Below are 115,343 nucleotides of genomic sequence, written 5' to 3'. Positions count from 1 at the left end.
AACTGCTCGCCGCCCTGGGCCTGAGCCAGCCGGCCATGCAGAGACGCCCGCTGCATATGATCATCGCCAAGGGCCCAGGCCTGAAGCCGCTGTACGCCCACTGCCTGGGCGGCGGTACCAAGCCGCGCATCACTGTCACCACGCACCCGGCTGCCGATGGCAATTGGGTGTGGTACCTGGGCGGCGACATTGCCGAGGCCGACGGCGTGGCACGCGCGCCCGAAGAGCAGATCGCCACCGCCCAGAAAGAGCTGGCGCACCTGCTGCCCTGGATCGATATGAGCCAGACCCGCTGGGCCACGCTGCGGGTCGACCGCGCAGAGCCCCTGCAATCGGGCCTGAGCCGGCCTGACAACGCCTTCGTCGCCGAAGAGGGCCGCCTGCTGGTGGGCTGGCCGACCAAGCTGGCGCTTGCGCCGGATTTCGCCGATCGCGTGCTCAACAGCCTCGAACGCGACGGCATCCGCCCAAGCGCATCGGAGCCTTTGCCCGACCTGCCAAAACCCGCCATCGGCGTACCAGCCTGGGAGCAACTGTTGCCATGAGCCTGCCGACCCTGCACGACCTGCACCGCCCCTTGGGCAGCACCGGCCTGCTGGTGTCGCCGCTCGGCCTCGGCACCGTCAAGCTGGGCCGCGACCAGGGCGTGAAATACCCCAGCGGCTTCACCATTCCGGATGACGACGAAGCACGGATGTTGTTGCGCCAGGCCCGCCAGCTGGGCATCAACCTGATCGATACCGCACCCGCCTACGGGCGCAGTGAAGAACGCCTGGGGCCACTGCTGCGCGGCCAGCGTCAGGACTGGGTGATTGTCACCAAGGTCGGCGAGGAGTTCGAAGCAGGCCTGTCCCGCCATGATTTCAGCGCTGCCCATACACGGATGTCGATCGAGCGCAGCTTGAAACGACTTGAAACGGATTTTATCGATCTGGTGCTGGTGCACTCCGATGGCAACGACCTGCACATCCTCAACGACTGTGAGGTGTACCAGACCCTCGCGCAGCTGAAACAAGAGGGCAAGATTCGCGGTTTCGGCTTCTCCGGCAAAACCGTCGAAGGTGGCGTGAAGGCTCTGGAACAAGGTGATTGCGCGATGGTCACCTACAATCTGAACGAACAGGCGGAAAAAGCCGTCATTGAGTATGCGGCGGCCCATGGCAAGGGCATTCTGGTCAAAAAGGCGCTGGCCAGCGGCCACGTCTGCCTGGAACCGGGAATGGATCCAATACACGCCAGTTTCATGCTGTTGTTTGCGCAAACGGGCGTCGCCAGTGCTATTGTCGGGACCATCAATCCGCTGCACCTGGCCCATAACGTGGCGACCGCTGCCAAGGTCATTCGTCAACTCTGATGCCGCCGACGCGGCCGACCCCGTCGCAAGAAGGAGCCGACATGCCGCGAACGCTCATAAGAAAAAACCCCAGCAACTTCAAGACACTGCCGCTGCACGTCGAAGCCACCCCCGAAGGCCTGAGCTACCAGAGCGTGGGGATGCCCCTCAACTTCGCCCAGACCCTGCAACGGCGCAAGCCGGTTGACGTGCCGGATGCCGAACGCTTCGCCCTGGAACTGGCCAACCTCGGCGTATCGGTGCGCCTGACCCTGCACTGGCAAAACAAAGATTACTGGGTGTTGGTGCGCCAGCGTCGCCAGGACCGTGGCGATGTGGTGCTCAAGCTGATCTCCGGCTACGTGCCCGCCCATGAACTGAACCTGCCGCTGCACACCGCCATCCAGGAGATTGCCGAGGAGTGCCTGCTGGAGACCCCGGAAGGCTGGCTCGGCGGGCGCTTCAACGACACCTGGTTGCCGGCCCCCTACTCCGCCGCGCTGCATTACCGCGAAGCCTTGCCGTTTCGCTTGAGCCCTTTGTCAGGCGCTGCACGCCCGGTGCGCTGCGCAACCACCCAACTGATCGAGCGCCCGCGGGCCTATGTGCATGTGCCGACCGCGTCGCTGCAACTGATTTATGACTTGCGCCTGGAAGTGCCGAAGGAAGCCAAATCCCTGAGCCTGTTCCATGTGGATGAGCGACTTGAAGGCGACCAACTGGTCGCACGCCTGGACCGACAGCGCCCGGACCTGTACCTGATGCCATTGAAAGACGGCCAACCGCTCGCCGAGCTCTACACCGTCAAGAAAGACCAGCTCTACCCCGCCAGCACCCGCGGTCTGTACCTGGCGGAAAGCTTCGCCCAGCAGGAAGGTTGGCTGGTGCGCGACGAACGCATTCGCTGGAAGGATTGGCTGCGGCAGCAAGGCCTGGCGGAGCCTGAGAAAGAATCGAAATTGAAGCGCCTGACCGGTAAGGCGCGCCAGATGCTGCGCAAGATCGTGCCGAAGAAAAAAACCAGCCGCTGAGGGCTGGCTTCGATAACTGTAGGAGCGAGCTTGCTCGCGAAAAACGCAAGGGCACCGCTTTTAATCAGGATACCTGCGTTATCGTTGACGAGCTTCGCGAGCAAGCTCGCTCCTACAGGTGAACAGTCAGCCTCGGAGCAACCGCGCCAGGCCAACCGTCAACGGGGTCGGCTCAGGCAGCTTGAAGCTGGCCAGCAAACGCTGGTTATTTGCCCGCGAATGGCGAATGTCTCCCGAGCGTGCCGGGCCGTAAGTCACGGCAGGCAACGTACCAATGGCCTCTTCCAGTGCCTGCAGCACCTGCTTGAGGGTAGTCGTGCGGTTCCAGCCGACGTTGATCGCCCCCAACGGCGCGTCCGGGGCTTCGATGGCCTGCACCAGCACGTCCACCAGGTCTTCCACGTACATGAAGTCGCGGGTCTGCTCGCCATCGCCGAACACGGTAATCGGCAGGCCTTGCTGAGCCCGTTCGCTGAAGATGCTGATCACGCCGGAGTACGGCGACGACGGATCCTGACGCGGGCCGAAGATATTGAAGAAGCGGAAAATCACCGGTTCCAGGCCATGCTGGCGCCGGTAGAAGTCGAAGTAATGCTCGCCGGCCAACTTGTCCGAGGCATAGGGCGTCAACGGCGCCTTAGTGGTCTCTTCGTCAATGGAAGCGCCTTCGCCGTTGTTGCCATACACCGCCGCGCTGGAAGCGAATACCACCCGCTTCACACCGGCTTTGCGCATGGCTTCGCAGACATTCAGGGTACCGACGAAATTACTCTGGTGCGTGCTGACCGGGTCATCTACCGAAGCCTGCACCGAAGCGACCGCCGCCAGGTGCACCACCGCCGTCGCGCCGACAGCGGCATGCGCCACCATCCCGGCGTCGGCGACATCCCCCTCAAGCAGTTCGACCCGCGGGTTGTCCAGCGGCAGGTTGCTGCGCTTGCCCGTGGACAGGTTATCCAGCACACGCACCGCATAGCCCTTGGCAAGCAGCGCATCGACCAGGTGCGAGCCAATAAAGCCCGCGCCACCGGTGATCAGGACCAACGGATCAGCCTTACTCATTGTTGCGGATCTTCTCGACAATGGCGGTGGTCGAGCTGTTCTCAACCAGGCCCAGCACTTTGACCTTGCCGCCGTAGGCGCTGACGATGTCGGCCCCGACCACCTGGTCGACGGAGTAGTCGCCGCCCTTGACCAGCACGTCCGGCTTGACCTGGGCCAGCAGGTTTTCCGGGGTGGCTTCGGGGAAGCTGATCACCCAGTCCACCGCGCCCAACCCGGCCAATACCGCCATGCGTCGGTCGACGCTGTTGATCGGCCGGCCAGGGCCCTTCAGGCGGCTGACCGACGCATCATCGTTGACCGCGACGATCAGGCGATCACCTTGGGCGCGAGCCTGCTCCAGGTAGGTCACATGGCCGGCGTGGAGGATATCGAAACAGCCATTGGTAAACACAATGCTTTCGTTGTGGGCACGGGCATCGTCAATCGCCAGCAGCAATTGCTCGATGCTCAGCACGCCACGTTCCGAACCTTCGGAGCGCTGGATCGCACGGCGCAGTTCAGGCGCGCTGATCGCGGCAGTACCCAGCTTGCCGACAACAATGCCCGCCGCCAGGTTGGCCAGGGCCACGGCGTGGGGCAGCTCTTCGCCGGCCGCAATGGAGGCCGCCAGGGTGGAAATCACGGTGTCACCGGCACCGGTGACGTCAAACACTTCACGGGCACGCGCCGGCAGGTGCATCGCCGGGTGACCGGGACGCAGCAGGGTCATGCCGTGCTCGCCTCGGGTCACCAGCAAGGCGCCGAGGTCAAGGTCGGCCATGAGTGCCGCGCCTTTGCTCACCAGGTCGTGCTCATCGACGCAACCGCCGACGATGGCCTCGAACTCGCTGAGGTTCGGCGTGATCAGGCTCGCACCTCGATAAATCGAGAAGTCCTTGCCCTTGGGATCGGCCAGTACCGGAATGTTCCGCGCCTTGGCAGCCTGGATCAGTTCCTGGTGGTTCTTCAGGGCGCCTTTGCCGTAGTCGGACAACACCAGCACCTTGATACCTTCGAGCAACGCGTCGACCTGGCCACTGAGGGCCAGGGCGTCGGTGGCGAAGGGTTCTTCGAAATCGATACGCAGCAATTGCTGGTGACGGCTCATCACCCGCAACTTGACGATGGTCGGCTGATGGGCAATGCGCTGGAACAGCGCGCGCACGCCGGCGCCGCGCAGGCTGTTGGCCAGGCTGTCGGCGGCTTCGTCGTCGCCGGTCACACCGACCAGGGAGGCCGGGGCGCCGAGGGCGGCAATATTGAGGGCAACGTTGGCAGCGCCGCCTGGACGGTCTTCGATTTGCTCGACCTTGACTACCGGTACCGGCGCCTCAGGGGAAATCCGTGAGGTACCACCATGCCAGTAACGGTCGAGCATGACATCGCCGACCACCAAGACTGGGGCTTGATCGAATCGCGGCATGGACAACTTCATGGAGCAACCCACATACAAAATGAACAGGGGCGCGATATTAGCACAGGGTGAGCGCCGCCTAGTTCGAGAGCTTTATCCGCGATGCATCAGGCACTGAAACTGATCACTTTTTAAACAGTGCCGCCAGGATCTGCTCCACGGCTTCAGCCAACTCGACCTCATCGGTATTGATTTCGCAGTCGGCCGCAAGCGGCGCCTCATAGGGGCTGTCCAACCCGGTGAAGGCCTTGATGCGCCCGTCCAGTGCCGCACGGTACAAGCCCTTGGGGTCGCGCCGGGCGCATACGTCAAAGGGCGTGCTGACATAAATCTCAAAGAACTGCTCCGGCCCGAACAGCGCCCTGGCGCTCGCCCGATCGACGCTGAACGGCGAGATCGCCGACACAATGACAATCAAGCCGGCGTCCACCATCAGGCGCGCCACTTCGCCGATACGCCGGATATTTTCCTTGCGGGCCGCATCGCTCATGCCCAGGTCATTGCACAGCCCCGTGCGCAAATTGTCGCCATCGAGCACGAAGGTGTGCCGTCCCTGCTCGTTGAGTTGCACCTCCAGGGCATTGGCCAGGGTCGACTTGCCGGACCCGGACAGCCCCGTCAACCATACGCAGCAAGGCTGCTGATGCTTGAGCGCCGCCCGCGCGGCCACCGACAGCGATAAGGCAAAGGGACGGATGGCAGCGCAACCGCCGGCCAGCAACTGGCTATTCATAACCCAACACCTCGTAGTCACGTTGATAGGCACGCCTGACCAATCGGCGCGTGCGCGAGGAGCAAAAGTCCCTGACCGGCTCGTGGCGACGCCCCAGTGAAACATTCAGATGCGGCAGGGATGAGTCCACCCCGAGGCGTTCGCACAGGTGCTGGAAGTCTTGCTGCAAAGACTCCTGGCGCCCGAGGAAGTCCATGGCCATCTGGCCCATGTGGTCGACCAGGAAGTCGGTCTGGGGAGCGAAGTGCAATTGGCGTCGCAGATTGTCCGGGTGCAGCCAGCCGGCAACGAAATGGTCGAAGTCACGGTAGCTGGAAACCAGCGCCTGGGCTTGCAGGTCGCGAGGGCCCATGGCGTTGCCGCGCAAATAGGTGTAGGCCGAGTAGGCCCGCTCGAGCGGGTCACGCACGAACGCAAATTTGAAGCTGCGCTCGCAGTGCTGGGGAAATTGCTGCTCATACCAGTAATACGGCAAATGCCCCGGCCAGCGTCCCTCGAGAAGTGCCGAGCACACACTGCTGCCGGCGCATTTGGGCACATGGATAAACACACACCGGTGGCGCTCGAAAGCCGGGTTGAGCGTTGCGACCCCAGACAGGGATTTGTTCACCGCCTGACGATCCACCACCGACAAACGCCCCAGCAGAAACACCCTCTGGTGTTTGGGCAGCAGTTTCCACAGTAGATGTTGCAGCATTCCAATACCCACGCAAGAAGGTTAGCCCTCTCGTTCGTCATTCGAATCGAGAAGGCCAACATAACAAACGACAGGCAGTGGATTATTTGGCTTTGGTCAAGCCCTGTAACGGGCCGGATACAAACACCGGGGCGCATTGCACGCCCCGGCGGGTCAGGTGATGTTTGCCGTGGCCGGTTCGTCCAGCCCCATGGCGTGCAGGCGCGAGTAATAACCGCCCATGGCCAGCAGTTCGAGATGTGTCCCGCGCTCGACAATTTCACCGTGGTCCATCACCAGAATCAGGTCGGCTTTCTCGATGGTGGACAAACGGTGTGCAATCACCAGGGTGGTGCGACCTTTCATGACCTTGTCCAGTGCAGCCTGGATATGCCGCTCGGACTCGGTATCCAGGGCCGAAGTGGCCTCATCGAGGATCAGCAGCGGGGCATTTTTCAGCAGGGCCCGGGCGATCGCCAGGCGCTGACGTTGACCGCCGGAAAGCAGCACGCCGTTTTCACCGACTTCGGTGTCCAGGCCTTTTGGCAGCTCGGAGATGAAGTCCATGGCGTAGGCGTCGGCGGCGGCTTTCTCGATGTCGGCACGGGGTGCATCCGCGAGGTCGCCGTAGGCGATGTTGTTGGCCACGGTGTCGTTGAACAAGGTCACATGCTGGGTCACCTGGGCCACGTGACGACGCAGGTTACGCAGGCGGTAGTCTTCGATCTCGACCTCGTCCAGCAGGATTTCCCCGGTTTCGTGATGGTAGAAACGCGGGATCAGGCCGGCCAGGGTCGACTTGCCGCTGCCCGAGCGGCCGACCAGGGCGATCATCTGCCCAGGGGCTGCGCTGAAGCTGATGTTCTTGAGCACCTCACGCTCCGTACCCGGGTAGGTGAAGCTCAGGTTGCGCACGTCCAGGCGACCGCTGACGCGATCACGCTCCACGGTGCCGCTGTCGACTTCGGGCTCTTCATCCAGTTGTTCGAAGATGCTCTCGGCGCCGGCCACGCCTTTCTGGATCGTCGAGCTGACTTCCGACAGCTGGCGAATCGGCTTGGGCAGCAGGCCCGCCGCAGTAATGTAGGCCACCAGGTCACCCGCCGTGGCTTCACCGCGCAACAGCAGCACCAGGAACATCAACGCGGCCATGGCCGTGTAGATCACCAGTTGCAGCATCGGCGTATAGACCGCACCGGTCTTGTTCATGCGCAGCTGCTTGTCGGTATTGCCCTGGCTGGCAGCGGCAAAGCGGCGCTCCTCGTAGCTTTCGCCACCGAAGCTGCGCACCACGCGGTACCCCTGGATGGTTTCCGAAGCGACGTGCGTCACATCGCCCATTGCCACCTGGATCTTCTTGCTCTGCTTGCGGAATTTCTTGCTGGTGCTGCCGACCATGATCGCGATCAGCGGCAGGATCGCCAGCATCACGAGGGTCAGCTTCCAGTTCATCCACAGCAGGTAGCCAAACAGGAACACCACCGTCAGGCCTTCGCGGATCACCACCTTGATTGCATCGGTGGCCGCACCGGTGACCATGGTCACGTTGAAGGTGATACGGGAAATCAGGTGCCCGGAGTTGTGGGTATCGAAATAGCGGTTCGGCAACACCAGCAGCTTGTTGAACAGCTGGACCCGCAGGTCATGCACCAGCCCCAGGGAAACCTTGGCCAGGTAGTAGTTGCCCAGGAACGATCCCAGCCCCTGCCACGCGGCGATCAGGATGATCAGCAGCGGCACGGCCATCAGCAACTTCAAGTCCTTGAACAACGGGATCTTGGGCAGGAACACCACATCGGGGTTGCTCAAGCCATCGACGAAGTACTTGAGAATCCCAGCGAGCATTGGCTGGGTCGAAGCGAAGATCACGAAGCCCACGATACTCAGCAGGAACATGCCGAGGTACGGTTTCACATAGCCCAGCAGCCGGAAATAGATTTTCAGGCTGGATTCCTGGTCCGCTTTGGGCGGTGCGTCACTCATGTGTCGAGCTCACTGATTGGGTAGGACGCGAACTTTATCACACGCGTCGGGTTTGGCCCGAGCCCAGACCAAAACACTGGCCAGGGCAATCGGCAGCCAGGAGATAAACCACTCGGCCCGCGGCGTGCCGGTCAGGCTGGCGGCATCGAATTGCATGGCCAGGAACGAAAACACCCACATGCCGATGATGCCCTTGCCATAGAGCGTGTCGCGGGCCTTCCAGGCTTGCCACAGCACACCGAACCACAGGCCGCACCACAGCAGCAGGCCCGGCAGGCCCAACTCGATGCTCACGTGGGTGAACAGGTTGTGGGAGTGATCGAAAAAGAGGTTGTCGGCAAATACCTTGTAGTCCCCACCCAGCCCCAGGCCGGTCCACGGGCGCTCGCTGATCATCTGCACAGCGGCCATGAAAATCTGCGGGCGGTAAGACACGCCACGGGCCAGCATCAGGGATTGCATGGCGAAGAACACCGCCAGCGCCGCAATGACCGCGCCAATCGCAATCACCGTGCTACGGCGGTCTCGGCACCAGGCGGGCATCGCCACCACAGTCAGCAACAAGGCCAGTGCGGCACCACGACTTTGGCTCAACACCACGAAAAGTCCGAGAAAACCGATAGACAGCACCCACGCCACTTGCATCCAACGACCACGGGGCAACCAGTGCAACAGCCAAACCGCAGCCAGGCCAATCACGTAGGCGCCCAGGATCGGGTGGGCCAACTGCCCTAAACCTTCGAGGCGGGCAGTCCAGGCATTCTGCTCAACACCATAGAACCTGATGATCGCCACCAGCGACGACAAGGCAAGCCCGAAACCGCCCCACTGCATCACACGAATGACGCGTTCGGTTCGACCACACGCAAACACAGGAAAAAACAGCAGGAACACACCGATATACAGCAGGCGCTTGGCCTCGCGCGACGGGTCTTCGACATTGGTCCACGACAGACTGACCAGCCCCCAGACGGCGAGCGCAGCGACCAGCAGGCACAGCCAGCGCTGTTCGCGCCAGACTTCCTTGAGACGCTCACGCGCCGACCAGGCAAACACCATTGCCGGCAACCACAGAAACAGCGTCAAGCCTTGTTGATAGATCTTATTGGTCGGCGCGAAGGCAATAGCCAACAAAAACCAAAGTAACCCGAAAACCATCCATACCTGCGCCCAACGACTTGCTTGCATCACCCGCTCCTGAATACGTTCAACCCACCAACCCGGCATGGTTAAAACCCAAAACTTTCGGCATTATTACCGATCACTGTGCCCGCGACCCCCACAAGGCTTTCCGACGATGCAATGTTCAAGGCTTTCCCAAGCCGATTTAACCGCGATGATTGAAGGTGCCAAAATCCTGGAACAGGACAGCTATGGCCCCAAAGTCTACCTGCTGACCGACGGGAATATCCTCAAACTGTTTCGCCGCAAGCGCCTGCTGTCGTCCGCGCTGTTTCGCCCGTACTCCAAGCGTTTCATCGACAATGTGGCGCAGTTGCAACAGCGCGGCATCCCGACCATGACCGTGCTCGCGTTCTTTCAACTGACGACCCCCGGCATGACCGCCGTACTCTATCGTCCTTTGCCGGGCGAAACGCTGCGCCAGATTTCCAGCCGTGAAGGCTTTGACTGGCGCACGAACCTCGACCCGCTCGTGGCCCTTATTCGCCGCTTGCATGGCGCGGGCATCTACTTCCGCTCGTTGCACCTGGGCAATATTGTCGTGACACCGGACAATGAAATGGGCCTGATCGACGTGGCCGACATGCGCTTCCTGCGCGCGCCCTTGAACCCTGAATTGGCAAGGCGCAACCTGCAACATTTCGCGCGCTATATTGCGCGCGAGAAGCTGAACGAACGCTTTCCAATGCAAGCACTGGAGCAAGCGCTGCTAGCGGCATGAGAACAGCCGCCGGGTGGTTTCGGTGAAATCATTCCAGGCTTGCTCCGGTGCCAACGCCCGCGACTGAGCCTCGACAACCTGCGCACTGGAACTCATGAACGCACGGTTCAGGAGGTCAGCCCAGGACGCGGTGCTGTCTACGGGCGCGTACCAGCCGGCATCACCCAATTGTTCGCGGAACACCGCCAGCTCACTGGTCAATACCGGCACACCGGCCATCACCGCCTCTTGCAGGATCAACCCCAGGCCCTCTTCCGTGGACGGAATGGCAACCCAGTCAAATGCCCGATAAAGGGTCGCCGCCTCAGGAAAATGCCCCGGCAGGGACACCTTGTCGCGCAAGCCAAGCGCCTCGATACGCGCCTCAAGCCTGGGCCTCGCCGGCCCCTCGCCGATGATCACCAGGCGCGCATCCGGCTGATCGGCCGTCGCACTGGCAAAGGCCTCCAGCAAACAGCCAAACCCCTTGCCGTCTACCAGTCGACCTACCGCACCCACTGCCAGCGAGCCATCCAATGGCAGTCCCAGGTGGGAGCGCGCCTGCTCACGGGTAAGCACTGCGGCACGGAACACAGCAGGATCGAAGGCACTGCGCAGCACCGCCACAGGCCGTTGCAGGTAACGCTCAAGGGAGCTGGCGAGGGTTTGCGACACGGCCGCGAGGGTCAGTTGCGACGCTGGAAGCTGCTCGACGAGCTTGCGATCAGCTTTGCGCAAGCGCGTGACACCATGAAAAATCACCACGGCGCGCACCTGCGGCAAATGCTTTAGCACCGGTAAAAGCACGCGTGCGACACCGACGCCATCAAGCAACACAACCTGCACATCTTCAGGCAGGGCCTTCTGGAAACGCGCACGCATCCAGGGCATCAGCCACTTCCACAGGTGCCGCCCCTTGAGCCTGGCAGATGAGAGGTTCCACTCGACGGCCTCTTTGACCAAGCCATCGTTACCCTCGGCGCGGCCCTGAAGCAACCAGGTGTGCACCCGTACATCGCTGTCGGCCTGGGACAATATCTGCTGATGAACCTTCTGCACCGAAGCGAATGCAGAGCCACCAGCCCACATGATGTTGAGAATACTCATCGAAAAAACCTTATGCGGTGTGGGTGCGGCTCGTCGTACTTACTAATGGATCAACCAGCCGATACCGACCCCAAGGATCAGCATGACGGCCAGCTTGACCCGCTCTCGTCGCTTACGCCGCTCCTTGGTCAAGCGCTCTCCTGCCGTCGCCACATGCAAACCAAAACCGGTGTGCAAAACGGCATCACCTTCCAGGGTAACGGCGGCCAGGTTCAGCTGCGCGTAACGCCTGGAAAGCCCTTTCTCACCTTCAAACCCGGCATAGGGCGCGCACAACCAATATTCCTTGATACGCCGCAGGCCCGGGTTCAGCGAGAACCCCTGCCAGTCAGGCTTATCGGACAGCAAAGGATAACAAGGCACCCCACCAATCACCTCACGCGCCCCCAGATGAATATAGGGACTGTGCACCTGCAAATCGTAGACGTAATTACGCAACCAGACTTGCAGAATATCGGGACGCTGCTCCAGGACCGTCTTGGAATCCTCGACAAAACCGGGTCGATAAAACGCCCAATCATCTTCGCAATGGAATATGTACGCGGTCTTGACCGACCCGTAGGCCAAGTCGATGGATGCCAATTGCCCCAGCTTCGGGCGGTTGATCAGGAACGTGCAATGGCCGAGCCAATGCTCAGGAATCGCCAGGCGGACCGCGTCATCGCCAGAGTCTTCGGTAATGAAGACTTCGCGAATGGCCGCTGTATTGAACAGATCGAAGCTCGTGAGCGTGCGCTTCAACAAATCGAAGCGACCACAACTGGTCACGACGAGCGTTATATCGCTTTGAGCGGAGAATTGCATTCAAGCCTCAAAATATCATAAGGCCACTAAGTGCGGCCACCTGGCAGATATCAAACGCCCAGTTTCAAGCGCAACTTTTCCAGCAAACTCAACGGGGCTCGGGGACGCAGCGGCGGCTTCAGCGCTTCGACAATGCGCTGTCCGATGCGCGCAAAGCTGAACTGACTGACCGCGAGGTCTTGCCCGTTGCGCGCAATCTCGGCCGCCAGTTGAGGATTGGATCGCAATGCAGCGAGTTTTTCCTGCAACTGGGGAATGTCTTTGTAGAACACCACATTGACCATGTCCTTGAAGCCAAGGGCCTGGTTTTCCGCAGCACCCTGGTCAAACGCCAGCAGCACACAACCACAGGCCATGGCTTCGAAGTTCTTGATCATATACTCGCCCATGCCCACGTCGGCACTGACGAAAAAACGAATCCGGTTGAGGGTTGCGCAGTATTCCTCACCGGATTTGGTGCGCGTGACCACCAAAGGTTCAACGCGGGCCAACTCATCGAGCAATGCCTTGCGACCACTGTAGGCCACGCTGTTGGTGCTGCCGACAAAGGCCAGCTCAATGTCGCGCTCCAGCCCCTGGGCCTGCAACAGCGCCTGATCGTAGCCCTTGGGCACGAACACCGCATCGAAGCCTTCCGCGCGCAGGCGTTCGGTCACCATATGCCCCGAACTGATGACCCGCGCCCACGGCAATCGACGGTAGTGGGCACTGAACTTGCCCGTGTACTTGCAGGGAATGTAGTTCTGGTAGGCATCGTGTTCGAGGATCACCAGGTTCGGGATCGTACGGATAAAGCCGGCCTGGCGAATCTCCTGCTTGAACCGCAGGAAGAACACGATGCGGTCATAACGGGTCACGTCGACTTCACGCTTGAAGTAACCGCGCAGGTTGCGCTGCTCAGCACTGCTCAGCCAGCGGGTATCGCACTCGCAGTGCTCGGCAATGCCTTCGTACAGGCGATCGAGAATCGCGCGCTGTTCTTTCTGTACCAGAAACAAAACTTTCATGACCTTCCCTTTCACAAATGCCGTCACAGACGCCAGAACAACTCATGCCGTCGTACGGCCTTGCGGAAAAATTCGTTCTCACCATAAGGCGACCGCGACCGCCCCGCCAAGACCCGTTGCAGCCAGCGCCGCACACGGCGCTTGAACGGCGGGGCGGGTTGCAGGTCATGCATCATGCCCAGCGCCATGGCCTTGTCGCGCTGCCGGGCCGGCGACAGCGACAGGCTGCACGGCCACAGTTCCAGCGTGTCATCGAACAGCGGCGGCAGGGCAATACCGGCGCCCGCGTCGCCCATGGGCCAGCGGTCGTTGTCATGCAGGTGGTTGGCGTAACCGAGCACGGTGGTCGGCTGCCATTCCAGACCTTGCAAGGCTTCGATCACCGCTTGCTGCGCACAGATGTGGTCCGGATGAGGATCCAGGACCGGATGGGGCAAGACGATCACTTCAGGGCGTGCAGTCAGCAGCAACTGACGCAGATCGGCGAGCAGGTTCTGCCAGGTCGGCAGGCCATCGGCATCCGCCGGCAACGGGAAAGGGTTGAATTGACGGAACAGGCGGGTATCCGACAGGTCGGCCTCGCGCGAAGCGATCGGCTGATCAGGCGCAGCGCGCATCGCCGGCAGTTGCAGGCAGAAGTAACCCAGCTGCACACAGTGTGCCTGTGGTACGCCGGCCCAAAGCGGCACGGCAATGCTGTCCCAGGCACGCAGGCGCCCTTTGGTCCGCGCGGCCTCGACCGGATCCAGGCCCATGCGTTGATAGTGCTCGGCTTCGATTTCACCGGCGGTAAGGGTCACGATCCACGGCTTGTCGGCCTGGCTGTAAAGACCGAAGGCAGCCAATTCGGCATCGTCGGCATGAGGCGCGATAACCATGACCCGCTGCGCCGAATAATCCGGCGTGCCCCAGGCCCACAGCCGAGGAGCGCCCTGCACAGTACAAAAACGCCCGCGCAAGCGCAGCTCACCGGACATCAGGGCCGGCGCCCAGCCACTGAGGTTCAGGTAGCGAACGCCATTCACCCCGCGCTCGAAGGCCTGTCGATCAGTGCTCTCGCCGCCCAGAATCTCAATGGCCGGATCCAGGAAACGTCCCAACCAACCACTCTTGACCTTGATAGCCAATACCAGGGTCGCCTCGGCCTGCAGCGGCGAATCCACCCTTAGCCGGTCACCGTCGAAGCGAACCCCGGCCACCTCGGCATCCGTCGAAAACCGGTATTGGTAGTCTTCGTTGGGCGCATAAAACAGATGGTCGGCAAACCATGCTTCGTGGGCGACCCAGGCCAGCACACCGAGCACCAGCGGCAGCCACCACGCCACCCAGATACCGATCACCACCAGCAACAGCAAGCCGATCAGCAAACCGACCCGTTTGTTGCGCCGATGGCGCTTGAGCAATTGCTGTTTGCGGCTCATACGGTCAGCACCGGCACAGGGTTGCACCATCGGTCCTTGTACTCGCGGTCGGCACGCCCGAAGGAGAAACGCAGCGGCTTGCCCACCTCACGTGCCTGTTCCCAGGCGCCCTGGGTGTTGAGGAAGCTCAGGACACTGCCCGGGCTGAACGCACGGGTTTGCGGGTCGACGCCGCCATTGACGTACTCCACGCTGATCCACTCCGGCGACTCGACCCGGTACACCAACTGGACCGCGATGGGCGCGTCATTGAGGAAAATCACCGAGCCGATCAGCCATTCGCGCAGCAGCTCGATCACCTCGGCCATGCGTTCGGCGCCGGTGGCGACAAAGCCCCAGCGGCGCAGGAACAGATCGCAGTAGATCGCGGCCAGCTCCTCGCTGGAAAACTCGCTCACCGGCCGCACCACCCCACCGGCCTCTTCCAGCAAGCGCAGTTCGCGACGCTGGTTGTAGCGAAACTTCTTCGACAGTTCTTCCGGGGTGCGGGCCATGGCCAACTGTTCGGCCTGGGGCTTGAGGCCGCTGAAACGGCCTTCATTCAGGGCCGACAAATAGCGTGCACGGTGCCGCAAGGGCGCCTGGGCTGCAGGCGCAGCGGGCAGGATCAACTCGGCGTTACCCAGGTCGAACAGGCCTTTTTTGCCGCGCTGCTTGAGCACATCCTTGGACAAGGCCAGGTCGCGCCCCCAGGTCGCGATGCAGGCCTGAAGCTCGCCGCCCTGCTCCCAGGCCAGGTAACGCACCGGGATGTCGGCCAGCCCGGCCAGACGTTCGATCACTTGCGGGTGGGTCGCGACACTGCCGCCAAAACGTTGCCAGGCATCGCTGTAGACCGGCGCGTCGACGACGGACCAGCCACGCTCGCGCCAGCCTTGGAATCGATTGAGCATCAAGCCCCCGCGGTCAGTTCAATAACGTGCGGCAGTTGCCAGAAGGTATCGCGTACCGCCTGATCCGAGAAACGCTCGCGCAGCCGCTCCAGCATCATCTCGGCGCACTGCCGTTGCTGGTGTTGATCCATCGCTGCCAGATGCCGCAGCCCCTGGGCAAGGTGTTCGGCATCGCCGAAGGGAAACAGGATACCCACGCCTTCGACCACTTCCTTCGCGCCGCCACAGGCCGTGGCCAGCAACGGGACGCCGGCCGCCATGGCTTCCAGCAGCACCATGCCAAAGGGTTCATGGTCGGAGCTCAGAGCAAACACATCGAAAGCACGGAAATAGCGGCGCGCATCCGGCACCTGGCCGAGGAACAGCACCTTGTCGGCAATGCCCAGCTCCCGTGCGAGGGCCTTGAGGTCCTGCTCCAGGCGCCCGCTGCCGAGGATGGCCAGGCGGCTTTCGGCCGGCAAGTGCGCCAGCGCCTGGGCAAAGCCCTTGAGCAATGTGGCCTGGTCCTTGTCCGGGTGCAGGCGACCGACATTGCCGACCACCCATTCGTCCGGCGACAACCCCAACGCGTCGCGAGCCTCATGCGCAGTTACCTGGGTGGCCTGCAAGGCGTCAACGTCGATGCGGTTGTACAACGTCTGGATGCGCGCCGCCGGCCAGGTCGGCAGGCAGCGGCGCATATCGTCACGCACCGCGTCGGAAACCCCCAGCAGGCTCAGGCGCTTGCGGAAGATCCCGGCAAACAGCCTGCGACTGCGACGCTGGTAGTCACCAAAGGCGTGATGCACGCCAATCACCGGCAGCCGTGTGCCAAGCAAGGCGATGTAGATCGGCTTGAAACGGTGGGCGATACAAAAGCTGAAGTTGCGCGACGCGGCGATCTTGCGCAGTTCACGAATGGCACCCAGCTTCAGGCCACGAATGGCCTTGGAGCTGAATTCCATGAACAACACTTCATCGGACGCACAACCGGCGGCCACGTGCGGGTCGGCGACCCCGGTGAGAAACACCGTGGTCACCTTGTAGCCGGAGCCTGCGAACAAACTGGCGTACTGCCGCGCGCAGTCCAGGAACGGACCGTCATAGCCATGGCAGAACTGCAGGACGTGGCGTTCAGCCGAGCGCGTCATAAGGGTCCACGCCGTCTTTGACGACCAGGATGTCTTCCATGATCAGGTACTGCAGGTCGGAGCCGAAGAACATGTTCAGCGCGTCGGTCGGCGAGCAGATCATCGCTTCGCCACGACGGTTGAGCGAGGTGTTCAGGGACACGCCGTTGCCGGTCAGTACTTCCAGCTCTTTCATCATGTCGTAGTAGCGCGGGTTGTATTCGCGCTTGAGCACCTGGGCGCGGGAGGTGCCGTCTTCATGCACCACTTCCGGCACGCGGGTCTTCCACTCTTCCGACACTTCAAAGGTGAAGGTCATGAACGGCGCCGGGTGATCGACCTTGATCATCTGCGGAGCCACGGTGTCGAGCATCGACGGGCAGAAAGGCCTCCAGCGCTCGCGGAACTTGATCTGGTGGTTGATGCGGTCGGCCACGCCGGTCGCACTTGGGCAACCGATGATCGAACGACCGCCCAGGGCGCGCGGGCCAAACTCCATGCGGCCCTGGAACCAGGCCACCGGGTTGCCGTCGACCATGATCTTGGCAATGCGCTTGGGCATGTTCTCGATCCTGCGCCAGTTCGGCTTGCTCTCGTGCTTGGCGCAGGCGGCGATTACGTCTTCGTTGCTGTAGGACGGACCGAGGTAGACGTGCTCCATCTTCTCCACCGGTACACCACGGGCGTGGGACACGTACGCGGCGGCACCGACAGCAGTGCCGGCATCGCCGGACGCCGGCTGCACGAACAGCTCTTTCACGTCGTCACGGGCAATGATCTTCTGGTTCAGCTTGACGTTCAGCGCGCAGCCGCCGGCGAAGGCCAGCTTGCCGGTGTCCTTGAGGATATCGCCCAGGTAATGGTCGATCATCTGCAAGGCCAGCTTTTCAAACAGCGCCTGCATGCTGGCGGCGTAGTGAATGTACGGCTCGTCGGCGATGTCGCCTTCGCGCTTGGGGCCCAGCCACTCGATCAGTTTCGGCGAGAAGTAGAAACCCTTGCCCTTCTCTTTATAACGGCGCAGGCCGATGACGTTGGCGTAGTCGGTGTTGATCACCAACTCGCCGTTTTCAAACGAGGCCAGGCGCGAGAAGTCGTACTTGCTGGCATCGCCGTACGGCGCCATGCCCATGACCTTGAACTCGCCGTCGAGCATCTCGAAACCGAGGAACTCGGTGATCGCGCCGTAAAGGCCGCCGAGGGAGTCCGGATCGTAGAATTCCTTGATCTTGTGGATCTTGCCGTTCTCGCCGTAGCCGAAGAACGTGGTGGCGTACTCACCCTTGCCGTCGATGCCGAGGATCGCGGTCTTCTCCTGGAAGCCGGAGCAGTGGTAGGCGCTGGACGCGTGGGCCAGGTGGTGTTCAACCGGTTCGATCTTGATTTTCTTCGGGTCGAAGCCCAGTTGCTCCAGGCACCAGACGATCTTGTTGCGGTAGCGTTTGTAGCGACGGTTGCCCATCAGGATCGCGTCAAGGGCGCGGTCCGGGGCGTACCAGTAACGCTTGGCGTAGTGCCAGCGTGCCTCGCCGAACAGGCTGATCGGGGCGAACGGGATCGCCACCACATCAACGTCGGAAGGCTTGATGCCGGCCTGTTCCAGGCAGAACTTCGCCGACTCGTAGGGCATGCGGTTCTTTGCATGTTTGTCGCGTACGAAGCGCTCTTCTTCGGCGGCCGCGATCAGCTTGCCGTCGATATACAAGGCTGCGGAAGGATCATGGCTAAGGGCGCCGGACAGGCCAAGAATCGTCAATGCCACAGGGGTCTAGCCTCTTTTAGTCTGCATGCAGGCGGGTTGCGCCTGAAAAAAGTGTGCTTCCCGCCTGGGCAGGAAACAGCTAAAGGGCGGGATTATAGCTCAAAAGCAGTGGGAAGCTGTTAGCGGCAAGCGGCAAGAGGGGCTAGCGGAAGATCTCGATGCTGCCGTCCTTGTTCTGGCGGTAGATCGTATAGGGCAGCATCAGCGTGTCCAGCACCCCGGAGGCCGCGAATTCGATGGCGATGATCGGCAAGGCACCGGGCCCATGGTCGATCAGGCTGATGTCGCTCAGGCTTTTATCAGGCTTGGGCTCGCCATTGAGGGTGCAAAACCCGTACATCACCCCGCTGTAGATACGCGGCACGTTTTCACAGTGGCTGCGTGAATCCTTGAGGTTCTTGCTGGTCACGACATCAGGGCGGAACACGGTATTGATGCTTCCGCAACCGGCAAGCGCCAACCCGGCGACCAGACACAAGACTTCCGATGCAATCCTCACGAACCACTCCTTTTGACCCAGGCCATTGTCATTTGCCGAAACGGATCACGCTAACATCGACAAACCTGGAGCCCCAGTGCAGTAACACCGACTTGCAACGTAGGCGGATTCCTAAATGATAAAAATCGCTCGAGTCACTAAACTCGCGGCCTTTTGCGCGCTTACACACTAAGCGCCACGGATTCCGGCCGACTCATGAACCACCTCACCCGCCTCACCCTGTTATTGCCCGGCCTGTTCGCCCTGTGCAACACCGTCCAGGCAGACGACACAGCCCTGACCCTCGACCCCAGCGTCGTCACCGGCTCGCGCAGCGCCAGCCCGACCTTCGACCTGCCGTACTCGGTGGACGGCATCGGCCGCGAGCAGATCAGCGACGGCCAATTGGGCATCAACGCCTCCGAAGCGCTGGCCCGCGTGCCCGGCCTGGTGGTGCAGAACCGCCAGAACTATGCCCAGGACCTGCAGATTTCCTCTCGCGGCTTCGGCGCCCGCTCGGCCTTCGGTGTGCGTGGCATCAAGCTGATCGCCGACGGCATCCCCGCCAGCACCCCGGACGGCCAGGGCCAGGCCGCCACGTTCAACCTCGACACCGCCGAGCGTATCGAAGTGCTGCGCGGCCCGGCCGCCACCCTGTATGGCAGCAATGCCGGCGGCGTGATCCAGATGTTTTCCCGCGATGGCGAAGGCCCGCCACGCATCGGCGCCGAAACCCTGGTGGGCAGCGACGGCCTGAACAAGAACCACCTGAGCGCCGAAGGCGCGGCGAACGGGGCAGGCTTTGTACTCGACGCATCGCGCATGGACACCAACGGCTACCGCGACCATAGCAGTGCCCGTCGCGACCAGACCTTCGCCAAGCTCAACTTCCAACCGGATGACGACAGCAAGCTGGCGCTGATCTACAGCAGCCTGGAACAGAATGGTACCCAGGATCCACTGGGGCAGACCTGGGACGCCTACAAGGCCGACCCGCGTTCGGTGAGCAGCAATGCGCTGACGTACAACACGCGCAAAAGTATCGATCATCAGCAATTGGGCATGAATTATGAGCGGTACTTCGGCGATGCGACGCTGCAGGTGAATGGCTATACCGGGCGGCGGAGTGTGGTTCAGTATCTGTCGATACCCAAAGGCACTCCGGCCAACGAACGTGGCGGTGGCGTGGTGCAATTCGACCGCAAGTTCTACGGCGGCAGCGTGCGCTGGATGCAGCCCGTCGAAAGCGCACCGGGCGACTTGATGATCATCACCGGGCTGGATTTCGACCAGAGCGAAGACAGCCGCCATGGCTATCAGAACTACAGCGGCAATACCCTTGGCGTAAAAGGCCAGCTACGCCGCGATGAAATCGACACGGCGCGCAGCCTTGACCCCTACATCCAGGCCAACTGGGCGCTCGACCGCTGGACCCTGCAAGCGGGCGTACGTCACAGCACCATGCAGATGGATGTCGATGATCAATTCCTGAGTAATGGCGACGCCAGCGGCAGCAAGACCTATCGGAAAAACACCCCATCCATGAGCGTGATGTATGCGTTCACGCCCGAGTTGCACGGCTACGTCAGCGCAGGCAAAGGCTTCGAAACGCCGACCCAGGCCGAAATGGCCTACGCGCCAGGCACTGTCGAGGGCTTCAATTTCGGCCTGAAACCGTCCGAAAGCACCCAATACGAAGTGGGCTTGAAGGCCCAGGTGCACGACACCCGGATCAACGCCGCTGTGTTCCAGATCACCACCGAGGATGAACTGGTGGTCGACCAGTCCCTCGGCGGCCGCACCAGCTACCAAAACGCCGGCCGCACCCTGCGTCGCGGCTTCGAACTGGGTATCGAAAGCCAACTCAGCGAACAGTGGAGCACCAACCTCGCCTACACGCGCCTGCAAGCCACCTACGACAGCGACTTCGTCGGCGGCGCAAAACCCGTCGACAAAGGCAACTATCTCCCCGGCGTGCCGCAAACCACGCTGTTCGCCGAGATGAACTGGAAACCCCGGGACTGGGTCAGTACCGCTGTCGAAGGCCTGTACCGCAGCAAGGTCTACGTCGAAGACACCAACAGCCAACACGCCGCGCCGGGCTACAGCGTGTTCAACTGGCGCGTACGGTTCGAGCAGAAGGTCGAACACTGGACCTTCCACCAGACCCTGCGCCTGGACAACCTGCTGGACCGCCAGTACGTCGGTTCGGTGATCGTCGGCGATGGCAATGGCCGCTACTACGAGGCGGCGCCTGGGCGCTCGTGGTATGCCGGGGCGGGTGCGGCGTATCAATTCTGAACGCACCACACCTTCAATGCGGGAGGCCCCGCGCTGTCGCGCAGCAAACCGGCCCCCCCTGTGGCAAGCCGCTCACCACCGGAATGCGGTCGCCTGAAACTGTTTATGCAATAAGGGGAGTTTGCTCATGACCCCAAGCATCGGATGGAGTCCAGCTTTCGGGGTGCAACACTAGACGCGCTCCAGCATCCGCCGGCTGGCGAAACTGAAGCTCAGCACGATAAAGATCAGCACCCCGGTCGCCACCTGCTGCCAGTAGAAATTCCAGCCGATCAGCAGCAGCCCGTTGGCGATCACGTTGATAAACAGCACTCCGAGCAGCGTCCCGGGAATATTTGCCCGGCCCTGTCGGCTCAAGGTGGTGCCGATAAACACCGCGCCAATCGCATTGAGCAAAAACGCGTTACCGGACAGCGGCACATAGGCGCTGACTGTCGAGCTGAGCAACACGCCCGCTACCCCACAGGCCAGGGCGGTAGCCAGGGCCACGACGGTGACGATCCGCCGCACCGACAACCCCGAGTAATACGCCAGCAGCGGCTGGGTGCCCTGGGCCAGCAACTCGCGGCCCAGGCGTCCGCGCGCCAGGGCCAGGCCGTAGAACAGCGCCAGCCCCACTACCACCAGCAGCGGCGTCAGCCCAGTGAGCTCAGGCTTCAAGCCTTGGCTGATATAGATCGGCTGGCCGCCGTCCGAGAGCAGTTGCTGGGCGCTGGTGCCGATAAACAGGGTGCCCAGGGTGGCCAGGAACGGACTGATTCGCAGCCCGGCAATCAGGCCGGCGTTGACCAGCCCCACCAGCAGCGCCGCCGCCAGCGCGCCCGTGGCCGCCACCGCCCAGCCATGGCCGCCATTGAGCAGCACCACAAAGCTGAAACTGGCAAAGTCCAGCGCCGTGCCCACCGACAGGTCGATGCCACCGGCCGCCACCGCGTAGGTCATGCCGATGGCGACAATCGCCAGCAGCACGAAGTTGTTCAGCACCAGGCTTTGCAGGTTGCCCGCACTGAGGAAGCCCGGCGCTTGCAGCGCAAACACCACGACAATCAGGGTGAACACCAGTGGCAATGTCAGCGGCAATACTGCGCGTGCGTTCATGCCGTCGCCCCTCGGTTCACTGCACTGGAGGCTGCGACGACCAGCAGGATCAACACGCCCTGCACACCATTGACCCAGAAGCTGGAGAGGTTAAGCAGTTGAAAGCCATTGATCAGAAAACCGATCAACAGCGCCGCCAGCAAAGTCCCCGGAATGCTCGCCACCAGCCGGCGGGAAAACACCACCCCGAGAAAAGCGATCGCCACCACCGACAGCAGCATGTCGCCGGAACCGGTGGTGCTGCCGCTGAAGAACGCCGCCGAACACAGCGCAGCCACGCCGGCACATAGACCGGACAGCAGATAGCTCGACAACACATAGACGGGCACCCCAATGCCCGCCGCTTCGGCCGCCTGGGGGTATTCGCCCACCGCATGCAGGCGCAGCCCATAGGCCGAGTGCTGGATCAGCAGCGTCAGCACGCCCGCCGTCACCAGCAGCACCCAGGCCAGGGCCGGTACGCCCAACCAGGCGCCGCCACTGAGCAGGTCCAGCAGCGGCGAGTCCGTGGAGACCACCGTGTTCTCTGTCAGCACCAACTCCAGCCCGGCCAGTACATTCATGCTCGCCAGGGTCGCCAGCAACGGCGGCAAGCGCAGCACCACCACGGCCAGCCCATTCAGCAAGCCGACCGCCAAACCGCAGCCCAGGGTCAGCAGCAGCGTCAACCCGAGATCCAGGCCGGCATTATTGAGGCGGCTGAATACCGCCGCGCACAACCCCAGGTTGGCCGCCAGCGACAGGTCCAGTCCTCCGGACACCACGTTCGAGCCGCCGCCGATAATCACGCAGGTGAGCCCGAAGGCCAGTACGCCGAGGATCGCCGACTGGCTGAACACATTGGCCAGATTGCCCACCGACAGAAAATTCGGCGCAGCCACGGCAAACCCCAGCAGGATCGCCACAAACACGCCCACCGACCCACGGCGCAGCACCAGCACCCATAACCGCTGCGATAACCCAGGCGTCGCCGCTTCAAGCATGTTCCACCTCTCGAGCGCTTAAAGCCGCCGCAGCCACGGCTCCCGTTGCACAGGCCAGCAACTGATCGCTGTCCGCCTCCCCGGCACGGAATTCACCGGCGATCTCACCCCGATGCAGCACCAGGATTCGGTCACTGATCCCCAACAACTCCGGCAAATCCGACGACAACACCAACACCGCCGCCCCCTCTTCCACCAAGCGCCCGATCAAGCGGTAGATCTCCACCTTGGCGCCCACATCCACGCCCACGCAGGGCTCATCCAGCAGGTACACCGCGGAGCGGCGGCTCAGCCACTTCCCCAGGGCGACCTTCTGCTGGTTGCCACCACTGAGCTGGCTGACGGCCGATTGGGGCCCCGGCGCCTTGATTGCCAATTCGTCGATCAGCCGCAGGCTTTCCGCCTGCTCCTTGCGGCGGCTTAACACCCCCCAGCGGCTGAAGCGCCCGAGCCCCGCCAGCGTCAGGTTTTCCAGTACCGAAAGCACTGGCGAAATCCCCTGGCTGCGCCGCTCTTCCGGCACCAGCGCAAGGCCCTCGGCAATCGCCTGGCCCGGCGAACGCAGGCGCAGCAAACGCCCGTCCAGATGCACACTGCCGCTGTCGGCGCGCTCGACACCGAAGAGTGTCTTGAACAGCTCCTTGGCTCCCGAGCCAACCAGCCCGGTCAGGCCGACGATTTCTCCGCGCCGCACGTCCAGGTCGATCTGCCGATAGCGCCGCGCCAGGCTCAACCCGCGTACCTGCAACAGCGGCGCTCCCAGTGCAACCTTGGCCTTGGGGTACATCTCCTGCACCTCGCGATTGACCATCAGCCGCGCAATCTCGGCACTGGACGTATACCGGGGCTGCACCACCGCCACGTCACGGCCATTGCGCAGCACCGTGACTTCATCGCACAGACTGTCGATTTCCTGCAGGTAATGGGAGATGTACAGGATGGATAAACCCTGGTCGCGCAGGCGCTTGACGATGCGCAGCAACTGGTCGACTTCACGCTTGACCAAGGCCACGCTGGGCTCGTCGAACACCAGGATCTTCGGCTGGCGAATCAACGCCCGGGTGATTTGCAGTACCTGGCGTTCGGCGCTGTTCAGCTCGCTCACCAGCGCACCGACGGGCAATTGCAGATCAAAATATTCCGCCAGCAGTCGCTCGGCTTCACGTTGCTGCCGGCGTCGATCCACAAAGGGCCCGCGCCGCAATTCATGCCCGAAAAACAGCGCCTCGCCCACGTTAAAACTGGCGGGCAACAGGCGCTCCTGATGGATGAACTGCACGCCCAGCGCATCCACCTGACGCGGCGACAAGGCGGCGTACGACTGGCCGTCGATACTCACCTGCCCCGCGTCCGCCCTGTGGATGCCGGCCAGGATCTTGATCAAGGTCGACTTGCCCGCACCGTTCTCCCCCACCAGGCCGTGGATGCTGCCGCGTTCGACTTTAAGGCTTGCGTCATCCAGCGCCAGGGTGGCGCCAAAGCGTTTATGCAGGTGTTGCAGGTGCAATGCCGGCATCAGTCACCCCGCAGTTGCTGAACCTGGTCCAGGTTGGCTGCGGTGGTCAGCAGCGTGGCCACATGGGTTTCCTTCGGCAGGTCACGTTGCCCGGCCAGGTAGCGCGCCACGTTCTGCACAGCGGTCTTGCCGATCAACGCCGGTTGCTGCGCCACCACCGCCCCCACCGGCGAATTTGCCTGGCCGAGCAGCGCCAGCACTTCCGGCGTACCGTCGACGCCGTAAGTCTTGATCTCGGTGCGCTTGGCATCGATCAGCGCCTTGCTCGCGCCCAACTGCGGAATGTCCCACGCCGACCAGATCGCAGAGACGCTGCCCGCCGGGTATTTGTTGAGCAGCGCCGAGACTTGGGAATAAGCATCCTGCACGGTGTTGGGGATCACGTCGCGAAGCTCCGGCTGGATGATTTCCAGCTGGGGGTAATCCTTGAGCGCCAGCTTCAACTGGTCATAACGGATCGCACACACCGGCACGCCGTAGAAACCGTTGAACACCAGGATCTTGCCTTTGCCGCCGGCGTCCTTGATCAACTGATCGGCCAACGCCTTGCCGGTGGCGACGTTGTCGGAGGTGGTGTTGTTGAGGCTGTACTGGGACGGTGCATCGATGGTGAACAGCGGGATGCCGGCCTTGCTGATGCGCTTGAGCCAGGGGTCGATCACGCTGAGGGTGCCGAGGGTCTGGATCACGGCGTCGGGTTTCTGGGTGACCACGGTTTGCAGCTGGGTCACCAGGTTCTTGTCGTTACGCCCGGCATCAAGGGTGATCGGCGTGCCGCCCAGGCGCTTGATCTCATCGACCTGGGCCTGGAACGCCTTGATATCGAAATAGTGACTGGTGCCGGTCATGCTCACGGCAATGCGCTTGCCGGCCAGGGACGGCACGGCCTCATCGCCCTCGGCGGCCTGGACACTGACGACATGGCCCAGCAACAGCGCGGCGCCAAGGCAGATCAAACGGGAAAGCGAGGAAAAGCTGGAAGGCATACAGGGCTCCGCTGCGACCGGTGAAAGGGTTCACCAGGAGGCGTTGCAGAGCCCGTGCCAGGATTTTTATTACGTAAAATCAATGGGATAACGTTTCCGCATGAAGGCAGACTGTCGTTCTGGGGCAACAACTGTCTGTTAACTGTTGCTCAGGCAACAGTTCTTACTATTGAACGCGTCAGTAGACTCGCACAACCACGGCCGTCGGTTACTCAGGTGCTGCGCGTTGACACTCTAAAATCGCGGACATAGAATTTGCCGCAAATGGACTGGGGGATCCCGGTCGGCGTTATAGCCTCGGTGAGTCTCACCGGGGCTTTTCGCTTTCAGCAGTAGGGAAAATTTTCAGCCCCCAATTTTCAAAGCCCTCTCCCACCTTGCTCCGCCCTCCACTGCAATAAAACTTGCGTTTGAGCACGTCAAAGGCACGATTTTCCTGGCCCGGTCGTAAAACGCTCATGCCGATGGGGCGCGCAACAAGATCCGCAAGCTGCAACCCCGTAGAGTTGACCTGCTTCGTGGCAAACACGATGTCAAATGGTAGGCGGATACCTGGACGGTTGGCTCCATCGCACATCCGACGAAACTCCAACTCAAGCTCGTTATCCTCTTTACGACCTCGACGCTCGAAAATCACATGCGTCAGTGCGCTCTGCTGATTTTTCTCATGTAAAAACTCGTGAAGCGTCTCAAGACAGAAGCCCAAAGCCAGATGGTAGGGGTTGTGTATTGGGCCTTGCTGCTCTCTAAGCGTAGCTTTATCAATCACACAACTGATCAAGACGAAATTGCTCGACTCAATGATGCTGGTCAGCTCCTCCAGGAAAACATGCTTGTGTTGGCGAGAGACAAACATACTGGAGAACGCCCCTTTTTCCTTACGGATTTCCAGCTCATGCAAGCCAACAAGGTCATGCCCCATATGATTGAACTTGAACTTTTGAAGGGCAGGGATGACCTTTTCGCAATAGTGCCTCTTATGGAAAACACAGAAAGCTAAAACAAACATGGGGTAGTTGACATCAAGTGTCTGCATCCCGTGATCGCCACTTTCATCCACATAGACGATGAAGTCGCTGAACTCCCCTTTTGGCGGTTTCGCTGCCACAACTTCTGCAACACGCTCCGCCTCACTCTCACTTTCAAAGAGCAGAAACTGCGGAGAGGTTAGTTCTTCATCTGCCATGGGATATTTAATCCTAGGTTTTAGGTTCTTCTGGGTCGCCCCTCTACGTTCATATTGCCCTCAAGCTCTGCTACAGAGGGCCACCAGTCTGGACCCCTTTCGGCAAACGCTGATCAATCAGCTGATACAACGCACTACTCTCAGGCCAGTTCCGCATAAACCGCGCACGGTCCCTGGCATACGCCGGGGCGAAGCTGGCGGCAGAGCTGTGTTGGCGCATCGCGTCGAGGTCGATCAGCGACCAGCGATCCTTATCCCAGAACAGGTTATGGCCCTTGAAGTCGCCATGGCTGATGCGCTCGCGAATCAGCTCGGCGAACAACTGGTCCAGCGCCAGCAGTTCGTTTTCCGGCGCGTCACCGTGTTCGATATAGGGCGCGAAACGCTCGATGATGTCCGGGCCCGGCAGGTATTCGGTGACCAGGTAAGCGCGGCTGCGCAGCCAGAAAAAGCGCTTTTCCAGGACGGCCAATGGCTTGGGCGTGGCGATGCCAAGGAAGGCCAGGCGATTGCCTTCGCGCCAGGAATGCCAGGCGCGGCTCGGGCGCCAGAAGCGCTTGAGCCAATGGGCAACGCCCTTGATGTTGTAGCGCTTGATCACCAATGGCCGGCCGGCCACATCGACCTTGGCCACGCTGGCCGCACCACCGGTCTTGTACAGGTGGCCCTGGTCGAGCAACGCATCCGCCTGCGCCAGCACCGGCAGCATCGCCGGCTCTTCCTCGCGACGGATCGCGCGCAAGGCAAAGGCGCCACGCACCACACTGAACAGCGTGCAGTCGCGGCCCACTTTGTTCAACAAGTCCTTCAAACGCCAGGCGCTGACCTTGCGCACCTGTTTTTCCAGGGCTTGCAGGGGCAAGGCGTGCTCGCCGTTGCTCAGCAGGTAGTACACCAGCAGTTCTTCGGTAAACGGTTGGAGGTTTTTCGGCAACTGGGCGAAAAACACCCCGAGGTTTTCCAGCACGCGGTCGCGCGACAGGGGCTTGCCCGCCTCTTCAACACGAATGCCGGCGCCATCGATCAAGTACAGCTTGCCGTCCCGGCGCAGCAGGTTGTCCAAGTGCAGGTCGTCCTGCCACAGGCCCTTGGCATGCATCTGGCCGATCGCACCCAGGGCCTCGGCCAGCACGGCGGTTTGCTCGTCGGCCAGTGGCGGTAGCGCTTCAACGGCGTGCCAGGCATCGGCCAGGCTCTCGGCACCTTCGATAAACTCGAACAGCAGCCAGCCGCCCTCGCCGTCCTGCAAGCCATCGGCGAGCAACAGCGGGGTGGTCAGGCCTTGCTCGGCCAGCAGGCGTACGCCGCTGAGTTCACGCTGGAAATGCCGCGCGGCCTTGCCGCCCACCAATAACTTGGCCAACACCGGACGCCCGCGCCATACCGCCGCGCCCACGTAACGCTCGCCCGGCAACACCCGCAACAGGCTCAGCAGTTGCAGTTGGCCAGGGCCGGCGGCATCCGCGAGATCGACAGTGAGGGGCAGGCTTGGCGTGCGACCGGCGCTTTTCAACTCGGACAGGCGCATCAGCGGTTCTCCTTGTGGCTACGCCGCTTCGTCAGGCGTTGCAGCCAGGTGGTGACGAGGGCGCTGCCTTCGGGCTGATCGAGGTAAGCCGCCAGCAATTGACGCACCTGTGCGTCCGACCACTGCGGTGCCCGGCGCAACAACGGCTCCAGGTCCTTGACCCGGTCACGCCAGCCGAACAGCAGCGGGCGGGTTTTCTCCAGGTCGATCAACTGCGCGGCGTAGCCGTCCCCGGTGGCCTGCAGGAAAATATGCTTGGGGTAGAAACAGCCATGCACCTGGCCGACGCTGTGCAACCGGCGCGCCAGTTGACCGCAGGCCAGCAGGATCGCGCGGTGCTGGGCATCGCTGAGTTGCGCCCATTGCTCCAGCAATGAATCCAGGTCATTCCAGCCGTCCAGGGCACGGGTCAGCAGCATCGCGCGGTGCTCACCGGCGACTTTGCGCTCGCCATAGAACGCCGCCTGCAGCGCCGGGATCCCGAGCTTGCGGTAACGGCTGATGTTGCGGAACTCGCGGGAGAAACTGGGCTCGCCCAATGGCCGGTGCAAGCTGCGCGTGAGGTAGTTGCTCTGGCGCTTGAGGTAATAGCCGTGGCCGTCGAGTTCCAGGCGAAACACGCTGCTCCAGCCGCCACGGCTGGTGTTCGGCTCGTCCACCGCGTCCAGTTGCCGGGCCCACAGGGCGTCGAATGTCGCGAGGCCGTGGCGCTCCAGCAGGGCGCGATCTTCAGCCGCCAGGAAATCACTCATTCACGTCCCTCGAAAAACTTCACTACGTGGCGAATCCGCCGTTTGTCCGACTCACTCAGGTGCCGACACCCACGGTACTGCATGTAGAAGCGCAGGCGCTGAGTGGCCGACAAGTGATACTTGGCCACCTTGTCCAGGCAGGCCAGGTCCTTGGTGATGCGGTACTTGAGCCAGAAACCGCGCCAGAAATCGCCGTTGGGGCAATCGATCAGGTACAGGGTGGCCCGATCGTCGATCAGCAGGTTGCGCCACTTCAAGTCGTTATGGGTAAAGCGATGATCGTGCATGGTGCGCGTGTATTCGGCGAGCTGGCGGCTGACCGCGTTGACCCACTTGGGGTCGCGCAGGCGCGCATCTTTACGTTCGGCCAGGACAGAGAGGTCTTCGGTCCTCGGCAACTCGCGGGTGATCATCGCGCCACGATCATAGGCCAGGCCGCTGCGCTCCAGGCCCCAGGCGACCACATCGGCGGTGGGAATGCCCCACTTGGCGAAGCGCTTGAGGTTCTGCCATTCGGACTTGACCCGCGGCTTGCCCAGGTAACGCCGCAGGCCCTTGCCGGCGCCGGTGTAGCGTTTGACGTAGTAGTTGACCCCGCCACGCTCCACCCGGATCACTTCCGACAGCGGATCGCGGGTCAGCCGCTCGCCTTGCAGGGCAAATACCGCTTCGAGGCTTCCAAAATCATCCGCCAGGGCGGCGTAGGCAGGCTCCAGGTTCCAACCCGCCATCAGATCGCATCCCCATAACGTTGCTTGCGCGCGTAGAGCTTGTCGGCCTTGCGCTGCATCAGGCTCAGGGACGCCGATTGCTCGGCCAGGATCTGACGCAGCGGCTGGCGGAAGTAGCCCTTGAGGAAGCGCAATTTATCGCGCCGGGTCAGGCCGATGTCCAACGCCGAGTAATACAGCGCGGAGAGGTCCTTGTCGCGCCAGCGCAGCGGCAGATGGGCGCGCATTTGCGCCCGGTGCAGGTCGATCACCGAGAGCTTGATGTTGCGTGGGTCGATCGGCCTGGACGTGTCCAGCAGGAAATGGCACAGGTAGCAGTCGCGGTGATTCACGCCGCCCCGGTGCATGTCGCCGACCATGCGCGCCAGTTCGGCCGTGAGCGCATGGCGCAGTGCAGGTGTGGGCGGTTCGGCAACCCAGTTGACGGTCAGGTCTTCAAGGCTGATGGTCGGCGCCAGCTCTTCGGTGATGATGAACGAGTGCTGGTCCGCCGGGTTGCTGCCTTTTTCGCCGAAGGCCACGCCGGTCATGGTCGGTACGCCGATCGCCTGCAAGCGGTGAATGGCATCCCATTCCAGGCCGGCGCCGAGCACCGGCAGCTTGGCGGTGATCAAGTTCTTGAAGATTTCCGCCCAGCCGATGCCGCGGTGGATTTTGACGAAATACGGGCGGCCATCCACCTCGGTGCGCAGCGTGCGACGCGCCGCCAGTTCACGGAATACCTGGCCTTGCAGTTTTTCGACTTCGGCGAAGGCATCACGCCCGGCCCATAACGTCTTGAACGGTTCGGCAAGAATCAACTTCATCGTTTTGGCTCCGCCAGAATCACATCCGCAGCGTGCTGCGGCATGCTGTAGAGGTCGGCCGTCTCGGCGAAGGCCAACCCATTGCGGCCCCAGGCCGCGCGCTGTGCAGAATCGGTCAACATCTGCGCCAGGTACTGGTTCAACTGAGCCTGTTCAAACGGCTCGTCCAGCACCAGGCCGCTGTCGGCTTCGGCGATGTAATGGGCATAACCACACACCGCCGAGACCAGCACCGGCAACCCGGCCACCAGGGCTTCGAGCAACACGGTGCCGGTGTTTTCGTTGTACGCCGGGTGGATCAACAGGTCGGCACCCAGCAGGAAGCGCGGAATATCGCTGCGCCCCTTGAGGAACTGCACGTTATCGCCCAGCCCGAGGGTGGCGCTTTGCAGTTGGAATACCTTGGGGTCGTCCTGGCCGATGACAAACAGGCGCGTGCGTTTTTTCAGCTCAGCCGGCAATGCGGCCAGCGCTTTCAGGCTGCGGTCGACGCCCTTGGTCTTGAAGCCGGAACCGATCTGCACCAGCAGCAGGTCGTCATCGCCCAGGTTGAACTCCTTGCGGAAGCCTTCACGAATCTCGGCCGCATTCGGCGGCGCGCGGCGGTCCTGGGCAATGCCCGGTGGCAGCAGGTGGAAACGCTCCAGCGGCGTGTCGTAATGCTTGATGAACAGCGGCTGCTGCACTTCGGAAATCATCAAGACTTCGGTCTTGGCACCCTTGGCAAACACCGCGCGCTCGTACTCGGCAAAGTGGCGATAGCGGCCAAAACTGCGGTACAGCGAATGGCGCAGGTTTTGTGCCTTGTCTTCGAAGCAGCCGTCGGCAGCGTAGTACACGTCCAGGCCGGGCATCTTGTTGAAGCCGATCAGGCGGTCCACCGGGCGCTTGGCCAGGTCGGCCTGCATCCAGGCGCTGAGCTTCTCGTTGCGCCGATGGTTGAAGAACGCCTTGACCGGCGCCACCAGCACTTCGAAGCCGGGCGGAATGTCGCCCTCCCAGATCAGCGTGTAGACACGAATCTGATGGCCGCGCTGCTGGCACTCCAGGGCGATGCGCATGAAATCGCGCTGCAGGCCGCCGAAGGGGAAATATTTGTACAGAACAAAAGCCAGTTGCATCAGTGCAGCTCCTCAGCCAGTAACAACGTGCTCAGCCGGGTTGCCACACGCTCAGGGTTCAGGCGCGTGAAACACAGGGGCGACTCGCGCTTGATGTCGAACCGACGCAGGTCGTCGGCCGTCGGTTGATAGGTACATTGTTTTTGCAGGCACGGCGCACAGGCAAAGTCGCTGGCCAGGTGAATCTGGCCCTTGCCGTAGGCGCCGGTCAGGCCGGGATTGGTGGGGCCGAACAGGGAAATGGTCGGCACATCCAGCGCCGCCGCCAAATGCCCCAGCCCGGTGTCCACCGCCACGCAGGCGCGGGCGCCGGCCAATACCCGGGCCACGCCGGCCAGGTTCAGCTTGGGCAGCACTTCGGCGTTGTTCAGGCCTTGGGCCAAGCGCTCAGCCCGGGCCTTTTCGGCGGCGTTGCCCCAGGGCAACTTCACGTCCACGCCGAGGCGGCCCATGCGTTCAGCCAACTCGCGCCAGTAGGCTTCGGGCCAATGCTTGGTGTCCCAGGTGGTGCCGTGCAGCAGCAGGACGAAGGGCTTTTTCGGCGGCAGGCCGAGCAGTTTTTCGGTGCTGAGGCCGTAGTCACCCAAGCCTTTGGGCAAGTCATAGCCGAGGGCCACGGCGAACAGTTGACGCAAACGCTCCACCGCATGCTGCCCACGGGCCACGGCCAGGCGCCGCGAGTAGAAGCGCGCCGCAATCGGCTCACGGGCCGAGTGTTTATCGAAACCAGCCACCGGAGCCCGCACGTAGCGGGTCAGCCAGGCGCTTTTGAACAGGCCCTGGGCATCGATCACCAGATCGTACTTGGTCGACTGGACTTGCTGCTTGAAGCGCCGCCACTCGCCGCTCTTGAAGGTTTGCCAGAGGTTCTTGCGCCAGCGGCGGATCGCCACCGGGATCACCTTGTCCACCGCCGGATGCCAGGTGGGGATTTCAGCAAAGCCTTCTTCCACCACCCAGTCGAAGCGAATGCCGGGGATCGCCCGTGCCGCGTCGGTCAGTGCCGGCAAGGCGTGGATCACGTCGCCCAGGGATGAGGTCTTGATTACCAGTACCCGCAACTCAGTGAACCTCGACCACGTCGCCCTGCAATCGCTGCAAGGCATCGGTTACCGGCTGCGGCAGCAATTGGCGCAGGCAGTTGTAATGGCCGAAGCGGCAGGTGCGATCAAAGCACGGGCTGCACTCCAGCCCCAGGCGCACCACTTCGACCTGGTCGGCCAGCGGCGGGGTAAAGCCCGGCGAGGTGGAGCCGTACACCGCCACCAACGGGCGGTTCAGCGCAGCGGCCACATGCATCAGGCCGGAGTCGTTGGACACCACAGCGTCCGCACAGGACAGCAAGTCGATGGCCTCGGCCAGGGACGTGTCGCCACTGAGGTTGACGGCCTCTTCGCGCAGGCCCGGGATCAGGCGCTGGCGAATGTCTTCACCCACCGAGTGATCGTTTTTCGAACCGAACAACCACACCTGCCAACCTTCGCGAATCTTCATCTCGGCGACTTTGGCGTAGTGGTCCGACGGCCAGCGCTTGGACTCGCCAAACTCCGCACCAGGGCACAGGGCCAACACCGGACGATCCAGGGCCAGGCCGAACTTGGCCAGTGCCGCATCGCGGGTCACCGGGTCGATCTGCAGGCTGGGGCGCGGGTACGGCTTGGGCAGCTCGGCGCCCGGCGCATAGGCCAGGGCCATGAAGCGTTCGATCATCAGCGGGTAGCGCGCCTTGTCCAGGGTGCGCACGTCGTTGAGCAGGACGTAGCGAAACTCACCGCGCCAGCCGGTGCGCTTGGGGATACCGGCAAAATACGGCACCAGCGCCGATTTGAGCGAGTTGGGCAACAGGATCGCCTGGTCGTACTGGCCCGCCAGGGATTTGCCGATGCGGCGGCGGGTCGCCAGTTCCAGGGCTCCGTGGCCGAGCGGAAAGCTCAAGGCCTTGCGCACTTCGGGCATGCGCTCGAGGATCGGCCGGCTCCACTCGGGGGCGAGCACGTCGATCTGGCAGTCCGGGTAGCGCATACGCAGGCTCTGGAACAGTGTCTGTGCCATCACCATGTCACCGACCCAACTGGGCCCAACGATCAGAATATTCATGTAGTTTCCACAAACGATGCGGGGAGGCTTATGCCTCCCCGCCCTAATAGTGTTTCAACCCAACCCCAGCGCCTGCCAGATTCGCATCACCTGGCGCCGTTCGTCAGCGAACTGATCACCGGGTACCGTACCGGCCTCGTTCTGCAAGGCCTGGCGATGCGCGGCGGAACGGTAGGCCTTATACACCTCGCGCAGCAGATGGGCATCGGCGGCGGGCATCAAGCCCACCTGCTCGAGGCCTTCCAGAATGCGGATATTGTCGGTATAGCGCAGCAACGAAGGATGTTGCGCAGACCACGCCAAAGCCGCGTATTGCACCATAAATTCAATATCGACGATACCTCCGGCGTCCTGCTTGAGGTCGAACAGCACCGTGGCGTCGAAGGCATTGGCGCCGGTGCCGGCCGCCGTGGCCTTGGTACCCAGGTTGTCACGCATCTTGGCGCGCATCTCGCTGACCTCCTGGCGCAACTTCGCCAAGTCGCGCTCACGCCCCAGCACTTTAGCCCGTACCTGCTCGAATGCCTGGCCCACATCCTGGCTGCCCACCAGCACCCGCGCGCGGATCAGGGCCTGATGTTCCCAGGTCCATGCTTCATTTTGTTGATAGCGGTCAAACGCCCCGAGGGAACTGACCAGCAACCCGGATGCGCCGGATGGTCGCAGGCGCATGTCGACTTCATACAATTGGCCGGAGTTGGTCTGGGTGGTCAGCAGATGAATGATCCGCTGGCCCAGGCGCGTAAAGAACTGCGCGCCGTCGATCGGCTTGGCGCCGTCGGTCTCGGCCTGCGGGTCGCCATCGTGGATAAACACCAGGTCCAGGTCCGAACCATGCCCCAGTTCGATGCCGCCGACTTTCCCATAACCGACAATGATGAACCCAGGATCGCACAAGGTACCGTCCAAGCGCTGCGGCGAGCCGTGGCGCGCGACCGTCTGGCGCCAGGCCAGGGCCAGCACTTGTTCGAGGATGGCTTCGGCGAGCCAGGTCAGGTAGTCGCTGACTTTCATCAACGGCAGGCTGCCAGCGATTTCCGACGCGGCCACGCGCAGGCGGTGGGCCAGCTTGAAGTGCCGCAGGGCTTCCATCTGCTGTTCAAGGTCATCCTCGGGGATGCGCGTAAGGCGCTCGCGCAACTCAGCGGCAAGTTCCGGCGCCAGCGGTGGCTTGAACAAACGGCCTTCGTTGAGCAACTCATCCAGCAGCAGCGGGAAGCGCGTGATCTGCTCGGCGATCCATGGACTGGCGGCGCACAGGGTCAGCAGGCGGCGCAGGGCGTCGGGGTTTTCCGTCAGCAGCACCAAGTAGGCGGAACGCCGGGCGACGGCCTCCACCAGCGGCAGTACACGCTCCAGCACCAAGTCCGGGTTGGCGTGCTCGACAGCCTGGGCCAGCAAGCGCGGGATAAAGGCATCCAGGCGTTCACGCCCCAGGCGCTGCATGGCCCGCAGTTGCGGGCTGTTGCGCAGGCTGGCCAAGGCTTTAAGGGCCTTGGTGGCGTCGGTGAAGCCGCCTTCAGCCAATTGACGGCAAGCGGCCTCTTCATCCTGGGACTCTTCCCACAGCGGCAGCCATTCTCCGCCCACGACCAACTCGCTTTCCGCGCCTTCTTCTTCATCAGGATCCGCAATCACCTGGCGGAAGTGCCAGTCCACACGGCCACGCCAATGCATCAGGCGCTCATGGAAGGCCGCCCAGTCGGCAAACCCGAGCATAAAGGCAATGCGCGCCTGGTCTTCAGGGCTGTCCGGCAGCATTTGGGTCTGGCGGTCGGCAATCGCCTGGATCGCATGTTCGGTGTAACGCAGGAATTCATAGCCATTGCGCAACTCGGCGATCACCGCCGGCGGCAGGTAGCCCTGGCCTTCCAAGGTGCCGAGCACCTTGAGCAGCGGCCGTTGCTGCAGGCTGAGGTCGCGGCCGCCATGGATCAGCTGGAACGCCTGGGCGATAAATTCCACTTCGCGGATGCCACCCGAGCCCAGCTTGATATTGTCGGCCATGCCTTTGCGCCGGACTTCCTGCTGGATCAGCTGCTTCATGGTGCGCAGCGCCTCGATGGCGGAAAAGTCCAGGTAACGGCGGTACACGAACGGCCGCAGCATATCGAGCAGTTGCGCACCGGCCACCTGGTCACCGGCAACCACACGCGCCTTGATCATGGCGTAGCGCTCCCAGTCGCGACCCTGGTCCTGGTAGTACTGCTCCAGCGCATTGAAGCTGAGCACCAGGGCACCGGCCGAACCGTAGGGGCGCAGGCGCATGTCGACACGGAACACAAAGCCGTCGACGGTCATCGGGTCGAGGGCCTTGATCAATTTTTGACCAAGGCGAATAAAGAACTCCTGGTTATCCAGGGAGCGCTTCACGCCCACGGTTTCGCCGCCCTCGGGGTAGGCGAAGATCAGGTCGATATCCGACGAGAGGTTCAGCTCCACCGCGCCGAGCTTGCCCATGCCGAGGATGACCATGTGCTGCGGTTCGCCGCTGCGCCGCCCGGTCGGCGTGCCGAATTGCACACAGTGGCGCTGGTACAGCCATTGGTAGGCCTGGTCGATACTGGCGTCGGCCATGTCGGAGAGGTCACGACAGGTTTGCACCAGGTCGGCCTGGCGGGTCAGGTCGCGCCAGATAATGCGCACTTGCTGACGGGTACGCTGGCGACGCAGTACGCGGCCCAGCTCATCTTCTGTTTCGGCCTGTTGCACGGCACCGGCAATCTGCCCGCACAGCTCGCCCGGCGCAAAGCCGCGGTCCAGCTCGCCCCAGGCCACCAGTTCGAGCAACATCAAAGGGTCACGAACACTCTGTTCAATGACGAAATCACTGGCGGCGCACACCCGGGCGAAGTCGGCCCACCGTTGCGGCGTCCACGCAGAAAGGCCATGATCGTCGTCCAGCGCGGCCACGGCGTCACGAAATGACTGCTCGGCCCGCTGGGCTTTTGGCAACAGAATGGCCGGCAGTTCGGCCAGCGTTGGAAGGCTCATGGTCTATCCTTGGTCGGCGTGTAAATGGCCTGCTGCTGTGAAGGCAGGCACCGCGCTCGATGAAGGACTGTCGAACAAAGGTGATAAATAGCTGAAAATATGTAATTTTTGGCAGGCAACATTAAACTTCTACCTTTTCTTGTTCGCAAAAGATCAACAATAACGATTATGCTCACCAGCCAGACCGAGCAATCCGCTCGGTCTTGTGTAGTTTTACTACTCGTATATACATTCGAAAGGCTGAAATGGCCGACGATTTGTAGTAAAACTACAGGACGCCGAAGCAACCTTCGGCCATCCAAGAATTTATGTCGTCTGCCCACAAGGCCAGTCGCAAACTTCAGGCAACCGATTCTGGTAGCCTTTCCGCCCTGGAGCAAGCCATGCAAGACCTCGATCCCGTCGAAACCCAGGAATGGCTGGACGCCCTGGAATCGGTTCTCGACAAAGAAGGCGAAGACCGTGCTCACTACCTGATGACCCGTATGGGCGAACTCGCGACCCGCAGCGGCTCGCAACTGCCCTACGCCATCACCACGCCATACCGCAACACCATCCCCGTCACCCACGAAGCACGCATGCCTGGCGACCTGTTCATGGAACGCCGCATTCGCTCGCTGGTACGTTGGAACGCCATGGCGATGGTAATGCGCACGAACTTGAAAGATTCTGACCTGGGCGGTCACATCTCCAGCTTCGCTTCCAGCGCAACCCTGTATGACATCGGCTTCAACTACTTCTTCCAGGCCCCGACCGAAGAACACGGCGGCGACCTGATCTACTTCCAGGGCCACACCTCGCCAGGCGTCTATGCCCGTGCGTTCATGGAAGGCCGCATCAGCGAAGAGCAAATGAACAACTTCCGCCAGGAAGTCGACGGTCAGGGCCTGTCGTCCTACCCGCACCCTTGGCTGATGCCTGATTTCTGGCAGTTCCCGACGGTATCCATGGGCCTGGGCCCGATCCAGGCGATCTACCAGGCACGTTTCATGAAGTACCTGGAAGCCCGTGGCTTCATCCCGGAAGGCAAGCAGAAAGTCTGGTGCTTCCTGGGCGACGGCGAGTGCGACGAGCCGGAATCCCTGGGTGCCATCTCCCTGGCCGGCCGCGAGAAGCTGGACAACCTGATCTTCGTCATCAACTGCAACCTGCAGCGCCTCGACGGCCCGGTTCGCGGCAACGGCAAGATCATCCAGGAACTCGAAGGCGTGTTCCGCGGTGCCCAGTGGAACGTGACCAAGGTCATCTGGGGCCGTTTCTGGGACCCACTGCTGGCCAAGGACGTCGACGGTATCCTGCAACGTCGCATGGACGAAGTCATCGACGGCGAGTACCAAAACTACAAGGCCAAAGACGGCGCGTTCGTACGTGAACATTTCTTCAACACGCCTGAACTCAAGGCGATGGTTGCCGACCTGTCCGACGACGAGATCTGGAAACTCAACCGTGGCGGCCACGACCCGTACAAGGTCTATGCTGCGTACCACGAAGCGGTCAACCACAAAGAACAACCGACCGTCATCCTGGCCAAGACCATCAAGGGTTATGGCACCGGTGCCGGCGAAGCGAAAAACACTGCGCACAACACCAAGAAGGTTGATGTTGAAAGCCTGAAGCTGTTCCGCGACCGCTTCGACATCCCGGTCAAGGACGAAGAGCTGGAGAACCTGCCGTTCTTCAAGCCTGAGGCAAACAGCGCCGAAGCCCGCTACCTGAGCGAGCGTCGTACCGCACTGGGCGGTTTCGTGCCACAGCGCCGCGCCAAGAGCTTCAACATCCCGACACCTCCGCTGGATACCCTCAAGGCAATCCTGGACGGCTCGGGCGACCGTGAAATCTCCACCACCATGGCCTTCGTGCGGATCCTCGCGCAGCTGGTCAAGGACAAGGAAATCGGCTCGCGTATCGTGCCGATCATCCCGGACGAAGCCCGTACCTTCGGTATGGAAGGCATGTTCCGTCAGTTGGGCATCTACTCCTCCGTCGGCCAGCTCTACGAGCCAGTCGATAAAGACCAGGTGATGTTCTACAAGGAAGACAAGAAGGGCCAGATCCTCGAAGAAGGCATCAACGAAGCGGGCGCCATGAGCTCCTTCATCGCTGCCGGTACTTCGTACTCCAGCCACAACCAGCCGATGCTGCCGTTCTACATCTTCTACTCGATGTTCGGTTTCCAGCGTATCGGCGACCTGGCTTGGGCAGCGGGCGACAGCCGTACCCGTGGTTTCCTGATCGGCGGTACCGCCGGCCGCACCACACTGAACGGCGAAGGCCTGCAACACGAAGACGGTCACAGCCACATCCTGGCTGCCACCATCCCGAACTGCCGCACCTTTGATCCAACCTACGGCTATGAGCTGGCGGTGATCATCCAGGACGGCATGAAGAAGATGACCGAAGAGCAGCAGGACGTTTTCTACTACATCACCGTGATGAACGAGTCCTACCAGCAGCCAGCCATGCCGGCCGGCGTGGAAGAAGGCATCATCAAGGGCATGTACCTGCTCGAAGAAGACACCAAGGAAGCGGCGCACCACGTGCAGCTGATGGGCTCCGGCACCATCCTGCGTGAAGTCCGTGAAGCGGCGAAGATCCTGCGTGAAGAGTTCAACGTCGGTGCCGACGTCTGGAGCGTTACCAGCTTCAACGAACTGCGTCGCGACGGCCTGGCCGTAGAGCGCAACAACCGCCTGCACCCGGGCCAGAAGCCTGCGCAGAGCTATGTCGAAGAGTGCCTGGCCGGCCGTAAAGGTCCAGTCATTGCCTCTACCGACTACATGAAACTGTTTGCTGAACAAATTCGCCAGTGGGTCCCGTCCAAGGAATTCAAAGTCCTGGGCACTGACGGTTTCGGTCGCAGTGACAGCCGCAAGAAGCTGCGTCACTTCTTCGAAGTCGACCGTCACTTCGTGGTGTTGGCAGCCCTGGAAGCCTTGGCTGACCGCGGTGAGATCGAACCCAAGGTGGTAGCTGACGCTATCGTCAAGTTCGGGATCAACCCGGAAAAACGCAACCCACTGGACTGCTGAGGAGACTTTTTGTGAGCGAACTCATTCGCGTACCTGACATCGGCAGCGGTGAAGGTGAAGTAATCGAGCTGTTTGTAAAGGTCGGCGACACCGTCGAAGCCGACCAGAGCATCCTGACCCTGGAATCGGACAAGGCGAGCATGGAAATCCCTGCTCCCAAGGCCGGCGTGGTCAAGAGCCTGAAAGTGAAGCTGGGCGACCGCCTGAAAGAAGGCGACGAACTGCTGGAACTGGAAATCGAAGGTGCCGCTGATGCGGCCCCTGCGGCGGCTCCTGCTGCCGCTGCTGCTCCGGCACCTGCCGCGGAAAAACCTGCCGCCGCTGCCGAGGCTCCTGCAGCTCCGGCTGCCGCGCCGGCCGAAGCCACCGTCCAGGACATTCATGTTCCGGACATCGGCTCGTCGGGCAAGGCCAAGATCATCGAGCTGCTGGTCAAGGTCGGCGACACCGTCGAAGCCGACCAGTCGCTGATCACCCTGGAGTCCGACAAGGCCTCCATGGAAATCCCATCGCCGGCTGCCGGCGTGGTGGAAAGCATCGCGGTCAAGCTGGAAGACGAAGTCGGCACGGGCGACTTCATCCTCAAGCTGAAAGTACAGGGCGCTGCGCCTGCTGCTGCTCCAGCACCGGCTGCTGCTCCGGCGGCCAAGGCTGAAGCCGCTCCGGCCGCTGCCGCCCCTGCGCCTGCTGCAAAAGCCGAAGCCGCTCCGGCCCCTGCGGCTGCCGCACCGGCGCCAAGCGGTGCCAAGGTTCACGCAGGCCCGGCGGTTCGCCAACTGGCGCGTGAATTCGGCGTCGAGCTGAACGCTGTGTCGGCCACCGGCCCCCACGGTCGCGTGCTGAAGGAAGACGTGCAGGTCTACGTCAAAGCCATGATGCAGAAAGCCAAGGAAGCTCCGGCTGCCGGCACTGCTACTGGCGGCGCGGGCATTCCACCGATCCCGGTGGTGGACTTCAGCCGCTTCGGCGAGACCGAAGAAGTGCCGATGACCCGCCTGATGCAGATCGGCGCGTCGAGCCTGCACCGCAGCTGGCTGAACATCCCGCACGTGACCCAGTTCGACCAGGCCGACATCACCGACCTGGAAGCTTTCCGCGTTGCGCAGAAAGCCGTGGCCGAGAAGGCCGGCGTGAAACTGACCGTGCTGCCGCTGCTGCTCAAGGCCTGCGCGCACCTGCTCAAGGAGCTGCCGGACTTCAACAGTTCGCTGGCGCCAAGCGGCAAGGCGATCATCCGCAAGAAGTACGTGCACGTAGGCTTTGCCGTCGACACGCCGGATGGCCTGCTGGTACCGGTCATCAAGAACGTCGACCAGAAGAGCCTGCTGCAGCTTGCCGCCGAGGCTGCTGCACTGGCGGCCAAGGCCCGTGACAAGAAGCTCACCGCAGACGACATGCAAGGCGCTTGCTTCACCATCTCCAGCCTCGGTCACATTGGCGGTACAGGCTTCACGCCAATCGTCAACGCGCCGGAAGTGGCGATCCTGGGTGTTTCCAAGGCCACCATCCAGCCAGTCTGGGACGGTAAAGCATTCCAGCCCAAGCTGATGCTGCCACTGTCGCTGTCCTACGATCACCGTGTGATCAACGGCGCGGCCGCTGCACGCTTCACCCAGCGCCTGAGCCAGTTGCTGAACGACATCCGCACCATCCTGCTATAAGCCAAAGCGGCCTCCCTTTCATCGGGGAGGCCTGGTTGCACCGATTTCCGAGCGCCACGCTCGTACCTCAACCCCGTCAATTTGGCGGGGCTTTTTTTGCTTTTCTCTACAGACAGAACAGGGTTGTACACCTTCTGTCATCCTGACTGAAGAATTCCCCCGCCCGGCCGATAACCCCCTTATAGCACTTAGCCTTCATCCTCTCTTGTCAGCCCGCGCCGCATGATGCAACCTTGCCGCAGGCAACAGTAAAGAGGGCGTGAGCCCGGCGCCGTGCGCGTTATTTGAAGTGAGTTCCCCCCATGAAAAGCCAACCCGATGTCGCCCGTATGGCGGCCGAGGTAGTGACGCAGTTACCGGTGCCTTCGCGCCTCGGTATGCTGCGTTTCGAGCGGCTTAATGAGGCAAGCTGGGCCCTTCTGTACCTCGACCCTAACTGCGAGCGCCAATTCGGCCTGTCGGCGGTCGAGCTGTGTGCGCTGCTCGGCACCCCCTTCGCCAGCCTGATGGAGCCTCAGGCGCGCTACCAACTGCACGACACCATCCAACAGCAACTGAGCGACAGCCCTCACTACCTGGTGCGCTACACCCTGCACACCAACGATGGTCCCCTGAGCCTGCTGGAAATGGGTGAAGCCTACAAACAGCACAATCGCCACCTGCTGCGCGGCTACCTGATGGTGGTCGACGGCCTGTTCAACGAAATCTCCCTGCCCGCACCGACGGAGGATCTGGAAAGCCAGAACAGCCGCCTGCAGATCGCCCTGGAGCTCAACCAGCGCGCCCAGCAGGAACAACTGCAGCACCTGGAGCGGGTGCGCGCCCAGCAGGAGCTGATCCTGTTGCTGGCCCGCCAGCGCTACACCGCCAACAATTCGCTGCAGGAAGCCGCAGAGCTGATCACCCGCAGCGCCTGTGACATCTACCAGATCGACTGCGCCAGCATCTGGAACCTCGAAGGCCAGCGCCTGGTACCGATCTCGGCCTACCACCGCGATGACCAGCAGCACCACCTGCCTGAGCCCATCGACGCCAGTTGCTTTCCGGATTACCTGGAAGCCCTGCACACCAGCCGGGCAATCGACGCGACCAACGCGATGCGAGACCCGCGCACCCGGGAAATGGCCGAGAACCTGCGCGCCAAGGATATCCACGCCATGCTCGATGCGAGCATCCGCGTCGATGGCCAGGTGGTCGGTGTGCTGTGCCTGGAACAGGGTGGCAGCTCACGTGTCTGGCAGGCCGATGAAATTGCCTTTGCCGGCGAACTGGCTGACCAGTTCGCGCAAGTGATCAACAACCACAACCGCCGTACCGCCACCAGCGCCCTGCACCTGTTCCAACGTGCCGTGGAGCAAAGTGCCAATGCCTTTTTGCTGGTCAACTGCGACGGCGTGGTGGAGTACGTCAACCCAAGCTTTACCGCGATTACCCAATACAGCGCCGAAGAGGTCCACGGCCACCGCCTGGCCCAGCTGCCGGCCCTGGAAAACCTCAGCGAACTGCTGTTCGACGCACCGTCGAGCCTGGCCAAGAGCAACAGCTGGCAGGGCGAGTTCAAGAGCCGACGCAAAAACCTCGAACCCTACTGGGGCCAGCTGTCGATTTCCAAGGTGTATGGCGACAACCGTGAGCTGACCCACTACATCGGCATCTACGAAGACATCACCCAGAACAAGCTGGCCCAGCAGCGCATCGAACGCCTGGCCTACACCGATAACCTGACCAACCTGGGCAACCGTCCGGCATTCATCCGCAACCTCGATGAGCGCTTTGCCCGCGACAGCGACAGCCCGATCAGCCTGTTGCTGGTGGACATCGACAACTTCAAGCGCATCAACGACAGCCTCGGCCACCAGACCGGCGACAAGCTGCTGATCAGCCTGGCCCGCCGCCTGCGCAACAGCCTGAGTGCCGGCGGCAGCCTGGCGCGTTTTGCCAGTAACGAGTTTGCGGTGCTGCTGGACGACACTGACCTGGAAACCGGCCAGCAGGTGGCCAGCCAGTTGCTGGCGACCCTAGACAAACCGATGTTCGTCGACAACCAACTGATCAGCGTCACCGGCTCCGTGGGCCTGGCCTGTGCGCCGCTGCACGGCCGCGACCCGCAGACCCTGATGCGCAACGCCGGCCTGGCGCTGCACAAAGCCAAGGCCAACGGCAAACACCAGGTACAGGTGTTCACCGAAGCCTTGAATGCCGAGGCCAGCTACAAGCTGTTTGTGGAGAACAACCTGCGTCGTGCCCTGACCCAGAACGAGCTGGATGTGTTTTACCAGCCCAAACTGTGCCTGCGCAGCGGCCGCTTGCTGGGCATGGAAGCGCTGTTGCGCTGGAACCATCCGGAAAAGGGCATGATCCGCCCCGATCAGTTCATCAGCGTCGCCGAAGAAACCGGCTTGATCATCCCGATCGGCAAATGGATCGCGCGCCAGGCCTGCCGCATGAGCAAGCAACTGAGCGCCGCCGGCCTGGGCAATCTGCAGGTGGCGATCAACCTGTCGCCCAAGCAATTCTCCGACCCGGACCTGGTGGCCTCGATCGCCACGATCCTCAAGGAAGAACAGCTGCCGGCCAACCTGCTGGAACTGGAGCTGACCGAAGGCCTGCTGCTGGAAGCAACCGAAGACACGCGCCTGCAACTGGACCAGCTCAAGAGCTTCGGCCTGACCCTGGCCATGGACGACTTCGGCACCGGCTACTCGTCGCTGAGCTACCTGAAAAAATTCCCCATCGACATCATCAAGATCGACCGCAGCTTTATCCACGAAATCCCGGACAACCAGGACGACATGGAAATCACCTCGGCCGTGATCGCCATGGCCCACAACCTCAAGCTCAAGGTGGTGGCCGAAGGCATCGAGACCGCCGAGCAACTGGCGTTCCTGCGTCGGCACCGTTGCGACGTTGGCCAGGGCTACCTGTTCGACCGGCCGATCCCCGGTGCAGAGCTGCTCGAGAAGCTTAGACGCTATCCGCGCGGGCCAATCGCCTGACAGCGCTGTAACACTCGGGCACACTGGTTGTCTGAAATTTACCGCTAACCCAACCTGACGAGAGGACTGCTCATGGTCTTGCGCTCGGAAATTCTGGTGAACAAAAACGTGCTGCCTACTCAAGAACAAGCGTTGCCCGGTCGTGAAACCCCGATGAACCTGCCGCAGACGCACTTCGTCAACGGCAACCCGCTGCTGGGCCCATTCGTCGACGACGTCGGCTTCGCGATCTTCGGCCTGGGTTGTTTCTGGGGCGCCGAGCGCAAGTTCTGGCAGCGCGATGGCGTGGTCAGCACCGTGGTCGGCTATGCCGGTGGTTTCACGCCGAACCCGACGTATGAAGAAGTCTGCTCGGGCCTGACCGGCCACAGCGAAGTGGTGCTGGTGGTATATGACCAGGCCAAGGTGAACTACGAAGACCTGCTGAAGATGTTCTGGGAACTGCACAACCCGACCCAGGGCATGCGCCAGGGTAACGATATCGGCACCCAGTACCGCTCGGTGATCTATGCGACCACGCCTGAGCAACTGGCGGCGGCGCAGGCCAGTGCCGAGGCCTATCAGGCCGAATTGACCAAGGCCGGCCTGGGCACCATCACCACCGAAATCGAAGAGGCGCCGACGGTGTACTTCGCCGAGGCGTATCACCAGCAGTACCTTGCGAAGAATCCACAGGGCTACTGTGGGATCGGCGGCACCGGCGTGACTTGCCCGATCTGAAGATCGGAGCTGCAAGTTTCAAGCTGCAAGTGGTGTTTTCTGATCTCACTTGCAGCTTGAGGCTTGCAACTTACAACTACTCAGCTATGAGCCAATCCATCTGCCACCCACCCTGGGTCTGGCCAAGCTTCTTGGACAGCCACGGCAGCAGCTCGCGCAACTCCTCTTCCAGGCCCCACGGCGGGTTGGCAATCGCCAGGCCCGAGCCGGTCAGGGTGTTGGGCGTGTCCAGCGGATGCACCAGCAATTCCACGCGCAGCAACTTCGGCGCACCGGTGCCGGCCAGGTCCTGGTAGAAGCGACGCAGCATGCGCTGGTCCTTCACCGGGTACCAGATCGCCGCGACGGTCTGGCGCATACGGCTGACGGCTTCTTTGAGGGACGCAGCGCAGCGCTGCATTTCGTCGAGTTTTTCAAACGGCGGATCGATCAGCATCAACGCGCGCTTTTCCGGCACCGGTAACAGGGCACGCGGCACATGCCAGCCTTCGCCCAAATGAACCTTGACCCGACGATCGCCCTTCATGTTGTCCTTGAGCAACACGCCGTCTTCCGGGTGCTTTTCATTGAGCAACACGCGGTCCTGGGGGCGCGTAAGGCGGCGCGCCAGCTCCGGCGAGCCCGGGTAGTAGCGCAACTGGCCATCGGGGTTCATCTCGTGCAGCACGCGCATGTAATCGGCGGTCAACGCTGGTAGATCGTCGGCGCCCCACAAACGCGCGATACCTTCCAGGTACTCACCCGTGCGATTGGCCTGATCACCTTGCAGGTCGTAAAGACCAATCCCGGCATGGGTGTCGAGGTAAGCGAACGGCTGCTCCTTACGCGACATCAGGGCGATGAGGCGGGTCAAGGTCAGGTGTTTGAAGACATCGGCGTGGTTGCCGGCGTGAAAGGCGTGACGATAATTCATGGTTGCTCCTGCGCAGGGGGCGAAGTTTACCTTCTACGGGCGCAAAGGTGCAGGGCCGCATGCCGGGCGGTGCTTATGCCGCAAACGCAGGCAGCCCGTTGAAAAAAATCTAAATGTCGACGGCGAGGCGGATTTATTGTTGCCATCCACAACTCCAGGGAGGTCAATAACAATCATGAAAGACGCCACCATCGCACTGCACCACGGTTTCAAGTCGGACCCGACCACCAAGGCGGTCGCCGTGCCGATCTACCAGAACGTCGCCTTCGAATTCGATAACGCCCAACACGGCGCCGACCTGTTCAACCTGGACGTACCCGGCAATATCTACACGCGCATCATGAACCCCACCAACGATGTGCTGGAGCAGCGCATCGCCGCCCTTGAAGGCGGTATCGCAGCGCTGGCCGTCTCGGCCGGCAGCGCGGCGATCCACTACGCCATCCAGACCTTGACCCGTGCGGGTGACAATATCGTCACCACACCGCAACTCTACGGTGGCACCTACACGCTGTTCGCCCACCTGCTGCCGAGCTTTGGCGTGGAGGTGCGCTTCGCCCGGGACGACAGCGCCGCCGCCATCGCCGAACTGATCGACGACAACACCAAGCTGGTGTACTGCGAAAGCATCGGCAACCCGGCGGGCAATATCATCGACATCGAAGCCCTGGCCGACGTCGCCCATGCCCGCGGCGTGCCGCTGGTGGTGGACAACACCGTGGCCACGCCGATCCTGTGCAAACCGATCCAGTTCGGCGCCGACATCGTGGTGCACTCGGTGACCAAGTACGTCGGCGGCCATGGCAACTCCCTGGGCGGTGTAATTGTCGACAGCGGCACGTTCCCGTGGACGAAATACTCGGATAAATTCCCCGGCCTCAACCAGCCCGAGCCGGCCTATCACGGCGTGGTCTATACCGAAAAATTCGGCCCCGCCGCCTTCATCGCCCGTGCCCGTACCGTGCCACTGCGCAACACCGGCGCGGCGTTGGCCCCGATGAATGCCTTCCTGTTGCTGCAAGGCCTGGAAACACTGGCGTTACGCATGGAGCGCCACACCGAAAACGCCCTGAAAATCGCGCAATTCCTGCAAGGCCATGCCCAGGTGGAATGGGTCAGCTACGCCGGCCTGCCGGACCACCCGCACCACGCATTGGCGCAGAAATACATGCAGGGCAAACCGTCGGCGATCCTGTCCTTCGGCTTGAAGGGCGGCTTTGATGCCGGTGTGCGCTTCTACGACGCCCTGCAAATCTTCAAGCGCCTGGTCAACATCGGCGACGCCAAGTCCCTGGCCTGCCACCCTGCCTCCACCACTCACCGGCAGATGAACGAGCAGGAACAGGCCAAGGCCGGCGTAAAGCCGGAAATGATTCGCCTGTCCGTGGGTATCGAAGCGGTCGAAGACCTGATCGACGACCTGCAACAGGCGCTGGCCTCAACTCAACTCTGAGTCCAGGTAGCCCGCCAACGCTTCAGGGCTGATATCCGCGCTGCGTACGAAGTAGGCGACCTTGTGCCGCAAGGTCGCCGGCGTGAAGGCGGCATACAGGTCGGGGCGCTGTTCTTCCAGCCACTGCAGCAGGTTGTCGATCAGGGTCTGCGGCGACTGCGCGGCCAAGTGCGCCAATAACGCGTCAGGCACTCGCCACCAAGGGCTAGCCTTGGCCGCAGTGACCGATGGCGTCGCCACGCTCAACGGCTGGCCATTGATCAGATAGCGCTGGAACACGGGCAGTACTGCGCCGATTTCATCGCCCAGTTTCTGCACAATCGGCAGAAACTGGGCGCCATCCCAGAAGCGCAGGAATACGCTCCGCTCATCGGGAAGCACTATCTTGGTCAGGCCTTGCAGGTGAGCAACCACGACTTCCAGCGGGCTGGACGATACCGCCAGCCAACCCCAGTCCGAAGCGTCAGTGGCTGCGATCCAATCGAGGAAGGCACTGTCGGGTTCGACAATCCCTGCGTAGGGCATCACCTCATCCCACCCGGCATAGGCCGTGCCTGCCCAGAGCGCTTGAGGCAACATCCCGCCGGCCGAGACTTGCCACGCAGCCAGCGGCTTCGCGTCGCTGGCACTGCTCAGTACCACGTAAAGCCGCTCATTGGGGAGTAGAGGGAATTGTGCCAGCCAGTCATCGGGGCTCAAGGGTTGGGACATCAGGGTAAATTCCTTTTAAGGTTGAATGGAATGGGAGGGCACACTGCCCGTCACTGCAGCGTTGGCACTCTTCACAAAACGGCGCGCTCCGTTTCAGGCTGGCGACCTGTATCCGGCTCAGCGGTGCAGGTATAACCGCCAGCAACGCCGCTTTCACCCCAGGCATCAATGGCGACGCCGCCGGAGCAGGCGCGCCTCCCAGTTGAATGGGCGTGCTGCTGAAAATCCCCTCTGCCGACAGCGTGATCGACTGCCCACCGGCCTGGATTGTCACGCTTGCGCCCGCATCAATGACAACACTCTGCCCGGCGCCCATCCGGATCGTCCGCCCGGCCCGCATCTGCTGCGAACCGCCGACCACCAGATGATCGTCCTGCTTGAGTTCCGTCAAACGGTTGCCATGGGTGATGCGCTGCTCTTCGCCTTGCAGCTCATGGTGCGACTCACCGCCCACCCTGATGCGTCGCCGATGGTCGATCTGCACCTGCTGGTCATGCAGCACATGCTGGGTCCAATCCCGCTGGGCGCGCAGGTAGATCTCCTCGGCGCCCTTGCGGTCTTCGATGCGCAGTTCGTTGTAGCCACCGCCACCGGGGCTGCTCTGGCTACGGAAGATACTGCGGGTCTTGTCTGCCGGCAGGTCGAGGGGGACCGGGGTCGCCGCGTTCGGCAGGCAGCCCATCACCAGCGGCATGTCCATATCGCCATTGGCGAACCCCACCAGTACTTCCATGCCCACTCGCGGGATAAGTACCGAGCCATAGCGGTCATGGGCCCAACCGCTGGCCACCCGCAGCCAGCAGCTGGAATGATCGTCATGCGCCCCAGCGCGATCCCAGGCCAACTGCACCTTGACCCGGCCGTATTCGTCGCAGTGGATTTCACTGTCGACGGGGCCGGTCACCACTGCGTTTTGATAACCCGACAACGCCGGCCGCGCCTGCTCAGGCAAGGGTGGGCGGAAGATCACGTCCCACGGAGTCGCCACACATTCATTGCGATACCCCTGAAGAAAATCTCCACCGCCAACCTCGGTGACAGCCTCCTCCAGAACCTGGGGCTGCCTGCCTTCGTGGGTCACTTGCGTCACCAGCCACACGTCATTCCATTCGTCCCGCGGATGCCCGGTCAACTTGAAGAACCGGCCGCTGCTCAATGCAGGGTCATCGCCGCTGGCACGGGCTATTCGATAGTCGCTACGGTGCCGCTCCAGGCCACGTTGCGCGAGATATTTGCCGTGGGGGCGATCGGAAAAGTGACCGGGGTAGGCCTGCGCCTCAAACCGTGGAAGCTGTTCGCCGACCACGCCACTCTCCAGCACCAGGCTTGGCTTGAGAAAGTCGTAGTCACGCAGGTTGACCGCGGTGGTGCGGGTTTCCAACCGCAGCGCAAAGCGCTTGATGGCCGGCGTATCCGCCACCATCCCGGAGCCCGGCATGTAGGGCGTAGGCTGATCGGGCGGGGCGAAAACGGTCTGGTCATCGCCAAACACCAGCAGGTGTCCTTCGGGCGAATGCTGGAAGTGATAGTGAATCCCCTGTTCGGCACACAGGCGCTGAATGAAGGCCAGGTCGCTCTCGCCAAACTGCACGCAATACTCGCGTTCGGGATAGGCACCACTGAGGTGAAATTCGAATTGGTCCGCATGGAGCCGCTGCTCCGCCAGCACCTGCGCAATGATCTGCGGCACCGTCTTGTGCTGGAAGATCCGCTGGTGACTGCTGTGCGCGAGATAGGCCAACTGCGGCACAAGGCTGATCTGGTAACGCGTCAGCCGCCTCCCGGAATCGCCCTGCGCGACCCGATAAACCAGGCCATGGACACCACGGCCGTGAGCATCGAAGCCCAGGTATGCCGGGCGATGCAGCAGGCTTTCCAGGTCCAGGTCGGGCTGTTCGCTGACCAGTTCAAGATCAAAACGATACGGCTGGCTGATGGCTTCGCAGCCCTGGAACTCAAACACCTTGAGTTCACTTGGCACACCGTCGAGGGTCAGGGTAAAGGCACTTTGATTGGCAGGAGCGAACATCCGGTGTTTCTCTGCGAGGGGTGGGCGGGAGATTCCGCACCACTGCCTCACCCTGCCGGGCACAGTCCTAACAAATCAGTAAAACCCTACGTGTGTGCGTAGGAGTCCTACTCAGTCCAGCTCGAATCGCACGCAAAAAAAGACCCGCCATCCGTAGGACGCGGGCCTTCTTTTAATTCATCGAGCGCTCAGCGCCCGGCGAATCACTTGTTGAGGTTGTAGTCTTTTTCCGCCGCATCAAAGCGCTCGACCATACCGGCTGTCGGTGCGCCCAGCTTGCTCACGACGTAGATCGCCAGGCTGGCGAAGATGAAGCCTGGGATGATTTCGTACAGGCCCAGCAGTTCGAAGTGCTTCCACACGATCACGGTGACCGCGCCGACCAGGATCCCGGCCAGTGCGCCGTTACGGGTCATGTTCTTCCAGATCACCGAGATCAGCACCACAGGGCCGAATGCAGCACCGAAACCGGCCCAGGCGTAGCTCACCAGGCCCAGGACGCGGTTGTTCGGGTTGGCGGCCATGGCGATGGCGATCAAGGCCACCAGCAGTACCATCAGGCGGCCGACCCAGACCAGTTCAATCTGGGAAGCGCTTTTGCGCAGGAAGGTCTTGTAGAAGTCTTCGGTCAGGGCGCTGGAGCACACCAGCAACTGGCAGCTGAGGGTGCTCATGACCGCAGCCAGGATGGCCGACAGCAGTACGCCCGCGATCCATGGGTTGAACAGCAACTTGGCCAGTTCGATGAACACGCGTTCATGGTTCTCGTTGACCGGGCCCGCGACTTCCGGGTGCGCCGAGAAGTAGGCGATGCCGAAGAAGCCCACGGCCACGGTGCCGCCCAGGCACAGGATCATCCAGGTCATGGAGATGCGACGCGCGTTGGCGATCGACTTCACCGAATCCGCCGCCATGAAGCGCGCGAGGATGTGTGGCTGGCCGAAGTAACCCAGGCCCCAGCCCATCAGCGAGATGATGCCGATGAAGGTGGTGTTTTTCAGCATGTTGAAGTTGTCGGGATTCTTGGCTTCGATAGCCAGGAAGGTGGTGTCGACGCCACCGGTGGCCAGCAGCACGATGATCGGCGTGAGGATCAGCGCGAAAATCATCAGCGTGGCTTGTACGGTGTCGGTCCAGCTGACGGCCAGGAAACCACCCACGAAGGTGTAGGCAATCGTCGCCGCAGCGCCGGCCCACAGCGCGGTCTCGTAGGACATGCCGAAGGTGCTTTCGAACAGGCGGGCACCGGCCACGATGCCGGACGCGCAGTAGATGGTGAAGAACACCAGGATCACGACCGCAGAGATGATCCGCAGCAGGCCGCTTTTATCTTCGAAACGGCTGGAGAAGTAGTCCGGCAGGGTCAGGGCGTCGCCGTTGTGCTCGGTCTGTACCCGCAGGCGACCGGCCACGAACAGCCAGTTGAGGTAGGCACCGACGATCAGGCCGATGGCGATCCAGCTTTCCGACAGGCCGGACATGTAGATCGCGCCCGGCAGGCCCATCAACAACCAGCCGCTCATGTCGGAAGCACCGGCTGACAAGGCAGTCACCACGCTCCCGAGGCTGCGACCGCCGAGGATGTAATCGGAAAGGTTGTTGGTGGAGCGATAGGCCATGAAGCCGATCAGCACCATTGCTGCGATGTAGATCACGAACGTGATCAGGGTTGGATTACTAACGCTCATAGGAGTGACGCCCTGGCTTTGTTTTTATGTAGCGGCGGTCTGTCAGACGGCCACCTACTGGAAGTAGGTAAACGTAACTGCGTGCCGCGCATTTATGACTGACGTTTCCCCAGGAAAGCCGCCAGCCGATGAACCAAACCCTAAAGCCGGTTGCACCTTGGGCGCGAATGCTATTCAACAAAGCAAATAAGGTGCAACCAGTTTCTTGGGAATAAGTTGCACCCAAGTGTAAAACCCGCAAAACGCTCCTTTTTTGCTCCTTTTCGGAGCAAGAACAGCCGATCTCAGAAGCAAATGCACCAAGCCGAAGCGGATTCCGTCGCCGGCCAATTTTTTTCCGATCAAGGACGAAAAATTCATCGACAAAATGGGTTGCACCCGGTTGCACCTCTCCCTGAGCAAAGCTAATCTTGCCGCCAGCTGATGCCACTCGGTAGTGGCACCCATGAGGATAAGAAAATGGCTACGACCACCCTTGGGGTCAAACTCGACGACCCGACCCGCGAACGCCTCAAGGCGGCCGCGACCTCCATTGATCGCACGCCGCACTGGCTGATCAAGCAGGCGATTTTCAATTACCTGGAGAAACTCGAGGGTGGTGCAACCCTGACCGAACTCAACGGCTTGAGCAGCAAGGACGCTGACGACGCAGGCGAAGTCCAGAGCGACCACGCCCACCAGTGCTTCCTTGAGTTCGCCGAGAGCATCCTGCCGCAATCCGTACTGCGTGCTTCGATCACCGCCGCTTACCGCCGCCCCGAGCCGGAAGTGGTGCCGATGCTGATCGAGCAGGCCCGCCTGCCGGTGCAAATGGCCGAAGCCACCAACAAGCTCGCCGCGTCGATTGCGGAAAAACTGCGCAATCAGAAGAGTGCCGGCGGCCGTGCCGGGATTGTTCAGGGCCTGCTGCAGGAATTCTCGCTGTCGTCCCAGGAAGGCGTAGCCCTGATGTGCCTGGCCGAAGCACTGCTGCGGATCCCGGACAAAGGCACCCGCGACGCGCTGATCCGCGACAAGATCAGCACCGGTAACTGGCATCCGCACCTGGGCAACAGCCCGTCGCTGTTCGTCAACGCCGCCACCTGGGGCCTGCTGCTGACCGGCAAACTGGTCGCTACCCATAACGAAGCCGGCCTCACCTCATCCCTGAGCCGCATCATCGGCAAGAGCGGCGAGCCGATGATCCGCAAGGGCGTCGACATGGCCATGCGCCTGATGGGCGAGCAGTTCGTGACCGGCGAAACCATCGCCGAAGCCCTGGCCAACGCGAGCAAATTCGAAGCCAAGGGTTTCCGCTATTCCTACGACATGCTCGGTGAAGCCGCCCTCACCGAACACGACGCGCAGAAATACCTGGCCTCGTACGAGCAAGCCATTCACTCCATCGGCAAAGCCTCCCACGGCCGTGGGATTTATGAAGGCCCGGGCATCTCCATCAAGCTGTCGGCCCTGCACCCGCGTTACAGCCGTGCGCAGTACGAACGTGTGATGGATGAGCTGTACCCGCGCCTGCTGTCCCTGACCCTGCTGGCCAAGCAATACGATATCGGCCTGAACATCGACGCCGAAGAAGCCGACCGCCTGGAACTGTCGCTGGATCTGCTCGAGCGCCTGTGCTTCGAGCCGCAGCTGACCGGCTGGAACGGCATTGGCTTCGTGATCCAGGCCTACCAGAAGCGTTGCCCGTATGTGATCGACTACGTCATCGACCTGGCACGCCGCAGCCGCCATCGCCTGATGATCCGCCTGGTAAAAGGCGCGTACTGGGACAGCGAGATCAAGCGCGCCCAGGTCGAAGGCCTGGAAGGCTACCCGGTGTATACCCGCAAGGTGTACACCGACGTTTCCTACATTGCCTGTGCACGCAAGCTGCTGTCGGTACCGGAAGTCATCTACCCGCAGTTCGCTACGCACAACGCCCATACCTTGTCGGCGATTTACCATATCGCCGGTCAGAACTATTACCCCGGCCAGTATGAATTCCAATGCCTGCACGGCATGGGTGAACCGCTGTACGAGCAGGTAGTAGGCAAGGTTTCCGAAGGCAAGCTGAACCGTCCGTGCCGCGTGTACGCACCGGTCGGCACTCACGAAACACTGCTGGCTTACCTGGTGCGTCGCCTGCTGGAAAACGGCGCCAACACCTCGTTCGTCAACCGCATCGCCGACCAGTCCATCTCGATCCAGGAGCTGGTGGCCGATCCAGTGGCCAGCATCGAGCAGATGGCGACGCTGGAAGGCGGCTTCGGCCTGCCGCACCCGCGTATCCCGCTGCCCCGTGACCTGTACGGCAGCGACCGTGCCAACTCGGCCGGTATCGACCTGGCCAACGAACACCGCCTGGCATCGCTGTCCTGCGCCCTGCTGGCCACCGCGCACAACAACTGGAAGGCCGCGCCGATGCTCGGTTGCGCCGCCAGCGATCAAGCGGCGGCACCGGTATTGAACCCGTCCGACCTGCGTGACGTGGTCGGTCACGTGCAAGAAGCCACTGTCGAAGACGTCGACAACGCGATCCAGTGCGCCATCAGCGCCGGCCCGATCTGGCAGGCCACCCCGCCCGCCGAACGCGCCGCGATCCTGGAACGTGCCGCCGACCTGATGGAAGGCGAGATCCAGCCGCTGATGGGCCTGCTGGCCCGCGAAGCCGGCAAGACCTTCGCCAACGCCATCGCCGAAGTGCGTGAAGCCGTGGACTTCCTGCGCTACTACGCGGTACAGGCGCGCAACGACTTCACCAATGACGCCCACCGCCCACTGGGCCCGGTGGTGTGCATCAGCCCGTGGAACTTCCCGCTGGCGATTTTCAGTGGGCAAGTGGCTGCCGCACTGGCCGCCGGTAACCCGGTCCTGGCCAAGCCAGCCGAACAAACCCCGCTGGTCGCCGCACAAGCCGTGCGCATCCTGCTCGAAGCCGGTATTCCCCAAGGCGTGCTGCAATTGCTGCCGGGCCAGGGCGAAAGCGTCGGTGCGCGCCTGGTGGGTGATGATCGCGTCAAGGGCGTGATGTTCACCGGTTCCACCGAAGTCGCGCGGCTGCTGCAACGCAATGTCGCCGGACGCCTGGATGCCCAGGGCCGTCCGATCCCGCTGATCGCCGAGACCGGCGGCCAGAACGCGATGATTGTCGATTCCTCGGCGCTCACCGAGCAGGTGGTCATCGACGTGGTGTCCTCGGCCTTCGACAGCGCCGGTCAACGTTGCTCGGCCCTGCGCGTGTTGTGCCTGCAGGAAGATTCGGCAGACCGCGTGATCGAAATGCTCAAGGGCGCCATGGCTGAATGCCGCCTGGGCAACCCGGAGCGCCTGTCGGTGGACATCGGCCCGGTAATCGACGCCGAAGCCAAGGCCGGCATCGAGAAACACATCCAGGCCATGCGCGACAAAGGCCGCAATGTGTACCAGGTGGCGATTGCCGACGGTGAAGAAATCAAGCGCGGCACCTTCGTGATGCCCACCCTGATCGAGCTGGAAAGCTTCGACGAACTGCAACGGGAGATCTTCGGCCCGGTGCTGCACGTGGTGCGCTACAAGCGCAAGGAGATCGACCAGCTTATCGGCCAGATCAACGCATCCGGCTATGGCCTGACCCTGGGCGTACACACCCGTATCGACGAGACCATCGCCAAGGTGATCGACAACGTCAATGCCGGTAACGTCTACGTCAACCGCAACATTGTCGGTGCCGTGGTCGGCGTGCAGCCGTTCGGCGGCGAAGGCCTGTCGGGCACAGGCCCGAAAGCCGGTGGTCCGCTGTACCTGTACCGCTTGCTGTCGACCCGTCCTACCGATGCGATCGAGCAATCCTTCGTACGTGGCGACAAGCTGGCGGCACCGGATGTACGCCTGCGCGACGCCATGAGCCAACCGCTGACCGCCCTGAAAACCTGGGCCGACAGCAATAAGTTCAGCGAGCTGAGTGCGCTGTGCAGCCAGTTCGCCGCGCAATCCCAAAGCGGTATCACCCGTCAGTTGGCCGGCCCGACCGGCGAGCGCAACAGCTACGCCATCCTGCCCCGCGAGCACGTACTGTGCCTGGCGGACGTGGAAGGCGATCTGTTGACTCAACTGGCGGCAGTATTGGCGGTCGGCGGTTCGGCGGTGTGGCCGGAAACCGACCTGACCAAGGCCGTGTTCCCACGCCTGCCGAAGGAGATTCAGGCGAAAATCAAGCGCGTGGCCGACTGGAGCAAGGACGAGGTGGTGTTTGACGCCGTCCTGCACCACGGCGATTCCGACCAACTGCGTGGGGTGTGCCAGCAAGTGGCGCAGCGTGGCGGGGCGATTGTCGGGGTACATGGTTTGTCTCAGGGCGAAACATCCATTGCCTTGGAGCGCCTGGTGATCGAGCGTGCGTTGAGCGTTAACACCGCTGCTGCAGGCGGTAATGCCAGCCTGATGACCATCGGCTAACTGAATGTGGGAGGGGGCTTGCCCTCTCCCACATTTGATCGCATTTCAATTCCCCTTGTTCTGCCTCTTCATCACCCAGATCAATCTTGCTATCCAGTCTTTATTCGCGCACTTAGACTCAGGCCAATTCCCCCAAAGGTAAGCCGCCATGTCCGAGACGCTGCTCAGTTCCCGCAATCTGGCTTTCGAGCTGTATGAAGTCCTCGATGCCGAGGGCCTGACCCAGCGCGAGCGGTTTGCCGAGCACAATCGCGAAACGTTCGATGCCGCGATCAGCACCGCGCGCAGCATCGCCGAAAAGCACTTCGCCCCCCACAACCGTAAGAACGACGAAAACGAACCGCGCTACGAAAACGGCGCAGCCATCCTGATTCCGGAAGTCAAACCGGCGGTGGATGCGTTCCTTGAAGCCGGCTTTCTCAATGCGGCCCGTAGTTTCGAAGCCGGCGGCATGCAGTTGCCGACCCTGCTGTCCCAGGCCTGCTTCGCTCACTTCCAATCCGCCAACGCGGCCTCGACGTCTTACCCGTTCCTGACCATGGGCGCCGCCAACCTGATCGAAAGTTTCGGCACCGAGGAGCAAAAACTGCGCTTCCTGCAACCGATGATCGAAGGCCGCTTCTTCGGCACCATGGCCCTGACCGAGCCCCACGCAGGCTCGTCCCTGTCGGATATTCGTACCCGCGCCGAGCCCGCGGCTGACGGCAGCTATCGCCTCAAAGGCAACAAGATCTTCATCTCCGGCGGCGATCACCCGCTGTCGGAAAACATCGTGCATATGGTGCTGGCCAAGCTGCCGGACGCGCCCGCTGGGGTGAAGGGCATTTCGCTGTTTATCGTGCCCAAATTCCTGGTCAACGACGACGGCAGCCTCGGCGCGCGCAATGATGTGCTGCTGGCAGGGCTGTTTCATAAGATGGGCTGGCGCGGCACCACGTCCACGGCACTGAATTTCGGCGATAACGGCAACTGCGTCGGCTATCTGGTGGGTAAACCGCACCAAGGCCTGAGCTGCATGTTCCAGATGATGAACGAGGCGCGCATCGGTGTCGGCATGGGCGCGGTGATGCTCGGTTACGCCGGCTATCTCTATTCGCTGGAGTACGCCCGCGAACGCCCGCAAGGCCGCTTGCCCGACAGCAAGGACCCAGGCACCGCACCGGTCTCGATCATCCAGCACGCCGATATCAAGCGCATGCTGCTGACGCAAAAAGCCTACGTCGAAGGTGCCTTCGACTTGGGGTTGTACGCCGCGCGGCTATTCGATGACACCACCACACTGGAGACCGAGGCCGAACGCAAACAGGCCCATGAACTGCTGGACCTGCTCACCCCCATCGTCAAATCCTGGCCCTCGGAGTTCTGCCTCAAGGCCAACGAACTGGCGATCCAGATCCTCGGCGGCCACGGCTATACCCGCGAATACCCGGTAGAGCAGTACTACCGCGACAACCGCCTGAACCCGATCCACGAGGGCACCCATGGCATCCAGTCCCTGGACCTGCTGGGGCGCAAGCTGGCGCAGAACGGCGGCGCAGGCCTGAAGCAGTTGATCCGGCTGATCGCCGACACGGGCGCGCGAGCACAGGAATATCCAGGCCTGACGGCATTGAGAGAGCCGCTGGAGCACCTGGTCAGCCGCCTGCAAAGCGTGACCATCGGCCTGCTGACGGATCTCGCCCAGGGCAAGGTCAACAGCAGCCTGGCGAACTCGGCGCTGTACCTGAAGGTATTCGGGCATACGGTGATTGGCTGGCGCTGGCTGGAACAGGCGATTCGCGCCGAAGAAGGGCTGGCCAAGGGCAATGTGGCCGATGTCGCCTTCTATAAAGGCAAGCTCCAGGCCGCCCGGTACTTCCTGACTTGGGAGATTCCGGGCTGCCATCATGAACTGGCGATTCTGGAGGCACGGGATGATACGTGCCTGGGGATGCAGGATGAGTGGTTCTAGGGCTGGATCGCCTTGGAAATCACCTCGACCGTGGCGCTGACTTGCTCTTGGTAACGGTCGAGTTCCTGCTGGTGAGCCTGCTGCATTTCGATCTGCTCGGCGCACAGGTTCAGCGCCGCCAGCACCAGTAGCTTGTCACCGATCAGGGTCGGGTACTTTTTCTTGGTGGTGGCCAGGGAGGCCTTGAGCATGGTCACGGCGTGCATCAGGGTTTTATCTTCCCCGGCCGGGGCCTTGATCGAGTAATCCTCTCCGAGAATCGAAACGACCTTTATCCCTTCATTCATGCGCTGACAGGGCCTGCGCTCACGCGCTCAACCAGCGCCTGGATCCGCGCTGCGGTGGCGCCGTGCTTTTCTTCCTGCTCCATCAGGTTCAGTTGCAGGCTGTCGTTCTCATCCTTGGCGCGAGCCAGTTCGGCCTTGAGGGATTCGTTGCTGCCCAGTAGCTCCTGATTCTGCTGTACCAGGTCGCTGACCAGTTGTTCCAGTTGGCTGAGGGATGCTTCTAACATTTTGATTTCTCGGGCTTTTTCAAAGGGCGGTGACGATAAAGAAAATTCACCTCGGATGCCAGGGTTATCCCCGGCGCGCAGCCCGTTTTCATGGGCCGGGCCACGCTTTCGAGCCTTAGTGACTGCATTTCCCCCATCTGGTTCCTGAATCCGCGCATCCCCTCGTCAGATGCGACAAAAACGCACAGCCCCCTTTAGACTTTAGTCGTACGTCCGATAGAGAGGCACACCCCGTCTCATGACCGCACGGATTGCGCCTCTCCCAGGATTTCCGCATGTCGCTTCGTAATATGAATATCGCCCCGAGGGCCTTCCTCGGCTTCGCGTTTATTGGCGCGTTGATGTTGTTTCTAGGCGTGTTCGCCCTGAACCAGATGAGCAAGATCCGTGGCGCCACCGAAGACATCACCTTGTCCAGCGTGCCAAGCATCCGCGCCCTGGATGAGTTCACCCAACTGACCCTGCGCCTGCGCGTGTTGTCTTACCGCTTGCTGACCAACCGCGAGCCGGATGTGCAGCAAAAGACCCTGGAAGCCTTCGAACTGCGCAACCAGCAGATCCGCACCGCCCAGGGCGTCTACGAGAAACTGATTGAAAGCAGCGAAGAACGTAGCACCTACAACGAATATGTAAGCCTGCTGGGCCAGTACCATCAGATTGAAGAGCGCATGAAGAGCCTGTCACGGGCCAACCAGGTGGATGAGCTGCGCAGCCTGCTTAACACCGAATTGCTGAGCAACTCCGAGCAGGTCAACGCCGTGCTGACGCGCCTGCTGGACCTCAATAACAAGATGGCCCTGGCCACCAATCAGGAGGCCGAAGACCAGTACAACGCGGCCTTCAACCTGGTCGTGGGCCTGCTGGTGATCGCCACGCTGCTGACCCTGCTGTTTGCCTGGCTGCTGACCCGCAGCATCACCCTGCCGATTTCACTGGCACTGGAAGCGGCGGAAGAAGTCGCCGAAGGCAACCTGACACGGCCGATAAAAGTCGACGGCAACGATGAGGCCGGGCGCCTGCTCGCCGCCATGGCCAAGATGCAGGACAAACTGCGCGACACCCTGCAACGCATCGCGGGCTCCGCCACCCAACTGGCTTCCGCCGCCGAGGAACTGAACGCCGTCACCGACGAAAGTGCCCGTGGCCTGACCCGGCAAAACAACGAAATCGAACAAGCCGCCACCGCCGTCAACGAGATGACCAGCGCCGTTGAAGAAGTCGCACGCAATGCGGTGAGCACCTCTGAAGCCTCGCGCAACGCCACCACGTCTGCTGGCGACGGCCGCGACCTGGTGCAGGAAACCGTCAGCGCCATCGAGCGCATGAGCGGCGACGTGCAAGCAACCGCCACGCTGATCGGCGAACTGGCCAATGAGTCGCGCGATATCGGCAAAGTGCTGGACGTGATTCGCGGCCTGGCCGACCAGACCAATTTGCTGGCCCTGAACGCGGCGATTGAAGCCGCACGTGCCGGTGAAGCCGGTCGCGGGTTCGCGGTGGTCGCCGATGAAGTGCGGGCCCTGGCCCATCGTACCCAGCAGTCCACCAGCGAGATCGAGCGGATGATCGGCAGTATCCAGGCCGGCACCGAGCACGCGGTGGACTCGATGCGCAACAGCACCGAGCGGGCGGAGTCGACGCTGAACATCGCCAAAGGCGCGGGAATGTCGCTGGACACCATCAACACGGCGATTGTCGAGATCAACGAGCGCAACCTGGTGATCGCCAGCGCGGCGGAAGAACAGGCGCAGGTGGCGCGGGAAGTGGACCGCAACCTGGTGAACATTCGTGACCTGTCGGTGCAGTCGGCCACCGGCGCCAGCCAGACCAGTGCGGCGAGCAGTGAGCTGTCGCGCCTGGCGGTGGATTTGAATGGGATGGTTGGCCGCTTCCGCCTCTAACTGCCTGCACTGGCTTGAAATGTGGGAGGGGGCTTGCCCTAATGCCGGTCAGTTAAGGCTTTTTGTAGGAGCGAGCCTGCTCGCGAAAAACGCCCAGGCAACGCGTTCATTCTCGATAAGCGCGGTGACCCTGAGTTCTTCGCGAGCAAGCTCGCTCCTACAGTGAATCACTTTCGCTTAACTGAACGGCATTAGGGCTTGCCCCTCCCACATTTAGTTATGCGTGAATCAGAAAAAGCTTTTTGACAGTACCGCAATTCAACAGGTTAGAATCCCTGGCACGTAGACTGCATGGTCAGTTTGCGTCCCGTCTTGTTTGCCCATGGAGTACTGCCTTTGAATGCGACGACCATCAACAGCCTGTTCTTGATCGGCGCGTTGCTGGTGAGTGCGAGCATTCTGGTGAGTTCTCTTTCCTCGCGCCTGGGTATCCCGATCCTGGTGATCATCCTGGCCGTGGGCATGGTGGCCGGCGTCGATGGCGGCGGCATCATTTTCGACAATTACCCGACTGCCTACCTGGTGGGCAACCTCGCGCTGGCAGTGATCCTGCTCGACGGCGGTTTGCGTACACGGGTGGCGAGTTTCCGCGTGGCACTCTGGCCGGCATTGTCCCTGGCCACGGTGGGGGTGTTGATTACCACCGGCCTCACCGGCATGGCGGCGGCCTGGCTGTTTGACCTGAATATTATCCAGGGCCTGCTGATCGGTGCGATTGTCGGCTCGACCGACGCCGCAGCGGTGTTCTCGCTGCTGGGCGGCAAGGGCCTGAACGAACGGGTGACCGCCAGCCTCGAGATCGAATCCGGCAGCAACGACCCGATGGCGGTGTTCCTCACCGTCACCCTGATCGACATGCTCGCCAGCGGCCAGACCGGCCTGCACTGGAGCCTGCTGACCCACCTGGTGCGCGAGTTCGGCATCGGTGGCATCGTCGGCCTCGGCGGCGGCTGGTTGATGCTGCAAATGGTCAACCGCATCAACCTGGCCACCGGCCTGTACCCGATCCTGGTAATCGCCGGCGGCCTGTTCGTGTTCGCCCTGACCAACGCCTTCCATGGCAGCGGCTTCCTCGCCGTGTACCTGTGCGGCCTGGTGATCGGCAATCGGCCGGTGCGTAGCCGTCATGGCATTTTGCATATGCTCGACGGCATGGCCTGGCTCGCGCAGATCGGTATGTTCCTGGTGCTGGGCCTGCTGGTCACGCCCCATGATTTGCTGCCGATTGCCCTGCCGGCCCTGGGCCTGGCGCTGTGGATGATCCTGTTTGCGCGGCCGCTGTCGGTGATGGTCGGCCTGCTGCCGTTCAAAGCCTTCCATGGCCGCGAAAAGGCCTTTATCGCCTGGGTCGGCCTGCGCGGCGCGGTGCCGATCATCCTGGCGGTGTTCCCGTTGATGGCCGGCCTGCCCCATGCGCAGCTGTACTTCAACCTGGCGTTCTTTATCGTCCTGGTGTCGCTGCTGGTACAGGGCACCAGCCTGCCGTGGGTGGCCAAGCTGCTCAAAGTGACCGTGCCGCCGGACCCGGCGCCGATCTCCCGCGCAGCCCTGGAAGTGCACGTCACCAGCGAGTGGGAGCTGTTCGTCTACCGCCTCGGCGCAGAAAAATGGTGCATCGGCGCGGCCCTGCGCGAGCTGAAAATGCCCGAAGGCACGCGCATCGCGGCCCTGTTCCGTGGCCAGCAACTGCTCCATCCGTCGGGTAGTACGGTGCTGGAAGTCGGCGATCTGCTCTGTGTGATCGGCCATGAACACAACCTGCCGGCCCTGGGCAAACTGTTCAGCCAGGCACCGCAACGCGGCCTCGATTTGCGCTTCTTCGGCGACTTCGTCCTCGAAGGCGACGCCCAGCTGGGCGCGGTTTCGGCGCTGTATGGCCTCAAGCTTGAAGGGATCGACCCGGACATGCCGCTGAGCCGCTTCATCACCCAGAAAGTCGGCGGCGCGCCGGTCGTGGGCGACCAGGTGGAGTGGAACAACACCATCTGGACCGTCGCGGTCATGGACGGGAACAAGATTGGCAAAGTCGGCGTCAGATTCCCCGAAGGAAGTCGCCCGGGCCCCGGACTCTTCCTCTAAACTGCGGGGCGACAGCACGCCCCCGATTCTTCACCTTGCTCGATCGGTCTCTATGCCAACCCTGCGCACTTTTCTCGCCACTGCCCTGCTGGGCCTGATCCTTTGTGTCGGCAGCGTCTACGCCGCCGACCCACCCAGCGCCGACGCCATCCAGCAAACCCTGGACAAGCTGCCGGATCGCAAACTGCCCGACGCCGACATGAAGGCGCTGCAGTCGATCCTGCAACAGACCCTGACCTACCTGGGCAACAAGCAGGATTACGAGCAGCGCCTGGTCGACCTCAAGCGCCAGCTGGAAGACGCGCCGCGCCAGACCAGCGAGAACCAGCGCGAACTGACCCGGCTCAAGGCCACCAAGGTCATTCCGGTGGCCCAACGCTACGCCACCCTGCCGGTGCCGCAGCTCGAGCAATTGCTGGTGCAGCGCAGCACCCAGCAAGGCGACCTGCAAAAGGAACTGGCCGACGCCAACAGCCTGACCATCGCCGCCCAGACCCGTCCCGAGCGCGCCCAGACCGAAATCAGCAGCAGCCAGACGCGCATCCAGCAGATCAATGCCACCCTCAAGGCCGGCAAGGACAATGGCAAAGCCCTCAGCAGCGACCAGCGCAACCAGCTGAATGCCGAACTGGCCTCCCTGAATGCCCTGATCCCCCTGCGTCGCCAGGAACTGGCCGGCAACAGCCAACTGCAGGACCTGGGCAACAGCCAGCACGACCTGATCCAGGAAAAAACCGCGCGCCTGGAACAGGAGATCCAGGACCTGCAAACCCTGATCAACCAGAAACGCCTGGCCCAGTCCCAGCAGACCGTCACCCAACAGTCCATCGAAGCACAGAAAGCCGGCGGCAGCAGCCTGCTGGCCACGGAAAGCGCGGCCAACCTGAAGCTCTCCGACTACCTGCTCAAGAGCACCGACCGCCTCAACGACCTGACCCAGAAGAACCTGCAGACCAAGCAACAGCTGGACACCGTGACCCAGAGCGATTCGGCCCTGGACGAGCAGATCAATGTGCTCAAGGGCAGCCTGCTCCTCTCGAAGATTCTGTATAAGCAGAAACAAGCGTTGCCCCGCCTGACGGTGGACCGCGACCTGGCGGACGATATCGCCAACATTCGCCTGTACCAGTTCGAGGTCAACCAACAGCGCGAGCTGATCAGCTCCCCCAGCACCTATGTGGATAACCTGCTGGCCAACCAGCCGCCGGCCGACGTCACCCCGCAACTGCGCCGCGCCCTGCTGGAACTGGCGATCACCCGCAGCGACCTGCTGGAGCGCCTGAGCCGCGAGCTGAGCGCGCTGCTCAACGAATCCATCACCCTGCAACTGAACCAGAAACAACTGCTCAGCACCGCCACCACCCTGCGCGCGACGCTCGATGAACAGATGTTCTGGATCCCCAGCAACAAGCCGCTGGACACCGAGTGGCTGGAAACCGTGCCGGCGCACCTGAGCAAGCAAGTCACCACCCTGCCCTGGGCCTCCAGCGTCAGCGAGCTGTACGACGGCCTGACCCAGCGTCCGCTGCTGTTTTTGCCGTTGCTGCTGTTGATCGGTGCCCTGTTGTGGCGCCGCAACGCGTTGTACGCGCGCCTGAAAAGAGTTCATCTGGACATCGGCCACTTCAAACGCGACAGCCAATGGCACACGCCCCAGGCGATCCTGGTGAATATCCTGTTGGCGATGCCGGTAGCACTGGGCCTGGCGCTGTGCGGCTACGCGCTGCAGATCGACGCACGTGGGCAGAACGCCAACCTGGGTGCGGCGCTGTTGCAGATTGCCCAGGCGTGGCTGGTGTTCTACACCGCCTACCGCATCCTGGCACCGGGCGGCGTGGCTGAGCTGCACTTCCGCTGGGAAAAGCCCCAGGTCGAATTCCTACAGGGCTGGGTGCGCAAGCTCGGGCTGGTGGTGCTGGCCCTGGTGGCCGTGGTGGCGATTGCCGAGCATCAACCGGCGGCGCTGGCCGACGACGTGCTGGGCATTGGGGTGGTCCTGACCTGCTACGCCCTGATGGCCTGGCTGCTGGGACGCCTGCTGCTGCACAGCCCGACCCACGAAAAAGCCTCGCTGTTCCGCAAAGCCGTGGGCCTGCTGTTTACCGCCCTGCCTATCGCGCTGTTCATTGCCGTGTGCTTTGGCTACTACTACACCGCCCTCAAGCTCAGCGATCGGCTGATCAACACCCTGTACCTGCTGATGTTCTGGCTGGTCATCGAAGCCACCTTCGTCCGCGGCCTGGGCGTTGCCGCCCGACGCCTGGCCTATTCCCGCGCCCTGGCCAAACGCCAGGCCGCCAAGGAAGCCGGCGAAGGCGAAGCGGTGATCGAAGAGCCGACCCTGGATATCGAACAGGTCAACGAACAATCGATGCGCTTGATCCGCCTGGCGCTGCTCGGCGGCTTTATCGCGGCGCTGTACTGGGTATGGTCGGACCTGATCTCGGTATTTTCCTACCTGGACAACGTCACCCTCTACGAATACACCAGCGGCACCGGTGCCAATATCAGCATGGTGCCGATCAGCATCGGCGACCTGCTCGGCGCGCTGATCATCATCGGCATCACCTTCGCCCTGGCGCGCAACCTGCCCGGCCTGCTGGAAGTGCTGGTGCTGTCCAAGCTGGACCTGGCCCAGGGCAGTGCCTACGCCACGACCACCTTGCTGTCCTACATCATTGCCGGCGTGGGCTTTGTCTCGACCCTGTCCACCCTCGGCGTGAGCTGGGACAAGTTGCAATGGCTGGTGGCCGCGCTGTCGGTGGGCTTGGGCTTCGGCATGCAGGAGATCTTCGCCAACTTTATCTCCGGCATCATGATCCTGTTCGAGCGCCCGGTGCGGATCGGCGACACCATCACCATCGGCAACCTGTCGGGCACGGTAAGCAAGATCCGCATCCGCGCCACCACCATCACCGATTTCGACCGCAAGGACATCATCGTCCCGAACAAGACGTTCATTACCGGGCAACTGATCAACTGGTCGCTGACCGACACCATCACCCGCGTCACCCTCAAGCTGGGCGTGGACTACGGCTCCGACCTGGACCTGGTGAAGGAATTGTTGCTCAAGGCTGCCCGAGAAAACCCAAGGGTGTTGAAGGAACCGGAACCCCATGTGTACTTCCTCAACTTCGGCGAAAGTACGCTGGACCACGAACTGCGCATGCACGTGCGCGACCTCGGTGACCGCAACCCGGTGATCGACGAAGTGAACCGCTTTATCAACCGCGAGTTCAAGAACCACCACATCAACATCTCGTTCCGGCAGATGGAGGTGTACCTGAAAAACCTCCACGGCCAGGAGTACAAGCTGGTGCCGGTGGAGGACGAGAAGAGAACCATCGTCGGACCGACCGAGGCGCAAGATGTGCCGGAGCCGCCGGACGGCAAAGTGGCGGATGCACCCGAGCCACCGCCCAGCAAACTCGACTAAACGCCCTATCCCCAGCAGAATGCTCGGACATTCTGCTGGAGATGGCCGGTGAAAGCCCTCGACGAACTGACCTTCGACAACCGCTTCGCACGACTGGGCGACGCGTTCTCAACCCACGTACTGCCCGAGCCCCTCGACGAACCGCGCCTGGTGGTGGCAAGCAATGCCGCCATGGCCCTGCTCGACCTCGACCCTGCCGTGGCGCAAACGCCGGTATTCGCCGAGCTGTTCAGCGGCCATAAGCTGTGGGCCGAAGCCGAGCCGCGGGCAATGGTCTACTCCGGGCACCAGTTCGGCGGCTACACCCCGCAGCTGGGCGATGGTCGGGGATTGCTGCTGGGCGAGGTATACAACGAGGCCGGCGAGCATTGGGACCTGCACCTCAAGGGTGCCGGGATGACGCCCTACTCGCGCATGGGCGATGGCCGCGCGGTGCTGCGCTCGTCGATTCGGGAGTTCCTGGCCTCCGAAGCGCTGCATGCACTGGGTATCCCCAGCAGCCGTGCGTTGTGCGTGATTGGCTCCAGCACCCCGGTCTGGCGTGAGAAGCAGGAACGTGGGGCGATGGTGCTGCGCCTGGCGCCCAGCCATATCCGTTTTGGTCATTTCGAATATTTCTACTACACCAAGAAGCCCGAACAGCAGGCCGAGCTGGCCGAACACGTGTTGAACCTGCATTACCCCGAGTGCCGCGAACAGCCCGAGCCCTACCTGGCGATGTTCCGCGAAATCGTCGAGCGCAATGCCGAGATGATCGCCAAATGGCAGGCCTATGGTTTCTGCCACGGCGTGATGAACACCGACAACATGTCGATCCTCGGCATCACCTTCGACTTCGGGCCGTTTGCGTTTCTCGACGACTTTGACGCGCACTTCATCTGCAATCACTCGGACCATGAAGGACGTTACTCCTTCAGCAACCAGGTGCCCATCGGCCAGTGGAATCTCAGCGCGCTGGCCCAGGCGCTCACGCCATTTATCAGCGTCGATGCCTTGAAAGAAGCCCTTGGCCTGTACCTGCCGCTGTACCAGGCCCACTACCTGGACCTGATGCGCCGCCGACTGGGGCTGACCACCGCCGAAGACGACGACCAGAAGCTGGTGGAGAGGTTGTTGAAGCTGATGCAGAACAGCGGCGTGGATTACACCTTGTTCTTCCGACGCCTGGGCGACGAATCGGCAGCGCTGGCGGTGGCGAAGCTGCGCGATGACTTTGTCGACCTCACCGGGTTCGATGCCTGGGCCGAGCTGTACACGGCCCGTGTTGCGCGGGACGGGGATTATAGCGAAGAGCAGCGCCGTGAGCGGATGCACGCAGTGAACCCGCTGTACATCCTGCGCAACTACCTCGCACAGAACGCTATCGCCGCCGCCGAATCAGGCGACTACAGCGAAGTGCAGCGACTGCATGAGGTGCTTTCCAAACCGTTCGAGGAGCAGCCAGGGATGGAACGGTACGCGCAGCGGCCGCCGGATTGGGGCAAGCATTTGGAGATCAGTTGTTCGTCGTGATACGCGCCATGCCCACAGTTAGATGAACAGGTCGACCGGCACCTTGAAAAAATCCGCCAGCCAACGAATCTGTCGCACGTTCAGCTGGCGTTTTCCACTGAGGATTTCCGAGACCACCGATTGAGCACCCACACCCGGCAAATCACTCTGAGTCAGGCCATGCTCCTGCATCATTGATCGCAGTACGTCGACACCGCTCGCCTCAGGCATCGGCCAATGCTCCAGGTCATAAGCCTCGACCCAGTCACCGATGATATCGACCACGCCCATCAACGGATGGGCTTCGTCATCCCCGACGATGTCCAGTAATTCGTCGAGCGCCTCCACCAGAACATCGTAGTCAGCCTCGGTTTTGGGCTTGCGCAACAGGGGCGACACGAATTGCCAATGCTCGGCCACCTGCTCAATCAGCACACTCATTTTCAATCACTCCTTCCATTTACCCTTGTCGTATTCCCGATGGTCCAGCACATGCCGAATATAAAGCCGCTGCATTCGGTAGCGCCCCCACCTTATCCACTGCGGGAAAATCGATTTCAACGCCGCGAATTCCTCAGGATTGAGAACTTTGACTTTCCGATACCACTCATCCAAAGCACTGGCTGAATGAGGCCACTTCAACTTGGCACTTCTGATTTGTTTCGCACTGATTACACGCATGCAACATCCCTATCGCATATTGCTATGAAGGTTAAACCCGAACGCCGGCTATCGCAATTTGCTATGGCGCCGAACGGACCGATGGTGCTATTTCGAACAAGCACTTCCAGCCTAGATAGGCACGCGCCAATCGACATTTGCGAATCTGTTAGCACATGCGTCGCTACCCCCAAGCTTGATAAAGCTGATGCCTGACTCCAGATAGGGAGCATTGGCCACATCCACGGAGCCCACCATGTCCGAACCTCTCGTTATCCCCTGCCCCCATTGCAACGGCCTCAACCGCATCCCCGCAGAACGCCTGGGTGATACGCCCAAGTGCGGGCGCTGCAAGCAACCGGTTCTACTGGGCAAGCCTTTCGAGCTGAAACAAGGCGACTACGCCAGCCAGATCAAGGGCGACCTGCCGCTGCTGGTGGACGTGTGGGCCGATTGGTGTGGACCATGCAAGTCGTTTGCGCCGGTGTTTGAACAGGCGGCCGGGCAGCTGGAAGGCAAGTGCAGGCTGGCCAAGCTGGACAGCGAGGCCAATCAGCAGCTGTCGGCACAATTGGGGATTCGTTCGATCCCCAGTCTGATTCTGTTCAAGAACGGCCGCGAGGTTGCGCGCCAGAGCGGGGCGTTTCCGTTGCCGCAGCTGATGAGCTGGTTGCGAAGCCAGGGGGTGTAACCGGACCTGGAGAACAATGCTGGACAGTGTGGGAGGGGGCTTGTCCCCTCCCACAGAGGTTTTGTGTCGCCAGCAAAATCAGGCATTTTCCAGCAGGTTATGCAGCTCCACGAATTGCTGCGTGAGCTTGTGCCGTGGGTCGAGGTGGATCAGCGGCTTGTTCTCCTGGTGCGACTCGCGCATGCGCACCGAGCTGGCCAGGTACACCGGCAACACCGGCAAGCCCTCGGCAATCAACTCATCGAGTATCTGCTGCGGCAAACTCGCCCGTGCCTGGAACTGGTTGACCACGATACCTTCCACTTCGAGGCCTTCGTTGTGGTCTTCCTTCAATTCTTCGATTTCAGCCAGCAGGCCATACAGGGCCTGGCGCGAGAAGCTGTCGCAATCAAAGGGAATCAACACACGATCAGCGGCAATCAGCGCAGAAACCGCATAAAAGTTCAGGGCTGGCGGGGTATCCAGGTAGATCCGGTCGTAATCTTCGCTCAGTTCATCGAGCAGCTTTCGCAGCTTGTTGATCTTGTGCTTGGCCTCAAGCTTGGGCTGCAGGTCCGCGAGTTCGGCGGTGGCGGTGATGACGTGCAGGTTGTCGAAGGGGGTTTCGTAGATATCGACCTTGTTCTTCTTCGAAAACGGCCCGGAAGACAGGGTTTGCTTGAAAAAGTCCGCGATCCCCATGGGGATGTCGTCGCCAGTCAGCCCCGTCAGGTATTGGGTTGAATTGGCCTGTGCATCGAGGTCCACCAACAGGGTTCGATAGCCTTCGCTGGCGCTGACCGCCGCCAGGTTGCAGGCGATGCTCGACTTGCCAACACCGCCTTTTTGATTGAACACCACGCGCCGCATGGAAAAACCTCCGTGTATCAATGAATGTCCGAGTGTAGAGGGCAAAAGCGCCTGTTAGCTACCTCGTTCATCGATGCATTGCTGCATTGCATCGGGTCTGTCATATGTCGCGTACAAATGAAAAGGAAGTGTCCGACGATCCAAGTTGCCCCTCGTTGAAGGACAATCTGTAAACCTTCCCGACTTATTTGTAATCGGCCTTGCACAATTCTTTACCAAAGTTTGCTAGAACCCCGCAGCACCGGGATAATGCGCGCCACTCGGCGATTGCTCCTTGTCCCGGTATTCGGGGCCAAAAGCCGCACATGGAAGCCCGCAGGGGCGGGATAACTTCTCAGTGATCAACTTCAACATCGCCCAATGGCGCGCCTGGGCCCCCGGCCTGGAAAGCGCGGACGACTGGCACGCCTGGTGCCAGGCCCCGGTGTTGCTGCCTGCCAGCGATGCCTCGCCCGACGTGTCGTTCCTGCCGGCCATGCAGCGCCGCCGCCTGAGCCGCCTGGCGCGCATGGCGTTCAGCGTAGGCTGGCCGCTGGCCGACGGCCTGCAAGACTTGCCGCTGGTGTTTATTTCCCGGCATGGCGAAACCCCGCGCACCCTCGACATCCTCAGCGACCTGGCCAACGACCAGCCGCTGTCGCCGACCCAATTCAGCCTGTCGGTGCATAACGCGGTGATTGGCCTGTGGTCGATCCTGCGCAATGAAACCAGCGAAATGACAGCCCTCGCCGCCGCCGGCGATGGCCTGGAGCACGGCATGCTCGAAGCCGCGGCCCTGCTCAACGAAGGCGCTCCGGCGGTATTACTGGTCATCACCGAAGAACAGCCGCCCGAGGCCTACGCCAGTTGGATCGTTGACGTGCCGTTTCCCTACGCCCTCGGCCTGCTGCTGACACCAGGCGACGAGTGGCAACTGGAACTCAGCGCCGGCACTGTCCAACCCACTCAAACCCAGTGGCCCCACGCCCTGAACCTGCTGCGCGCCCTGCTTACCGAACAGGGCGCCTGCCAACATGCCTGGAAGAACCGTGTATGGAACTGGCAACGCAAGTCGTGAACGATAAGCCACGGGATGCCTACTACTGGCGCCTGTTCGCCACTGCCGCGAGCTTCTTCGTGTTCGGCGTCGGCGGGTTGTGCCTGCGCTTGCTGGTCTTTCCCCTGCTCAGCTGCCTGCCGGGCAACGTAGAAAGGCACCAGCGCCGCGCCCGCCATACCATCAGCAAGCTGTTCTGGTTCTTTATCCGCCTGATGCAGCGCGCCGGCGTGCTGACCTACAGCGTCGAAGGCGCCGAACGGCTCGGCCAGCCAGGCCAGATGATCATCGCCAACCATCCGTCGCTGATCGACGTGGTGTTCCTGATCGGCCTGATGCGCCAGACCAATTGCGTGATCAAGCAGAGCCTGTTTCAAAACCCGTTCACCCGTGGCCCGGTGCGCGACGCGGGTTACATAAGCAACGACGGCAGCGCAGACATGCTCGACGCCGCCGCCGACGCCCTGCGCCAAGGCCAGACGCTGATCATCTTTCCCGAAGGCACCCGCACCACACCCGGCGTGGCGCCCGCCTTTCATCGCGGGGCCGCCGCCATTGCCCTGCGCGGTGCGACAATCATCACCCCGGTAGTGATCAAGGTCAGCCCCACCACTCTGACCAAGGCCGAACCCTGGTATCGCATCCCTAAATGCCGTTTTCACTTCAGTTTGCGCGTGGGGGCCGATATAGAACCACAGGCGTTCGCAACACTGGGGCCCGCGCCCCAGGCCTCACGCAAGCTCAACGATTACCTGCACCACTATTTCATTAAGGAGCTCGCCGAAGATGAGCGACCAACACCGCCTTGAGCACGACATAAAGCTGTTGATCATCGAGGCCCTGGGCCTGGAAGACATCAGCGCCGACGACATCGGCAGCGACCAAACCCTGTTCGGCGAAGGCCTGGGCCTGGATTCGGTAGACGCCCTGGAATTGGGCCTGGCGATCCAGAAAACGTACGGCATCAAAATCGATGCCGACGCCAAGGACACCCGCAATCACTTCACCAACGTGGCCAGCCTTGCGGCGTTCGTCACGGCCAGACAGGCAGCTTGAGACCGGACCATGCAAACTCGTGACGATATTTTCAACACCCTGCGCGATGCCTTGGTGGAACTGTTTGAACTGCCCCCGGAGCGCGTCACCCTCGACGCCAACCTGTATCAGGACCTGGAGATCGACAGCATCGATGCCGTGGACCTGATCGACCATATCAAGCGCCAGACCGGCAAGAAGATCGCCGCCGAAGAGTTCAAGGCCGTGCGCACCGTCAACGACGTGGTTGAGGCGGTGTACCGTCTGGTCCAGCCTGCCGCATGAGCCGGCTGATCGGCCTTGGCCTGTTATTGGCGGGGCTGCTGTACCCGTTTGCGGTGTATTACGGCACCGAGCACTTTGCGCCCTGGCAATTCGGCCTGCTGCTGGGCAGCCTGTGGCTGCTGCGCGCGGTCACGGGTGCGGCACGCCCCGGCAGCCGCTGGATGGCGTTGGCGGTGATCGTGTTTTGCCTGGCCCTGGCCTGGTTCGACAACCCGCACCTGTTGCGCTGGTACCCGAGCCTGGTCAGTGCGTTCATGTTGGCGCTGTTCGGCCTGAGCCTGAAATACGGCCCGCCGATGGTGGAGCGTCTGGCGCGCATGACCGACCCGGTGCTGCCGCCGCACGCGATTGTGTATACGCGCCAGGTCACCGTGGTGTGGTGCGTGTTTTTTCTGTGTAATGGCCTGCTCGCCGCCGCCCTCACCCTATGGGCGCCGTTGAGCTGGTGGACGTTGTACAACGGCTTGATCGCCTACGGGCTGATGGGGCTGTTGTTTGCCGTGGAATGGCTGGTACGACAAAGGGTTCGAGGCCGCGTATGAATGGGTTGAATCTTGAGCATCTGTTGCTCGAGCCGCTGGAACAGCGTTTGGTGACCACCGAACCTGCAATGAATCACGCCCAGCTGTGGGAGCACTCCCTGAGCCTGGCCGCCGGGCTGCAAGCCCGTGGCATCCAGCGCCTGGCCCTGCACCTGGAAGACGCCGGCCTGCTGGCGATTGCACTGCTGGGCGCCTGGCGCGCCGGGGCCAGCGTACTGCTGCCCGCCGATCTGCAACCCCAGACCCGCCAACGCTGGGAGGCGGTTGTCGACGCCTGGCTGACTGAAGCGGCAGACCTGGACGCGCTGTATCAAGCACCGTTGAGCCCGGCTGCCCTCGACCTGGACACCTGCCAACTGAGCCTGTGCACCTCCGGCTCCAGCGGCGAACCCAAGCGCATCGACAAGACCCTGCGCCAGTTGGCCAATGAGGTCCAGGCCCTGGAAGCCCTGTGGGGCGCCGACCTGAAAGACGCCTGCATCATCGGCAGTGTCGCCACCCAGCACATCTACGGTTTGCTGTTCCGCGTGCTGTGGCCGCTGTGCGCCGGTCGCAGCTTTGTGCGCCGCCAGCTGGCGTTTCCGGAAGACATACAACGCGCCAGCCGCGAACACCCGCAATTCGCCTGGGTCGCCAGCCCGGCGCTGCTCAAACGCATGGGCGACAACCTCGATTGGCCGGCGCTGAGCCAGGTATCGCGGGTGTTCTCGTCGGGCGGCGCCCTGCCCATCGAGGCGGCCGGCAGTCTATACGAGCGCTTGCAGCAATGGCCAACCGAGATCCTCGGCAGCTCGGAAACCGGCGGCATCGCCTGGCGCCAGAGCGCGCAACCCTGGCAGCCGTTCGCCGACATACACCTGAGCCAGGACGCCGACGGAGCCCTGCGCATCGCCTCGCCGTACTTGCCCGTCGGGCACATAGAACAAACCGCTGACGCGGCGCGCATCCATGCCGATGGTCGCTTCGAGCTGCTCGGACGCCTGGACCGTATCGTCAAGCTGGAAGAAAAACGCATCTCCCTGCCCATGCTTGAGCAGGCGCTGATGACCCACCCGTGGGTCGTCGAAACGCGCCTGGGGGTGGTGCAGGAAAACCGCGCCTCCCTCGGCGCGCTGGTGGTGCTCAGTGCCGACGGCCTGCACGCCCTGCGCAACCAGGGCCGACGGACTGTCACCCAGACCCTGCGCCACCATTTGAGCCAGCATTGCGAAGCCCTGGCGCTACCACGTCGCTGGCGGCTGCTGCGCCAGCTGCCGCTGAATGCCCAGGGCAAACTGCCCCAGGGCGATGTGGCCGCGCTGCTGCTGGCGCCCCGGCCCAAGGCGCCGGAAGTGCTGGAGCAAGTCGAAGTCGATGGCGAATGGACCTTGCAACTGAGCGTGCCGCCGGACCTGGCCTATTTCAGCGGCCACTTCCCGGTCACTCCGGTATTGCCCGGCGTGGTCCAGGTGGAGTGGGCGTTCAACCTCGGCCAACAACTGCTCGATCTGCCCGCGACCTTTGCCGGCATGGAAGTGCTCAAGTTCCAGCAACTGGTGCGCCCCGGCGACCGTATCGAACTGCACCTGCGCTTTGACCAGGAACGCGGCAAGTTGTATTTCGCCTACCGCAACGGCGTCGCGGCCTGTGCCAGCGGCCGCATCCAATTGGAAGCCGCCCATGCATAAGCTTTTGTGTCGAGCGGGCTTGGTATGGCTAACGGGCATCCTGTGGCGAGCGGGCTTGCCCCGCGTTGGGCTGCGAAGCGGCCCCAAAACCTGCGCCGGAGGTCTGTCTGACACGCCTCGGTTACCTTACTGGGGCCGCTCCGCGGCCCAACGCGGGGCAAGCCCGCTCACCACAACAAGCCGGCTCACCACAACAAACCCGCTCGCCACAGGTTATTTACCAGACGCTGAGGGTTCCCATGCATAACCCCTGCGCCCTGATCCCGGTCTATAACCACGAAGCCGCCGTGCCCGCCGTGGTCCACAGCCTGTTGAACAGTGGCCTGCCGTGCCTGTTGGTGGACGATGGCAGCAGCCCGGCCTGCGCAGCGGTGCTGGCGCAACTGGCGCGGCTGGACAATGTCACCCTGCTGACCCTGCCGACCAATCAGGGCAAGGGCGGCGCGGTGATGGCCGGGTTTCGCGAAGCGGCACGCCTGGGCTTCAGCCACGCCTTGCAGGTCGACGCCGACGGCCAGCACGACCTGCGCGAAGTCGAGACGTTTATCGACGCGTCCCGCAGGCAGCCCAACGCAATCATCTGCGGCTACCCCGAATACGACGAAAGCGTGCCCAAGGGCCGTTTGTACGCGCGTTACCTGACCCATGTGTGGGTGTGGATCAACACCCTGTCGCTGCAGATCCGCGACTCGATGTGCGGCTTTCGCGTGTACCCGCTGGCACCGGTGCTAGCGCTGATGGACTCGGCCTATATCGGCACGCACATGGACTTCGACTCCGACATCCTCGTGCGCCTGGCCTGGCGCAACCAGCCGATGCGCTGGCTGCCGACCCAGGTGCATTACCCCGCCGACGGCCTGTCGCACTTCCGCCTGTTCCGCGACAACGTGCGCATCAGCGCCATGCACACCCGCCTGTTCTTCGGCATGTTGGTGCGTGCGCCGCTGATCCTGTGGCGACGGTGGCAGGCATGAGCGACAGCACCAAGCACTGGGCCGACCGCGAAGAGCGCGGCAGCTACTGGCTGATGAAATTCACCGCCCTCGCCGCCAAGGTCCTCGGCCGCCGCCTGCTGAGCCCGGTGCTGTATGGCATCGTGTTGTACTTCTTCCTGTTCGGCCGCACCGCGCGCCAGAGCGCCTGGCAATACCAGCAGCGCCTGGCCGACTGGAGCGGGCGCGATGAACTGCGCCCCAGCCAGCGCAGAGTCTTTGCCCAGTTCATGGCCTTCGCCGATGCCCTGCTCGACAAACTCGACGTGTGGAACGGCAAGCTGCGCCTGGAACAGATCGACATCAACGACCCGGCGAAACTGCGCGGGCAACTGCGTGGAGGGCGCGGGCAGATGCTGGTGGGCGCCCACCTGGGCAACCTCGAAGTGTGCCGCGCGCTGGCGGAAATCGGCGAACAGGTCACCATGAACGTGCTGGTGCACACCAAGCACGCCGAACGCTTCAACCGCCTGCTGGGCGAAGCCGGTGCCACCCACTTGCGCCTGATCCAGGTCAGCGAGCTGGACCCGGCCACCATGCTGCTGCTCAGCCAGCGCCTGGACGACGGCGAATGGCTGGCGATTGCCGGCGACCGCGTGCCCTTGCATGGCGGGCGCACGGTGCGCGTGGACTTCCTCGGCCATGACGCTGCCTTCCCCCAAGGCCCGTGGCTGCTGGCGGGCCTGCTGAAATGCCCGGTCAACCTGCTGATGTGCCTGAAACACCAGGGCCGCTATCGCCTGACCATCGAGCCTTTCGCGCAATTGATCGAATGGAAACGCAGCACCCGCGAGCAGGTCATCGCCCTGTGGACCGCGCGCTACGCCGCACGCCTGGGCCAGTTCTGCCTGGAAGCGCCCCAACAATGGTTCAACTTTTACCCTTTCTGGAAGACCGATGACGACGCATCTTGAGCCGGTAACCTTTGGCGAACGCCCCCTGCGCATCGAAGACGTGCTGGCCCTGGCCAACCGTCAGGTGCCTACCCAGCTGCAAGGCGATGCCGCGTATCGCCAGCGCATCGCCAAGGGCGCGCAGTTCCTCGACTCGCTGCTGGACAAGGAAGGCGTGATCTACGGCGTGACCACCGGCTACGGTGACTCCTGCGTGGTCGCGGTGCCGTTGCAACATGTCGAGGCCCTGCCCCGTCACCTGTACACCTTCCACGGTTGCGGCCTGGGCAAGTTGCTCGACGCCCAAGCCACCCGTGCGGTGCTGGCGGCGCGCTTGCAGTCGCTGTGCCACGGTGTCTCCGGGGTGCGCGTGGAACTGCTGGAGCGCCTGCATGCCTTCCTCGAATACGACGTACTGCCGCTGATCCCGGAAGAAGGCTCGGTGGGCGCCAGCGGTGACCTGACCCCGCTGTCCTACGTGGCCGCGACCCTGTCCGGCGAGCGCGAAGTGCTGTTCCGTGGCGAGCGTCGCCAGGCAGCCGACGTGCACCGCGAACTCGGCTGGGAGCCGCTGGTACTGCGCCCCAAGGAAGCCCTGGCACTGATGAACGGCACCGCGGTGATGACCGGCATCGCTTGCCTGGCCTTTGCCCGTGCCGACTACCTGCTGCAACTGGCCACGCGCATCACCGCGCTGAACGTGGTGGCGCTGCAAGGCAACCCGGAACACTTCGACGAGCGTCTGTTCGCTGCCAAGCCGCACCCGGGGCAGATGCAAGTCGCCGCCTGGCTGCGCAAGGACCTGGCGATCGACGCGCCGACCGCGCCGCTGCATCGCCTGCAGGATCGCTACTCGCTGCGCTGCGCGCCCCACGTCCTCGGCGTGCTGGCCGACAGCCTGAACTGGCTGCGTTCGTTTATCGAGATCGAGCTGAACAGCGCCAACGACAACCCGATCATCGACGCCGAAGAAGAACGCGTGCTGCATGGCGGGCACTTCTACGGTGGGCATATCGCCTTTGCCATGGACAGCCTCAAGACCCTGGTGGCCAACGTCGCCGACCTGCTTGACCGCCAGCTCGCCCTGCTGGTGGACGTGCGCTACAACCACGGCCTGCCGAGCAACCTGTCCGGCGCACCGGCGGACCGCGCGATGATCAACCACGGTTTCAAGGCGGTGCAGATCGGCACCAGCGCCTGGACCGCCGAAGCACTGAAAAACACCATGCCGGCCAGCGTGTTCTCGCGCTCCACCGAGTGCCACAACCAGGACAAGGTGAGCATGGGCACCATCGCCGCCCGCGATGCGATCCGCGTGCTGGAGCTGACCGAACAGGTCGCCGCCGCCACCCTGCTCGCCGCCAACCAGGGCGTGTGGCTGCGCGCCCAGGCCGACGACGCACGCCCGTTGCCACCGGCGCTGGCGGCCATGCATGTAGAGCTGGCCCAGGACTTCCCGCCGGTCATCGAAGACCGTGCCCTCGAAGGCGAACTGCGCCTGTGCCTGCAACGCATCGCCGAGCAACACTGGAGGCTGCATGCGTAGCCCTGGCGTACTGCACAGCGACACCGAAATCCTGGTGCCGTTTTTTGACGTCGACACCATGCACGTCGTCTGGCACGGGCATTACGTGAAGTACCTGGAAATCGCACGCTGCGCGCTGCTGGACAAGATCGGCCACAACTACACTGCGATGCTCGAAGCCGGCTACGCCTGGCCGGTGATCGACATGCAACTGCGCTATGTGCGCGGTGCGGTGTTCGGCCAGACGATCAACGTGCGCGCCAGCCTGGTGGAGTGGGAGAACCGCTTGAAGGTCAATTACCTGATCACCGACCTGGCCAGCGGCGAGCGCCTGACCCGCGCCAGCACTGTGCAGGTGGCGGTGGACATCGCCACTCGCGAGATGCAGCTGGCGTCCCCCAAAGTATTCACCGACGCCGTCGAAAGGGCCCTGAAATGCTGACCCCGTTCTCTGTAGGAGCGAGCTTGCTCGCGAAGATCGTCAACGATAACGCGGGTTTCCTGATCCCCCGCGGCGCTCTCGGGTTTTTCGCGAGCAAGCTCGCGCCTACAGTGTTGGTGTTGTTTGGTTTTTCGGGGGCGGCACACGCCTTCGACCTGCAACAACTCAGCGACCAACTGGCAAAGCCAACGGTCATTCACGGCAGCTTCATCCAGGAAAAACACCTGCGTGCGCTGCCGCAGCCGTTGGTCAGCAAAGGCACCTTCGTCCTGGCCAAGGACCACGGCCTGCTGTGGCTGCTGAAAACCCCGCTGCAACAGGACTACCGCATCAGCGCCCAGGGCATCGCCCGCCGTGACGCCAACGGCTGGCAACTGCTGCCGAACAAGAGCGCCGGTGCCGAACAGAACCGTCTGTTCCTCGCCGTGCTCCAGGGCGACAGCAGCGGCTTGCAGCGCGACTTCGAGCTGCAACTGCAAGGCGAAGCCCGGCAATGGAAGCTCACGCTGATCCCGCGCTCATTGCTGCTCAAGCAGGTATTCACCCAGATCAATATCGATGGCGGTGAGCTGGTGCAGAAGATCGAACTGCTGGAAACCCAGGGCGACAGCACCGTACTGCGCATGCAGGACAGCAGCGCCGGCCAGCCATTGAGCGACGCGGAGCAACACGACTTTGCCCAGTGAGCGCCTGCTGCCCCGCCTGTTCCTGATCCTGCTGGTGGCCGTGCTGGCCCTGGCCGGCTGGCAGTGGCGCCAGGGTGCACCGCTGTCGGCCAACCTGATGGAGCTGGTGCCGGGCAGTACGCCGGACGCCCTGGAACTGCAAGCCGAACAGCGCATGCAGGAGCCGCTCAACCGCGAAATGCTGGTGTTGGTGGGGCACGCCGATCGCCAGCAAGCGGTGGCCGTGGCCCAGCAATTGGGCGAGCGCTGGCAGGCCAGCGGCTTGTTCGAGAAGGTGCAATGGAACCTGCAAGCCGACCTGCCGGCGCTGCGTGAGCAGTTGCTGCGCGGACGGCTGGCGATGCTCTCGGCCAAGGACCGCGAACAGCTGATCGACCACCCCGACGCGTTCATCCAGCAACGAGTGCAGTCGCTGTTCGACCCCTTCACCGGCTTCAGCCTGGTGCCGAGCCAGGACGACTGGCTGGGCCTGACCGGGCGCATCCAGAACAGCCAGCCGCAGCACGGCTCGGTGCAACTGGACATCGGCAGCGGCGCCTTGATCGCCGATGCCGACGGCAAGAGCTGGGTGCTGCTGCGGGCACGCACCACCGGCAATGCCTTCGACATGAAACTGCCGCTGCAGGTGGCGGATCTGCTCCAGGCCAGCCGCACGCAGGCCGGCGAACACGGCGCGCAATTGCTCGCCGCCAGCGGTTTGCTTTACGCGGCGAACGGCCAGCAACAGGCCACGCGGGAAATCACCTGGGTCGGCGGTGGCGCCACCGTCGGCATCCTGCTGCTGCTGTTGCTGGCGTTCCGCCGCTGGCGAGTGCTGCTGGCGTTTGTACCGGTGCTGGTAGGCATGCTGTTTGGTGCCGTCGCTTGCGTGGCGCTGTTCGGCCATATGCATGTGATGACCCTGGTGCTCGGCTCCAGCCTGATCGGCGTCGCGGTGGATTACCCGCTGCACTACCTGTCGAAAAGCTGGAGCATGAACCCCTGGCGCAGTTGGCCGGCATTGCGCCTGACGCTGCCAGGGCTGAGCCTGAGCCTGGCCACCAGCTGCATCGGCTACCTGGCGCTGGCCTGGACGCCCTTCCCGGCCTTGACGCAAATCGCGGTGTTCTCCGCCGCGGGCCTGGTCGGCGCCTACCTGTCAGCGGTGTGCCTGCTGCCGGCACTGCTCAAGGGTGTCGAACTGCGCCCGGCACAATGGCCGCTGCGCGTCGCCGAGTGCCTGTGGCGGGTGCGGGCCGCCTTGCTCAAGCGTGTGCCCAGTCCGGTGCTGCTGGTGTGGGTGCTGCTGTTCTGCGCCGGCGGCCTTTGGCAGCTGAACAGCAAAAACGATATCCGCCAGTGGATCGGCGCGCCGCCGCAGTTGCTGCAAGAGGCACAGGCCGTGGCGCGCATTACCGGTTTCCAGCCCACCAGCCAGTTTTTCCTGATACGGGCCGACAACCAGTCGCAGTTGCTGGAGCGCAAAGCCGCCCTGGGCCAACGCCTGGACCAGTTGGTGAATATGGACAAGCTCCAGGGTTACCTGGCGCTCAACCAACTGGTCAGCCTGCCCGCCGAACAGCAGCAACTGCGCGACGCCCTGAGCACACTTCCACAACACTGGCAGCCGCTGCTGGACCTCGGCGTGCCCGCCGGCGCCCTGCAAGCCGAAGTCGCGCAACTGCAAGCGCTGCCCACCGAAGACATCGACGCTGCACTGGTGGGCCCCTTGGCCGAACCCTGGCGCACCCTGTGGCTGGGCCCGGTGGACGGCGGCGTGGCGGCCATGGTCAGCCTGCAGGGCTTGAACAACCCGGCGCTGCTGCGGGTGCAAGCCGTGGACCTGCCCGGCGTGCAGTTGGTGGATCGTCTCGGGGATTTGAACCGTGTGTTCGCCGACACGCAGATCAGCGCCGCCGAATTGAAGTTGATGTCGTGCGTGCTGATCGTGCTGTTACTGATCCTGCCGTTCGGCTTCGGCGGGGCCTTGCGCATCGTCGCCCTGCCGTTGCTGGCGGCGCTGTGCAGCCTGGCCAGCCTGGGTTGGCTGGGCCAGCCGCTGACCCTGTTCAGCCTGTTCGGGTTGCTGCTGGTCACGGCCATCAGTGTCGACTATGCGATTTTGATGCGCGAACAGATCGGCGGCCCCGCTGTCAGCCTTCTAGGGACGCTGCTGGCAGCGCTGACGACCTGGTTGTCGTTCGGCCTGCTGGCGGTGTCCAGTACCCCGGCAGTGAGTAATTTCGGCCTGTCGGTCAGCCTGGGCCTGGCATTCAGCTTTATGCTGGCGCCCTGGGCCGGCCAACGGAAACACGCCTCATGAATGTAGTTATCGCCAAAGCGGCAAGGAGCCCTCGTGCCCATAGTTGAAATGGAACGTCGCCAGGTGGTGGTGATTGGTGCCGGGCCATCCGGCGCGATTGCCGCCGCACTGCTCAAACGCAAAGGGCATGATGTATTGATCATCGAGCGCCAGCATTTCCCGCGCTTCTCGATCGGCGAAAGCCTGCTGTCACACTGCATCGATTTCATCGAAGAGGCCGGCATGCTCGACGCCGTGCAGGCGGCGGGATTCCAGGTAAAAACCGGTGCCGCGTTTGCCTGGGGCGAGCGTTACAGCGCGTTCGATTTCGGTGACACCTTCAGCAACGGCAAGCCCACTACCTTCCAGGTGCAGCGCGGCGAGTTCGACAAGTTGCTGGCCGATCAGGCAGCCCAGCAAGGCGTCGACATCCGCTACGGCGAAACCATCGTCGGCGTGGATTTCTCCGGTGAGTGCCGCTACCTGCATGTGCGCCGTGAGAACGGCAGCGAGTACCACATCAAGGCCAAGTTTGTGCTCGACGCCAGCGGCTACGGCCGCGTGCTGCCGCGCCTGCTCGACCTGGAGGCGCCGTCGAATTTCCCGCTGCGCCAGGCGGTGTTCACCCACGTTGAAGACCGCATCGAACACCCAGGCTTCGACCGCACCAAGATCCTGGTCACCACGCACCCTACGAAGCGCGATATCTGGTTCTGGACCATCCCGTTCAGCAACGGTCGCTGCTCGGTGGGCGTGGTTGCAGCCAAGGAGCATTTCGACGGTCGCGACGCTGACCTCGACGCCTGCCTGCGCGGCTTTATCGACGAAACCCCGAGCTTGTCCGGCGTGCTGGACAACGCCGTATGGGACACGCCAGCGCGCACCATCGGCGGCTACTCGGCCAACGTCAAAACCCTGCACGGCCCCGGCTTTGCGTTGCTGGGCAATGCGGCGGAATTCCTCGACCCGGTGTTCTCCTCCGGCGTGACCATCGCCATGCGCTCGGCGAGCATGGCCGCCGGCGTGCTGCATCGTCAGCTCAAAGGCGAGACAGTGGACTGGCAAACCGAGTTTGCCGAGCCGCTCAAGCGTGGTGTCGACACCTTCCGCTGCTATGTCGAAGGCTGGTATGCAGGCACCTTCCAGGATGTGATTTTCCACCCCGGCAGCTCACCGGACATTCGCCGGATGATCAGTTCGATCCTCGCCGGTTACGCGTGGGACGAACGCAACCCGTTTGTCAGCGAGCCCAAGCGGCGCTTGCGGATGTTGTCGGAAATTTGCGCGAGTGAACCGGTATGACGTCTCAATACCTGAGTAAAAACTACGTCGAAGAAACCCGCTTCGGCTTCTGGTTCCTGCGCAGCCATACCTGGCAGCACCATGTATTGCGCGTGGCAATCAACGACCTGCGTGGCCTGTTCACCGACCCGTTGCCCCAGGCGCCGGTGCTGCTGGACGCCGGTTGCGGCCAGGGCAAGTCATTCCAGTACTTGCAGCAGGTGTTTGCCCCCGCGCGCCTGATCGGTCTGGATGCCGACCCCCACAGCCTGGAACTGAGCAAGGCCGAAGCCGCGCGCCAGGGCCTGGCCATCGAATTGATCGGCAGTGACTGCGCCACCCTCGATGTGCCGGACGCCAGCGTCGACATCCTGTTCTGCCACCAGACCTTCCATCACCTGGTTGAACAGCATCGCGCACTCAAGGAGTTCTACCGGGTGCTCAAGCCGGGCGGTTACTTGCTGTTTGCCGAATCCACCGAAGCCTATATCGACACCTGGGTCATTCGCTGGCTGTTCCGCCATCCCATGCATGTGCAGAAAAGCGCCGAAGAGTACCTGCAGATGCTCCGCGAGCAGGGCTTTGAGTTCGGCCCGCAGAACGTTTCGTACCCCTACCTGTGGTGGAGCCGTTCCCGCGACTTCGGCCTGCTGGAGCGCTGGGGCCTGCGTAACCCGCCGCCGGTGGGCCAGCGTGAAGAAACCCTGGTCAACTGCGTGGCGCGCAAACCCCTGGCGAGCGCCGCACCATGATGCGCAGCCTGTTGATCGGTTGCCTGTTGCTGCTGAGCGCCTGCGCCAGCCAGGCGCCGCTGCCTGAAAAAACCCCGACCCTGGCCTTGCCGCTACAGCTGCATGTGCAGCGCCTGGCGGACGGCCAGAGCCAGGACTGGCTGCTGGTGATCCAACGCGAAGGCGGCGCAATCCGCTGGTCGATGATGGACCCCCTGGGCATTCCCCAGGCCCGGCAAAAACTGATCGATGGCCAGTGGCAGGCCGACGGCCTGCTGCCGCCCAATCCCCAGGCACGCGAGCTGTTTGCCGCACTCTTGTTTGCCTTGACCTCGGCCGATGACGTGCGCGCGCTCTACCCCGGCGCCCAGGCAATGGACCTCACACGCACCCTGCCGGGCCATTGGCAGATCGTCTACCAATCGTCAGAAGTCTTCAGTGTGAACATGAGCGGCCAGCCCTTGAGCTACCGCATCACGCCACTCGGTGCCGCCCGATGAGCGCCTACCTCAATGCCCTCGGCGTGATTTGCGCCCTCGGCCGTGGCCAGGCCGCCGTCAGTCGCAGCCTGTTTGCCGGCGACTGCTCGGGGATGCGCGCCGAAAGCGGCTGGGTACCGGAGCGCACGCTGCCGGTAGGCAGTGTGCACGGCGAGCTGGCGACCATCCCGACGCAACTCGGCCAGCAAAGCAGCCGCAATAATCAACTGCTGCTGGAGGCGGCGCTGCAGATCGAGGGCGAGATTCGCCAGGCGATCCACCGCTATGGCGCCTCGCGGGTCGGGGTCGTGCTCGGCACCAGCACCTCCGGCATCGACGAAGCCAGCCGCGGTATCGCCCAGTACCTGCGCGATCAGCACTTCCCCAGCGACTACGACTACCAGCAACAGGAACTCAGCGCCCCGGCGAATTTTCTCGCCGACTGGCTGCAACTGAGCGGCCCGGCCTATGTGATTTCCACCGCCTGCACCTCCAGCGCCCGGGCCTTGATGAGCGCACAACGCCTGCTCGACCTGGGAGTGTGCGACGCGGTGCTCTGCGGCGGCGTCGACAGCCTGTGCAAGCTGACCCTCAATGGGTTCGGCGCGTTGGAAGCCGTGTCCAACGAACGCTGCAACCCGTTTTCGGTGAACCGCAACGGCATCAATATCGGCGAAGCGGCGGTGCTGTTCCTGATGACTAAAGCGCCTGCGGCGATCGCCCTGCTGGGCAGCGGTGCGAGTTGCGATGCGCACCATATCTCCGCGCCGGAACCCACCGGCAAAGGCGCGTTGCAGGCGATGCGCAAGGCCCTGGCCAGTGCGAACGTGCAGCCCGGGCAGATCGGCTACCTGAACCTGCACGGCACCGCCACCCAACACAACGACGCCATGGAAAGCCTGGCCGTCGCCAGCCTGTTCCCCGACGGCGTGACCTGCTCGTCGACCAAACCCATGAGCGGCCACACCCTGGGCGCGGCCGGCGCGCTGGAAGCCGCGTTCTGCTGGCTGAGCCTGGCCCATGGCCGGGTGCCGCCCCATGTGTGGGACGGCCAGGCCGACCCCGCGCTGCCCGCCCTGCAATGGGCGCAGGCGGGGGACACCTTGGAAAAACGCTGCCTGATGAGCAACTCGTTTGCCTTCGGCGGCAACAATGTCAGCCTGATAATCGGAGAGGCCCCATGACCGATTGGCCACTCGCCGAACTGCTGCCCCACGCGGGCGACATGATCCTGATCGACCAGGTGCTGTCGTTCGATGAAGAGCAGATTCACACCCGCCTCACCGTCAAGCCCGGCGGCCTGTTCAACCGCCCTGACGGCAGCCTGCCGGCCTGGGTCGGCATCGAGTTGATGGCGCAGAGCGTCGCCGCCTACGCCGGCTGCCGTGCCCGTCAAAAGGGTGAAGCGGTGGAACTGGGCTTCCTGCTCGGCACACGCAAGTTCGAGTGCAACGTGGAACACTTCCCGGCCGGCGCCGAGTTGAACATCCACGGCCTGCGTTCCCTGGAAGACGACAACGGCATGGGTGTGTTCGAATGCCACCTCACCGGTAGCGGTATCCAGGCCAGTGCGCGCTTGAATGTATTTCGACCGCCCCAGGCGGCCAACTATTTAGATGAATCGAAGGACGAAACGCCATGACTGAACCCGTACTGGTCACCGGCTCCAGCCGTGGCATCGGCCGCGCCATTGCCCTGCGCCTGGCCCAGGCCGGGCATGACATCGTGCTGCATTGCCGCAACGGTCGGGCCGAAGCCTGCGCGGTACAGGTCGAGATCGAGGCCCTGGGCCGCCAGGCGCGGGTGCTGCAATTCGATGTGGCGGACCGCGCCGCGTGCAAGCAGATCCTTGAGGCCGATGTTGAGCAACACGGTGCTTATTACGGCGTGGTGCTCAACGCCGGCCTGACCCGCGACGGCGCCTTCCCGGCCTTGTCGGAAGACGATTGGGACGTGGTGATGCGCACCAACCTGGATGGCTTCTACAACGTGCTGCACCCGGTGATGATGCCGATGATTCGTCGTCGCGCAGCCGGGCGTATCGTGTGCATCACCTCGGTCTCCGGGTTGATCGGCAACCGTGGCCAGGTCAACTACAGCGCCTCCAAGGCCGGCCTGATCGGTGCGGCCAAGGCCCTCGCCATCGAACTGGGCAAGCGCAAGATCACCGTCAACTGCGTCGCCCCCGGCCTGATCGACACCGCCATGCTGGATGAAAACGTACCGGTGGAAGAACTGATGAAGATGATCCCGGCGCAACGCATGGGCACCCCGGAAGAAGTCGCCGGTGCGGTGAATTTCCTGATGTCGGCCGAAGCCGGCTATATCACGCGCCAGGTCCTGGCCGTGAATGGAGGCCTGTGCTGATGAAACGCGTCGTCGTCACCGGCATGGCCGGCGTGACCTCCCTGGGCAGCGACTGGGACACCATCGCCGCCAACTTCCGCGCCAACCGCAGCGGCATCCGACGCATGGACGAGTGGGAGCGTTTTACCGAATTGAACACGCGCCTGGCCGGGCCGGTCGACGACTTCGTCGTGCCCGCCCACTGGACGCGCAAGCAGCTGCGCAGCATGGGCCGCGTCTCGCGCCTGGCGGTGTGGGCGGCGGAGCAGGCGTTGCAGGACGCGGGCTTGCTCGGTGACGAGTCGATCAAGGATGGGCGCATGGGCGTGGCCTGTGGCTCGTCCACCGGCAGTACCGATGAGATCAAGGCCTTCGGCAATATGTTGCTGAACTCGGTGGCCGAGGGGCTCAATGCCAACTCCTACGTACGCATGATGCCCCACACCACGGCGGCGAATATCAGCATCTTCTTTGGCCTCACCGGGCGGCTGATCCCCACGTCCAGCGCGTGCACCAGCGGCAGCCAGGGCATCGGCTATGCCTATGAAGCGATCAAGTTCGGCCGCCTGCCATTGATGCTCGCCGGCGGCGCCGAGGAGCTGTGCCCCACCGAAGCCATGGTGTTCGACGCGCTGTATGCCACCAGCCTGAAGAACGACGCGCCGCAAACCAGCCCACGTCCCTACGACAGCGGCCGCGACGGCCTGGTGATCGGCGAAGGCAGCGGCATGCTGGTGCTCGAAGAGCTGGAACACGCACTGGCGCGGGGCGCGCATATCCATGCCGAGATCGTCGGCTTCGGCAGCAATGCCGACGGCCAGCACACCACGCGCCCGGAGCAGAAAACCATGCGCCGCGCCATGGAGCTGGCCCTGGAAGATGCGGGCCTGGAGCCTGCCGCCATCGGCTACGTCAACGGCCACGGCACCGCCACCGACCAGGGCGACATCGCCGAAACCCAGGCCACCAGCAGTCTGTTCGGCAACCGCATGCCCATCAGCTCACAGAAAAGCTTCCTCGGCCATACCTTGGGCGCCTGCGGTGCGCTGGAATCGTGGTTCAGCATCGAGATGATGAACCGCGACCAGTACGTGCACACCTTCAACCTGGACTCCGTCGACCCGCAATGCGGCGAGCTGGATTACCTGCAGGGTGAGTTTCGCGAGATGCACCACGACTACGTGATGAACAACAACTTTGCCTTTGGCGGCGTCAATACGTCGCTGATCTTCCGCCGCTGGTCCTGACTTTTTAATCGATTGGAGAATACGGAATGTCTTCCTTGCTACGCGCTACGCTGATCACCCTGGCCCTGCTGACCACCGCCGGCTGTACCAGTAAACCGATCCTCAACACCCAGCACGACCTGCCGGCCAACGCCCAGGTCAGTGAAGAGAAAATGAAAACGGTGATCGTCAACGCCCTGCAAAAACGCGAATGGACGGTGCAACGCCTGAGCCCGCAGCTGGTGCAGGCCGAGATCACCGTGCGCAACCAGTACTACGCGGCCATCGACATCCGCTACACCCGCAATAGCTACGCCATCACCTACCGCGACAGCCGCGAGCTGGGCTACAAGGACGGCAAGATCCATCGCAACTACAACCGTTGGGTGAGCATGCTGGACCGCGACATCATGGCCGCATTGCGCGCCAGTGGCATGAACGTGACAGAACCGGCGACGCCATGAGTTACGTAGCACGCAGAGCGGGGTAATTAGCAGCAAAACCCTGCCGACCACGGCAGGGTTCATTGATAACGGCACGTTCCTCAATAACTAATGCTTCCGCCGCCTTCCTGGCTGATTTGAATACTGTTGCCGTTATTTCCGTTGTTCCCGTTGTTCCCGTTGTTCCCGTTGTTCCCGCTATTGACATAGCGGCTATTTCCGCCGGTGTTTCCATTATTGCCATAGTTGCCATAATTACCGTAATCACCGACAGCATTACTGTTACCATTATTACCGTTATTACCTCGGTTTTCATAGTTACTCATATTACCACTATTGGCATTATTCCCATAATTGCCGTAGTTACCACTCCCGCCAATCACCCCACGATTATTATTATTGCCATTATTGCCGTGGTTCTCATAAACAGACTTCACCCCGGTGTTGTCATTGTTCCCATAATTACCGTAGTTACCCGCCCCCGAAGAGTTACCGTATCCCGCGTATGCCGCCTGACCTACCTGACCTGTCGAACTCATCTAACACCTCACACTCAGAATTGAAGTTTATTAGGATACAGCAAGCTGGCCGAACCCTTAATTGCAATGAGAAAACAATAAAACTGTCGACACTGCACAAACACAACGCGCACAGTGACAGACGGACCCTTCAATCCAGGGCGTCTCGTCATACCTCCAAAATAACGTATAAGTGAAACAGACTTGTCAAACCCCTATACGACGACCGCTATCGCTGCCTGGCAGCAGGGCAGCCAGGCGATTGCCGTTATTACCGTTGTCACCTTGATTTTCATAGCGGCTATTGCTGCCACTGTTACCATTGTTTCCATAGTTGCCAAAATTACTGCCGTTCATACTATTGCTGCCATTATTGGTGTTTATGCTTAACTGACCAATATTTATATTAACGTTATAGTTAATCGTGACGGCCTGAGGTTTGTTTCCCTGACCAGCATCTGCCTCGTTCGGGCGAATGCCTGCACCGGTATTCCCCAGGGGGTTGCTTCGCTGATTCGGGCCTGCCGTAGTTGGCCCCTGACAATGCCGCTGCGCCCCAATGCCATTCTGGCCAGGACCAGTTCCCTGGCGTGTGTTGGCCTCGTTTGGACGGGTGCCTGCACCCGGATTTCCCCGAACATTGTTCCGTTGCTCTTGGCCTGGTGTATTTTGCGACTGACGATGCTGCCCCCCAACGCCACTTCGGCATGGGCCGGTTTCTTGGCGTTGAACTGCCTCGTACGGGCGAATGCCTGCTCCCGTGTGTCCCTGCTGCCCATAGCCTATAGGGCTTTGCCCCTCACGATGCGCGGTGGCGCCAACGCGCTGCCGGCTCCCACCACCACCACCACCACCACCACCACCACCACTTTGACCTGAACGGGTTACTGGACCCCCACCCTGTATTCCAAGTCGCCACAGCAACCAGTCAAGCTCAGCGCGTTCAAAACTTGCGGCGGTGGGTCCAGCGCCTCGAGAACCTGCGATCATATGAACCTCCCCCACATCGGGTATTTCAATACGAAACCTTCGGCAGGATCAGTGGCTATTCGCACAAGAAGGGTTCCAGCTTTCCCATACGAAAACTACGAACAGCCCATCTGAAAAAACGATTTTGGAGCCCACTTCAAATCAGGGATCTGACTCACCAAACGCCGTATTTCAATGCATGCCTAGATCACAGCTTTACGCGTCAACAACTCCACAAACGCCTTCGCCATCGGCGTCTGCACGCCTTTGCGCTGCACCAGCCATACCGCCGTCACCGCCTCCTGATCCAGCAAGGTGCGATACACCACGCCATCGATCCGTATCCGTTGGTATGACGCCGGCAGCACCGACACGCCCAAGCCCGCCGCCACCAAACCGATGATGGTCATCGCCTCCCCCGCTTCCTGGGCGAAGTGCGGGCTGAACCCGGCGTCACGACACAGACTGAGCAACTGCGCATAAAGACCACTGCCGTAAGTGCGCGGGAAAAATACGAATGGCTCTTGCGCCAGTTGCGCCAGGGGCAACCCGCGCTCAGTGCCTTGCACCAATGGGTGGTCGGCATTCAGGACAGCGACCAGCGGTTCACGCATCAGCTCGATCACACTCAACGAGTCCGGCAGCGGCAACGGGCGCATCAGCCCAACCTGAATCGAGTCATCCACTAATGACTCGGCCACTTCCGTGCTGCTCATTTCCTGCAGATTCAGGTGCACGGCGGGGAAGGCCTGGCGAAACGCAAAGATCGCCTGGGGGATGCTGGCGTTGAACGGCGCCGACGAGGTGAAGCCGATCTTCAGCTCGCCCAGCTCCCCCAGCTGCGCGCGGCGGGCCACATCCGCCGCCTTGTCGACCTGGGCCAGTACCAGCCGCGCCTCGTGCAGGAACAAGCGTCCGGCCTCGCTCAGCTCGACCCGACGATTGGTACGCTCAAACAAGCGCGCGCCCACCTCCTGCTCCAGCGCCTGGATCTGCTGGCTCAACGGCGGTTGCGAGATGCCCAGCACCTGCGCGGCGCGGCCGAAGTGCAGTTCTTCGGCAACGGCAATGAAGTACCGCAGGTGACGTAATTCCATGCCAGCCTCATTAGGTCGTAAAAGCTATCAAACAGGTCGAACAATATATTGGAAAGAATCATTAGCCAGCTATATTCTTTTTTGCATTGCCAGTCCTGGCAGGCTTTTCCTCCCCGAGGTCTCCGTGAAATCTGCTGTCGCTCCATTCGCCCAAGAAGTCCCGCCCACCGCCCTGGATGAGGTGGTGGCGCAGCTCAATGACGCATACATCGAAAAAGGCACGCCGATGTTCATGCGCACGGTGCTGGCGCTGTTCTCCGGCGGCTTCGCCACGTTCGCCCTGCTGTATTGCGTACAGCCGATGATGCCGGCGCTGTCCCACGAGTTTTCGATCAATGCGGCGCAGAGCAGCCTGATCCTCTCCGTGGCCACGGCGATGCTGGCGCTGGGTTTGCTGATTACCGGGCCGATTTCCGACACCCTGGGCCGCAAGCCGGTGATGGTCGCCGCGTTGTTTTGCGCCGCGCTGGCGACCATCGCCAGCGGCTTGATGCCGTCCTGGGAAGGGATTTTGCTGATGCGTGCGCTGGTAGGCCTGTCCTTGAGCGGCCTGGCAGCCGTGGCGATGACGTACCTGAGCGAAGAGATCCACCCCCAGCACATCGGCCTGGCCATGGGCCTGTACATCGGCGGCAACGCCATCGGGGGCATGAGCGGACGCCTGATCATCGGTGTACTGATCGACTTCGTCAGCTGGCACACCGCAATGCTGATCATCGGCGCCCTGGCGCTGATTGCCGCCACGGTGTTCTGGAAGATCCTCCCCGAATCGCGCAACTTCCGCGCCAGCAGCCTCAAGCCGCGCAGCCTGGTGGATGGCTTCGTCATGCATTTCAAGGATGCCGGCCTGCCGTGGCTGTTCCTTGAAGCCTTCCTGCTGATGGGCGCGTTCGTGACGATGTTCAACTACATCGGCTATCGCCTGCTGGCCGCCCCGTATGACCTGAGCCAGGCCGTGGTGGGCCTGCTGTCGCTGGTGTACCTCTCGGGCATCTACAGCTCGGCAAAAATCGGCTCCCTGGCCGACCGCCTCGGCCGACGCCGCGTGCTCTGGGCCACCATCGTGCTGATGCTCGGCGGCATGGCCCTGACCCTGTTCACCCCACTGTGGCTGGTGGTGCCGGGCATGCTGATCTTCACCTTCGGCTTCTTTGGCGCCCACTCGGTGGCCAGCAGCTGGATCGGGCGCCGCGCGGTGAAAGCCAAGGGGCAGGCGTCGTCGCTGTATCTGTTTTGCTATTACGTAGGCTCAAGCATCGCCGGGACAGCGGGCGGATTCTTCTGGCACTTCGGCGGATGGAACGGCATCGGCGCGTTTATCGTGGCGCTGTTGATGGGTGCGTTGCTGGTGGCGTTGAAACTGGCGAAGTTGCCGCCGCTGACCGCCCCTTGAACAACCGGCGCCTTGAACAACATCCGCGCCATCACCCGCTTGCCCCGGCGCTCATGCATGACGACGGCGCCGATATGCAGGACCAGCATCAGCAGCAACCCCACACACGAGAGCACATGCACACGGGTATACAGGGCGATGCGGGCCGGGTCGTGGTCGAGGGGGGCGATGGAGAACAGGTTAACGATATTGATCGGGCGATCCATCATCAGCACGCCGGTCGCCAACACCACGGCGAGCACCAGGTACATGGCCTTGTGAACCAGCAACGCCAGGTATTCCTGCAGTGTTCGCTTGACGGAAAAGTCCAGGCCGTGGGCAAAGGAACAATAGACCCGCAAGACAAACACCGGAATATAGACAGTGGTCAGCGACACATTGAAGAACGCCACCCACGCCTTGACCGAGGCGGGCACGCTGAATACCGCCACGAAAAAACCCGACAATAACGCCCACACAATAATGACAGCCGAAACCCAATGCAGCAGTTTCTGGCTCGTTGAATACGCTGAAGCGTTCATCCTGAGATCACCTGACAATAAACGCCATGCACTGGCGAGAGGAAGAGCCGGGTAGGATTTTTACCGAGGCGAGTTACCGGAGGCTGTAGGGGAACCCCAAAGCACCCACACTACCAAGGCAGGACTTAACGAACGCTGAAACGCAGCGAATCCCCCTTCGCCAGGCAAAGGGGGATCCGATTCAGGCGGGAGTATTACGGGTGGTATTGCGCAGACAGCTCGTGCACGGCCTGCAGGAACGCACCCGCATGCTCCGGGTTCACTTCCGGAGTGATGCCATGGCCGAGGTTGAACACGTGGCCACTGCCTGTGCCGTAGCTGGCCAGGATGCGGCCGACTTCGGTGCGGATCGCTTCCGGCTTGGCGTACAGCACGGTCGGGTCCATGTTGCCTTGCAGCGCGACCTTGCCACCGACACGACGACGGGCTTCGCCGATATCGCAGGTCCAATCCAGACCCAGTGCATCCGCGCCAGCGTCGGCGATGCTTTCAAGCCACAGGCCACCGCCCTTGGTGAACAGGATGACCGGCACTTTACGGCCTTCGTGTTCACGGATCAGGCCGCTGACGATCTTGCGCATGTAGGCCAGGGAGAATTCCTGGTACGCCGCCGCGGACAGGTTGCCGCCCCAGGTATCGAAGATCTGCACGGCTTGCGCACCGGCCATGATCTGGCCGTTGAGGTAGGAGGTGACCGACCGGGCCAGCTTGTCCAGCAACAGGTGCATGGCTTGCGGGTTGTCGTAGAGCATGGCCTTGGTCTTGCGGAAGTCTTTCGACGAGCCGCCTTCGACCATATAGGTAGCCAGGGTCCATGGGCTGCCGGAGAAGCCGATCAGCGGCACGCGGCCGTTCAGCTCGCGGCGGATGGTGCTGACGGCGTCCATCACGTAGCCAAGGTCTTTGTGCGGGTCGGGGATCGGCAGGGCTTCGATATCGGCCAGGGTGCTGATGACTTTCTTGAAACGCGGGCCTTCGCCGGTCTCGAAGTACAGGCCTTGGCCCATGGCGTCAGGGATGGTGAGGATGTCGGAAAAGAGGATGGCCGCGTCCAGCTGTGGGTAGCGATCCAGTGGCTGCAGCGTGACTTCGCAGGCGAACTCCGGGTTCATGCACAGGCTCATGAAGTCACCGGCGTGGGCGCGGCTGGCGCGGTATTCCGGCAGGTAGCGACCGGCCTGACGCATCATCCACACGGGGGTGACGTCCACGGGTTGCTTGAGCAGGGCACGAAGGAAACGGTCGTTCTTGAGGGCAGTCATGTCGGCATCCGCAAAAAAAGTGCGGGCATTTTCTCAGAGCGCGACGCAAAAGGCACGGCAAGAGCGGTGCCTTTTGTCTATCGGGTCAATTTGTCGCGGTAGCTTGAACACAGCACAAAACAAATGTGGGAGAGGGCTTGCTGTGGTGAGCGGGCTTGTCCCGCGCCGGGCTGCGAAGCAGCCCCTTTGATCTGCGGTGAACCCGACGGGGGGCAAGCCCCCTCACCACAGCAAGCCCCCTCCCACATTTTGATCGCATTTAAACCTGGGATCAGGGTCAGACTTGCAGGTAGTCCAGGATCCCTTCGGCGGCATTGCGGCCTTCGAAGATCGCCGTTACCACCAGGTCAGACCCGCGCACCATATCGCCACCGGCGAAGATTTTCGGATTGCTGGTCTGGTGCTTGTACTGGCCTTGTTCCGGGGCGACAACACGGCCCTGGCTGTCGGTCTGGATCTCGAACTGCTCAAACCACGGCGCCGGGCTTGGGCGGAAACCGAAAGCGATGACCACGGCGTCGGCCGGGATGATCTCTTCGGAGCCCGGGATCGGCTCGGGGCTGCGACGGCCACGGGCGTCCGGTTCGCCGAGACGGGTCTCGACCACCTTCACGCCTTCGACGCGGTCTTCACCGACGATGGCGATCGGCTGGCGGTTGTAGAGGAATTTCACGCCTTCTTCCTTGGCGTTCTTCACCTCTTTGCGCGAGCCGGGCATGTTGGCTTCGTCACGGCGATACGCACAGGTCACCGACTTGGCGCCCTGGCGGATCGAGGTACGGTTGCAGTCCATCGCGGTGTCGCCGCCGCCGAGGACCACGACCTTCTTGCCTTTCATGTCGACGAAATCTTCCGGCGACTTTTCAAAGCCCAGGTTGCGGTTGACGTTGGCGATCAGAAAATCCAACGCGTCGTAAACGCCCGGCAGGTCCTCACCGGCAAAGCCGCCCTTCATGTAGGTGTAGGTGCCCATGCCCATGAACACGGCATCGTATTCGGCGAGCAGCTGCTCCATGGTCACGTCTTTGCCGATTTCGGTGTTCAGGCGGAACTCGATGCCCATGCCGGTGAAGACTTCGCGGCGATTGCTCAACACGGTCTTTTCCAGCTTGAACTCGGGGATGCCGAAGGTCAGCAGGCCGCCGATTTCCGGGTTCTTGTCGAACACCACCGGGGTCACGCCGCCGCGCACCAGCACGTCGGCACAGCCCAGGCCCGCCGGGCCCGCACCGATGATCGCGACACGCTTGCCGGTCGGCTTGACCTTGGACATGTCCGGACGCCAGCCCATGGCGAACGCGGTATCGGTGATGTACTTCTCCACCGAACCGATGGTCACCGCGCCGAAACCGTCGTTCAGGGTGCAGGCACCCTCGCACAGACGGTCCTGCGGGCACACCCGGCCGCAGACTTCCGGCAGGGTGTTGGTCTGGTGGGACAGCTCGGCGGCGGCGAGGATGTTGCCCTCGGCCACCAGCTTGAGCCAGTTGGGAATGAAGTTGTGCACCGGGCACTTCCATTCGCAATACGGGTTACCGCAACCCAGGCAGCGGTGGGCCTGATCGGCCGAGTGCTGGGGTTTGAAGGGCTCGTAGATTTCCACGAACTCTTTCTTGCGTTGACGCAACAGTTTCTTCTTCGGATCTTTGCGCCCGACATCGATGAACTGGAAGTCGTTATTCAGACGTTCAGCCATGTTAAAACCTCATCAAACTCTTCAGGCGCATATCACTGCGGGTTGGCACGGATGCTGGAAAGCAACGATTTCAGGTTGGCAGCCTTGGGCTTGACCAGCCAGAAACGACGCAGGTAATCATCGAGGTTTTCGGCGAGGTTACGACCCCATTCGCTGCCGGTCTCCTCGACGTACTCGTCCAGCACGTGCTGCAAGTGGTTCCGGTAGGATTCCATGGCTTCGCCGCTGATCCGCTGGATCTCGACCAACTCGTGGTTGACCTTGTCGACGAAGGTGTTGTCCTGGTCGAGCACGTAGGCGAAACCGCCGGTCATGCCCGAACCGAAGTTGTAACCGGTCTTGCCCAGTACCGCGACAAAGCCACCGGTCATGTACTCGCAGCAGTGATCGCCCGTGCCTTCCACCACGGTGTGGGCACCGGAGTTACGCACGGCGAAACGCTCACCGGCCGTACCCGCGGCGAACAGCTTGCCACCGGTGGCGCCGTACAGGCAGGTGTTGCCGATGATGGCACTGTCCTGGGTCTTGTAGACGCTGCCTTTGGGCGGAACGATGACCAGTTTGCCGCCGGTCATGCCCTTGCCTACGTAGTCGTTGGCGTCGCCTTCCAGGTACATGTGCAGGCCGCCGGCGTTCCACACGCCGAAGCTCTGGCCCGCAGTGCCCTTGAAGCGGAACGTGATGGGCGCCTTGGCCATGCCCTGGTTGCCGTGCTTGCGCGCGATTTCGCCGGAGATGCGTGCGCCGATGGAACGGTCGCAGTTGCAGATATCCATGGCGAATTCGCCACCAATGGCGTCGTTGATCGAGGAGCCGGCCATTTCGACCATTTTCTCGGCCAGCAGGCCCTTGTCGAACGGCGGGTTGCGGTCCACCTGGCAGAATTGTGGCTTGTCTGCCGGGATGTGATCGCTGCCCAACAACGGCGTCAGGTCCAGGTGCTGTTGCTTGGCGGTCTGGCCTTCGAGGATGTCCAGCAGATCGGTGCGCCCGATCAGTTCTTCCAGGGAACGCACGCCCAGCTTGGCCAGCCACTCACGGGTTTCTTCGGCGACGTAGGTGAAGAAGTTCACCACCATGTCGACGGTGCCGATGTAGTGATCCTTGCGCAGCTTTTCGTTTTGAGTGGCGACGCCTGTGGCGCAGTTGTTCAGGTGGCAGATGCGCAGGTATTTGCAGCCCAGGGCGATCATCGGCGCGGTGCCGAAGCCGAAGCTCTCGGCGCCGAGGATGGCGGCCTTGATCACGTCGAGGCCGGTTTTCAGGCCACCGTCGGTCTGCACCCGCACTTTGCCGCGCAGATCGTTGCCGCGCAGGGTCTGGTGGGTTTCCGCCAGGCCCAGTTCCCACGGTGCGCCGGCGTACTTGATCGAGGTCAGCGGCGATGCGCCGGTACCGCCGTCGTAGCCGGAGATGGTGATCAGGTCGGCATAGGCCTTGGCCACGCCGGCGGCGATGGTACCGACGCCCGCTTCTGCGACTAGTTTCACCGAGACCAGGGCCTGCGGATTGACTTGTTTCAGGTCAAAAATCAGCTGCGACAAATCTTCAATCGAGTAGATGTCGTGGTGCGGCGGTGGCGAGATCAGGGTCACGCCCGGTACCGCATAACGCAGCTTGGCGATCAGGCCATTGACCTTGCCGCCCGGCAGCTGGCCGCCCTCACCGGGCTTGGCGCCCTGGGCCACCTTGATCTGCAGCACTTCGGCATTGACCAGGTATTCCGGGGTCACACCGAAACGGCCAGTGGCAACCTGCTTGATTTTCGAGCTCTTGATCGTGCCGTAGCGCGCCGGGTCTTCACCGCCTTCACCGGAGTTGGAACGCGCGCCCAGGCGGTTCATGGCTTCGGCCAGGGCTTCGTGGGCCTCAGGCGACAAGGCGCCGAGGGAAATACCGGCAGAGTCGAAGCGCTTGAGGATCGATTGCAGCGGTTCGATTTCGCTGATAGCCAGCGGCGTATCCAGGGTCTTCACCTTGAACAGGTCGCGGATCATCGACACCGGGCGGTTATCCACCAGCGCGGTATATTCCTTGAACTTGGCGTAGTCGCCCTGCTGCACGGCGGCTTGCAGGGTGCTCACCACATCCGGGTTGTAGGCGTGGTATTCGCCACCGTGCACGAACTTGAGCAGGCCACCTTGCTGGATCGGCTTGCGCGCGCTCCAGGCTTCGGCGGCCAGGGCTTTCTGTTCGGCTTCGATGTCGACGAAACGCGCACCCTTGATGCGGCTCGGCACGCCACGGAAGCTCAGCTCGCAAACTTCTTCCGACAGGCCGATGGCTTCGAACAGCTGCGCGCCACGGTAGGAGGTGACGGTGGAGATGCCCATCTTCGACAGGATCTTCAGCAGGCCCTTGGTGATGCCCTTGCGGTAGTTCTTGAACACCTCGTAGAGGTCGCCCAGTACTTCACCGGTACGGATCAGGTCACCCAGCACTTCATAAGCGAGGAACGGGTACACCGCCGAGGCGCCGAAGCCGATCAACACCGCAAAGTGGTGCGGGTCGCGGGCGGTGGCGGTTTCCACGAGGATGTTGGAGTCGCAGCGCAGGCCTTTTTCGGTCAGGCGGTGGTGCACCGCGCCGGTGGCCAGGGACGCGTGGATCGGCAACTTGCCCGGAGCGATATGACGGTCGGTCAGCACGATCTGGGTACGCCCGGCGCGCACGGCTTCTTCGGCCTGGTCGGCGACGTTACGCACAGCGGCTTCAAGGCCGAGGCTCTCGTCGTAGTTAAGGTCGATGATCTGGCGGTCGAAACCCGGGCGCTCCAGGGTCATCAGCGAACGCCACTTGGCCGGGGAAACGACCGGCGAGCTGAGGATCACACGGGAGGCGTGCTCAGGCGACTCCTGGAAGATGTTGCGCTCGGCACCGAGGCAGACTTCCAGGGACATCACGATGGCTTCGCGCAGCGGGTCGATCGGTGGGTTGGTCACCTGGGCGAACTGCTGGCGGAAATAGTCGTACGGCGTGCGCACGCGCTGGGACAGCACGGCCATCGGCGTGTCATCGCCCATGGAGCCGACCGCCTCGTAGCCTTGCTCGCCGAGCGGGCGCAGCACCTGGTCGCGCTCTTCGAACGTGACCTGGTACATCTTCATGTACTGCTTGAGCTGGTCGATGTCGTAGAACGCCGAGCCGTGGTCGTTGTCTTCCATGGTCGCCTGGATGCGCAGGGCGTTCTTGCGCAGCCATTGCTTGTACGGGTGACGGGACTTCAAGCGGTTGTCGATGGCATCGGTGTCGAGGATCTGGCCGGTTTCGGTGTCCACGGCGAGGATCTGGCCAGGGCCTACACGGCCTTTAGCGATCACGTCTTCCGGCTTGTAGTCCCACACGCCGATTTCCGAGGCCAGGGTGATGAAACCGTTGGTGGTCGTGACCCAGCGGGCCGGGCGCAGACCGTTACGGTCGAGCAGGCACACCGCGTAGCGACCATCGGTCATGACCACGCCGGCCGGGCCGTCCCACGGCTCCATGTGCATCGAGTTGTACTCGTAGAATGCACGCAGGTCCGGGTCCATGGTCTCGACGTTCTGCCACGCAGGCGGAATGATCATGCGCACGCCACGGAACAGGTCGATGCCGCCGGTGACCATCAGTTCGAGCATGTTGTCCATGCTGGAGGAGTCGGAACCCACGCGGTTGACCAGCGGGCCGAGTTCTTCCAGGTCCATCAAATCGTTGGCGAACTTGGTGCGGCGGGCCACGGCCCAGTTGCGGTTGCCGGTGATGGTGTTGATCTCGCCGTTGTGGGCGAGGAAGCGGAATGGCTGGGCCAGCGGCCATTTCGGCAGGGTGTTGGTGGAGAAGCGCTGGTGGAACACGCAAATGGCGGTTTGCAGGCGCTCATCGCTCAGGTCTGGATAGAAGGCGGTCAAGTCCGCCGGCATCATCAGGCCTTTATAAATGATGGTCTTGTGGGAAAAACTGCAGATGTAGTGGTCGGCATCGGCGGCGTTGGCCACGGACGAGCGACGACGGGACGTGAACAGCTTGATCGCCATGTCCTGGTCGCTCAGGCCGTCGCCTGCGATGAACACTTGTTCGATCTGCGGCAGGCGCTCCAGGGCCAGGCGGCCGAGCACGCTGGTGTCGATCGGCACTTTGCGCCAGCCGACCAGTTGCAGGCCGGCGGCGAGGATCTCGCGGTTCATGTTCTCGCGAGCGGCTTCGGCTTTGACCGGGTCCTGGTTGAAAAACACCATGCCCACGGCGTACTGCTTGGGCAGGTCGACCGCGAAATGCTCTTTGGCGACCGCGCGCAGGAATTGGTCGGGCTTTTGAATCAGCAAGCCGCAACCGTCACCGGTCTTGCCGTCGGCGTTGATCCCACCGCGGTGGGTCATGCAGGTCAGGGCCTCGATGGCCGTTTGCAAAAGGGTATGACTGGGCTCGCCCTGCATATGGGCTATCAGGCCGAAACCGCAGTTATCCTTGAATTCATCGGGTTGGTACAGACCTGCTTTCATAGACACTTTCTCACCAGGCTGCCTCTTATACCGAGGCAAATTTCTTTTCAATTCAACCGGTTACCTTCCACGCCGAACGTACGCCGGCTTAGCGGGGGCAAAAGGGAGGTCATTGTACACACCGACACGAACGCTCACAAATTTAGCGACGAAATGTCGCAAATCTATGTCGCATTTATGAAAGGTTTAAAGCGATATGCTGTGCTAGTCAAAACTTTTTTAATTCTGACCGCTACGACTCAAAAGCTACTGTAACGCAGACACCACAAAGCGCGCGGCCTGGAGGGGCTGCACGCCTTGCGATCTTTTTTGAGGTGCCGGGAGGGCGGCCTGGGTAAGGCCGCCGGATCTTCAGCGAGTTGCTGCCAGTTCTTGTTGAACGCTGGCGACAGTGCGAGGCCAAGGTTTACCAGCCTGAACCTTCGCTGGCAAGGCTTTGATGGCGGAATCAGCTGCGGCACGGCTTGGGAAGCTGCCGTAGGTGATCACGTAGAGAGGCTTGCCGTTGAGCACTTTCTTGAAATAACGGTATTCGCCGCCCTGCTCTTTCACGAATGCCTGGGCGTTGGCTTCGGAGCTGGTGCCGAGGATCTGCACGACAAAGTTGCCGGTGGGCTGGCTGCTGTACCAGCTGCTGCCGGCCTTGGCGACGGTGGCTGCCGGCTTTTCGGCCGGTTTGGCAGCTGGCGCCGGAGCCGGCTTCGCCACTGGCGCCGCAGGCTTGGCAGTGGCAACGGTCGGCGCCGGGGTCGGCTTGGCGGCTGGCGCCACAGGGGTCGCTGGCGTACCTGCGGGAACGCCCGCAGGTGGCGCAGTAGTGGTCACGGTCGGCGGTGTGGCGCTGGAGCCTTCCACCGGCACACCGTCGTCGCCTTCGGAGATACCACCGGCTTCTTCGGCGAGCGGGCCACGCATCACCGGCTGGCCCACCATCGGCAGGTTGGTCGGCTGACCGGAATTGGCGAACTCGACATTCGGCGTGGGCTTGCCCAGTGGCAACTGCGCCTGTTCGGTTGGCGCACCGGCGGTGGTCGGTGCCTTGCTGCGACCCGGAATCAACCAGGCGGCGGCAACCGCAACCACGACAACGGCGGAAATTGCCAATACGTGCTTCTTAGGCATAGTGAACCCCATCTTTGGACGCTTGACCGCAGAGCGGCTGGCAATCATGGCTTCGATCATGGCATCGCGGGCGACCTGGTTGATGGTGCCAGGCCAGCCGTCGGAGCTTTCGTGAATATCAGAGATCTGCGCAGCGGAGAAAAGTTCGATGCCCTGCCCTGCGCCTTCGAGGCGTTGAGCCAGGTATTCCCGAGTTTCGTCCTCTTCGTACGGCTGCAGTTCGATAACGTGGAACAGCTCCTGATCACCGCTGATCTGCTCCAGATCGGCGATCAACGACGATTCACCGAACAGGAACACATGGGGGCGACCTTCCGGCGTGCCCGCCGCCAGCGCCAGCAGCGCTTCCAGGGCGGATTCGTCGAGCTGCTCGGCGTCATCCACCAGCAGGTAGACTTCCTGGCCGGTCAGACCCAGTTGCACCACCTGCTTGAGGATCGCATTCGGCTCGGCAGTGGCGACATCCAGCGCCTGGGCTACCTGACGCAGCACGCCCGCCGCATCACCGGCACCACGGGCCGACACCACCACGCTCTGTACGGACTGTTTGTTGGTGCTGGCCACCAGGGCCTGGCGCAGCAAGGTCTTGCCGCTGCCCAACGGGCCCGTGACGACCAGCAGCAGCTGGCTGTAGCGCGCGAGATGGTGCAGTTGCCCCAGCACCGGCTTGCGCTGGGCCGGGAAAAATTTGAAACCAGGCACCCGTGGAGCAAAAGGGTCGTGGCTTAACTGGTAATGGCCGAGGAACGCCTCGTCGGCATGCAAACTAGTCATCGGGATCTTATTAACCTTTCAGCTGAGCCAGGGCGCGGTAATCCGCTCCCAGCGTGGCCTGTAAAATCTCTTTCGGATAATCGTCGGTCACTACCGCTTCGCCCATATGGCGCAACAGCACCAGTCGCAGGCGACCGTCGATCACTTTCTTGTCTATTGCCATATGTTCGAGGAAGTCCGCCTCGGTCATCTCTTCCGGCGGGATAACCGGCAAACCGGCACGCTGGAACAGGCGGATACCGCGATCCCGCTCCTGGGCGCTGATCCAGCCCAGACGTTGCGACATCTCCAATGCCATCACTGTGCCAGCCGCTACGGCCTCTCCATGCAACCACACACCATAGCCCATGTGCGTTTCGATCGCATGGCCGAAGGTGTGGCCCAGGTTCAAGGTGGCCCGCACACCGGACTCCCGCTCGTCGGCATTCACCACCAGCGCCTTGGCGGCGCAGGAGCGGGAAATCGCCTCGGTAAGCGCCACCTGGTCGAGTGCGCGCAGGGCATCCACATGTTCTTCCAGCCAGACCAGGAAGGGTTCGTCGCAGATCAACCCGTACTTGATGACCTCCGCCAGGCCCGCCGACAGTTCCCGCGGTGGCAAGGTGTTGAGGGTTGCGGTGTCGATCAGCACGGCCTGGGGCTGGTAGAACGCGCCGACCATGTTCTTGCCCAGGGGGTGGTTGATGCCGGTCTTGCCGCCCACCGACGAGTCGACCTGGGACAACAGGGTGGTCGGCACCTGGATAAAGTCCACGCCGCGCTGGTAGCAGGCCGCTGCGAAGCCGGCCATGTCGCCGATCACACCGCCGCCCAGGGCAATCACGGTGGTTCGGCGGTCATGGCGTGCGGTCAGCAGGCCATCAAAGATCAGTTGCAGGGTTTCCCAGTTCTTGTGGGCTTCGCCATCGGGCAGAATCACGGAGATCACTGAGTACGCCGCCAGGCTGCGGCTCAGACGCTCAAGATACAGCGGCGCGACCGTTTCATTGGAGATGATCGCCACTTGCCGCCCGGCAATGTGCGGAGCCAGCAATTCGGGCTGGTCCAGCAGACCTTCGCCAATATGGATCGGGTAGCTGCGCTCGCCTAGATCGACCTTAAGTGTCTGCATGTGTCCCCGCGTTGAAGATGTATTGACGACCGGTAACGTCGAGATCTGACGTTGCCTGATGGCTCTACGCCACACCCCGCAGGGTGATAGCGCGCCGCCGAGAATAGCGCATTTCGGGCCTGGCTTTAACGGGGTGGCAGCCGTTGCAGGCGCTCAAGAATGTCGAGAACCACCATCCGAGGCGGCCGCTCATCGGTTTCCACCACCAGATCGGCGATTTCCCGATACAGCGGATCGCGCAGCGCGAGCAGGTCGCGCAAGGTTTTTTCCGGGTTCGCCGTGCGCAGCAAAGGACGATTGCGATCACGGGCGGTACGCCCCACCTGCTGCTCGACCGACGCATGCAGATAGACCACCCGACCACCGGCATGCAACGCCCGCCGATTTTCATCGCGCATCACCGCGCCGCCGCCGGTGGCCAATACCACGCCATCGCAGCCGCACAGCTCGGCAATCATCGCCTGCTCGCGGTCGCGAAAGCCCAGCTCGCCTTCCTTATCGAAGATCCATGGGATATTGGCACCCGTGCGCAATTCAATTTCCTTGTCGGAATCTTTGAATGGCAGGCGCAGCTCTTTGGCCAGCAATCGGCCGATGGTGCTTTTTCCAGCCCCCATCGGTCCTACAAGAATCAAATTTCGCACAGAATCAACGACTCACAGCAATCGCCTGGTTATTCATAATACGCGGAGTCAGGAATACCAGCAGCTCGGATTTTTTCTCCGCCAGCACATCGCGCCGGAAAAGGCGGCCAAGATACGGCACATCGCCCAAAAATGGCACTTTATCTACCACTTTGCTTTGGGTATTGGAGAAAACCCCGCCGATGACGATGGTTTCGCCATCCTTGACCAGCACCTTGGCATTCACCTCGTTTTTCTTGATCGGCGGTACGTCGTTGAGTTTGTTGAGATAGTCGGGCTCATCCTTGGTGACCTTGACCACCATGATCACATGGTCATCGGGGGTGATCTGCGGCGTGACCTCCAACGACAGGGACGCCTCCTTGAACGACACCGAGGTAGCACCTTGAGAGGTGGATTCCTGATAGGGAATTTCGGTGCCCTTTAGAATGCGCGCGGTTTCCTTGTCGGAAGTGACCACCTTGGGCTGCGAGACGATTTCGCCATTGCCGGTTTTCTCCATGGCGGTCAGTTCCAGATCCAGCAGGAGGTTATCGGTGATGAAAGCAATGCCCAGGCCTGATGTACCCGTGAGTGAACCCAGGTCGACAAATGGCGAGCCGGGCACGTTTTCCGGCGCCTGGGCACCGTCCGGCAAAGGCTTCTGGATACCCCCGGCAGCCCAATTCCCGCGAGTGAGCCGCCCACCCCAGCGCGCGCCCAGGCTTTTGTCGTAGTCGACATTGGCCTCGACAATCCGCGCTTCGATCATCACCTGGCGCACCGGCACATCCAGTTGCGCCACGATCCGCCGCAACTCTTCCAGGCGCTCGCCGGTCTGGTAGGCAATGATGTTATTGGTGCGGTCATCCACTGCCACTGAACCACGCTCATCGGTCGTGCCTTCAAAGCCGCTCACCGACTGAAACAGCTTGGCCAGGTCTGCCGCCTTGGCGTGGTTGACTTGCAGTAGCTCACGGCGCAGCGGCGCCAGGTCGGCCATCTGCTTGCGTGATTCAAGCGCCAGCAGTTCCCGTGCAGCCAACTCCTCGGCCGGCGCCACCAGCAAGACACCAGCCTTTATCCGCTTATCCAAGCCTTTGGTTTGCAGCACCAGGTCCAGCGCCTGATCCCAGGGCACGTCTTTGAGTCGCAGGGTGATAGAGCCCTGTACGTCATCGCCGACCACCAGATTGAGGCCCGCCACGTCGGCGATTTGCTGCAAGGCAGCGCGCAGCCCGATGTCCTGGAAGTTGAGGTTCAATTTTTCCCCGCCATAGGCGCCCGAAACCGCGCTGCCGGGAGGCGGTAGCTGGATCAGGTCCACACGATTGGGCACAGCAGCAGCCATCGGTGCCGTGAACGCTATCCATAGCGCCACACCGAAGGACGAGAAAGTCCTTTTCATTGTTTGATTCCGTTATGAGTTGACGTTTAGCACGAGGGTTCGCGGGCGCTCCAGCCATGCCCCCTGTTCATCGGGAAATAACTCGATCAGTTCGATATGGCCGTCATGAATCGCTGTGACTCGACCATGATCCGGCCCCAGATAGTCGCCGACTGCCAGGCGATGCACGGTTGAGGCCTGGCGCAGCAAGGCGAAGGTCTGCGCCCCACGGGACAACGTGCCGACCATCTCGAACTGATCCACTGGGTGGCCTTCCAAGGCTTCACGCGGGCGAGCGAGGTCCGGGGCAGCGACAGTCCGCCCTGGCGCGCGGTCGACTTGCAGGGCAATGGGCTGGAACGGGTCACGAATACCAGAAGCGCCGTATACAAAGGGTTGCCCTTGCATGACAGCCGCGTCCCGCTTGATGCCTTGCCGCTCATGCCAGTACGTCTTGGCCAGCAGATCAAGGTGCAGCAGCTTGCCATCCCGACGCATGGCAATATCGTGCGCCGTGGCGATTCGCGAAAGGCCGCCCAGGGCACTCACAAACGTCGCCAGGTCGTGATAGGTACCGGTGGCGCCGATGCGAACGGGCTGTTCGTGATAGAACGGCCGAGACAGCTTATCCAGCGGAGTGACGCTCTCAATCACCAAACCGTTGGCCAGCGCCATCCTGGCGATGTCCTCAAGAAAGCCGGGCATTTCGGACTCTTCGGGCATTTGCTGCAAAAGCCCGCTGACCTTCTCCTGCATAAGCTGGACCTTGCGAGCCCGCTCTTCAAGATCGGCAGCCAGGACGGCCTTTTCCGCGAGTTGCTGCTGCAAGCCCACTTCCTGCACCTCGACCTCGCGCAAGCGCTCCCGCGACGGGCTGAGGTACACAAGGTCGCCCAACAGCATCACCACGCCGGCCAGCGCACAGCCCAGCAAGATCCTGCCAGGTAAGGGCCATTTGGCAGCATTGTGAGTCAGCGCGGAAAATTCGAGCCAGGACCGGCTCATGGCTGGGCCTCGGAAGATTCTCCCTGGCGCACCATCAACTGGAATTCATTGTTGCCGCGAGTGCCTTCGGTTCGTACATGCTGCAGGCGAGTGGCGTGGGCGCCTTCGGATGCCTCCAGGCGACGCATCAGTTGGGCAATATCCTGGCTGGACTCAGCACTGCCGCTGATACTCACCGTATCGCCTTTCGCCACGACCTCATGCAAATGCACACCGTCGGGCACCGCACGGGCCAACTGATCCAGCAGCTGTGCACCGGCGGAGCGATTATCGTGCAGGTCCTGCACGACTTTCATGCGCTCCGCCAGTTGCTGGCTTTGCACCTGGAGGTCATCAATGGTCTGGATACGCGAGTCCAGGACGCCGACGTCCTTGCGCACATGATCGTTTCGCGTCACCTGCCGGTCGATTGCCTGGTCGATCACCTGGTCCGCCAGCCACACCGTCGCGAGCGCCACACAGGCAAACGCCACCAGCAGTATCAGGAAATATTTACGCCTGCGCTCCGCCAGCGCCTGGCGCCAAGGCAAAAGATTGATTCGTGTCATCCAGCGAAACTCCTCAGGGCCAACCCGCAAGCGACTCCCATCCCAGGGGCATCCACGATCCACTGGGCACCATCGACTCGATGGCCCGGTGTAAAGCTGGCGAAATCCTGACGGCAAGCGCGCGCCAATGCAAACCCTTCGACATCCACCACCCTGGGCACCAGCCCCGCCAGGCCCAACACGGCTTCACGGACCTCGACGTGCTCCTTGAGACACGCGGCCAGCAACACCTCGACCCGCGCGGGATCGTGCGTCGACGGCCCCTGAACCTGAAAGTCCAGCGCCACCTCGTCCAGCGGGTAGGGAATGTATTGCTCTGCCTCCACCTGGATCCTCAGGGCCATTTCGTCGTCGCCAAGCCCAGCCTGCATTTCAATGACCCGTGTAATGACCGAAGGACCGGAAACGGCGACCGCCGCCTGCCGGGCCGACGTGCGCAGCCGGGACAGCGCCATGTACAGCGCATGGCCTATGCCTTCCAGGTCCAGCCAGACGCCGTCGACCACCGCCTGGGCCGGCAGCACCTGTATGGCGTAGCCCTGCACGGTGTAACGGTTGGCCGAACAGCTCAGTTCTACCAGCTTGATCCCTGCCTCATTGATGTCGACGCCAAGGACGGTGTCGACTTTGCGCCTGAAAAATCCCTTTCCCATAAAACTCCCCAAAGCTTTCCCTGTCTTAACGCCTGATTGCCGCCGGAAGCCCTGCATTCGGTCGACTTGTTGAGCCGGCGCGAATGACGCCCCAAGGCGAAAAATGCTTTAATGCCCAGCGTTTTTCCCCGCTTTTTATCTGCAGCTCGGGTCGATCCATCGTTTGCCATGCATGCCCCGACGCGTAACCCATTCTTTTCTCTGGAAATCCAAAAGCCTTGATCCGTCTGCTGAAGTTTTTCGGGTACTCCATTGTCGCGATCGTCTGCGGGCTGCTGCTCGTACTCAGCGGGGCCTACCTCTACCTTAGTCCGGGTTTACCCTCCGTAGAGGCCCTCAGAAGTATCCAGTTGCAGATTCCTTTGCGGGTCTACAGCAGCGATGAAAAGCTGATCGCGGAGTTCGGCGAAATGCGCCGCACACCGATCCGTTTTGCCGACATTCCACCTAATTTCATCAGCGCATTGCTGTCGGCCGAAGACGATAATTTTGCCAACCACTATGGCGTCGACCCCAGCAGCCTGGTGCGTGCGGCCACGCAACTGGTAAAAAGCGGACACATTCAATCCGGCGGCAGCACCATCACCATGCAGGTGGCGAAGAACTTCTTCCTCACCAGCGAGCGCAGTTTTTCCCGCAAAGCCACTGAAATCCTGCTGGCATTGCAGATCGAACGTCAGCTGACCAAGGACGAGATCCTGGAGCTGTACGTCAACAAGATCTACCTGGGCAACCGTGCCTACGGGATCGAGGCTGCCTCGCAGGTCTACTACGGCAAGTCGATTCGTGACGCCAGCCTGGCGCAGATGGCGATGATTGCCGGCCTGCCCAAGGCCCCTTCGCGCTTCAACCCCCTGGCCAACCCGGCGCGCAGCAAAGAGCGCCGCGACTGGATCCTGGGGCGCATGTACAAGTTGGGCAAGATCGACCAGGCCGCCTATGAAAGTGCGGTGGCCGAGCCATTGAACGCCAGCTACCACGTGCCGACGCCGGAAGTGAATGCCCCGTATATCGCCGAGATGGCGCGTGCCGAGATGGTCGGCCGTTACGGCAGCGAGGCCTACACCGAAGGCTTCCGCGTGACCACGACGGTTCCGAGCGACTTGCAGGAGATCGCCAATGACTCCGTGCATTCCGGCCTGATCACCTACGACCAGCGCCACGGCTACCGAGGCCCTGAGTCGCGCCTGCCAGGCAAGACCCTGAGCGCCTGGACGGCCGAGCTGGGCAAACAGCGTGCGATCAGCGGCCTGGAACCGGCCATCGTCACCCAGGTGAAGAAAGATGGCGTGCAGGTGCTGACCCGCACCGGCGAAGCCCACGTGGCCTGGGACAGCATGAAATGGGCGCGCCCGTTCCTGAACACCAACAGCATGGGCCCGATGCCGAAGCAACCGTCGGATGTCGCGCAAGTGGGTGACCTGATCCGCGTGCAACGCCAGAAGGACGACAGCCTGAAATTCAGCCAGGTGCCGCTGGCCCAGGGCGCACTGGTATCGCTGGACCCGCAGAACGGTGCAATCCGCGCCCTGGTGGGTGGCTTCGCGTTCGAGCAGAGCAACTACAACCGGGCCACCCAGGCCAAGCGCCAGCCAGGCTCGAGCTTCAAGCCGTTCATCTACAGCGCCGCCCTGGATAACGGCTACACCGCCGCCAGCCTGGTCAACGATGCACCCATCGTGTTCGTCGACGAGTACCTGGACAAAGTCTGGCGCCCGAAGAACGACACCAACACCTTCCTCGGCCCTATCCGCATCCGTGAGGCGCTGTACAAGTCACGCAACCTGGTGTCGATCCGCCTGCTGCAGGCGATGGGTGTCGGCAAGACCATCGACTACATCACGCGCTTTGGCTTCAACAAGTCGGACCTGCCGCCGAACCTGTCCCTGGCCTTGGGTACCGCGACCCTCACGCCGATGGAAATCGCCACTGGCTGGAGCACCTTTGCCAACGGCGGCTACAAGATCGCGCCGTACCTGATCGACAAGATCGAAAGCCGCAACGGCGACACCCTGTTCACCGCCAACCCGCCACGCGTGCCGGGTGATGTGGTCAACGGCATCGCCGCAACGGATGGCCTGGCGGCGCCAGGCAATGGCGGTATCACCATCGAGCCGACCCCAGGAACCGCGCCAACTACCACCCCCGCTGCAACCGAACCACAGGCACCCGCCGTGGCCGAGCGCATTGTGGATGGCCGTACCACCTATATCCTCAACAGCATCCTGGAAGACGTAATCAAGAAAGGCACCGGCCGTCGCGCCCTGGCCTTGGGGCGCGCGGACATCGCGGGCAAGACCGGTACCACCAACGAATCCAAGGATGCCTGGTTCTCTGGCTATAACGCCGACTACGTGACCACCGTGTGGACCGGCTATGACCAGCCGGAAAGCCTTGGCCGCCGCGAGTTCGGCGGCACCGTCGCGCTGCCGATCTGGATGAGCTACATGGGCGCGGCCTTGAAGGACAAGCCGCTGCACACCCAACCGGAGCCGGAAGGCATCCTCAGCCTGCGGATCGACCCGGTCAGTGGCCGCGCGGCCTCGCCGAGCACGCCGAATGCGTACTTCGAACTGTTCAAGAGCGAAGACACGCCGCCATCGGTCAATGAGCTGGGCAACGGTGTCGTACCGGGCAGCCCGCTGCCGGCCGATGAGGCGGCGCCGATCGATCTGTTCTAACCTGGACCTTAAGCCCCCTCCCACATTTGATCTCCACAGGACACAAGTTAATCGCCACCCCAGCAAAAAGCCCCGACTCGCGAGAGCCGGGGCTTTTGGTTGGTGCGCTACAACGGCTTAGCCGTTGAACACATCATCCACGCTTTGCAGCGGGTAGTTTTTTGGATACGGCAGGGTGGCCACACCGGTCTCGATCGCGGCCTTGGCCACGGCATCGGAGATCAGGGTGATCAGGCGCTTATCCATTGGTTTCGGGATGATGTACTCACGACCGAATTCCAGCTTGGCGCCACCGTAGGCATCGCACACGTCCTGAGGCACAGGCAGCTTGGCCAGTTCACGCAGGGCGTTGGCGGCAGCCACTTTCATCTCTTCGTTGATGCGCTTGGCGCGAACGTCCAGGGCACCACGGAAGATGAACGGGAAGCCCAGTACGTTGTTGACCTGGTTCGGGTAATCCGAACGACCGGTGGCCATGATCACGTCGTCGCGGGTGGCGTGGGCCAGTTCCGGGGCGATTTCCGGATCAGGGTTGGAGCAGGCGAACACGATCGGGTTGGCCGCCATGGACTTCAGGCCTTCAGCGCTCAGCAGGTTCGGGCCGGACAGGCCGACGAACACGTCGGCACCGTTCAGGGCGTCAGCCAGGGTACGCTTGGAGGACGGGTGGGCAAACATCGCCTTGTACTGGTTCAGGTCGGTACGCTCGGACTGGATTACGCCCTTGCTGTCGACCATATAGATGTTTTCCAGCTTGGCGCCCATGCTGACGATCAGCTTCATGCAGGAGATGGCCGCAGCGCCGGCGCCCAGGCACACGATCTTGGCGTCAGCCAGGGTCTTGCCGGCGATTTCCAGGGCGTTGATCATGCCGGCCGCGGTGACGATCGCGGTGCCGTGCTGGTCATCGTGGAATACCGGAATGTCGCACTGCTCGATCAGGGCCTTTTCGATCTCGAAGCACTCAGGTGCCTTGATGTCTTCCAGGTTGATGCCACCGAAGGTGATGGAAATGCGCTTGACCGTGTCGATGAAAGCCTGCGGGCTCTCGGAGTCGACTTCGATATCGAAAACGTCGATGCCGGCGAAGCGCTTGAACAGCACGCCCTTACCTTCCATGACTGGCTTGGAGGCCAGTGGGCCGAGGTTACCCAGGCCGAGAATCGCGGTGCCATCGGAAATCACTGCAACCAGGTTGCCTTTGCCGGTGTACTTGTACGCCAGTTCGGGGTCGCGGGCGATTTCACGTACGGGCTCGGCCACGCCAGGGCTGTAGGCCAGCGACAGGTCGCGGGCGGTGGCGGTGGCTTTGGTGAGCTCTACACTCAGCTTTCCTGGACGAGGATGGGCATGATATTCGAGAGCGGCAGTTTTCAAATCAGACATATCGGCATTCCGCTTTTACTGTTGGTCGACGGACCGCCGAGGATACTCGTGTCGTAAAGTCCCTACAAGACTGGGCAGTCACAGGTGTCAAGGGCCCTGCACTAAGACTTTCGGCCAAGAGCCACAGGATACAAGGGCTCAACTGTTCACAATCGACTTAAAAAATGTCTACAATTTTTTCTCAAGGCGTCGATTTAAGCATGCCCGGATCGGTCAACGGCAGAAGCCAGCGCGCCTGACCTTTTTTCAGGCCGCCGCGTCGCGAGCGATCCTGTACCCAGCCCCGCGCCTCAACAGTGCGGCCTTGCAGACCATTGAGCCCGGCAGCATCGAATTGACTGACCAGAGCAGGCGAGACGCGTAATACCAGTGATCCCTGCATTTCAATCCAGATACCGCCACGATTGCGCTTTACCTGGCTGACCCGGCCACTGACCACGGCAAACCCGGAGCGCTTGAGCTGCGCCACAGACTGTACCGGCGATTGGCGCCACAGGCCCAGGCGCGCTTTACGGGCGCTGTTTTCAGCCGCCTGCTGACAGGCGACGAGATCGACATTCGGCGCCACGCCAACCTGGAACCCCAGGCCCTCGGCCAACAGCTGCGCCTCCAGGTTCTCGCCGTCGGCGCCATAGAGGTGGGCCAGGGTGCGGCCATAATGATCCTTGCGCTCACGCCCCGGCACCAGGCCGACACGACCACCGCTGGCATCCACCAACCCCTGCAAGCGTTGGCGCGCGGCGACCGCGAAAGGCTCGTCGGCGCGCCCCTTCTTGCCGGTTTCCGGGGCATTGATACCGATCATCCGCACACTGCGGCCATCCTTGAGGCGCACCGTGTCGCCATCCACCACCCGCTGCACTTCCACGCGGGCCAGGGCCGCCGGCGCTGGGCAAAATACCTCGGCCTGCACGGCCGTCACCCAAATCGCAGGCACAAAAAAGGCGCCCGCAAGGGACGCCTTTTTCAACAGCTGGCAAAAGCCCATAAGGCTTTTGAGCCTTACTCTGCTGGAGTAGCAGCAGGCTTCTTGCCGAAAGCACCAAAGCGATCTGCGAAGCGCTGTACACGGCCGCCGGTGTCCAGAGTTTTCTGCTTACCGGTGTAGAACGGGTGGCACTCGTTGCATACGTCAGTACCCAGTGGCTTGCACAGGTTCGAGCGAGTTTCGAACTTGTTGCCGCAGCTGCAGGTTACTTCGATGGTTTCGTACGCTGGATGGATATCGGCTTTCATGGTGACTTCCTCGGGCTAGCGTGCCGCCACTCGACACTATTGTCGAATACCGCACGTAATTAGGCCGCGGATTCTACCAGACCTTTTTAAACGCGCAAGCGGCGACACCCATCGCGTGTCAACATAAAAGCACCTTTCATCAGAAAACTGGCAGCTACCCCAAGCCTCCCCCGGTCTGCTAGGCTCCCGCCCCTGCGCCACCGCCTGCCTTTATAGATGAGACCTCTCGCGTGCCCGACGCCATTTTGCGCCTAGCCCTGCCCTCGCCCCTGCGCCGCCTGTTCGACTACCGGGCCCCGGCCGGTGTGCTGCGCGCGCAGTTGCAGCCGGGCATGCGCGTGCGCGTGCCGTTTGGCCGTCGGGAGATGATCGGCATCCTGGTGGAAGTCGCCGACCACAGTGAAGTGCCGGCCGAGAAGCTCAAGCCGGCCATCGCCCTGCTCGATGCCACGCCGCCGTTGCCGCCCGCGTTGTTCAAGCTGTGCCTGTGGACCGCCCAGTATTACCAGCACAGCCTCGGTGACACGCTGAGCTGGGCACTGCCGGTGCTGTTGCGCCAGGGCGAACTGGCCGAAACACGCCAGGAACGCTTCTGGTCGACGGTGCCCGGCGCACGCCTCGACGACCCGCGCATCGCCCGCGCCCCGCGCCAGCGTGAAGCCCTGGCAACCCTGGCCCAGCACCCCCATGGCGTCGCCCATCAGCTATTGAGCAAGCTGATGCTGAGCAAGGACAGCCTCGAGCTGTTGCTGGCCAAGGGTCTGGTGCAGGTGGAAATCCGCAGGCATGCCCCCGACCCGCGCCACGAACACTGGCTGGCCCAGCCCGAACTGCCGCTGAACCCTGAACAACGCGCCGCCTATGAAGCGATTCGCGCAGGTTTCGACAGCTTCCATGCGTTCCTGCTGGCGGGCGTCACCGGCAGTGGCAAGACCGAAGTCTATTTGCAGTTGATCCGCGAAACCCTGCAGGCCGGCAAACAGGCACTGGTGCTGATCCCCGAGATCAACCTGGGCCCGCAAACCCTGGCGCGCTTCGAACAGCGTTTCAACGCGCGCATCGCCCTGGTGCACTCGGCGGTCAATGACCGTGAACGCCTGGAGTCGTGGCTGGCGGCGCGGGATGGCGAAGCCGACATTATTATCGGCACCCGCTCGGCGCTGTTCACGCCGATGAAAAATCCCGGGCTGATCATCATCGACGAGGAGCACGACGGCTCCTATAAACAGCAGGAAGGCCTGCGCTACCACGCCCGCGACCTGGCGCTGGTGCGCGCGCGCCAGGAAGACATCCCGATTGTGCTGGGCTCGGCCACACCCTCCCTGGAAAGCCTGCACAATGCCTACACCGGTCGTTACGGGCTGCTGCGCCTGAACGAGCGCGCCGGCGGCGCCAAGCAACCCCGCTTCCTGCGCCTGGACGTAAAAAGCCGGCCGCTGGACAGCGGCATTTCCGGGCCGATGCAACAAGCCATCGGCCAGACCCTGGCGGCCGGCCAGCAGGTCTTGGTGTTTCTCAACCGCCGGGGCTTTGCGCCGACGCTGCTGTGCCATGACTGCGGCTGGATGTCCGAGTGCGAGCGTTGCGATGCGCGCATGACCGTGCACCAGCGCCATGGCGAACTGCGTTGCCACCATTGCGGCCATGTGGAACGTGTACCGCGCCATTGCCCGCAGTGCGGCAAGGTCGACCTGCGTCCGGTGGGCGCAGGCACCGAGCGCGCCGAGGAGCGCCTGGGCATTCTGTTCCCGGACTACCCGGTTTTGCGGGTCGACCGCGACAGCACCTCGCGCAAGGACGCGATGAACCAGCTGTTCGCCACCATCCAGAAGGGCCAGCCGTGCATCCTCGTGGGCACACAGATGCTCGCCAAAGGGCATCACTTCCCCCGGGTGACCCTGGTGTCGATCCTGGATGCCGACGGCGGCCTGTTTTCCGGCGACTTCCGCGCCAGCGAGCGCATGGCGCAGCTGATCGTGCAGGTCGCCGGGCGTGCCGGGCGCGCCGAGGAGCCGGGCAAGGTGATTATCCAGACCCACCTGGCCGACCATCCGTTGCTGATTCAACTGACCGAACAAGGCTACTTTGCCTTCGCCGAACAGGCGCTGAGCGAACGCCGCTCCGCCGGACTGCCGCCCTTTGCGCACCTCGCGCTGTTGCGCGCCGAAGCCCATAAACCAGGGCAGGCGGAGGGCTTTCTGGACGAAGCCTGCAGCGCCGCCGAACGCTTGCTCGGCGAGCTGGGGCTGAGCGGCATCGAATTGCTCGGCCCGGTACCCGCGCCCATGGAGCGTCGTGCCGGGCGTTATCGTGCCCAGCTACTCTTGCAGGCCACGTCCCGCGCACCGCTGCATCGGCTATTAAGTAGCTGGTTACTTGCGCTGGAGCAAATGCCCAGTGGCCGCCAGGTGCGATGGTCGTTGGATGTAGACCCGGTAGATTTGTATTAAGCCTGGCCATAGGTCCCGCGAAGGTTGGCAAGCCTGCCCTCGCCACGGATAATGCCCAGTTTTTCCACCTGCGCATCGAGCGCCGCCGCTTGCGGTCGAAAGAGAACACCATGAAAGACACCATTCGCCAGCTGATCCAACAAGCCCTCACCCAACTCGTCAACGAAGGTGTGTTGCCTGAAGGCCTGACGCCGGCGATCCAGGTGGAAAACACTCGCGACAAGACCCACGGCGACTTCGCCAGCAACATCGCGATGATGCTGTCCAAGCCGGCCGGCATGAAGCCGCGCGACCTGGCGGAAAAAATCATCGCCGCGCTGCCTGCCGACGAGAGCGTTACCAAGGCCGAAATCGCCGGCCCGGGCTTTATCAACTTCTTCCAGAACACCCAGGCCCTGGCTTCACGCCTGGATGCGGCACTGGCCGACGCCAGGATCGGCGTGCGCAAGGCCGGCCCGGCTCAGCGCGTGGCCATCGACCTGTCGGCGCCCAACCTGGCCAAGGAGATGCATGTCGGTCACCTGCGCTCGACCATCATCGGCGACGGCGTGGCCCGGGTCCTGGAGTTTCTCGGCGACACCG

93 protein-coding genes and 3 pseudogenes (2 of these 96 cut by a window edge) are annotated in these 115,343 nt (G+C 62.2%); 44 read left to right on the top strand and 52 right to left on the bottom strand.

All coding sequences use genetic code 11. From position 1 onward, the window contains the following. The 3 genes in view from BB029_RS22620 to BB029_RS22610 are tightly spaced (at most 41 nt apart) and all read left to right on the top strand, a layout consistent with a single transcriptional unit that may run on beyond the window. Window positions 1–545 carry the 3' portion of an FAD-binding oxidoreductase gene (locus tag BB029_RS22620; RefSeq protein ID WP_065940856.1) on the top strand. The gene continues 631 nt to the left of window position 1, outside the view, so only the last 545 of its 1,176 coding nucleotides appear in the window; its start codon lies off the left edge, out of view; its stop codon occupies window positions 543–545. Further along, the gene (locus BB029_RS22615; RefSeq protein ID WP_065940855.1) at window positions 542–1,354 is read left to right on the top strand and encodes an aldo/keto reductase; all 813 of its coding nucleotides are present in this window, start codon (window positions 542–544) and stop codon (window positions 1,352–1,354) included. The genes BB029_RS22620 and BB029_RS22615 overlap by 4 nt, the downstream gene beginning before the upstream one ends. Before the next feature lie 41 nt (window positions 1,355–1,395). Next, window positions 1,396–2,364 (top strand): metal ABC transporter ATPase, encoded by a 969-nt coding sequence (locus tag BB029_RS22610; RefSeq protein ID WP_065940854.1) that lies wholly within the window; start codon window positions 1,396–1,398, stop codon window positions 2,362–2,364. Between the two features lie 126 nt (window positions 2,365–2,490). On the opposite strand, the gene BB029_RS22605 is transcribed toward BB029_RS22610, so the two are convergent. The 6 genes from BB029_RS22605 to BB029_RS22580 form a co-directional block, all read right to left on the bottom strand. Next, a complete protein-coding gene (locus BB029_RS22605) occupies window positions 2,491–3,426 on the bottom strand; it encodes an NAD-dependent epimerase/dehydratase family protein (RefSeq protein WP_065940853.1) in 936 nt (311 codons plus the stop codon). After that, window positions 3,419–4,843, bottom strand: coding sequence for a bifunctional D-glycero-beta-D-manno-heptose-7-phosphate kinase/D-glycero-beta-D-manno-heptose 1-phosphate adenylyltransferase HldE (gene hldE, locus BB029_RS22600; protein ID WP_065940852.1), 1,425 nt, complete (start codon window positions 4,841–4,843; stop codon window positions 3,419–3,421). Before hldE ends, BB029_RS22605 begins: the two co-directional genes overlap by 8 nt. A gap of 103 nt (window positions 4,844–4,946) precedes the next feature. Then, on the bottom strand, window positions 4,947–5,555 hold the full coding sequence (cysC, locus tag BB029_RS22595; RefSeq protein ID WP_065940851.1) for an adenylyl-sulfate kinase: 609 nt from the start codon (window positions 5,553–5,555) through the stop codon (window positions 4,947–4,949). Next, entirely contained in the window at window positions 5,548–6,252 is a 705-nt protein-coding gene (locus BB029_RS22590; RefSeq protein ID WP_065940850.1) for a sulfotransferase family 2 domain-containing protein, read from the bottom strand. Before BB029_RS22590 ends, cysC begins: the two co-directional genes overlap by 8 nt. 153 nt (window positions 6,253–6,405) lie before the next feature. Beyond that, window positions 6,406–8,214, bottom strand: coding sequence for a lipid A export permease/ATP-binding protein MsbA (gene msbA / locus BB029_RS22585; protein WP_065940849.1), 1,809 nt, complete (start codon window positions 8,212–8,214; stop codon window positions 6,406–6,408). 9 nt (window positions 8,215–8,223) lie between these two features. Beyond that, window positions 8,224–9,402: an O-antigen ligase gene (locus BB029_RS22580; protein ID WP_065940848.1), complete on the bottom strand. Its 1,179-nt coding sequence runs from the start codon at window positions 9,400–9,402 to the stop codon at window positions 8,224–8,226. Window positions 9,403–9,550: 148 nt separating this feature from the next. Between BB029_RS22580 and BB029_RS22575 the strand changes: the two genes are divergently transcribed. Further along, window positions 9,551–10,117: a toluene tolerance protein gene (locus BB029_RS22575; protein ID WP_174557008.1), complete on the top strand. Its 567-nt coding sequence runs from the start codon at window positions 9,551–9,553 to the stop codon at window positions 10,115–10,117. On the opposite strand, the gene BB029_RS22570 is transcribed toward BB029_RS22575, so the two are convergent. The 8 genes from BB029_RS22570 to BB029_RS22535 all read right to left on the bottom strand — a co-directional run bounded on the left by BB029_RS22570 (window position 10,106) and on the right by BB029_RS22535 (window position 18,698). Beyond that, window positions 10,106–11,203 carry a glycosyltransferase gene (locus BB029_RS22570; protein ID WP_065940846.1) on the bottom strand — a complete coding sequence of 366 codons (1,098 nt, stop codon included), beginning with the start codon at window positions 11,201–11,203 and terminating at the stop codon, window positions 10,106–10,108. The two genes, BB029_RS22575 and BB029_RS22570, sit on opposite strands and share 12 nt — an antisense overlap. A gap of 42 nt (window positions 11,204–11,245) precedes the next feature. Beyond that, entirely contained in the window at window positions 11,246–12,007 is a 762-nt protein-coding gene (locus BB029_RS22565) for a hypothetical protein (protein WP_065940845.1), read from the bottom strand. 50 nt (window positions 12,008–12,057) lie between these two features. Continuing rightward, window positions 12,058–13,014, bottom strand: a complete 957-nt coding sequence (locus BB029_RS22560) for a glycosyltransferase (RefSeq protein WP_065940844.1) — start codon at window positions 13,012–13,014, stop codon at window positions 12,058–12,060. A 23-nt stretch (window positions 13,015–13,037) separates the two neighbouring features. Beyond that, on the bottom strand, window positions 13,038–14,435 hold the full coding sequence (locus BB029_RS22555; RefSeq protein ID WP_065940843.1) for a PIG-L deacetylase family protein: 1,398 nt from the start codon (window positions 14,433–14,435) through the stop codon (window positions 13,038–13,040). Next, the gene (locus tag BB029_RS22550; protein ID WP_065940842.1) at window positions 14,432–15,328 is read right to left on the bottom strand and encodes a GNAT family N-acetyltransferase; all 897 of its coding nucleotides are present in this window, start codon (window positions 15,326–15,328) and stop codon (window positions 14,432–14,434) included. The genes BB029_RS22555 and BB029_RS22550 overlap by 4 nt, the downstream gene beginning before the upstream one ends. After that, window positions 15,328–16,458: a glycosyltransferase gene (locus BB029_RS22545; RefSeq protein WP_065940841.1), complete on the bottom strand. Its 1,131-nt coding sequence runs from the start codon at window positions 16,456–16,458 to the stop codon at window positions 15,328–15,330. Before BB029_RS22545 ends, BB029_RS22550 begins: the two co-directional genes overlap by 1 nt. Beyond that, window positions 16,442–18,199: a carbamoyltransferase gene (locus BB029_RS22540; RefSeq protein ID WP_027604944.1), complete on the bottom strand. Its 1,758-nt coding sequence runs from the start codon at window positions 18,197–18,199 to the stop codon at window positions 16,442–16,444. Before BB029_RS22540 ends, BB029_RS22545 begins: the two co-directional genes overlap by 17 nt. Before the next feature lie 142 nt (window positions 18,200–18,341). After that, on the bottom strand, window positions 18,342–18,698 hold the full coding sequence (locus BB029_RS22535; RefSeq protein WP_065940840.1) for a YceK/YidQ family lipoprotein: 357 nt from the start codon (window positions 18,696–18,698) through the stop codon (window positions 18,342–18,344). A 195-nt stretch (window positions 18,699–18,893) separates the two neighbouring features. Between BB029_RS22535 and BB029_RS22530 the strand changes: the two genes are divergently transcribed. Continuing rightward, window positions 18,894–20,978, top strand: coding sequence for a TonB-dependent receptor (locus tag BB029_RS22530; protein ID WP_065940839.1), 2,085 nt, complete (start codon window positions 18,894–18,896; stop codon window positions 20,976–20,978). Between the two features lie 171 nt (window positions 20,979–21,149). On the opposite strand, the gene BB029_RS22525 is transcribed toward BB029_RS22530, so the two are convergent. From BB029_RS22525 to glnE, 13 genes are all read right to left on the bottom strand, one after another. Then, on the bottom strand, window positions 21,150–22,076 hold the full coding sequence (locus tag BB029_RS22525; RefSeq protein ID WP_065940838.1) for an ABC transporter permease: 927 nt from the start codon (window positions 22,074–22,076) through the stop codon (window positions 21,150–21,152). Beyond that, window positions 22,073–23,059 (bottom strand): ABC transporter permease, encoded by a 987-nt coding sequence (locus tag BB029_RS22520; protein WP_065940837.1) that lies wholly within the window; start codon window positions 23,057–23,059, stop codon window positions 22,073–22,075. Before BB029_RS22520 ends, BB029_RS22525 begins: the two co-directional genes overlap by 4 nt. Further along, window positions 23,052–24,575, bottom strand: a complete 1,524-nt coding sequence (locus tag BB029_RS22515) for a sugar ABC transporter ATP-binding protein (protein WP_065940836.1) — start codon at window positions 24,573–24,575, stop codon at window positions 23,052–23,054. Before BB029_RS22515 ends, BB029_RS22520 begins: the two co-directional genes overlap by 8 nt. Then, window positions 24,575–25,561: a sugar ABC transporter substrate-binding protein gene (locus tag BB029_RS22510; RefSeq protein WP_065940835.1), complete on the bottom strand. Its 987-nt coding sequence runs from the start codon at window positions 25,559–25,561 to the stop codon at window positions 24,575–24,577. The genes BB029_RS22515 and BB029_RS22510 overlap by 1 nt, the downstream gene beginning before the upstream one ends. A gap of 307 nt (window positions 25,562–25,868) precedes the next feature. Then, window positions 25,869–26,747: a DUF3800 domain-containing protein gene (locus tag BB029_RS22505; protein ID WP_065940834.1), complete on the bottom strand. Its 879-nt coding sequence runs from the start codon at window positions 26,745–26,747 to the stop codon at window positions 25,869–25,871. A 70-nt stretch (window positions 26,748–26,817) separates the two neighbouring features. Further along, entirely contained in the window at window positions 26,818–28,275 is a 1,458-nt protein-coding gene (locus BB029_RS22500; RefSeq protein ID WP_065940833.1) for a lipopolysaccharide kinase InaA family protein, read from the bottom strand. Beyond that, window positions 28,275–29,027 (bottom strand): lipopolysaccharide kinase InaA family protein, encoded by a 753-nt coding sequence (locus BB029_RS22495; RefSeq protein ID WP_027604951.1) that lies wholly within the window; start codon window positions 29,025–29,027, stop codon window positions 28,275–28,277. Before BB029_RS22495 ends, BB029_RS22500 begins: the two co-directional genes overlap by 1 nt. Beyond that, window positions 29,024–29,758 (bottom strand): lipopolysaccharide kinase InaA family protein, encoded by a 735-nt coding sequence (locus BB029_RS22490; protein WP_065940832.1) that lies wholly within the window; start codon window positions 29,756–29,758, stop codon window positions 29,024–29,026. Before BB029_RS22490 ends, BB029_RS22495 begins: the two co-directional genes overlap by 4 nt. After that, on the bottom strand, window positions 29,758–30,564 hold the full coding sequence (gene rfaP / locus BB029_RS22485) for a lipopolysaccharide core heptose(I) kinase RfaP (protein ID WP_065940831.1): 807 nt from the start codon (window positions 30,562–30,564) through the stop codon (window positions 29,758–29,760). The genes BB029_RS22490 and rfaP overlap by 1 nt, the downstream gene beginning before the upstream one ends. Continuing rightward, window positions 30,561–31,685 (bottom strand): glycosyltransferase family 4 protein, encoded by a 1,125-nt coding sequence (locus BB029_RS22480; protein WP_065940830.1) that lies wholly within the window; start codon window positions 31,683–31,685, stop codon window positions 30,561–30,563. Before BB029_RS22480 ends, rfaP begins: the two co-directional genes overlap by 4 nt. Continuing rightward, complete coding sequence (gene waaC / locus BB029_RS22475; RefSeq protein WP_027604955.1) at window positions 31,685–32,746, bottom strand: lipopolysaccharide heptosyltransferase I; 1,062 nt, start codon at window positions 32,744–32,746, stop codon at window positions 31,685–31,687. Before waaC ends, BB029_RS22480 begins: the two co-directional genes overlap by 1 nt. A gap of 1 nt (window position 32,747) precedes the next feature. Then, window positions 32,748–33,782 carry a lipopolysaccharide heptosyltransferase II gene (waaF, locus tag BB029_RS22470; RefSeq protein ID WP_027604956.1) on the bottom strand — a complete coding sequence of 345 codons (1,035 nt, stop codon included), beginning with the start codon at window positions 33,780–33,782 and terminating at the stop codon, window positions 32,748–32,750. 54 nt (window positions 33,783–33,836) lie between these two features. After that, window positions 33,837–36,776, bottom strand: coding sequence for a bifunctional [glutamate--ammonia ligase]-adenylyl-L-tyrosine phosphorylase/[glutamate--ammonia-ligase] adenylyltransferase (gene glnE / locus BB029_RS22465; protein WP_065940829.1), 2,940 nt, complete (start codon window positions 36,774–36,776; stop codon window positions 33,837–33,839). A gap of 383 nt (window positions 36,777–37,159) precedes the next feature. On the opposite strand from glnE, the gene aceE reads away from it, so the two are divergent. The 4 genes from aceE (at window position 37,160) to msrA (ending at window position 45,182) form a co-directional block, all read left to right on the top strand. Then, window positions 37,160–39,805, top strand: coding sequence for a pyruvate dehydrogenase (acetyl-transferring), homodimeric type (aceE, locus tag BB029_RS22460; RefSeq protein ID WP_065940828.1), 2,646 nt, complete (start codon window positions 37,160–37,162; stop codon window positions 39,803–39,805). 11 nt (window positions 39,806–39,816) lie between these two features. After that, window positions 39,817–41,466, top strand: a complete 1,650-nt coding sequence (gene aceF / locus BB029_RS22455; protein WP_065940827.1) for a dihydrolipoyllysine-residue acetyltransferase — start codon at window positions 39,817–39,819, stop codon at window positions 41,464–41,466. Between the two features lie 302 nt (window positions 41,467–41,768). Continuing rightward, window positions 41,769–44,462 carry a bifunctional diguanylate cyclase/phosphodiesterase gene (locus BB029_RS22450; protein WP_065940826.1) on the top strand — a complete coding sequence of 898 codons (2,694 nt, stop codon included), beginning with the start codon at window positions 41,769–41,771 and terminating at the stop codon, window positions 44,460–44,462. Window positions 44,463–44,534: 72 nt separating this feature from the next. Then, window positions 44,535–45,182, top strand: a complete 648-nt coding sequence (gene msrA, locus BB029_RS22445) for a peptide-methionine (S)-S-oxide reductase MsrA (RefSeq protein WP_065940825.1) — start codon at window positions 44,535–44,537, stop codon at window positions 45,180–45,182. Between the two features lie 76 nt (window positions 45,183–45,258). On the opposite strand, the gene BB029_RS22440 is transcribed toward msrA, so the two are convergent. Beyond that, window positions 45,259–46,095: a 23S rRNA (adenine(2030)-N(6))-methyltransferase RlmJ gene (locus BB029_RS22440; RefSeq protein ID WP_065940824.1), complete on the bottom strand. Its 837-nt coding sequence runs from the start codon at window positions 46,093–46,095 to the stop codon at window positions 45,259–45,261. 175 nt (window positions 46,096–46,270) lie between these two features. Between BB029_RS22440 and BB029_RS22435 the strand changes: the two genes are divergently transcribed. Further along, the gene (locus BB029_RS22435; protein ID WP_065940823.1) at window positions 46,271–47,548 is read left to right on the top strand and encodes an O-acetylhomoserine aminocarboxypropyltransferase/cysteine synthase family protein; all 1,278 of its coding nucleotides are present in this window, start codon (window positions 46,271–46,273) and stop codon (window positions 47,546–47,548) included. Here BB029_RS22435 and BB029_RS22430 read toward each other — a convergent pair. The 3 genes from BB029_RS22430 to putP form a co-directional block, all read right to left on the bottom strand. Beyond that, the gene (locus BB029_RS22430) at window positions 47,534–48,259 is read right to left on the bottom strand and encodes a DUF4123 domain-containing protein (protein WP_065940822.1); all 726 of its coding nucleotides are present in this window, start codon (window positions 48,257–48,259) and stop codon (window positions 47,534–47,536) included. The genes BB029_RS22435 and BB029_RS22430 overlap by 15 nt on opposite strands. After that, window positions 48,234–50,288 carry a type VI secretion system tip protein VgrG gene (locus BB029_RS22425; protein ID WP_065940821.1) on the bottom strand — a complete coding sequence of 685 codons (2,055 nt, stop codon included), beginning with the start codon at window positions 50,286–50,288 and terminating at the stop codon, window positions 48,234–48,236. The genes BB029_RS22430 and BB029_RS22425 overlap by 26 nt, the downstream gene beginning before the upstream one ends. Window positions 50,289–50,491: 203 nt before the next feature. After that, a complete protein-coding gene (gene putP, locus BB029_RS22420; RefSeq protein ID WP_065940820.1) occupies window positions 50,492–51,976 on the bottom strand; it encodes a sodium/proline symporter PutP in 1,485 nt (494 codons plus the stop codon). Between the two features lie 459 nt (window positions 51,977–52,435). Between putP and putA the strand changes: the two genes are divergently transcribed. Together putA and BB029_RS22410 are read left to right on the top strand one after the other, a co-directional pair. Continuing rightward, window positions 52,436–56,389 (top strand): trifunctional transcriptional regulator/proline dehydrogenase/L-glutamate gamma-semialdehyde dehydrogenase, encoded by a 3,954-nt coding sequence (putA, locus tag BB029_RS22415; protein ID WP_065940819.1) that lies wholly within the window; start codon window positions 52,436–52,438, stop codon window positions 56,387–56,389. 148 nt (window positions 56,390–56,537) lie between these two features. Then, window positions 56,538–58,340, top strand: a complete 1,803-nt coding sequence (locus BB029_RS22410; protein ID WP_065940818.1) for an acyl-CoA dehydrogenase — start codon at window positions 56,538–56,540, stop codon at window positions 58,338–58,340. On the opposite strand, the gene BB029_RS22405 is transcribed toward BB029_RS22410, so the two are convergent. Further along, on the bottom strand, window positions 58,337–58,627 hold the full coding sequence (locus BB029_RS22405; RefSeq protein ID WP_017526490.1) for a cell division protein ZapA: 291 nt from the start codon (window positions 58,625–58,627) through the stop codon (window positions 58,337–58,339). The two genes, BB029_RS22410 and BB029_RS22405, sit on opposite strands and share 4 nt — an antisense overlap. After that, window positions 58,624–58,854: a hypothetical protein gene (locus BB029_RS22400; protein WP_003187970.1), complete on the bottom strand. Its 231-nt coding sequence runs from the start codon at window positions 58,852–58,854 to the stop codon at window positions 58,624–58,626. Before BB029_RS22400 ends, BB029_RS22405 begins: the two co-directional genes overlap by 4 nt. A 275-nt stretch (window positions 58,855–59,129) precedes the next feature. Between BB029_RS22400 and BB029_RS34330 the strand changes: the two are divergent. The 5 genes and pseudogenes from BB029_RS34330 to selO form a co-directional block, all read left to right on the top strand. Further along, a pseudogene (locus BB029_RS34330) lies at window positions 59,130–59,900 on the top strand (MCP four helix bundle domain-containing protein); the annotation flags it as partial. Next, on the top strand, window positions 59,883–60,755 hold the full coding sequence (locus BB029_RS34325; protein ID WP_371914633.1) for a methyl-accepting chemotaxis protein: 873 nt from the start codon (window positions 59,883–59,885) through the stop codon (window positions 60,753–60,755). The pseudogene BB029_RS34330 and the gene BB029_RS34325, both read left to right, overlap by 18 nt. 336 nt (window positions 60,756–61,091) lie before the next feature. Beyond that, complete coding sequence (locus BB029_RS22390) at window positions 61,092–62,834, top strand: potassium/proton antiporter (protein WP_027604969.1); 1,743 nt, start codon at window positions 61,092–61,094, stop codon at window positions 62,832–62,834. A 52-nt stretch (window positions 62,835–62,886) separates the two neighbouring features. After that, entirely contained in the window at window positions 62,887–66,270 is a 3,384-nt protein-coding gene (gene mscK, locus BB029_RS22385; protein WP_065940816.1) for a mechanosensitive channel MscK, read from the top strand. Window positions 66,271–66,318: 48 nt separating this feature from the next. Continuing rightward, complete coding sequence (gene selO / locus BB029_RS22380; protein ID WP_065940815.1) at window positions 66,319–67,782, top strand: protein adenylyltransferase SelO; 1,464 nt, start codon at window positions 66,319–66,321, stop codon at window positions 67,780–67,782. A gap of 18 nt (window positions 67,783–67,800) precedes the next feature. On the opposite strand, the gene BB029_RS22375 is transcribed toward selO, so the two are convergent. Both BB029_RS22375 and BB029_RS22370 read right to left on the bottom strand, forming a co-directional pair. Then, complete coding sequence (locus BB029_RS22375) at window positions 67,801–68,202, bottom strand: type II toxin-antitoxin system HigA family antitoxin (protein WP_027604972.1); 402 nt, start codon at window positions 68,200–68,202, stop codon at window positions 67,801–67,803. 6 nt (window positions 68,203–68,208) lie between these two features. Further along, window positions 68,209–68,442: a type II toxin-antitoxin system HigB family toxin gene (locus tag BB029_RS22370; protein WP_065940814.1), complete on the bottom strand. Its 234-nt coding sequence runs from the start codon at window positions 68,440–68,442 to the stop codon at window positions 68,209–68,211. A 235-nt stretch (window positions 68,443–68,677) separates the two neighbouring features. Here BB029_RS22370 and trxC point away from each other — a divergent pair, with 235 nt between their 5' ends. Next, the gene (gene trxC / locus BB029_RS22365; RefSeq protein WP_027604974.1) at window positions 68,678–69,112 is read left to right on the top strand and encodes a thioredoxin TrxC; all 435 of its coding nucleotides are present in this window, start codon (window positions 68,678–68,680) and stop codon (window positions 69,110–69,112) included. Window positions 69,113–69,190: 78 nt separating this feature from the next. Here the strand turns inward: trxC and BB029_RS22360 are convergent, their stop codons facing one another. Next, window positions 69,191–69,961 (bottom strand): ParA family protein, encoded by a 771-nt coding sequence (locus BB029_RS22360; RefSeq protein WP_065940813.1) that lies wholly within the window; start codon window positions 69,959–69,961, stop codon window positions 69,191–69,193. Between the two features lie 337 nt (window positions 69,962–70,298). Here BB029_RS22360 and BB029_RS22355 point away from each other — a divergent pair, with 337 nt between their 5' ends. The 20 genes from BB029_RS22355 (at window position 70,299) to BB029_RS22260 (ending at window position 87,872) form a co-directional block, all read left to right on the top strand. Beyond that, on the top strand, window positions 70,299–71,018 hold the full coding sequence (locus BB029_RS22355; RefSeq protein WP_065940812.1) for a beta-ketoacyl synthase chain length factor: 720 nt from the start codon (window positions 70,299–70,301) through the stop codon (window positions 71,016–71,018). Then, on the top strand, window positions 70,994–71,806 hold the full coding sequence (locus tag BB029_RS22350) for a 1-acyl-sn-glycerol-3-phosphate acyltransferase (protein WP_065940811.1): 813 nt from the start codon (window positions 70,994–70,996) through the stop codon (window positions 71,804–71,806). The genes BB029_RS22355 and BB029_RS22350 overlap by 25 nt, the downstream gene beginning before the upstream one ends. Continuing rightward, the gene (locus tag BB029_RS22345; protein ID WP_027604978.1) at window positions 71,784–72,053 is read left to right on the top strand and encodes a phosphopantetheine-binding protein; all 270 of its coding nucleotides are present in this window, start codon (window positions 71,784–71,786) and stop codon (window positions 72,051–72,053) included. The genes BB029_RS22350 and BB029_RS22345 overlap by 23 nt, the downstream gene beginning before the upstream one ends. Before the next feature lie 9 nt (window positions 72,054–72,062). After that, window positions 72,063–72,317 carry an acyl carrier protein gene (locus BB029_RS22340; protein ID WP_003187949.1) on the top strand — a complete coding sequence of 85 codons (255 nt, stop codon included), beginning with the start codon at window positions 72,063–72,065 and terminating at the stop codon, window positions 72,315–72,317. Beyond that, window positions 72,314–72,859, top strand: a complete 546-nt coding sequence (locus BB029_RS22335; RefSeq protein ID WP_065925689.1) for a hypothetical protein — start codon at window positions 72,314–72,316, stop codon at window positions 72,857–72,859. Before BB029_RS22340 ends, BB029_RS22335 begins: the two co-directional genes overlap by 4 nt. Continuing rightward, entirely contained in the window at window positions 72,856–74,526 is a 1,671-nt protein-coding gene (locus BB029_RS22330; RefSeq protein WP_065940810.1) for an acyl-CoA synthetase family protein, read from the top strand. Before BB029_RS22335 ends, BB029_RS22330 begins: the two co-directional genes overlap by 4 nt. Window positions 74,527–74,765: 239 nt before the next feature. After that, window positions 74,766–75,500: a glycosyltransferase family 2 protein gene (locus tag BB029_RS22325; RefSeq protein ID WP_065925691.1), complete on the top strand. Its 735-nt coding sequence runs from the start codon at window positions 74,766–74,768 to the stop codon at window positions 75,498–75,500. Beyond that, a complete protein-coding gene (locus BB029_RS22320; RefSeq protein WP_065940809.1) occupies window positions 75,497–76,432 on the top strand; it encodes a glycosyl transferase in 936 nt (311 codons plus the stop codon). The genes BB029_RS22325 and BB029_RS22320 overlap by 4 nt, the downstream gene beginning before the upstream one ends. Then, a complete protein-coding gene (gene hutH / locus BB029_RS22315) occupies window positions 76,416–77,957 on the top strand; it encodes a histidine ammonia-lyase (protein WP_065940808.1) in 1,542 nt (513 codons plus the stop codon). The genes BB029_RS22320 and hutH overlap by 17 nt, the downstream gene beginning before the upstream one ends. Continuing rightward, on the top strand, window positions 77,950–78,378 hold the full coding sequence (locus BB029_RS22310; RefSeq protein ID WP_065940807.1) for a thioesterase family protein: 429 nt from the start codon (window positions 77,950–77,952) through the stop codon (window positions 78,376–78,378). The genes hutH and BB029_RS22310 overlap by 8 nt, the downstream gene beginning before the upstream one ends. Next, window positions 78,372–79,064 carry an outer membrane lipoprotein carrier protein LolA gene (locus BB029_RS22305; RefSeq protein WP_065940806.1) on the top strand — a complete coding sequence of 231 codons (693 nt, stop codon included), beginning with the start codon at window positions 78,372–78,374 and terminating at the stop codon, window positions 79,062–79,064. Before BB029_RS22310 ends, BB029_RS22305 begins: the two co-directional genes overlap by 7 nt. Beyond that, complete coding sequence (locus BB029_RS22300) at window positions 79,054–81,366, top strand: MMPL family transporter (RefSeq protein ID WP_065940805.1); 2,313 nt, start codon at window positions 79,054–79,056, stop codon at window positions 81,364–81,366. The genes BB029_RS22305 and BB029_RS22300 overlap by 11 nt, the downstream gene beginning before the upstream one ends. Before the next feature lie 33 nt (window positions 81,367–81,399). Further along, complete coding sequence (locus BB029_RS22295; protein WP_065940804.1) at window positions 81,400–82,647, top strand: NAD(P)/FAD-dependent oxidoreductase; 1,248 nt, start codon at window positions 81,400–81,402, stop codon at window positions 82,645–82,647. Next, window positions 82,644–83,378: a class I SAM-dependent methyltransferase gene (locus BB029_RS22290; protein ID WP_065940803.1), complete on the top strand. Its 735-nt coding sequence runs from the start codon at window positions 82,644–82,646 to the stop codon at window positions 83,376–83,378. Before BB029_RS22295 ends, BB029_RS22290 begins: the two co-directional genes overlap by 4 nt. Continuing rightward, a complete protein-coding gene (locus BB029_RS22285; protein ID WP_065940802.1) occupies window positions 83,375–83,857 on the top strand; it encodes a hypothetical protein in 483 nt (160 codons plus the stop codon). The genes BB029_RS22290 and BB029_RS22285 overlap by 4 nt, the downstream gene beginning before the upstream one ends. Further along, window positions 83,854–85,020, top strand: coding sequence for a beta-ketoacyl-[acyl-carrier-protein] synthase family protein (locus BB029_RS22280; protein WP_065940801.1), 1,167 nt, complete (start codon window positions 83,854–83,856; stop codon window positions 85,018–85,020). The genes BB029_RS22285 and BB029_RS22280 overlap by 4 nt, the downstream gene beginning before the upstream one ends. After that, window positions 85,017–85,478, top strand: a complete 462-nt coding sequence (locus tag BB029_RS22275) for a hotdog family protein (RefSeq protein WP_065940800.1) — start codon at window positions 85,017–85,019, stop codon at window positions 85,476–85,478. Before BB029_RS22280 ends, BB029_RS22275 begins: the two co-directional genes overlap by 4 nt. Beyond that, window positions 85,475–86,203 (top strand): 3-oxoacyl-ACP reductase FabG, encoded by a 729-nt coding sequence (gene fabG / locus BB029_RS22270; protein WP_065940799.1) that lies wholly within the window; start codon window positions 85,475–85,477, stop codon window positions 86,201–86,203. Before BB029_RS22275 ends, fabG begins: the two co-directional genes overlap by 4 nt. Further along, the gene (locus BB029_RS22265; RefSeq protein WP_065940798.1) at window positions 86,203–87,429 is read left to right on the top strand and encodes a beta-ketoacyl-ACP synthase; all 1,227 of its coding nucleotides are present in this window, start codon (window positions 86,203–86,205) and stop codon (window positions 87,427–87,429) included. Before fabG ends, BB029_RS22265 begins: the two co-directional genes overlap by 1 nt. A gap of 26 nt (window positions 87,430–87,455) precedes the next feature. Beyond that, the gene (locus tag BB029_RS22260; RefSeq protein ID WP_065940797.1) at window positions 87,456–87,872 is read left to right on the top strand and encodes a hypothetical protein; all 417 of its coding nucleotides are present in this window, start codon (window positions 87,456–87,458) and stop codon (window positions 87,870–87,872) included. An 80-nt stretch (window positions 87,873–87,952) separates the two neighbouring features. On the opposite strand, the gene BB029_RS33010 is transcribed toward BB029_RS22260, so the two are convergent. Beyond that, on the bottom strand, window positions 87,953–88,390 hold the full coding sequence (locus BB029_RS33010; protein WP_141696574.1) for a hypothetical protein: 438 nt from the start codon (window positions 88,388–88,390) through the stop codon (window positions 87,953–87,955). A 183-nt stretch (window positions 88,391–88,573) separates the two neighbouring features. Between BB029_RS33010 and BB029_RS33005 the strand changes: the two genes are divergently transcribed. Together BB029_RS33005 and BB029_RS33000 are read left to right on the top strand one after the other, a co-directional pair. Further along, on the top strand, window positions 88,574–88,759 hold the full coding sequence (locus BB029_RS33005; RefSeq protein WP_141696573.1) for a hypothetical protein: 186 nt from the start codon (window positions 88,574–88,576) through the stop codon (window positions 88,757–88,759). Window positions 88,760–89,050: 291 nt separating this feature from the next. Beyond that, a complete protein-coding gene (locus tag BB029_RS33000) occupies window positions 89,051–89,248 on the top strand; it encodes a hypothetical protein (protein ID WP_141696572.1) in 198 nt (65 codons plus the stop codon). 293 nt (window positions 89,249–89,541) lie between these two features. Here BB029_RS33000 and BB029_RS22250 read toward each other — a convergent pair whose 3' ends face one another. After that, window positions 89,542–90,435 (bottom strand): LysR family transcriptional regulator, encoded by an 894-nt coding sequence (locus tag BB029_RS22250; RefSeq protein WP_065940795.1) that lies wholly within the window; start codon window positions 90,433–90,435, stop codon window positions 89,542–89,544. Window positions 90,436–90,607: 172 nt separating this feature from the next. Between BB029_RS22250 and BB029_RS22245 the strand changes: the two genes are divergently transcribed. Further along, window positions 90,608–91,828, top strand: coding sequence for an MFS transporter (locus BB029_RS22245; protein WP_371914632.1), 1,221 nt, complete (start codon window positions 90,608–90,610; stop codon window positions 91,826–91,828). A 26-nt stretch (window positions 91,829–91,854) separates the two neighbouring features. Here BB029_RS22245 and BB029_RS32495 read toward each other — a convergent pair. The 11 genes and pseudogenes from BB029_RS32495 to pilM all read right to left on the bottom strand — a co-directional run. After that, window positions 91,855–92,349, bottom strand: a pseudogene (locus BB029_RS32495) (cytochrome b/b6 domain-containing protein); the annotation flags it as partial. A gap of 194 nt (window positions 92,350–92,543) precedes the next feature. Beyond that, entirely contained in the window at window positions 92,544–93,611 is a 1,068-nt protein-coding gene (gene hemE, locus BB029_RS22240) for a uroporphyrinogen decarboxylase (protein WP_065940793.1), read from the bottom strand. A 277-nt stretch (window positions 93,612–93,888) separates the two neighbouring features. Then, window positions 93,889–95,307, bottom strand: coding sequence for an FAD-dependent oxidoreductase (locus tag BB029_RS22235; RefSeq protein WP_027605000.1), 1,419 nt, complete (start codon window positions 95,305–95,307; stop codon window positions 93,889–93,891). 32 nt (window positions 95,308–95,339) lie between these two features. Continuing rightward, the gene (gltB, locus tag BB029_RS22230; protein WP_065940792.1) at window positions 95,340–99,785 is read right to left on the bottom strand and encodes a glutamate synthase large subunit; all 4,446 of its coding nucleotides are present in this window, start codon (window positions 99,783–99,785) and stop codon (window positions 95,340–95,342) included. A gap of 351 nt (window positions 99,786–100,136) precedes the next feature. Continuing rightward, window positions 100,137–101,681, bottom strand: coding sequence for an SPOR domain-containing protein (locus tag BB029_RS22220; RefSeq protein WP_027605003.1), 1,545 nt, complete (start codon window positions 101,679–101,681; stop codon window positions 100,137–100,139). A 10-nt stretch (window positions 101,682–101,691) separates the two neighbouring features. Further along, the gene (gene aroB, locus BB029_RS22215; protein ID WP_065940791.1) at window positions 101,692–102,792 is read right to left on the bottom strand and encodes a 3-dehydroquinate synthase; all 1,101 of its coding nucleotides are present in this window, start codon (window positions 102,790–102,792) and stop codon (window positions 101,692–101,694) included. A 125-nt stretch (window positions 102,793–102,917) separates the two neighbouring features. Then, entirely contained in the window at window positions 102,918–103,436 is a 519-nt protein-coding gene (gene aroK / locus BB029_RS22210; protein ID WP_003171222.1) for a shikimate kinase AroK, read from the bottom strand. Between the two features lie 4 nt (window positions 103,437–103,440). After that, window positions 103,441–104,697: pseudogene (locus tag BB029_RS22205) on the bottom strand (type IV pilus secretin PilQ); the annotation flags it as partial. A gap of 138 nt (window positions 104,698–104,835) precedes the next feature. Then, window positions 104,836–105,807, bottom strand: a complete 972-nt coding sequence (locus BB029_RS22200; protein ID WP_065940789.1) for a pilus assembly protein PilP — start codon at window positions 105,805–105,807, stop codon at window positions 104,836–104,838. After that, on the bottom strand, window positions 105,804–106,355 hold the full coding sequence (locus BB029_RS22195; RefSeq protein ID WP_065940788.1) for a PilN domain-containing protein: 552 nt from the start codon (window positions 106,353–106,355) through the stop codon (window positions 105,804–105,806). The genes BB029_RS22200 and BB029_RS22195 overlap by 4 nt, the downstream gene beginning before the upstream one ends. After that, window positions 106,352–107,008, bottom strand: a complete 657-nt coding sequence (gene pilM, locus BB029_RS22190) for a type IV pilus biogenesis protein PilM (RefSeq protein ID WP_065940983.1) — start codon at window positions 107,006–107,008, stop codon at window positions 106,352–106,354. The genes BB029_RS22195 and pilM overlap by 4 nt, the downstream gene beginning before the upstream one ends. Before the next feature lie 221 nt (window positions 107,009–107,229). Between pilM and BB029_RS22185 the strand changes: the two genes are divergently transcribed. Continuing rightward, a complete protein-coding gene (locus tag BB029_RS22185) occupies window positions 107,230–109,689 on the top strand; it encodes a penicillin-binding protein 1A (protein ID WP_371914631.1) in 2,460 nt (819 codons plus the stop codon). A 117-nt stretch (window positions 109,690–109,806) separates the two neighbouring features. Here the strand turns inward: BB029_RS22185 and BB029_RS22180 are convergent, their stop codons facing one another. The 3 genes from BB029_RS22180 to rpmE form a co-directional block, all read right to left on the bottom strand. Next, window positions 109,807–111,075: a malic enzyme-like NAD(P)-binding protein gene (locus BB029_RS22180; RefSeq protein ID WP_027605010.1), complete on the bottom strand. Its 1,269-nt coding sequence runs from the start codon at window positions 111,073–111,075 to the stop codon at window positions 109,807–109,809. 181 nt (window positions 111,076–111,256) lie between these two features. Further along, on the bottom strand, window positions 111,257–112,063 hold the full coding sequence (locus BB029_RS22175; RefSeq protein WP_065940786.1) for a thermonuclease family protein: 807 nt from the start codon (window positions 112,061–112,063) through the stop codon (window positions 111,257–111,259). A gap of 14 nt (window positions 112,064–112,077) precedes the next feature. After that, window positions 112,078–112,311 (bottom strand): 50S ribosomal protein L31, encoded by a 234-nt coding sequence (gene rpmE, locus BB029_RS22170; RefSeq protein ID WP_005784030.1) that lies wholly within the window; start codon window positions 112,309–112,311, stop codon window positions 112,078–112,080. Between the two features lie 230 nt (window positions 112,312–112,541). Here rpmE and BB029_RS22165 point away from each other — a divergent pair, with 230 nt between their 5' ends. Together BB029_RS22165 and argS are read left to right on the top strand one after the other, a co-directional pair. Then, window positions 112,542–114,761 carry a primosomal protein N' gene (locus tag BB029_RS22165; RefSeq protein WP_065940785.1) on the top strand — a complete coding sequence of 740 codons (2,220 nt, stop codon included), beginning with the start codon at window positions 112,542–112,544 and terminating at the stop codon, window positions 114,759–114,761. Window positions 114,762–114,871: 110 nt separating this feature from the next. After that, window positions 114,872–115,343 carry the 5' end (the start) of an arginine--tRNA ligase gene (gene argS, locus BB029_RS22160; protein WP_065940784.1) on the top strand. Its footprint extends 1,265 nt past the window's final position, so 472 of the gene's 1,737 nt are visible here — the first part of the coding sequence; its start codon is at window positions 114,872–114,874; its stop codon lies off the right edge, out of view.

It is taken from the genome of Pseudomonas sp. S3E12 (assembly GCF_001702295.1).
In the GTDB taxonomy this organism is placed as follows: domain Bacteria; phylum Pseudomonadota; class Gammaproteobacteria; order Pseudomonadales; family Pseudomonadaceae; genus Aquipseudomonas; species Aquipseudomonas marginalis.
Note: the sequence above shows the minus strand (reverse complement) of the source record. Positions and strands in the feature narration are given on the sequence as shown.

Excerpts from the sequence above, each read along its gene's own strand:
- BB029_RS22615 (WP_065940855.1), top strand. The coding sequence starts at position 542 with ATGAGCCTGCCGACCCTGCACGACCTGCACCGCCCCTTGGGCAGCACC.
- BB029_RS22610 (WP_065940854.1), top strand. The coding sequence starts at position 1,396 with ATGCCGCGAACGCTCATAAGAAAAAACCCCAGCAACTTCAAGACACTG.
- BB029_RS22605 (WP_065940853.1), bottom strand. The coding sequence starts at position 3,426 with ATGAGTAAGGCTGATCCGTTGGTCCTGATCACCGGTGGCGCGGGCTTT.
- hldE (WP_065940852.1), bottom strand. The coding sequence starts at position 4,843 with ATGAAGTTGTCCATGCCGCGATTCGATCAAGCCCCAGTCTTGGTGGTC.
- cysC (WP_065940851.1), bottom strand. The coding sequence starts at position 5,555 with ATGAATAGCCAGTTGCTGGCCGGCGGTTGCGCTGCCATCCGTCCCTTT.
- BB029_RS22590 (WP_065940850.1), bottom strand. The coding sequence starts at position 6,252 with ATGCTGCAACATCTACTGTGGAAACTGCTGCCCAAACACCAGAGGGTG.
- msbA (WP_065940849.1), bottom strand. The coding sequence starts at position 8,214 with ATGAGTGACGCACCGCCCAAAGCGGACCAGGAATCCAGCCTGAAAATC.
- BB029_RS22580 (WP_065940848.1), bottom strand. The coding sequence starts at position 9,402 with ATGCAAGCAAGTCGTTGGGCGCAGGTATGGATGGTTTTCGGGTTACTT.
- BB029_RS22575 (WP_174557008.1), top strand. The coding sequence starts at position 9,551 with ATGATTGAAGGTGCCAAAATCCTGGAACAGGACAGCTATGGCCCCAAA.
- BB029_RS22570 (WP_065940846.1), bottom strand. The coding sequence starts at position 11,203 with ATGAGTATTCTCAACATCATGTGGGCTGGTGGCTCTGCATTCGCTTCG.
- BB029_RS22565 (WP_065940845.1), bottom strand. The coding sequence starts at position 12,007 with ATGCAATTCTCCGCTCAAAGCGATATAACGCTCGTCGTGACCAGTTGT.
- BB029_RS22560 (WP_065940844.1), bottom strand. The coding sequence starts at position 13,014 with ATGAAAGTTTTGTTTCTGGTACAGAAAGAACAGCGCGCGATTCTCGAT.
- BB029_RS22555 (WP_065940843.1), bottom strand. The coding sequence starts at position 14,435 with ATGAGCCGCAAACAGCAATTGCTCAAGCGCCATCGGCGCAACAAACGG.
- BB029_RS22550 (WP_065940842.1), bottom strand. The coding sequence starts at position 15,328 with ATGCTCAATCGATTCCAAGGCTGGCGCGAGCGTGGCTGGTCCGTCGTC.
- BB029_RS22545 (WP_065940841.1), bottom strand. The coding sequence starts at position 16,458 with ATGACGCGCTCGGCTGAACGCCACGTCCTGCAGTTCTGCCATGGCTAT.
- BB029_RS22530 (WP_065940839.1), top strand. The coding sequence starts at position 18,894 with ATGAACCACCTCACCCGCCTCACCCTGTTATTGCCCGGCCTGTTCGCC.
- BB029_RS22525 (WP_065940838.1), bottom strand. The coding sequence starts at position 22,076 with ATGAACGCACGCGCAGTATTGCCGCTGACATTGCCACTGGTGTTCACC.
- BB029_RS22520 (WP_065940837.1), bottom strand. The coding sequence starts at position 23,059 with ATGCTTGAAGCGGCGACGCCTGGGTTATCGCAGCGGTTATGGGTGCTG.
- BB029_RS22515 (WP_065940836.1), bottom strand. The coding sequence starts at position 24,575 with ATGCCGGCATTGCACCTGCAACACCTGCATAAACGCTTTGGCGCCACC.
- BB029_RS22510 (WP_065940835.1), bottom strand. The coding sequence starts at position 25,561 with ATGCCTTCCAGCTTTTCCTCGCTTTCCCGTTTGATCTGCCTTGGCGCC.
- BB029_RS22505 (WP_065940834.1), bottom strand. The coding sequence starts at position 26,747 with ATGGCAGATGAAGAACTAACCTCTCCGCAGTTTCTGCTCTTTGAAAGT.
- BB029_RS22500 (WP_065940833.1), bottom strand. The coding sequence starts at position 28,275 with ATGCGCCTGTCCGAGTTGAAAAGCGCCGGTCGCACGCCAAGCCTGCCC.
- BB029_RS22495 (WP_027604951.1), bottom strand. The coding sequence starts at position 29,027 with ATGAGTGATTTCCTGGCGGCTGAAGATCGCGCCCTGCTGGAGCGCCAC.
- BB029_RS22490 (WP_065940832.1), bottom strand. The coding sequence starts at position 29,758 with ATGGCGGGTTGGAACCTGGAGCCTGCCTACGCCGCCCTGGCGGATGAT.
- rfaP (WP_065940831.1), bottom strand. The coding sequence starts at position 30,564 with ATGAAGTTGATTCTTGCCGAACCGTTCAAGACGTTATGGGCCGGGCGT.
- BB029_RS22480 (WP_065940830.1), bottom strand. The coding sequence starts at position 31,685 with ATGCAACTGGCTTTTGTTCTGTACAAATATTTCCCCTTCGGCGGCCTG.
- waaF (WP_027604956.1), bottom strand. The coding sequence starts at position 33,782 with ATGAATATTCTGATCGTTGGGCCCAGTTGGGTCGGTGACATGGTGATG.
- glnE (WP_065940829.1), bottom strand. The coding sequence starts at position 36,776 with ATGAGCCTTCCAACGCTGGCCGAACTGCCGGCCATTCTGTTGCCAAAA.
- aceE (WP_065940828.1), top strand. The coding sequence starts at position 37,160 with ATGCAAGACCTCGATCCCGTCGAAACCCAGGAATGGCTGGACGCCCTG.
- BB029_RS22450 (WP_065940826.1), top strand. The coding sequence starts at position 41,769 with ATGAAAAGCCAACCCGATGTCGCCCGTATGGCGGCCGAGGTAGTGACG.
- msrA (WP_065940825.1), top strand. The coding sequence starts at position 44,535 with ATGGTCTTGCGCTCGGAAATTCTGGTGAACAAAAACGTGCTGCCTACT.
- BB029_RS22440 (WP_065940824.1), bottom strand. The coding sequence starts at position 46,095 with ATGAATTATCGTCACGCCTTTCACGCCGGCAACCACGCCGATGTCTTC.
- BB029_RS22435 (WP_065940823.1), top strand. The coding sequence starts at position 46,271 with ATGAAAGACGCCACCATCGCACTGCACCACGGTTTCAAGTCGGACCCG.
- BB029_RS22430 (WP_065940822.1), bottom strand. The coding sequence starts at position 48,259 with ATGTCCCAACCCTTGAGCCCCGATGACTGGCTGGCACAATTCCCTCTA.
- BB029_RS22425 (WP_065940821.1), bottom strand. The coding sequence starts at position 50,288 with ATGTTCGCTCCTGCCAATCAAAGTGCCTTTACCCTGACCCTCGACGGT.
- putP (WP_065940820.1), bottom strand. The coding sequence starts at position 51,976 with ATGAGCGTTAGTAATCCAACCCTGATCACGTTCGTGATCTACATCGCA.
- putA (WP_065940819.1), top strand. The coding sequence starts at position 52,436 with ATGGCTACGACCACCCTTGGGGTCAAACTCGACGACCCGACCCGCGAA.
- BB029_RS22410 (WP_065940818.1), top strand. The coding sequence starts at position 56,538 with ATGTCCGAGACGCTGCTCAGTTCCCGCAATCTGGCTTTCGAGCTGTAT.
- BB029_RS22405 (WP_017526490.1), bottom strand. The coding sequence starts at position 58,627 with ATGAATGAAGGGATAAAGGTCGTTTCGATTCTCGGAGAGGATTACTCG.
- BB029_RS22400 (WP_003187970.1), bottom strand. The coding sequence starts at position 58,854 with ATGTTAGAAGCATCCCTCAGCCAACTGGAACAACTGGTCAGCGACCTG.
- BB029_RS34325 (WP_371914633.1), top strand. The coding sequence starts at position 59,883 with ATGGCCAAGATGCAGGACAAACTGCGCGACACCCTGCAACGCATCGCG.
- mscK (WP_065940816.1), top strand. The coding sequence starts at position 62,887 with ATGCCAACCCTGCGCACTTTTCTCGCCACTGCCCTGCTGGGCCTGATC.
- BB029_RS22375 (WP_027604972.1), bottom strand. The coding sequence starts at position 68,202 with ATGAGTGTGCTGATTGAGCAGGTGGCCGAGCATTGGCAATTCGTGTCG.
- BB029_RS22370 (WP_065940814.1), bottom strand. The coding sequence starts at position 68,442 with ATGCGTGTAATCAGTGCGAAACAAATCAGAAGTGCCAAGTTGAAGTGG.
- trxC (WP_027604974.1), top strand. The coding sequence starts at position 68,678 with ATGTCCGAACCTCTCGTTATCCCCTGCCCCCATTGCAACGGCCTCAAC.
- BB029_RS22360 (WP_065940813.1), bottom strand. The coding sequence starts at position 69,961 with ATGCGGCGCGTGGTGTTCAATCAAAAAGGCGGTGTTGGCAAGTCGAGC.
- BB029_RS22350 (WP_065940811.1), top strand. The coding sequence starts at position 70,994 with ATGGAACTGGCAACGCAAGTCGTGAACGATAAGCCACGGGATGCCTAC.
- BB029_RS22345 (WP_027604978.1), top strand. The coding sequence starts at position 71,784 with ATGAGCGACCAACACCGCCTTGAGCACGACATAAAGCTGTTGATCATC.
- BB029_RS22340 (WP_003187949.1), top strand. The coding sequence starts at position 72,063 with ATGCAAACTCGTGACGATATTTTCAACACCCTGCGCGATGCCTTGGTG.
- BB029_RS22335 (WP_065925689.1), top strand. The coding sequence starts at position 72,314 with ATGAGCCGGCTGATCGGCCTTGGCCTGTTATTGGCGGGGCTGCTGTAC.
- BB029_RS22330 (WP_065940810.1), top strand. The coding sequence starts at position 72,856 with ATGAATGGGTTGAATCTTGAGCATCTGTTGCTCGAGCCGCTGGAACAG.
- BB029_RS22325 (WP_065925691.1), top strand. The coding sequence starts at position 74,766 with ATGCATAACCCCTGCGCCCTGATCCCGGTCTATAACCACGAAGCCGCC.
- BB029_RS22320 (WP_065940809.1), top strand. The coding sequence starts at position 75,497 with ATGAGCGACAGCACCAAGCACTGGGCCGACCGCGAAGAGCGCGGCAGC.
- hutH (WP_065940808.1), top strand. The coding sequence starts at position 76,416 with ATGACGACGCATCTTGAGCCGGTAACCTTTGGCGAACGCCCCCTGCGC.
- BB029_RS22310 (WP_065940807.1), top strand. The coding sequence starts at position 77,950 with ATGCGTAGCCCTGGCGTACTGCACAGCGACACCGAAATCCTGGTGCCG.
- BB029_RS22305 (WP_065940806.1), top strand. The coding sequence starts at position 78,372 with ATGCTGACCCCGTTCTCTGTAGGAGCGAGCTTGCTCGCGAAGATCGTC.
- BB029_RS22290 (WP_065940803.1), top strand. The coding sequence starts at position 82,644 with ATGACGTCTCAATACCTGAGTAAAAACTACGTCGAAGAAACCCGCTTC.
- BB029_RS22285 (WP_065940802.1), top strand. The coding sequence starts at position 83,375 with ATGATGCGCAGCCTGTTGATCGGTTGCCTGTTGCTGCTGAGCGCCTGC.
- BB029_RS22280 (WP_065940801.1), top strand. The coding sequence starts at position 83,854 with ATGAGCGCCTACCTCAATGCCCTCGGCGTGATTTGCGCCCTCGGCCGT.
- BB029_RS22275 (WP_065940800.1), top strand. The coding sequence starts at position 85,017 with ATGACCGATTGGCCACTCGCCGAACTGCTGCCCCACGCGGGCGACATG.
- fabG (WP_065940799.1), top strand. The coding sequence starts at position 85,475 with ATGACTGAACCCGTACTGGTCACCGGCTCCAGCCGTGGCATCGGCCGC.
- BB029_RS22265 (WP_065940798.1), top strand. The coding sequence starts at position 86,203 with ATGAAACGCGTCGTCGTCACCGGCATGGCCGGCGTGACCTCCCTGGGC.
- BB029_RS22260 (WP_065940797.1), top strand. The coding sequence starts at position 87,456 with ATGTCTTCCTTGCTACGCGCTACGCTGATCACCCTGGCCCTGCTGACC.
- BB029_RS33010 (WP_141696574.1), bottom strand. The coding sequence starts at position 88,390 with ATGAGTTCGACAGGTCAGGTAGGTCAGGCGGCATACGCGGGATACGGT.
- BB029_RS33000 (WP_141696572.1), top strand. The coding sequence starts at position 89,051 with ATGCTGCCCCCCAACGCCACTTCGGCATGGGCCGGTTTCTTGGCGTTG.
- BB029_RS22250 (WP_065940795.1), bottom strand. The coding sequence starts at position 90,435 with ATGGAATTACGTCACCTGCGGTACTTCATTGCCGTTGCCGAAGAACTG.
- hemE (WP_065940793.1), bottom strand. The coding sequence starts at position 93,611 with ATGACTGCCCTCAAGAACGACCGTTTCCTTCGTGCCCTGCTCAAGCAA.
- BB029_RS22235 (WP_027605000.1), bottom strand. The coding sequence starts at position 95,307 with ATGGCTGAACGTCTGAATAACGACTTCCAGTTCATCGATGTCGGGCGC.
- gltB (WP_065940792.1), bottom strand. The coding sequence starts at position 99,785 with ATGAAAGCAGGTCTGTACCAACCCGATGAATTCAAGGATAACTGCGGT.
- BB029_RS22220 (WP_027605003.1), bottom strand. The coding sequence starts at position 101,681 with ATGACTAGTTTGCATGCCGACGAGGCGTTCCTCGGCCATTACCAGTTA.
- aroB (WP_065940791.1), bottom strand. The coding sequence starts at position 102,792 with ATGCAGACACTTAAGGTCGATCTAGGCGAGCGCAGCTACCCGATCCAT.
- BB029_RS22200 (WP_065940789.1), bottom strand. The coding sequence starts at position 105,807 with ATGAGCCGGTCCTGGCTCGAATTTTCCGCGCTGACTCACAATGCTGCC.
- BB029_RS22195 (WP_065940788.1), bottom strand. The coding sequence starts at position 106,355 with ATGACACGAATCAATCTTTTGCCTTGGCGCCAGGCGCTGGCGGAGCGC.
- pilM (WP_065940983.1), bottom strand. The coding sequence starts at position 107,008 with ATGGGAAAGGGATTTTTCAGGCGCAAAGTCGACACCGTCCTTGGCGTC.
- BB029_RS22180 (WP_027605010.1), bottom strand. The coding sequence starts at position 111,075 with ATGTCTGATTTGAAAACTGCCGCTCTCGAATATCATGCCCATCCTCGT.
- BB029_RS22175 (WP_065940786.1), bottom strand. The coding sequence starts at position 112,063 with ATGGGCTTTTGCCAGCTGTTGAAAAAGGCGTCCCTTGCGGGCGCCTTT.
- rpmE (WP_005784030.1), bottom strand. The coding sequence starts at position 112,311 with ATGAAAGCCGATATCCATCCAGCGTACGAAACCATCGAAGTAACCTGC.